The sequence below is a fragment of the Moraxella nasicaprae genome (assembly GCF_025643275.1).
Lineage (GTDB): Bacteria > Pseudomonadota > Gammaproteobacteria > Pseudomonadales > Moraxellaceae > Moraxella > Moraxella nasicaprae.
On the sequence record NZ_CP089977.1, the window covers coordinates 57,672 to 173,014 of the forward strand.

Annotated in this window: 83 protein-coding genes, 1 other RNA gene and 2 pseudogenes (2 of these 86 cut by a window edge); 44 read left to right on the plus strand and 42 right to left on the minus strand. The window is 44.0% G+C overall.

All coding sequences use genetic code 11. From position 1 onward, the window contains the following. The 5 genes from tenA to nrdA all read left to right on the plus strand — a co-directional run. Positions 1-273, plus strand: partial view of a thiaminase II gene (gene tenA / locus LU297_RS00300; RefSeq protein ID WP_263076435.1) — the 3' portion only. Its footprint begins 405 nt before the window's first position; only the last 273 of its 678 coding nucleotides appear in the window; its start codon lies beyond the left edge, outside the window; it ends in the stop codon at positions 271-273. Continuing rightward, entirely contained in the window at positions 270-1,178 is a 909-nt protein-coding gene (locus LU297_RS00305) for a segregation and condensation protein A (protein ID WP_263076436.1), read from the plus strand. The genes tenA and LU297_RS00305 overlap by 4 nt, the downstream gene beginning before the upstream one ends. A gap of 9 nt (positions 1,179-1,187) precedes the next feature. Then, positions 1,188-1,757, plus strand: coding sequence for an SMC-Scp complex subunit ScpB (gene scpB / locus LU297_RS00310; protein WP_263076437.1), 570 nt, complete (start codon positions 1,188-1,190; stop codon positions 1,755-1,757). Positions 1,758-1,853: 96 nt separating this feature from the next. Further along, the gene (gene rluB / locus LU297_RS00315) at positions 1,854-2,795 is read left to right on the plus strand and encodes a 23S rRNA pseudouridine(2605) synthase RluB (protein ID WP_263076438.1); all 942 of its coding nucleotides are present in this window, start codon (positions 1,854-1,856) and stop codon (positions 2,793-2,795) included. Between the two features lie 459 nt (positions 2,796-3,254). Next, complete coding sequence (gene nrdA, locus LU297_RS00320) at positions 3,255-5,531, plus strand: class 1a ribonucleoside-diphosphate reductase subunit alpha (protein ID WP_263076439.1); 2,277 nt, start codon at positions 3,255-3,257, stop codon at positions 5,529-5,531. Between the two features lie 295 nt (positions 5,532-5,826). Here the strand turns inward: nrdA and LU297_RS00325 are convergent, their stop codons facing one another. Then, positions 5,827-6,591 carry a DUF481 domain-containing protein gene (locus LU297_RS00325; protein ID WP_263076440.1) on the minus strand — a complete coding sequence of 255 codons (765 nt, stop codon included), beginning with the start codon at positions 6,589-6,591 and terminating at the stop codon, positions 5,827-5,829. 266 nt (positions 6,592-6,857) lie between these two features. Here LU297_RS00325 and LU297_RS00330 point away from each other — a divergent pair, with 266 nt between their 5' ends. Genes LU297_RS00330 through LU297_RS00340 form a run of 3 tightly spaced genes read left to right on the plus strand, consistent with a single transcriptional unit; the run spans position 6,858 to position 9,016 of the window. Continuing rightward, positions 6,858-7,190 carry a YbaB/EbfC family nucleoid-associated protein gene (locus LU297_RS00330; RefSeq protein ID WP_263076441.1) on the plus strand — a complete coding sequence of 111 codons (333 nt, stop codon included), beginning with the start codon at positions 6,858-6,860 and terminating at the stop codon, positions 7,188-7,190. Then, positions 7,190-7,783 carry a recombination mediator RecR gene (gene recR / locus LU297_RS00335; RefSeq protein WP_263076442.1) on the plus strand — a complete coding sequence of 198 codons (594 nt, stop codon included), beginning with the start codon at positions 7,190-7,192 and terminating at the stop codon, positions 7,781-7,783. Before LU297_RS00330 ends, recR begins: the two co-directional genes overlap by 1 nt. A 12-nt stretch (positions 7,784-7,795) precedes the next feature. After that, the gene (locus LU297_RS00340) at positions 7,796-9,016 is read left to right on the plus strand and encodes a ribonuclease D (protein WP_263077402.1); all 1,221 of its coding nucleotides are present in this window, start codon (positions 7,796-7,798) and stop codon (positions 9,014-9,016) included. A 63-nt stretch (positions 9,017-9,079) separates the two neighbouring features. On the opposite strand, the gene LU297_RS00345 is transcribed toward LU297_RS00340, so the two are convergent. The 4 genes from LU297_RS00345 to LU297_RS00360 all read right to left on the minus strand — a co-directional run bounded on the left by LU297_RS00345 (position 9,080) and on the right by LU297_RS00360 (position 12,729). After that, a complete protein-coding gene (locus LU297_RS00345) occupies positions 9,080-9,781 on the minus strand; it encodes a hypothetical protein (protein ID WP_263076443.1) in 702 nt (233 codons plus the stop codon). Next, positions 9,778-10,110: a 2Fe-2S iron-sulfur cluster-binding protein gene (locus LU297_RS00350; RefSeq protein WP_263076444.1), complete on the minus strand. Its 333-nt coding sequence runs from the start codon at positions 10,108-10,110 to the stop codon at positions 9,778-9,780. Before LU297_RS00350 ends, LU297_RS00345 begins: the two co-directional genes overlap by 4 nt. A 50-nt stretch (positions 10,111-10,160) precedes the next feature. Continuing rightward, complete coding sequence (gene nrdB, locus LU297_RS00355) at positions 10,161-11,291, minus strand: class Ia ribonucleoside-diphosphate reductase subunit beta (RefSeq protein WP_263076445.1); 1,131 nt, start codon at positions 11,289-11,291, stop codon at positions 10,161-10,163. 187 nt (positions 11,292-11,478) lie between these two features. Next, positions 11,479-12,729, minus strand: coding sequence for an O-succinylhomoserine sulfhydrylase (locus LU297_RS00360; protein ID WP_263076446.1), 1,251 nt, complete (start codon positions 12,727-12,729; stop codon positions 11,479-11,481). 244 nt (positions 12,730-12,973) lie between these two features. Here LU297_RS00360 and LU297_RS00365 point away from each other — a divergent pair, with 244 nt between their 5' ends. From LU297_RS00365 to LU297_RS00385, 5 genes are all read left to right on the plus strand, one after another. Then, positions 12,974-14,023 carry a sulfate ABC transporter substrate-binding protein gene (locus LU297_RS00365; protein WP_263076447.1) on the plus strand — a complete coding sequence of 350 codons (1,050 nt, stop codon included), beginning with the start codon at positions 12,974-12,976 and terminating at the stop codon, positions 14,021-14,023. A gap of 159 nt (positions 14,024-14,182) precedes the next feature. After that, positions 14,183-15,067 (plus strand): sulfate ABC transporter permease subunit CysT, encoded by an 885-nt coding sequence (cysT, locus tag LU297_RS00370; protein ID WP_263077403.1) that lies wholly within the window; start codon positions 14,183-14,185, stop codon positions 15,065-15,067. 10 nt (positions 15,068-15,077) lie between these two features. Further along, positions 15,078-15,920, plus strand: a complete 843-nt coding sequence (gene cysW, locus LU297_RS00375; protein ID WP_263076448.1) for a sulfate ABC transporter permease subunit CysW — start codon at positions 15,078-15,080, stop codon at positions 15,918-15,920. 26 nt (positions 15,921-15,946) lie between these two features. After that, entirely contained in the window at positions 15,947-16,666 is a 720-nt protein-coding gene (locus LU297_RS00380) for a sulfate/molybdate ABC transporter ATP-binding protein (RefSeq protein WP_263076449.1), read from the plus strand. A gap of 89 nt (positions 16,667-16,755) precedes the next feature. After that, on the plus strand, positions 16,756-17,499 hold the full coding sequence (locus tag LU297_RS00385) for a hypothetical protein (protein ID WP_263076450.1): 744 nt from the start codon (positions 16,756-16,758) through the stop codon (positions 17,497-17,499). Between the two features lie 38 nt (positions 17,500-17,537). On the opposite strand, the gene LU297_RS00390 is transcribed toward LU297_RS00385, so the two are convergent. The 7 genes from LU297_RS00390 to LU297_RS00420 form a co-directional block, all read right to left on the minus strand. Continuing rightward, positions 17,538-19,232: an amino acid ABC transporter ATP-binding/permease protein gene (locus LU297_RS00390; protein WP_263076451.1), complete on the minus strand. Its 1,695-nt coding sequence runs from the start codon at positions 19,230-19,232 to the stop codon at positions 17,538-17,540. Between the two features lies 1 nt (position 19,233). Beyond that, positions 19,234-20,988, minus strand: coding sequence for a thiol reductant ABC exporter subunit CydD (gene cydD, locus LU297_RS00395; protein WP_263076452.1), 1,755 nt, complete (start codon positions 20,986-20,988; stop codon positions 19,234-19,236). A gap of 169 nt (positions 20,989-21,157) precedes the next feature. Next, positions 21,158-22,387 (minus strand): alanine racemase, encoded by a 1,230-nt coding sequence (alr, locus tag LU297_RS00400; RefSeq protein ID WP_263076453.1) that lies wholly within the window; start codon positions 22,385-22,387, stop codon positions 21,158-21,160. 277 nt (positions 22,388-22,664) lie between these two features. Next, on the minus strand, positions 22,665-23,810 hold the full coding sequence (locus LU297_RS00405) for a beta-ketoacyl-ACP synthase III (protein ID WP_263076454.1): 1,146 nt from the start codon (positions 23,808-23,810) through the stop codon (positions 22,665-22,667). A 314-nt stretch (positions 23,811-24,124) separates the two neighbouring features. Next, the gene (gene hrpA / locus LU297_RS00410; protein ID WP_263076455.1) at positions 24,125-28,300 is read right to left on the minus strand and encodes an ATP-dependent RNA helicase HrpA; all 4,176 of its coding nucleotides are present in this window, start codon (positions 28,298-28,300) and stop codon (positions 24,125-24,127) included. A gap of 154 nt (positions 28,301-28,454) precedes the next feature. Continuing rightward, on the minus strand, positions 28,455-29,921 hold the full coding sequence (locus tag LU297_RS00415; RefSeq protein WP_263076456.1) for a M16 family metallopeptidase: 1,467 nt from the start codon (positions 29,919-29,921) through the stop codon (positions 28,455-28,457). Positions 29,922-29,938: 17 nt separating this feature from the next. Further along, a complete protein-coding gene (locus LU297_RS00420) occupies positions 29,939-31,369 on the minus strand; it encodes a M16 family metallopeptidase (protein ID WP_263076457.1) in 1,431 nt (476 codons plus the stop codon). A gap of 245 nt (positions 31,370-31,614) precedes the next feature. Between LU297_RS00420 and LU297_RS00425 the strand changes: the two genes are divergently transcribed. The 5 genes from LU297_RS00425 to LU297_RS00445 are packed head-to-tail and all read left to right on the plus strand — an operon-like array spanning position 31,615 to position 35,051. After that, the gene (locus LU297_RS00425) at positions 31,615-32,280 is read left to right on the plus strand and encodes a MotA/TolQ/ExbB proton channel family protein (protein ID WP_263076458.1); all 666 of its coding nucleotides are present in this window, start codon (positions 31,615-31,617) and stop codon (positions 32,278-32,280) included. Continuing rightward, positions 32,280-32,711, plus strand: a complete 432-nt coding sequence (tolR, locus tag LU297_RS00430; protein WP_263077404.1) for a protein TolR — start codon at positions 32,280-32,282, stop codon at positions 32,709-32,711. Before LU297_RS00425 ends, tolR begins: the two co-directional genes overlap by 1 nt. A gap of 2 nt (positions 32,712-32,713) precedes the next feature. After that, positions 32,714-33,475 (plus strand): hypothetical protein, encoded by a 762-nt coding sequence (locus tag LU297_RS00435; RefSeq protein WP_263076459.1) that lies wholly within the window; start codon positions 32,714-32,716, stop codon positions 33,473-33,475. A gap of 23 nt (positions 33,476-33,498) precedes the next feature. Further along, on the plus strand, positions 33,499-34,761 hold the full coding sequence (locus tag LU297_RS00440; RefSeq protein WP_263076460.1) for a translocation protein TolB: 1,263 nt from the start codon (positions 33,499-33,501) through the stop codon (positions 34,759-34,761). Further along, positions 34,758-35,051: a hypothetical protein gene (locus tag LU297_RS00445; protein WP_263076461.1), complete on the plus strand. Its 294-nt coding sequence runs from the start codon at positions 34,758-34,760 to the stop codon at positions 35,049-35,051. The genes LU297_RS00440 and LU297_RS00445 overlap by 4 nt, the downstream gene beginning before the upstream one ends. Positions 35,052-35,090: 39 nt before the next feature. Here the strand turns inward: LU297_RS00445 and LU297_RS00450 are convergent, their stop codons facing one another. The 4 genes from LU297_RS00450 to LU297_RS00465 form a co-directional block, all read right to left on the minus strand. Continuing rightward, positions 35,091-35,537, minus strand: a complete 447-nt coding sequence (locus LU297_RS00450; RefSeq protein ID WP_432806294.1) for a DUF4440 domain-containing protein — start codon at positions 35,535-35,537, stop codon at positions 35,091-35,093. Between the two features lie 271 nt (positions 35,538-35,808). Further along, positions 35,809-36,801: a CNNM domain-containing protein gene (locus LU297_RS00455; protein ID WP_349773727.1), complete on the minus strand. Its 993-nt coding sequence runs from the start codon at positions 36,799-36,801 to the stop codon at positions 35,809-35,811. A gap of 312 nt (positions 36,802-37,113) precedes the next feature. Continuing rightward, positions 37,114-37,938, minus strand: a complete 825-nt coding sequence (gene pgeF / locus LU297_RS00460) for a peptidoglycan editing factor PgeF (protein WP_263076464.1) — start codon at positions 37,936-37,938, stop codon at positions 37,114-37,116. Between the two features lie 24 nt (positions 37,939-37,962). Continuing rightward, positions 37,963-38,913, minus strand: a complete 951-nt coding sequence (locus LU297_RS00465; RefSeq protein ID WP_432806295.1) for an RluA family pseudouridine synthase — start codon at positions 38,911-38,913, stop codon at positions 37,963-37,965. A gap of 307 nt (positions 38,914-39,220) precedes the next feature. Here LU297_RS00465 and LU297_RS00470 point away from each other — a divergent pair, with 307 nt between their 5' ends. Together LU297_RS00470 and LU297_RS00475 are read left to right on the plus strand one after the other, a co-directional pair. Continuing rightward, complete coding sequence (locus LU297_RS00470; protein WP_263076465.1) at positions 39,221-40,306, plus strand: outer membrane protein assembly factor BamD; 1,086 nt, start codon at positions 39,221-39,223, stop codon at positions 40,304-40,306. 47 nt (positions 40,307-40,353) lie between these two features. After that, the gene (locus tag LU297_RS00475) at positions 40,354-42,315 is read left to right on the plus strand and encodes a DNA primase (RefSeq protein WP_263076466.1); all 1,962 of its coding nucleotides are present in this window, start codon (positions 40,354-40,356) and stop codon (positions 42,313-42,315) included. 94 nt (positions 42,316-42,409) lie between these two features. Here LU297_RS00475 and LU297_RS00480 read toward each other — a convergent pair whose 3' ends face one another. The 3 genes from LU297_RS00480 to LU297_RS00490 are packed head-to-tail and all read right to left on the minus strand — an operon-like array spanning position 42,410 to position 43,961. Continuing rightward, positions 42,410-43,093: a glutathione S-transferase family protein gene (locus LU297_RS00480; RefSeq protein ID WP_263076467.1), complete on the minus strand. Its 684-nt coding sequence runs from the start codon at positions 43,091-43,093 to the stop codon at positions 42,410-42,412. Between the two features lie 46 nt (positions 43,094-43,139). Next, positions 43,140-43,445, minus strand: coding sequence for a hypothetical protein (locus tag LU297_RS00485; protein ID WP_263076468.1), 306 nt, complete (start codon positions 43,443-43,445; stop codon positions 43,140-43,142). Positions 43,446-43,463: 18 nt separating this feature from the next. Next, on the minus strand, positions 43,464-43,961 hold the full coding sequence (locus LU297_RS00490) for a hypothetical protein (RefSeq protein ID WP_263076469.1): 498 nt from the start codon (positions 43,959-43,961) through the stop codon (positions 43,464-43,466). A 140-nt stretch (positions 43,962-44,101) separates the two neighbouring features. On the opposite strand from LU297_RS00490, the pseudogene LU297_RS00495 reads away from it, so the two are divergent. The 10 genes and pseudogenes from LU297_RS00495 to ybeY form a co-directional block, all read left to right on the plus strand. Beyond that, positions 44,102-44,860 (plus strand): annotated as a pseudogene (locus LU297_RS00495) (glycosyltransferase family 2 protein); the annotation flags it as partial. 29 nt (positions 44,861-44,889) lie between these two features. Further along, positions 44,890-45,687: a glycosyltransferase family 25 protein gene (locus LU297_RS00500; RefSeq protein ID WP_263076470.1), complete on the plus strand. Its 798-nt coding sequence runs from the start codon at positions 44,890-44,892 to the stop codon at positions 45,685-45,687. A 14-nt stretch (positions 45,688-45,701) separates the two neighbouring features. Then, positions 45,702-46,484: a glycosyltransferase family 25 protein gene (locus LU297_RS00505; RefSeq protein ID WP_263076471.1), complete on the plus strand. Its 783-nt coding sequence runs from the start codon at positions 45,702-45,704 to the stop codon at positions 46,482-46,484. Between the two features lie 12 nt (positions 46,485-46,496). After that, a complete protein-coding gene (locus LU297_RS00510; protein WP_263076472.1) occupies positions 46,497-47,174 on the plus strand; it encodes a glycosyltransferase in 678 nt (225 codons plus the stop codon). 20 nt (positions 47,175-47,194) lie between these two features. Further along, the gene (gene glf, locus LU297_RS00515; protein ID WP_263076473.1) at positions 47,195-48,313 is read left to right on the plus strand and encodes a UDP-galactopyranose mutase; all 1,119 of its coding nucleotides are present in this window, start codon (positions 47,195-47,197) and stop codon (positions 48,311-48,313) included. After that, positions 48,306-49,424, plus strand: coding sequence for a glycosyltransferase (locus tag LU297_RS00520; RefSeq protein ID WP_263076474.1), 1,119 nt, complete (start codon positions 48,306-48,308; stop codon positions 49,422-49,424). Before glf ends, LU297_RS00520 begins: the two co-directional genes overlap by 8 nt. After that, a complete protein-coding gene (locus tag LU297_RS00525) occupies positions 49,414-50,259 on the plus strand; it encodes a family 6 glucosyltransferase (protein ID WP_263076475.1) in 846 nt (281 codons plus the stop codon). Before LU297_RS00520 ends, LU297_RS00525 begins: the two co-directional genes overlap by 11 nt. Beyond that, positions 50,195-51,235, plus strand: coding sequence for a capsular polysaccharide synthesis protein (locus LU297_RS00530; RefSeq protein ID WP_263076476.1), 1,041 nt, complete (start codon positions 50,195-50,197; stop codon positions 51,233-51,235). Before LU297_RS00525 ends, LU297_RS00530 begins: the two co-directional genes overlap by 65 nt. Before the next feature lie 52 nt (positions 51,236-51,287). Then, positions 51,288-52,334: a PhoH family protein gene (locus tag LU297_RS00535; RefSeq protein WP_263076477.1), complete on the plus strand. Its 1,047-nt coding sequence runs from the start codon at positions 51,288-51,290 to the stop codon at positions 52,332-52,334. 24 nt (positions 52,335-52,358) lie between these two features. After that, on the plus strand, positions 52,359-52,856 hold the full coding sequence (gene ybeY, locus LU297_RS00540) for an rRNA maturation RNase YbeY (protein WP_263076478.1): 498 nt from the start codon (positions 52,359-52,361) through the stop codon (positions 52,854-52,856). Positions 52,857-53,073: 217 nt separating this feature from the next. Here ybeY and rpiA read toward each other — a convergent pair whose 3' ends face one another. The 7 genes from rpiA to LU297_RS00575 form a co-directional block, all read right to left on the minus strand. Continuing rightward, entirely contained in the window at positions 53,074-53,739 is a 666-nt protein-coding gene (gene rpiA / locus LU297_RS00545) for a ribose-5-phosphate isomerase RpiA (RefSeq protein ID WP_263076479.1), read from the minus strand. A 58-nt stretch (positions 53,740-53,797) separates the two neighbouring features. After that, positions 53,798-53,894: signal recognition particle sRNA small type (gene ffs / locus LU297_RS00550), an RNA gene on the minus strand. A 103-nt stretch (positions 53,895-53,997) separates the two neighbouring features. Continuing rightward, positions 53,998-54,492, minus strand: coding sequence for a SixA phosphatase family protein (locus LU297_RS00555; protein ID WP_263076480.1), 495 nt, complete (start codon positions 54,490-54,492; stop codon positions 53,998-54,000). 23 nt (positions 54,493-54,515) lie between these two features. Next, positions 54,516-55,625: an NAD(P)H-dependent glycerol-3-phosphate dehydrogenase gene (locus LU297_RS00560; RefSeq protein ID WP_432806271.1), complete on the minus strand. Its 1,110-nt coding sequence runs from the start codon at positions 55,623-55,625 to the stop codon at positions 54,516-54,518. A 331-nt stretch (positions 55,626-55,956) separates the two neighbouring features. Next, positions 55,957-56,532 carry a nitroreductase family protein gene (locus LU297_RS00565; RefSeq protein ID WP_263076482.1) on the minus strand — a complete coding sequence of 192 codons (576 nt, stop codon included), beginning with the start codon at positions 56,530-56,532 and terminating at the stop codon, positions 55,957-55,959. A gap of 26 nt (positions 56,533-56,558) precedes the next feature. Further along, positions 56,559-57,656 (minus strand): cell division protein ZapE, encoded by a 1,098-nt coding sequence (gene zapE / locus LU297_RS00570; protein ID WP_263076483.1) that lies wholly within the window; start codon positions 57,654-57,656, stop codon positions 56,559-56,561. Between the two features lie 6 nt (positions 57,657-57,662). Beyond that, positions 57,663-58,325: an alpha/beta hydrolase gene (locus LU297_RS00575; protein ID WP_263076484.1), complete on the minus strand. Its 663-nt coding sequence runs from the start codon at positions 58,323-58,325 to the stop codon at positions 57,663-57,665. A gap of 403 nt (positions 58,326-58,728) precedes the next feature. Between LU297_RS00575 and LU297_RS00580 the strand changes: the two genes are divergently transcribed. Beyond that, a complete protein-coding gene (locus LU297_RS00580; protein WP_263076485.1) occupies positions 58,729-59,088 on the plus strand; it encodes a hypothetical protein in 360 nt (119 codons plus the stop codon). 102 nt (positions 59,089-59,190) lie between these two features. On the opposite strand, the gene LU297_RS00585 is transcribed toward LU297_RS00580, so the two are convergent. The 5 genes from LU297_RS00585 to LU297_RS00605 are packed head-to-tail and all read right to left on the minus strand — an operon-like array spanning position 59,191 to position 71,478. Beyond that, complete coding sequence (locus LU297_RS00585) at positions 59,191-60,552, minus strand: sensor histidine kinase (protein WP_263076486.1); 1,362 nt, start codon at positions 60,550-60,552, stop codon at positions 59,191-59,193. A 13-nt stretch (positions 60,553-60,565) separates the two neighbouring features. Continuing rightward, positions 60,566-61,249, minus strand: coding sequence for a response regulator transcription factor (locus LU297_RS00590; protein ID WP_263076487.1), 684 nt, complete (start codon positions 61,247-61,249; stop codon positions 60,566-60,568). A gap of 59 nt (positions 61,250-61,308) precedes the next feature. Beyond that, positions 61,309-63,360 (minus strand): exodeoxyribonuclease V subunit alpha, encoded by a 2,052-nt coding sequence (gene recD, locus LU297_RS00595; RefSeq protein WP_263076488.1) that lies wholly within the window; start codon positions 63,358-63,360, stop codon positions 61,309-61,311. A gap of 34 nt (positions 63,361-63,394) precedes the next feature. After that, a complete protein-coding gene (locus LU297_RS00600; protein ID WP_263076489.1) occupies positions 63,395-67,282 on the minus strand; it encodes a UvrD-helicase domain-containing protein in 3,888 nt (1,295 codons plus the stop codon). Beyond that, on the minus strand, positions 67,279-71,478 hold the full coding sequence (locus LU297_RS00605; RefSeq protein ID WP_263076490.1) for an exodeoxyribonuclease V subunit gamma: 4,200 nt from the start codon (positions 71,476-71,478) through the stop codon (positions 67,279-67,281). Before LU297_RS00605 ends, LU297_RS00600 begins: the two co-directional genes overlap by 4 nt. Before the next feature lie 277 nt (positions 71,479-71,755). Between LU297_RS00605 and dnaE the strand changes: the two genes are divergently transcribed. The 6 genes from dnaE to xseA all read left to right on the plus strand — a co-directional run bounded on the left by dnaE (position 71,756) and on the right by xseA (position 80,669). Further along, positions 71,756-75,463 carry a DNA polymerase III subunit alpha gene (gene dnaE, locus LU297_RS00610; protein ID WP_263076491.1) on the plus strand — a complete coding sequence of 1,236 codons (3,708 nt, stop codon included), beginning with the start codon at positions 71,756-71,758 and terminating at the stop codon, positions 75,461-75,463. Beyond that, positions 75,464-76,276 (plus strand): RNA methyltransferase, encoded by an 813-nt coding sequence (locus LU297_RS00615; protein ID WP_263076492.1) that lies wholly within the window; start codon positions 75,464-75,466, stop codon positions 76,274-76,276. 65 nt (positions 76,277-76,341) lie between these two features. Next, on the plus strand, positions 76,342-77,142 hold the full coding sequence (gene cysE / locus LU297_RS00620) for a serine O-acetyltransferase (RefSeq protein ID WP_263076493.1): 801 nt from the start codon (positions 76,342-76,344) through the stop codon (positions 77,140-77,142). Next, positions 77,117-77,695, plus strand: a complete 579-nt coding sequence (locus tag LU297_RS00625; RefSeq protein WP_432806260.1) for a DNA-3-methyladenine glycosylase I — start codon at positions 77,117-77,119, stop codon at positions 77,693-77,695. The genes cysE and LU297_RS00625 overlap by 26 nt, the downstream gene beginning before the upstream one ends. A 230-nt stretch (positions 77,696-77,925) precedes the next feature. After that, positions 77,926-79,023: a polyphosphate kinase 2 gene (ppk2, locus tag LU297_RS00630; protein ID WP_432806261.1), complete on the plus strand. Its 1,098-nt coding sequence runs from the start codon at positions 77,926-77,928 to the stop codon at positions 79,021-79,023. 116 nt (positions 79,024-79,139) lie between these two features. Further along, positions 79,140-80,669: an exodeoxyribonuclease VII large subunit gene (xseA, locus tag LU297_RS00635; protein ID WP_263076495.1), complete on the plus strand. Its 1,530-nt coding sequence runs from the start codon at positions 79,140-79,142 to the stop codon at positions 80,667-80,669. Positions 80,670-80,739: 70 nt separating this feature from the next. Here xseA and LU297_RS00640 read toward each other — a convergent pair whose 3' ends face one another. The 6 genes from LU297_RS00640 to pdxA all read right to left on the minus strand — a co-directional run bounded on the left by LU297_RS00640 (position 80,740) and on the right by pdxA (position 89,053). Continuing rightward, positions 80,740-83,310, minus strand: coding sequence for a prolyl oligopeptidase family serine peptidase (locus LU297_RS00640; RefSeq protein ID WP_263076496.1), 2,571 nt, complete (start codon positions 83,308-83,310; stop codon positions 80,740-80,742). A gap of 92 nt (positions 83,311-83,402) precedes the next feature. After that, the gene (locus LU297_RS00645) at positions 83,403-84,608 is read right to left on the minus strand and encodes a porin (RefSeq protein WP_263076497.1); all 1,206 of its coding nucleotides are present in this window, start codon (positions 84,606-84,608) and stop codon (positions 83,403-83,405) included. 29 nt (positions 84,609-84,637) lie between these two features. After that, a complete protein-coding gene (locus LU297_RS00650; RefSeq protein WP_263076498.1) occupies positions 84,638-85,864 on the minus strand; it encodes a porin family protein in 1,227 nt (408 codons plus the stop codon). Between the two features lie 392 nt (positions 85,865-86,256). After that, entirely contained in the window at positions 86,257-87,084 is an 828-nt protein-coding gene (locus tag LU297_RS00655) for a symmetrical bis(5'-nucleosyl)-tetraphosphatase (protein ID WP_263076499.1), read from the minus strand. Then, on the minus strand, positions 87,081-87,935 hold the full coding sequence (rsmA, locus tag LU297_RS00660) for a 16S rRNA (adenine(1518)-N(6)/adenine(1519)-N(6))-dimethyltransferase RsmA (protein WP_263076500.1): 855 nt from the start codon (positions 87,933-87,935) through the stop codon (positions 87,081-87,083). The genes LU297_RS00655 and rsmA overlap by 4 nt, the downstream gene beginning before the upstream one ends. A 56-nt stretch (positions 87,936-87,991) precedes the next feature. Then, entirely contained in the window at positions 87,992-89,053 is a 1,062-nt protein-coding gene (gene pdxA / locus LU297_RS00665) for a 4-hydroxythreonine-4-phosphate dehydrogenase PdxA (RefSeq protein ID WP_263076501.1), read from the minus strand. Positions 89,054-89,330: 277 nt separating this feature from the next. Between pdxA and dnaB the strand changes: the two genes are divergently transcribed. The 4 genes from dnaB (at position 89,331) to LU297_RS00685 (ending at position 94,028) form a co-directional block, all read left to right on the plus strand. After that, positions 89,331-90,746 carry a replicative DNA helicase gene (dnaB, locus tag LU297_RS00670; RefSeq protein ID WP_263076502.1) on the plus strand — a complete coding sequence of 472 codons (1,416 nt, stop codon included), beginning with the start codon at positions 89,331-89,333 and terminating at the stop codon, positions 90,744-90,746. Between the two features lie 13 nt (positions 90,747-90,759). Continuing rightward, positions 90,760-91,872, plus strand: coding sequence for an alanine racemase (alr, locus tag LU297_RS00675; protein WP_263076503.1), 1,113 nt, complete (start codon positions 90,760-90,762; stop codon positions 91,870-91,872). Between the two features lie 371 nt (positions 91,873-92,243). Further along, positions 92,244-92,954: an SIMPL domain-containing protein gene (locus tag LU297_RS00680; protein WP_263076504.1), complete on the plus strand. Its 711-nt coding sequence runs from the start codon at positions 92,244-92,246 to the stop codon at positions 92,952-92,954. 21 nt (positions 92,955-92,975) lie between these two features. Beyond that, positions 92,976-94,028, plus strand: coding sequence for a L,D-transpeptidase family protein (locus LU297_RS00685; RefSeq protein WP_263076505.1), 1,053 nt, complete (start codon positions 92,976-92,978; stop codon positions 94,026-94,028). Here LU297_RS00685 and LU297_RS00690 read toward each other — a convergent pair. Next, entirely contained in the window at positions 94,025-94,303 is a 279-nt protein-coding gene (locus LU297_RS00690) for a hypothetical protein (RefSeq protein ID WP_263076506.1), read from the minus strand. The genes LU297_RS00685 and LU297_RS00690 overlap by 4 nt on opposite strands. Before the next feature lie 707 nt (positions 94,304-95,010). Here LU297_RS00690 and putA point away from each other — a divergent pair. Then, positions 95,011-98,083, plus strand: a pseudogene (gene putA / locus LU297_RS00695) (bifunctional proline dehydrogenase/L-glutamate gamma-semialdehyde dehydrogenase PutA); the annotation flags it as partial. 907 nt (positions 98,084-98,990) lie between these two features. Then, positions 98,991-100,823: a phosphoenolpyruvate carboxykinase (GTP) gene (locus LU297_RS00700; protein WP_263076508.1), complete on the plus strand. Its 1,833-nt coding sequence runs from the start codon at positions 98,991-98,993 to the stop codon at positions 100,821-100,823. Positions 100,824-101,354: 531 nt separating this feature from the next. Here the strand turns inward: LU297_RS00700 and LU297_RS00705 are convergent. Beyond that, positions 101,355-102,515, minus strand: a complete 1,161-nt coding sequence (locus LU297_RS00705) for a D-alanyl-D-alanine carboxypeptidase family protein (RefSeq protein WP_263076509.1) — start codon at positions 102,513-102,515, stop codon at positions 101,355-101,357. A 314-nt stretch (positions 102,516-102,829) separates the two neighbouring features. On the opposite strand from LU297_RS00705, the gene LU297_RS00710 reads away from it, so the two are divergent. Beyond that, positions 102,830-103,468 carry a response regulator gene (locus tag LU297_RS00710; protein ID WP_263076510.1) on the plus strand — a complete coding sequence of 213 codons (639 nt, stop codon included), beginning with the start codon at positions 102,830-102,832 and terminating at the stop codon, positions 103,466-103,468. 106 nt (positions 103,469-103,574) lie between these two features. Here LU297_RS00710 and LU297_RS00715 read toward each other — a convergent pair whose 3' ends face one another. The 3 genes from LU297_RS00715 to LU297_RS00725 form a co-directional block, all read right to left on the minus strand. Continuing rightward, entirely contained in the window at positions 103,575-104,951 is a 1,377-nt protein-coding gene (locus LU297_RS00715) for a S41 family peptidase (RefSeq protein ID WP_263076511.1), read from the minus strand. A gap of 3 nt (positions 104,952-104,954) precedes the next feature. Further along, complete coding sequence (gpmI, locus tag LU297_RS00720) at positions 104,955-106,517, minus strand: 2,3-bisphosphoglycerate-independent phosphoglycerate mutase (RefSeq protein ID WP_263076512.1); 1,563 nt, start codon at positions 106,515-106,517, stop codon at positions 104,955-104,957. Between the two features lie 261 nt (positions 106,518-106,778). Next, positions 106,779-115,343 carry the 3' portion of an ESPR-type extended signal peptide-containing protein gene (locus LU297_RS00725; RefSeq protein WP_263076513.1) on the minus strand. Its footprint extends 1,221 nt past the window's final position, so the window shows 8,565 of its 9,786 coding nt (coding positions 1,222-9,786); the start codon falls outside the window, past its right edge; the stop codon is at positions 106,779-106,781.

Below are 115,343 nucleotides of genomic sequence, written 5' to 3' on the forward strand. Positions count from 1 at the left end.
TATTGGATTTATGCTCAGGTTGGCAAAGACATTTTTGACAAATCAGTTCCCAACAATCCTTATCAAGCGTGGATTGATACTTATGCAGGCGAAGAATTTCAGCAAGCCGTTGCCCAAGTATTAACCATCATTGACAAAGTTGCTGATACTTGCGATGAATTGACTTTGCAAAAAATGCACGAAGCCTATACCACAAGTGCTAAATTAGAATGGCTATTTTGGGACAGTGCTTTTGAAAAAAGACAGTGGCTTGGATTGGATAAATTAACATGATGATTTTGATGAAGTCGGTGTGCTTAATCACGCTCACTTCATCATCAATATTTGAAAAAGGTTCAATTTTGCAACAACTTTCTGTTCGTCTGTATGACACCCCCATTCAATCCTTGCCCGATGATTTGTATATCCCGCCACAAGCCTTTGCGATTTGGTTGGAGCAGTTTGCAGGACCTCTGGATTTTTTATTATATTTGGTCAAAAAGAATAATTTTGATTTGACCGAAACCGCCATTTTACCAATCACAGAACAATACCTAAACTACATCAACGAGCTGGACGAAACTTATTTTGAGCTGGCTGGCGATTATTTGTTGATGGCAAGCACGCTCATCGCCATCAAAAGCGAATTATTGCTACCAAAACCCATCTTGTCCGATGATGAAATGAGTCCAAAAGCAAGACTGATTCAGCGTCTTGAAGAATATGCCCAAATCAAATCGGCAGCACAGCGTATTGACCAACTTTTGCGACTAGAAAGAGATGTGTTTTTGGCATTCACCAGTCTGCCCAGCCCTGAGGCAATGCAGCGAGAGTTGCCCAATTATCCTGTGCAAATCCTCGTCAATAGCCTCGTCAATATGCACATCAGACCCCTCAATCCGACACACACTGTTAAGATTGACACCGTGCAATTACCAGAACGCATTGCCAGCATTACTCGCATTATCAGCGAAAAAGGTTTGGCAAATTTTAGTGAATTGATTGAACCTACTCAGGGCAGACTTGGTATCGTGGTTAGTTTTGTGGCGGTGCTAGAATTGATGAAGCGAGGTTTGATTGGTTTTGGCGATGAGCCTGAATTTGAAGAATTAGATGGTCAAGCTGGCAAACATCATGCCAAAGAGCTTAGCCATCTAGGACACCCCATCACACAACAGAGCCTACATTGGCTACACTAAGGCTTGACGATGAACAATCACGAACAATTTTTGGCAAATCATGGCAAAATTCAGACATTCAGTCGCTATATTGAGGTCTTATTGCATGCCAGCGAAAGTCCTTTGACCGACCATGACCTAAAAAAGCACCTGATGATGAATGATGCTGAGCTCAAAGAGGCTTTACTGGCTTTGGAAAGTAGGCTTAGTGATGGTGTTTTGGCATTAAATAAGACTGCCAGCGGTTATCGCTTGCAAATCAAAGACAGTTTTAGCGGCTTAATCCAGCAAGTCTTTCCAAATCGTCTGGAAAATCTTAGCCAAGCCCTGCTTGAAACCCTCAGCGTCATCGCCTATAAACAGCCCGTCACTCGTACCGACATTGAGCAAGTGCGTGGCGTGACGGTATCCAGTCATATTCTAAGACAACTGTTTGATAAAGGCTGGATTGTCGAAAAAGGTCATAAAGAGACTTTGGGTCGCCCTGCCTTACTGCACACCACAGACGCATTTTTGGACGCATTTGGGCTAAGCAGTCTTGATGAGTTGCCACCATTGCCTGACCTTGAACGACTTAGCACCACCCAAACCACCGCTTAGATTAAAATTACCTTGTGTAAAATAGCTAAACTTGCTAAACTAAGCCATCTTAGCATACATTGAGAAATGTTATTTTCCTAACAGCAGGATTTTTTTATGAACGAACAACTCACCACACAGCAGGATAAACCTGTTGGCGAAAAGCTACAAAAACTACTGGCAAGACTCGGTCTTGGCTCCCGTCGTGGACTAGAAGAAATCATTAAAGCAGGTCGTGTCTCCATCAATGGACAAATCGCCACTTTGGGCGATAGAGCGGTTTTGACCGATGAAATTCGTATTGACGGTCGCCCTGTTCGCCTAAAAGCAGAACGAGAAAAACGCCGCCGTGTCATCGCTTACTATAAGCCTGAGGGCGAGATTTGTTCAACTTCTGACCCAGAGGGTCGCCCTACCGTCTTTGATCGCCTGCCAAAACTGACAGGAGACCGCTGGGTGATGGTTGGTCGTCTGGACATCAACTCATCAGGACTACTGCTATTTACTAACGATGGCGAGCTGGCTCATCGCCTGATGCACCCATCAAGCGAAGTGGTGCGTGAATATGCGGTGCGTGTTTTGGGCGAAGTCACCCCGCAGATTGCCAACAATCTGACCGCTGGGATAGAACTGGATGATGGTTTTGCCAAGTTTGACGACATCAAAGAAGGTGGCGGTGTGGGCGTGAACAAATGGTATCATGTTACCATCAAAGAGGGTCGTAAGCGAGAAGTTCGCCGTATGTTTGACCATCAAGGATTGAAAGTTTCTCGCCTGATTCGCACTCGTTACAGCACAATGATTTTGCCAAAAGAGTTGCGTACAGGTCGTTTTTTGGAGCTTGATGCCAAAGAAATCGGCAAACTGGTGGAATCTGTGGGCTTGCGTCAGCGTCAAGGCACAGGGCTAAATACCGCCACCAAAGAAAAACAAGCAAGAATCCACAAAAAACCGCTCAAATCTCGTGAGGTAAAACGAACTCGCCAAGATAAGAGCAAACGCCCTGCTCAAAAAACAAGCACACCATCACTAAAAAACGCTAAATTTTATAAAATCTAGTAATTTTTCTTAATAATAAAAATGGCAAAGTTCGCTGAGAATTTTGCCATTTTTATTATTATTTTTGCTCAAAAAATGTACATTAAAACTTTGTCAAGTTTAAAAAATCAATCACTTTTTTTGCAATTATATTAGGACTTAATCATCAAAAATATTTTTCTACTCTGTTACAAAAAAGATGGAAAATATTTGCATCGCTTAAAGCCTTGCAGTTGCTACACTTTGCATAAAATCAATGAACAAATCACATTTTTAAAAAAATAACAAGACTTTATTTTTCAAAAAAAATTGTCTATATTGTTGCACCGAATATGGCATTGCACTAGATGTAGTGATTGACTTTTGAGCATGACACATCGATTGATTTTGCCAAAATATCGCCCAACCGATTGAAAAATCATCATTTTCTATACCAAAGAATTAAGTTGATTGAATAAAAAACGAGGACGCAGCTTAGCCATGACACACATTGATCACATCAAAGTAACCAAACGAGATGGTCGCCTAGAAGCCATTGATTATGACAAAATTCATCGTGTCATTAATTGGGCGGCAGAAGGCTTGAACAATGTTTCAGTTTCTCAAGTAGAACTAAAATCACATATTCAGTTTTATGATGGGATTCGCAGCCGTGATATTCACGAAACCATCATCAAAGCAGCAGCAGATTTGATTTCATCACAAACGCCAGATTATCAGTACTTGGCGGCTCGTTTGGCAATTTTTCACCTAAGAAAGATTGCTTATGGTGAATTTGAACCACCGCATTTATATGACCATGTCAAAAAACTGACCGAAGCTGGCAAATATGATAAGCATATTTTGCAAGATTATACGAAAGCAGAATTTGACGAACTTAATGATTATATCGATCATGGTCGTGATATGAATCTTGCCTATGCTGCTGTTGAGCAAATGATGGGCAAATATCTGGTGCAAGATCGTGTCACCAAGCAAGTGTTTGAAAGCCCACAATTTTTGTACATCTTGGTGGGTATGTGCCTATTTGCCAGCTACGACAAATCGGTACGATTAGACTTCGTCAAGCGTTTTTATGACGCCACTTCCAATTTTTATATTTCTTTGCCAACACCGATTATGGCAGGTGTTCGTACACCAACTCGCCAATTTAGCTCGTGCGTACTGATTGAGTGTGGCGACAGCTTGGACAGCATCAATGCCACAACATCAGCAATCGTCCGCTATGTCTCACAGCGTGCTGGTATCGGTGTGAATGCTGGGGCAATTCGTGCTTTGGGCAGTCCTATTCGTGGCGGAGAAGCACAGCATACAGGGTGCATTCCATTTTTTAAAATGTTCCAAGCGGCGGTCAAATCATGCAGCCAAGGCGGTGTGCGAGGAGGAGCGGCGACTTTATTTTATCCTTTGTGGCATTTGGAAATTGAGAGTCTGCTTGTTCTAAAAAACAACCGTGGCGTTGAAGATAACCGTGTTCGTCACATGGACTACGGGGTGCAGATTAACAGACTGATGTACACCAGACTGATTAAAGGCGAGCAAATCACCCTATTTTCGCCATCAGATGTACCTGGATTGTACGAGGCATTCTTTGCCAACCAAGAAGAATTTGAACGCTTATACACCAAGTATGAAGCGGATAGTAGTGTGCGTAAACGCAGTATCCCTGCCCGTGATTTGTTCAGCCTAATGCTTCAAGAGCGTGCATCAACAGGTCGTATCTATATCCAAAATGTCGATCATTGCAACACGCACAGCCCATTTGACCCAACGGTTGCACCAATCCGTCAATCCAACCTGTGTATGGAGATTGCTCTACCAACCACACCACTAAACAACATCAATGATGAAAATGGCGAAATTGCTCTGTGTACACTGTCTGCCATCAACTTGGGCAAAATCGAAAAGCTGCAAGACATGCAAGAACCTGCCGAGTTGATTGTGCGAGCGTTGGACGCCTTGCTTGATTATCAAGATTATCCTGTGGCGGCCGCCAAAAAAGGTAGTCTAAATCGCCGCACTTTGGGCGTGGGTGTGATTAACTACGCTTATTATTTGGCAAAAAATGGCACTCGTTATTCAGACAATGCCGCCTTAGGTTTGACGCATCGCACTTTTGAAGCATTGCAGTATTATCTGCTGCAAGCCTCAAACAAACTCGCCAAAGAATTGGGGGCTTGTCCATGGTTTGACCAAACCAATTACAGCAAAGGCATTTTACCGATTGACCATTACAAAAAAGATTTGGATAGCATTTGTCATGAGCCCTTGCATCTGGATTGGGAAACGCTGCGTCAAGAAATTAAGACGCACGGACTTCGCAATTCGACACTATCAGCCTTGATGCCATCAGAGACCAGCTCACAAATTGCCAATGCAACCAACGGCATTGAGCCACCACGAGGACTGGTATCCATCAAGGCATCAAAAGACGGTATTTTAAAGCAAGTAGTGCCAGAAATCGAAAAATACGCTCAACAATACGAGCTTTTATGGAATATTCCTGACAATGCTGGCTATTTACGCTTGGTTGGTATCATGCAAAAATTCATCGACCAATCAATCTCAGCAAATACCAACTATGACCCTGCCAAATTTGAGGGCAACAAAGTACCGATGAAAGTGCTTATCCAAGACCTCTTGACTGCTTATAAGTTTGGCGTAAAAACTCTATACTATCACAATACTCGTGATGGTGCTGATGATAGCCAAGACGACTTGGATGGCGACTGCCCAAGTGGTGCGTGCAAAATCTAATCAAAAAAATCACACTTCGTTTGGAGTGTGATTTTTTATGATGAATACACTGGCTATGTTGATGATGTATCATGATAAATTAGATAAATCACACACAAGATTTATAAAGCAGGCAAACGCTGGTTTTGTCAGCCAATAATCCATGACATTGTGATTGGTATGCTTCTAAAAGTACGCTTTTTGACCATCGTGTGATACCTCATCATCAAAAAAAACCAGTCGTCATTTATCAAACTGTTAGCCATAAAAAACAAGCCCCAATATGGAGCTTGTTTTTTTATGAGCTGATTTGATATTAGTGCTTGTAGCGAATACCAAATGACGCCAATGAAATACGGCTGTCACCAGAATCAGCACTGATGTCTTTGATGCTGTAACTTGCCACACCAGCGATGCGGTCAGTTAGGTCAGCACTCAAAGAAGTGCGTGAACGCAAAGTGCGTGAATCTTTACCAAATTCATAGCCCAAATCTTGGTTGAAACGCACGGTTGGGTTGATTTGGTATTCATAGAAAGCTGCAACAGTACCGATGGCTTCGTTGTGCTTGTCATGTGGTGCATAGCGTTCTTTGCTATGGCGATAACCAGCACCAATCTCAGCAGTCAATGATTGACGGCTGTCTTTTAAAATGTCCATACCAAGACCTGCGGTGGCAGTCGCTTGATAGTCGAACGCACTACCCAAGTCTTTTTCGCCAGCCAACTGTGCAAATTGATAAACAGTTGGTGAGCTTCTGTGCAGAACCTTACCAGACAGATAGTATTGCTCAGTGTTGGTGGTTGATGCGTCATCATTTGAGCTGATGGCTTGGGCACGAACTTCTTGACCCCAAACACCTTGTTGGCGTTGGAATAGTAGGTTAGCATTTAGGTTTTCTTTGGTGGTTTTTGAAGTATCGTTTTTGGTTTGGTTTACCGAAAAGCCAACATCGCCTTCTAGACGGAAGTTTTTGCCCGCTTCTACGGCAACAGCACCGGTTTGGGTGCGAGTTGGACCAAGGTCAGCAAAAGCTGTGGTAGCGGTAGTCAATGCCATAGCGGCAACAAGTAATTTTTTCATAAGTTTTCTCCTAATTATTCCATCTAATGACGGAATGACTGCCATTATAGATAAAAATCTGCCAAAGTCTATGATTTTAATAAAAGCTCAACAAAAGTATAAAAAATGACACAATTTCCCCAAAGCATAGGCTTGACGATTTTGAAATATTATGAAACAAATTATAAAATTGATTAAAAATCAATCACTTAGTTAGTGTTTGTTTACACCGTTTTATGATGTGTTATAATAAGCCATCTTTTGTTCATTTCTAAGGAATCATCATTATGAATATCCAAGCTTTAATGCAACAAGCCCAAGCCATGCAAAAACAGGTCGAAAAAAATGTCGAATCTGCCAAAGCCAGCCTTGCCACCAAAGAAGTACAAGGCGAAGCAGGTAATGGCTTGGTTAAAGTAACCATGACGGGTCGCCATGTCGTCAAACGCCTATCGATTGACCCAAGTTTGATGGGTGATGAGCCTGATATGATTGAAGATTTGGTGGCGGCTGCCGTGAATGATGCGGTTCGTCAAGCAGATGCTTTGCACGAAGAAGTCATGGCAAGTGCGACATCAAGCATGGGTTTACCGCCAAGCATTAAGGGCTTGTTTGGTTAATGCTGACCCCAAAACTAGATAGACTCATCAAAGAGTTGCAAATCCTGCCCAGCGTTGGACAAAAATCTGCTCAGCGTATGGCGTTGCACTTATTGAGTAAAAAACGCAATCAAGGCATTGCACTGGCAGCCGCTTTGGAACAAGCGATGAGAGAAATAATCGAGTGTCGCCGCTGCCATTCGTTCAGTGATGATGACCTATGCCCCATCTGTGCCGATGCCCGTCGTGATGACCGACTGCTTTGCGTGGTCGAAAATGCCACCGATGTCATGGCAATCGAACAAAGTGGGGCTTATCGTGGACGATATTTTGTGCTGGGCGGTCATCTATCGCCCATCGATGGCATCAATGCCGATGATTTGCATATTGATGAGTTGATTTTTTTGCTCAAAACTCATGCCGTTGAAGAACTGATTTTGGCAACAGGTTCAACTGTCGAGGGGCAGACCACCGCCTTTTTCATCAGCGAGGCCGCCAAGCCTTTTGTCCAAAAAATCACACGATTGGCACAAGGCATTCCGATGGGGGGTGAGCTAGAATATGTTGATAGCCTTACGCTCAATCAAGCCTTGCAAAATCGTGGCTCCATGTAGTAGTTGATTGTGATGACTGAACACACCGCTTTTACCTTTCCAAACATTGATTTTGACACTCGTCAGGTTGATGACCTGCCCGTCATTTGGGTAGATACACCCACTACTTTGGCACAACTGGTCGATGAAATCGATGAAGTTGAAGTGGTTGGGCTAGACACCGAGTTCATCAAACGCACCACTTATTATCCGATTTTGGCATTGGTGCAAGTCAATACAGGCAAGGCAATTTATTTGGTTGATGCCCCAAAACTTGATTTAAGCCAATTTTGGCAAGCACTAAGCGAAGTGCCGACCATGGTTTGGTATGCATGTGGCGAGGATTTGGGTATTTTTTATTTATTGGCAAAATGCCCACCATTAACCAATGTGTTTGATGTGCAGATTGGCGTGGCGTATTTGACAGGAATTTTGCAATCAGGGTACAGTCAGGCCATTAGTGAGATTTTGGGCATTTCACTGGATAAGGGCGAGAGTCAATCTGATTGGCTTGCCAGACCGCTGAGCGAAGAACAGCGAAATTATGCCATCAATGATGTGAAATATTTGCTGGCTTTGTACGAGGTGGTCAAAGATACATTACAGCAACGAGGGATTTTGGCATGTGCCAGCGAAGATGCCCTATCCTATGCCAAAGAATTGCACACACTCCATAACACACCAGATGACCAGCTGTACTTGGATTTGGTTGCACCTCTCTATACCAGAAGACAGCTTGCCTTATTGCAACAATTGGTCATTTGGCGAGAACAATTGGCTCGTGCCATCAATGAGCCAAAAACCTTTATCTTGGGTAAGCAGGCTTTGCGAGAAATCATTCAAGATGAGCCAAGTAGCATCAAAAACCTTGCCAAAACCACCATCAATCGTGGCACATTGCGGCGTTATGGCGATGAAATCGTGCGAATCGTCCATCAAGTTGCTCAAATGCCTGAGGATAAGCTACCGCCCTTGCCCGCTCCTACTTATCATAGCAAAAATAAGCCTTTTAAAAATGCTCTTCATCAAGCGATTGATGAATACAGTCAGGCTCATCTAATTCCTGCCAATCTGTTGCTAAAAAATCGCTGGATTAATCAATTACTGCTCTTGGTGGCTTATGATGGAGATTTGCAAGAGTTGCCCATTGAACTACAAGGCTATCGACACGACTGGATTGTCCAGACGATAATGCCTTTACTTGGTAATTACAAAGAACAGATTTTGCAAGTATTTCAAACACCCCCAGCATAATTAGCATCATCTTTATCAAAAAAATACGCCATCAAACTCAGATGGCGTGTTTTTTGTTCAAGATTATTGGGATAATAGCTGTTCAAGCAGGGCTAAAACGGTAAATTTCTCCATGCCCTTACTACTGATGGTGTAATATTTGTCTTGATGGGCAAATTCTGCACTGTAATAAATCACGCCCTTTTTATCTTGAAAAGATTCCAGACGCACAGGCACATCGCCTATTTTTTCATTGAACAATTCACGCACCAAAGTGATGGGTTGATTTGCCAAAATTTGTTGTTCGCTGATTTCTAATCGTGCTTTGGTATTTGGATTTTCAAATAGCCGATACATACCCGTATATTTTTTATCCAATAACACACCTTGATACTCCCGACCTGTCAGCACAAAACCGCTAGGCAGCATGGTTGTTAGAACAGCTGGCTTAAAAGTCGTGGGTTTTTTACGCCCAAAACGATAGCTCATCTTGGCGTGCGTGGCTCGCTTAAATTGAGTTGTCAGTTCCCCGCCAGTCAAGCTACCCGTATGACGCAATAGATTGGCTTGTCTGTATAATTCTGCTTGATTGTCTAATTGTGAAATATCAACAAAATTAAATAAAACCGTCTGGTCGGTATTATTTAATTCATTTGGGGTTAAAATAACCTGCTCTGCTGGCAACACATCGACCGTTGGCGTGCTATTAAGATAAATCAAGCCAGAAACACCCACAGCACCAATAACTCCTGTGGCGATAAGTAAGCCAATGACCGATTTTTTCATACACCACCTTTTTTGTTGCCAGTATTGGCAAAAAAATCATCAGTAAATGCCACCTGTTGCTCACAAGCAGACTGAGCATAACTAACACGCAATGTGCCTGTCGCTTGACAACAGCATGCCAAAATTTCATCATCTTCGAGCATGGCAATGGGCGTTATTTTATGAATAACATCGCCTGTTTTGGCAAGCACTTTCATGCGACACATACCGCAATAGCCCTCACGACATTCGTAACGAACCTGTTGATGTTGGGTGCGTATCAATCCTTCAAGCACGGTTTCGTTGTCATGCAGATAAAACCGCATTTCATCACTAAATACCCAACCCATTGCACATAATCCAGCTGCTCATCATCATGAGCAAGATGTGAAATTTTTGTTTATAATTCAAAATCGTCCAAATCCACATCATCAAGGTCGGCATCAATCTGACCAACCAAATAAGTGGTAATCTCAGTTTCCTGCGGGGCGACTTGTACATTATCTGATGACAACCAAGCGTTAATCCAAGGGATTGGGTTGGACTTGGTCTCAAAAATGGCTGGCAAACCAATCGCCGCCATGCGAGTATTGGTAATAAACTCAATGTATTGGCATAGAATATCTTTATTAAGACCAATCATCGAACCATCTTTGAATAGATAATCCGCCCAATCTTTTTCTTGTTGGGCAGCGGTACGGAAGATGTCAATTGCTTCCTGTGTGCATTCTTGGGCAATGGCAACCATATCTGGGTCATCTTTGCCTTGACGCATCAGATTGATGATGTGCTGTGTGCCATTAAGATGCAAAGCCTCATCACGAGCAATCATCTTGATGATTTTGGCATTACCCTCCATCACTTTGCGTTCTGCAAAGGCAAATGAGCAAGCAAAAGACACATAAAAACGGATTGCTTCTAGGACATTGACCGCCACGATGCACAGATAGAGTTTTTTCTTGATTTCTTGCAAATCAACCACAATCTCTTTGCCGTTGATGAGATGAGTGCCTGCACCAAACATATTATAATAATTGGATAACTCATAAAGCTCATCATAATATTTGGCAATGTCTTCGGCTCGTGCCAAAATATGCTCATTATCCATGATGTCATCAAAAATGACCGATGGGTCGTTGACGACATTACGAATGATATGGGTATAGCTGCGACTGTGAATGGTTTCGCTAAATGACCAAGTCTCAATCCAAGTTTCAAGCTCTGGGATAGACACAAGGGGCAACAGCACCACATTAGGACTACGCCCTTGAATACTATCAAGCAGGGTTTGATATTTTAGGTTGGATAAGAAAATATGCTGCTCATGCACTGATAAATTGCCAAAATCAATACGGTCACGACTGACATCGATTTCCTCTGGTCGCCAAAAAAATGATAATTGTTTTTCGATGAGTTGTTCAAAAATCGGGTGTTTTTGCTGGTCATAACGAGCCACATTGACAGGTTGCCCAAAAAACATTGGCTCAACCAACACATCATTTTTAGTTTGGCAAAAAATCGAATATTGCATGATTATTCTCTAAATAATTCTTAAAATAAAAGACAAAACCGCCAACAATCATCGGCATCAATGGCAACTCAATGCCAAAAATTGACGGCATTTTATCACAAAAACGCCATCGCTGACAATTTACTATCTTGTTAAATCGTTATCATACCGATTGGTTAAATCAATCAATTCAACCAATCGGTTATCATCATAGCTGATTAAGCCCCCTTGCCAAATCAGCAATAATATCATCCACATTTTCAAGCCCCACCGACAGACGAATTAAGCCATCATTCACACCTGCCTCTACCCTCTGCTCTGGGGTCATTCTAAAATGGGTGGTGGTCGCTGGGTGGGTGATGGTGGTTTTGGCATCGCCTAAGTTATTGGTGATGCTAATCATTTTGGTGCTGTCAATCACTTGCCAAGCCGATGTTTGGTCAGCCACTTCAAAGCCAATAATCGCCCCAAACGCCCCTGTGATTGCCCCACCGCTGACATTTTTTAATGCTGTATGTTGATTTTTGGCAATTTCGTGGCTTTGGTGCGTGGGCAGTCCTGAAAAATGCACCTTTAAAACCTTTGGGTGGTTTTGTAAAAATTCTGCCACACGGTTGGCATTTTCGCAGTGGGCTTTCATACGCAAAGACAGCGTTTCAAGCCCCTTTAACAGCACCCACGCATTAAAGGGCGACAAGCTAATGCCCCCTGTACGCACCACGCCAAAGGCTTTTTCCATTAAGTCATCACAGCCAACCAAAGCCCCACCCAAAACTCGCCCTTGACCATCAATGTATTTACTGGCTGAATGAATGACCACATCCGCCCCAAGCTCTAGGGGCTTTTGAATGGCTGGGGTGGCAAAGCAGTTGTCCACGATAAGCAGTGCCCCATTGTCGTGAGCCAATTTCGCCAAAAATCGCAAATCGGCAATCTGTGCTAAGGGATTGGACGGGCTTTCGCAGTACAAAACTTTGGTGTTATTCTGTATCGCCCTTGCCCAAGCATCATTATCAAAGCAGTCCACATAAGACACTTCCACGCCAAAGGCTTTAAAATAAGTATCAAAGAGTGCCACCGATGAGCCAAAGAGCTGTTTGGCACAAAGCAGATGGTCGCCTGCTTTAAGATAGGCAAGGCACATTGTCAAAATCGCCCCCATACCGCTTGCGGTAGCAACACAGCGTTCACCGCCTTCTAATAGGGCAAGCCGTCTTTCAAAGGCTCGCACGGTGGGGTTGGTATGACGGCTATACACATTGCCTTTTTTATTGCCATTAAAATGGTCGGCAGCATCTTTGGCGGATTTGTACACATAAGAACTTGTGGCAAAAATCGCCTCACTATGCTCGCCCTCATCGGTGCGATGATAACCGCCACGCACGGCAAGGGTTTGTTCAAAAAATCCCAAAGATGGGTCTAGGGCATCGGACTGCCAGTTGGGGTCAAGTTGGGTCATTGTTTTTCTCACATGATGAATGAACGATTGTGTTTAAGCATATCATAATTTGGCAAAAAAATGTACCAAAACCACCATCATTTGCCCAAAATACACGATTTTGACATCAACATCGCTCATTCCAAAATGGAAAATATAAAGTCATTTTTACCACTAGGATTTTAGCGGTTAATTGCGTAAAGTATGGCATATTTGTTACAATGATGACAATGAATTAAACGAGAATATTTTGATAAGGTTTCTTATGACAAAAACAGCTTTTTTTGGCATGACTGTGGCAACAGGTGTGCTAGCATTGACCGCCTGCTCTAACGACAAACCAGCTGAACAATCACCCCAAGCCAGTCAGGGCAGCACCACCGAATTACTCAATGTTTCTTATGATGTGTCTCGTGATTTTTATAAAGAATACAATGAGTTATTTACCAAGCATTATGCCACTGCTGAGCCAGCTGTCAAGCTTAGCATCAAACAATCCCATGGCGGTTCAAGCAAGCAAGCCCTTTCCATCAAAAACGGTCTGCAAGCTGATATTGCCACCATGAATCAAGGGTCAGACATTGAGCTGCTTGCTGATGCCAAATTGGTCGATGCCAACTGGCGTTCTGCCTTTGCCAACAACGCCATTCCTTTTACCAGTACCATCGTATTTTTGGTGCGTCAAGGTAACCCAAAAGGCATCAAAGACTGGCAAGACTTAACCAAATCAGGCACTCAAATCGTCATCGCTAACCCAAAAACCACCGGCAATGGTCGCTACACTTTTTTGGCGGCCTATGGTTATGGTTTGCACACATTTAGCCAAGACGAACAAAAAACCAAAGAATTTGCCAAAGCCTTGATTGGCAATGTCAAGGTCTTTGAAAATGGCGGACGAGCTGCCACCACCACTTTTGCCCAAAGAAATATTGGCGATGTGTTGATTACTTTTGAAAACGAAGCCAATGTCATCAAAGGCAAATTTGGCAACATTGACATCGTGTATCCAAGCTACACCATCAATGCCGAAAACCCTGTGGCAGTCGTCAAATCGGTCACCGATAATAAAGGCACAACCAAAGTCGCCACTGATTATCTGGCTCATTTATACAGCGATGAAGCTCAGGAACTTGCTGCCAAATTTTATTTGCGTCCAAGCAATCCAGAGATTTTGGCAAAATACAGCAAACAGTTCCCTGCCATGCAAACTTTCTTCCCAACCGAAGTGTTTGGCGATTGGGCAAGCATCATGAAAACCTATTTTAGCGACGGTGGTGTGTACGACTCGCTTGCCACCCAAGCCCAGCAGCCATAATTTGATTGTTTTTGCAAAAAATCAGTCAAATTGTTTGGCTGGTTTTTTGCTATGACCGACAAGCTGATTAAAAGCCATCTCAATTTACCATCAGGTCATGCTCATCGCTCTATTTTTCATCGTGTACTTGATGAATCAATCATGTTATTTAGGTGCATTATGCAACACGCTTCATCATCAACCATCTCAAAAAATCGCCCACGCCGTGTGATGCCATTTTTTGGGCTAAGCATGGGTATCAGTATTTTTGCGTTGTCCTTATTGGTCATATTGCCTTTTGCGATGATGATTTTGACCACCCTACAAATGGGCGTTGGGGAAATTATTCAGACCATTTTTGAACCACAGGTATTTGCTGCCATCAAGTTGTCCTTGACAATGGCAGCCTTAGCGACGATGACCAACCTCATTTTTGGTACGCTGATTGCTTGGGTTTTGGTGCGTTACGAATTTTGGGGAAAATCACTCATTAATGCCTTAGTGGATTTACCATTTGCCCTGCCAACTGCGGTCACTGGCATTGCATTGGCGACTTTGTATGCACCAAACGGTCTGTTTGGGCAATGGTTTGCCAGCTTAGGTATGTGGCTGATTGGCAAGCCCATTCAGATTGCTTTTACTCCGATTGGTATTTGGCTGGCATTGGTGGTGGTGAGCTTTCCATTCATCGTGCGTGCCGTTCAGCCTGTACTGGCGGAACTGTCCAGTGAATATGAAGAAGCCGCAGCGGTGATGGGTGCTGGACGATGGACGATTTTTCGTAGAGTGATTTTGCCAGAGATTACCCCTGCCATGCTGATTGGTGCAGGCATGATGTTCGCTCGTGCCACAGGCGAATATGGCTCGGTGATTTTTATCGCAGGCAACATCCCCATGCAATCAGAAATACTACCGCTCATCATCATCTCAAAATTAGAACAATTTGATGTGGCGGCAGCGTCTTGTGTTGCTTTATTTATGTTATTGATTTCATTGGTGATTTTATTTGCCATCAACTTTGCCCAATGGAAATTATCCGCCCGACTTGGGGCAAAAACCAACTAAGAGAACCACCATGAGTACACCCAACCGACCTTATCAACACTCCCCTGCCACTCGTGATGCTCTTTGGGTGCGATGGCTACTGATTTTTGTGGCGATGATTTTTGTGGCGATGATGCTGGTTGTGCCTTTGGTGTCGGTATTTTATGAAGCACTCAAAGACGGCTGGCAAGCCTATCAATCAGCCATCACAGAACCAGATAGCCTATCCGCCATTCGTTTGACGCTCCTGACCACGGCGATTATTTTGCCCATCAATACCATCATCGGTGTGGCATTGGCATATCTGATTACTCGTCACAAATTTCGTGGCAAATTCATCATCACTACCCTGCTGGATTTACCATTTGCCGTATCGCCTGTGGTGGCAGGATTGATGTTTGTACTGCTATTTGGGGCAAATACTGTCTTGGGCGGGTTTTTTGAAAGCATCGGTATCCAGATTATCTTTGCCACCACAGGCATCGTATTAGCCACCTTGTTTGTCACTTTTCCGTTCATTGCTCGTGAACTGATTCCATTGATGCAAGCACAAGGGGATAGCGAAGAGGAGGCTGCCTTGACGCTAGGTGCTAATGGCTGGCAAATGTTTTGGAAAGTTACCCTACCCAACATCAAATGGGCATTGCTCTATGGCATCATTTTGACCAATGCCCGTGCGATGGGCGAGTTTGGTGCGGTCAGCGTGGTATCAGGACATATTCGTGGGGAAACCAACACCATGCCTTTGATGATTGAAATTGCTTATAATGAATATGCGTTTACGCTGGCATTTGCCCTATCTAGTCTATTGGCATTATTAGCATTATTGACATTGCTGGTTCAGCGATTGATGAATCATCAGCAAAAACATTAAATTTTTTACACCACTTAGAAAACATCATGAACATTCAGCTACAACACATTCACAAAAGTTTTGGCAACTTTACCGCCTTGCACGACATCAATCTTACCATCAAAAGCGGACAACTAACCACACTGCTAGGTCCGTCAGGTTGCGGCAAGACCACGCTACTTCGCATCATTGCAGGTTTGGAAAATGCCGAACGAGGTCGGATTATGTTTGATGAACAGGACATGACCGACATTCCCGTCCAAAAGCGAGGCATTGGCTTTGTATTTCAGCAATACGCCCTATTTCGCCATCAAACCGTTGCTCAAAATATCGCTTTTGGTTTGACTTTATTACCCAAAGACAAAAGACTCTCGCCTCAACAAATCGCTCATCGTGTCGATGAATTATTGACATTAGTGCAATTATCACACACCAAAGACCGCTATCCGCATGAGCTATCAGGCGGTCAAAGACAGCGTATCGCCCTTGCAAGAGCCTTAGCAACTAACCCTAAATTACTACTACTGGACGAGCCGTTTGGTGCATTGGACGCCAAAGTCCGCAAAGAACTTCGTCAATCCCTAAAAAACATTCAGCAAGAAATTGGCATCACCAGCATCATGGTAACGCACGACCAAGAGGAAGCTCATGCCGTCTCTGACCAAATCGTCATCATGAATCACGGTCAGATTGAGCAGATTGGTTCGCCTGATGAGCTATTTCGCCAGCCAAATAGCGATTTTGTGGTGGATTTTTTGGGATTATAGAGCATTAATTTTTTACCAATAGATACATAAGATTTCCCCAAAGTGCTAATTTTTTTGTTACAATGGGGAAATTTTATTTGATTATGCTTATGGATACGCCAACTCATCTTGATTCAACAGACGCACCATCACCCTTTTTATTAGAAAACCTATTGTTTGGCTGGCAACAAACGCTTGGCAATATCAAGCACAGCTATGCCACCACTGCTGATAACCTGATTGATGAGTTTTTACTCACCATCAGTCAAGCACAAATCAATGATGCCCTATACCAATACGTGGTTCGCAATGTCAAAATGTTGCACCATCTGCACCTTGATTTGCATGAGGATTATTTACGCCTAACCTGCACGGTTGATGTGATGGGTATTTATGCAACCGTCGCCAGTGATTTTCAATTGGTACAAATCCAGCTTAATAAACACAGCCAACGCCTTGTTCTTAAACAAATCAGCCCAACCGATGTGCTAGAATTACATACTCGCACTTGGTATCAAGCACCGTTGGCACGATTTGCTGTTGGGGCTTATCGTGCGTTATTGAGAAAAGACCCTCTGCCGTTTATTCTAAGCAGCATTAAAATCAAAGGCATGCCATTCACCGAACATAAAGGCAATGTCATCTATCTTGAAATCGGTCGCTGGCTAACCAAGATAGACAAATTTGCCGACATCATTCGCCGTGTGCAAGTCAATCATGGCATCTTAAAAGACGAACAACTCTTATTAAGATTGCAACCCAATTTTGGCGAGATTTTGAGTTTTGGCGACCCTAATGACGACATCATCACCGACAAAGACAAACCAAAAATTGACGAACACACCGCCAGTTAAATAAAAAAAGCACTTAATCTGATTAAGTGCTTTTTTGTTCATACACCAATGGTGAGTGTCTGCACATCGCCCATCTCTTGCCAACGCTGATGTGTGCTGATGATGAGTAGCCCAATTCTGCCCTGCTGCTTGGCGTATAGCAAATTTTGCCACAACAGCTGACGAGTGGCATCATCAAGTCCAGCAAATGGCTCATCAAGCAACAACACCTGCTTGGGAGATAACAGTAGGCGTGCCAAAGCGATGCGTCTGGCTTGCCCGCCAGAAACCGCCATGCCATACTCTCCTAAGGGCGTTGCCAAGCCTTTTGGTTGCTGACCAAGCCAATCACCCAAACCCACTTGTGTCAGCACAGCACGCAGCTCATCATCGCTGGCGTTCATCTTGCCAAGTCGTAAATTATCCGCTAGGGTTTGGTCAAAAATATCCACCGTCTGACCCAAAAAACCTAATTGACCAGCAAAATCAATCTGTTGCCAGTCTTGTTGCTGTATTGAATCAACCAGCTGTATCCGACCGCCCACCAAAGGATACTCCCCTGCCAATGTGTGTAGCAAGGTGGACTTACCCGCACCTGATACACCTTGAATCAAGCAGGGGCAAGCAAAGTCAATCACGGCATTTAGCGTGGCGATGGGCGTATTAGCCGTTGGTGCTTTCATGATGGCATCATCAATGCGTATCTGTGCCTGACCGACAGTGGTAGTCAAAGGCGTCTTAACAACAGCTGTTGGTTGCATCAGTAGTTCATTAAGGCGGGTTTTGGCAACCAAACTTCTGCCCAATGCTAAGGGTTCAGCCAGTAGATTCTGAGCAAATTCATTGATGCCAAACACCCCTAGCACCATCGCCAATACTAAGGCAGGACTAAGATAAGGATAGTTATTTAAAGTTTGCTTAGTAAATGGCACAACATCGGTCAATAATGCCGACTTTGCCAGCCAAAGTAGTGATACCACCACCAAGATGATGATGATTTGCACCAATAGTAATGACATTCGCCGAAGCAAGTGTGTGCGTCTCTGCACCGCCACATAAGTGTCATCAAGTGCTGCAAATGCCTGTACCGTATCTTGCCAACGATGCCATAAAATCAGCTGTGTCAAAGCTGGCATTGTATCTAGCAGCTTGCTTTTTCTTTGTTCTAATAATTGGCTTTCTTGTGTTGCCAATGCCAAGCCAAGCCAATGGGTAACGCCTGCCACCACAAGCATTAGGCTTAATATCGCCACCGACCATACCGCACTTGGCAAGATAAGAAAAATCGCACCGCCCACCGCCAGCAATGCCATTATAAGCATCAGCCAAGGCGACAATACTCGTAGCACAAACTCATTTAGCACATCGATGTCTTTGACCAAGCGGTGCATTTTTTGGCTACTGCTACCCTGATTTCTTTGGGCAAAATCAAGTTTTGCCCATTGCCCAAAAAACTTCACTCGCAAGGATTTTAGCAAATCAAACACCAGATGATGCGACATCATCAAATCGCCATAACGCCCCAGCGTGCGAATGATGGCAAAATAGCGAATGATACCAGCAGGTAGCATATAATTAAAAAAATGCCCACCCAACGCAACCATGCCAGCCGTCGCTGACATCGTGATGAACCAGCCAGACACCATGCCCAAGCCCAATATCGCCCAAGTAGTAACGATACCCAGTAACCAAGCAAAGCACCACAGCCATAGTCGGTGCGTGATGAGTTGTCGTAGAGCAAATGTTTGTTTCATGTTACGCTTTTGCCCCCAAATGGATATGCTGATCAAATCGTGTTAAGTCGCCGTGATGACTGACCCAAATGACCGTTTTTCCTTTGGATAAACGATGTAGCAAGGCTGAGATTTCATCAGCAGTTTGCGGGTCAAGATGTTCGGTTGGCTCATCAAGCAGCCAAACACAAGCATCGGTCAAAATCAGCTGAGCAATGGCAATCCGATGAGCTTGACCGCCACTCACGCCACTACCACGCTCGCCCAATACGGTATGAATACCTTGTGGTAATCTCTCCATCAACGCATCAAGTCCCACTTGTGCCAGTACGCCAAGCAGCTCATCATCAGACGCATCTGGCTTGGCAAGTCGTAGATTGTCTGCAATGCTGATGGGCAACAAAGCTGGTGTTTGTGAAAGATAACCCATGTGCGAACGCAGTTGTGCCATATCCAGCGTTTGATAGTCATGCTTTTGACCATCATCTAGCCAAATCTTGCCCGTATATTGCCCAAAGCCCAATAAAATCTGCAAAATGGTCGATTTGCCTGCACCGCTGCTGCCTGTCAAGACCGTACTTTGTCCAGCTTCAAAAGTCATGGTGGTTGGCGGCAATCTGAGTCTGCCATCATCGCCAAATACCGCCACTTGTGTCAATCCAAACGACACAGGATTGGCAAAATTCACCTGCTGACTGCCTGTATGAGCAGATTTAAAATCCATCAAGCCAACCATCACTGATGCTGCTGACACCGCCTGACCCTTGATGTGATACTCCATGCCAAGCCGTCTTAATGGTGCATAAAATTCTGGCACAAGCAACAAAATCAGCAAAGCATCATGATAATCCACGCTCATCACGCCCTTTTGCCAAGGCAGCAACCCCATCAAGCCAAAACCCAGATACACCGCCACCAAAGCAATGGATAATGCAGTCAAAAATTCTAGTACCGCACTATTTAAAAAGGCAATTTTTAGCACATTCATGGTTTTGGTGCGATAACCCTCTGCACTATGCTCAATATCCTGCCCTGCAATGGCAACCGCCTGCAAACGATCAAGTGTGTTAATGCCACGAATCCAATCAAAAAACCGCCCACCAAGCTGTGCCATTGCGTCCATCTGTTCACGGCTTTTTTTGCTGGTTGCCTTGCCTATCAATGCCATAAACAACGGCACAAGCGGTGCAGTCACAAGTAAAATCGCTGCCGCCCAACCATTGATAAAACCCACAAAAATCGCCAGCATGACAGGGGTGGTGACGGCGGTCATTTTTTGCACTTCAAAGCGTGCATAACCCACCAGATAATCAGGCTCATCAATGATTTTGCTGGCAAGAACGCCATCTGCCCCAAAATAACGGCGAGCCATGCCCATCTTGGCTAATTGGTCAAGCAGCTGCCCACGCACATCACCAGCCACCATGATACCAATTTTGCTCAAAATCGCATCTCTGGCATAGCCAAGCAAAGCCCTGATGAGCATCAATACCGCTAATATCGCCAAATAAAAGGATAGACCGACCTCATTCATCGACCAGCCATCGTGCGTGGTAAATGCTGGAACAAACTTCGTCAGCCAATCAGAAAAAATCATCGCCAAGACAAATGCTTGTGCCATCAGTAATAACACTGTAATGACATCGCACAGCCAAGCTAAATACAATGATTTTTTAACAGGGGCAAATTGTTTTCGCAGAAAATTATTGGCAGCAATCTGGGCTTGTGATTCTTGGGTGCTGATTTTGTGGGTCTTGGTGGATTTGGCGGTGGTCATAATGCACTCAAAAAAGCGTGTTATTGTTATGATTATTCAACAGATGCTCAAACTTCCCTATTATCGCTAAAACGATGATTTTTTTCAACCATTAAATCAAGCATCAATCCATCGCCAACTAGTCCATTTTGGCAATAAAAATCCCCGCCAGTGGCAGGGATTTTGATGCTTATTTGGCAAATTTTGGATTGGAATTGCCCCAAATGGTGTACAAATCAGCCAAGAGTGCGTCATTGATTTCCTCAACCTCAGCTTGGGTGATTTGCTCTTTGCCCTGCTTACCAAAAATCACTACTTCATCGCCTGCTTTTACCTTATCATGAATCGCTGTCACATCAACCATGGTTGTGTTCATCGATACCTTACCAACCACAGGCACTTTGTGTCCACCAATCAATACATGACCTTTGTTGCTAAATACTCGACGATATCCATCTGAATAACCCATCGGTAGATTTGCCAAATAGCTATCTTGTTGCAATGTGTGCGTACGGTCGTAGCCCACCGTTGAGCCTTTTGGATAAAAATTGACGCTGGCAACACGGGTTTTAAACGACATGATGTACTCATATTCTGGCTTGTCATACACAGGCTCGCCATAGATGATGCCGCCTGGTCTTACCATGTCAAACCAACCTTCTGGCATTTCAAGTGTCACAAATGAATTGGCAGCATGGATAATCAGTTGATGACGATTAAGTTTGGCTGTGTTGATTAACCAGTCGGTCTGTTTTTTAAAAATTTCCAAGCCTTTTTTGACATCATCTTTATCTTCAACAGGAAAATGCGTCATCAAGCCTGATAGCGTTAATCCATCAAGTGCCAGCATTTCCAATGCCTCAGCCTTGCCAGTCACGCCCGATAGTTCAATGCCGTTACGGTTCATACCACCTGAGTTTAAGGATAAATGATAGCGAATATTTTGTCCTGTTTGTTTGGCATATTCACTGACCGCTTTGGCTGCCTGCAAATTCCCTAACAGCTCTTCGATTTGATACTGGACACCGTCTTGAATCTCCGCCAAAGTTGCACTGCGTACTCTCATGATGATACCTTGATAGCCATGCAATCTGGCAATACGAGCCTCTTCATTAGTACCAATGCCAATACACGGGATTTGATGCTCAATGATGGTCGGCATCAAAACATCAATGCCGTTACCATAAGCGTCCGCTTTTAAAATCGCACAAATTTTAGCCTTGCCATTCAGATGGCGTTTCATCGCTGCCAAATTATTGCCAAACGCTTGGGTGTCAATTTCAAGCCATGCATTTGCTGTTTGCTTATTAACACTACTGTTGGTTTGACCATGAAAAGTCAAAGTGGGAGCAGCCAAAGCTGGTAAAGATGTTAAGCCAAGCGACAATGCCATTGCCATGCTTATTGCAGATTTTTTCACGCCAATCTCCTTATTTTTTATATCAACAATGGATTTTTTAAAATCCCAAAACAGGTCATTGATAAGGTTAGTCCAACCAAGACTGTTTTTTGTCCCATGACAGATGTACACAGGTGCAAAATCAGCCTTCATAAGTCTGATACAGACCATCTGATTTTGCCAAAAAAATTTTTATTAAGCAAGTATTTTTACAAAAAAATAGTTTGATAAATAGTCAAATAAAAAACCAGCCTAATCAGCTGGTTTTTTTATTTATGGTCAAATGATTGGGACTGGTTTATACTTTTTTGACCAGCACCGAACCGATGGAGTATCCTGCCCCAAACGAACAAATCACACACAAATCGCCCGATGCTACACCCTCTTGCGACTCATGAAAAGCAATAATCGGACTGGCTGAGCTGGTATTGCCGTATTCAGCGATGACCACAGGAGCAATGGCTTTATCCGCCTCTTTGCCACATACGGTGCGTAAAATTAAGTCAATCATATTGATATTGGCTTGATGTAGCCACATTTTTTTGACTTGACTGCTGTCAAAATTATTCTTGGCAAGATGTTCAGTGATGATTTCTGACACCTTTGGGCAAACCTCACGAAAGACCTTTCGTCCTTCTTGCAAAAATAGCTTGTCAGTCGCAGGGGCTTCAAAATCAGGGTACAACGGGCAATCTGCCGCCAAATATTCACTGCGATTCATGAAACCAAATTCATTTTTGATGTTGGTAGAAAACTCGGTGTACAGCTTGCTGTCTAGGATTTCATATCCTTTTGGCGTATCCAATGACTCAATGATGGTGGCAGCTGCAATATCGCCAAAAATGAAGTGGCTATCACGGTTACGCCAGTTTAGATGGGCAGAAGTAATCTCAACATTCACCACCGCCACACGCTTGGCAAGACCTGCTTTAATGTTGCCCACCGCCTGAGCGATACCAAAAGTCGCTGCACTACACGCCACATTCATGTCATAGGCAAAACCGCCTTGCATACCCACAGCGTGCTGAATCTCGATGGCGATGGCTGGAAAGCAACGCTGAAAATTTGACGATGCACAAATCACACCGTCCAAATCAGCACCCGTCAGACCTGCTGCATCAAGTGCTTTTTGGAGTGCGTCCGCACCCATCTCTGCCATCACAGACAGCTCTTCGCCAAGTTTTCTGGCAGGCACCACGGGGGTCATGATTTGTGGGTCAAGAATGCCTTTTTTGTCAATGACATAGCGAGACTTGATGCCTGATGCTTTTTCGATGAATTCAACAGCAGAATGTTGTAATGCCATCTTCTCGCCAGCTTCAATGGCGGCAGCGTGCTGGGCATTATAATTATCGACATAGGCATTAAAACTTGCCACCAACTCTTCATTGGTGATTTTGTCTTTTGGGATATGCAAACCTGTTGCTGTGATACAAATGGTCATAAAAAATCCTTAGGTGTGGCACAAATCTCATCTACAATGACTCTTACCACTACCAATTTGTGATAGATGTTATTTAACTCTATCATATTCTAGCACAAAAAATGTAACTGGTTGTAAAAAAATACAACTGTTTACAAAAATATTGAACAACCAACCATTTGATGGTCAAGTCATCAATATCATCGCCCATGCTGGTAAATTAACGAGCTTAAATTGGGCTTAATACAGGCGTAAGACCTATTTATATGGCTCTCATAAAACATCTAGGTTTGCTATTTTCAAATTGATTAAATTAACTCTTGCACAAATCAGCCCTATCTTGTCGTCAAACTTGCCCAAATTTTTTCCAATCGTTTGGCGGAAACTGGCGATAGTGTTTTCATTGGCTGAGCAAACAGATTGATGCGATATTCCTCGACCAACCAGCGATATTCGGCAAATCTAATGTCATGCACCACTCGTGCCAGTCGCTCCATGTGAATATCAAGCAGGTACACCGCATCAAGGTCAGCATCAAGATTGTGATTAAGCCTGTCTAGGCGAATGTTTAGGGCTTGCAAATATCTAGGATACTGTCGCCAGCGTTCATAATCGGTGCGATACACAAAGTCCGCCAATTGCAAATCATCAAGCTGGTCTTCGATGTCTTCGATGCTTTCGCCAAAAATCTCTTGGTCAAGCATCAACAACTTGCCACGAGCGACTTGCCAAGCGGTGTAGATGTCTTTGAGTGCTTTTAATACATCTTGCCCCACAAGCAAAAAATTGGTCAGTAATGCTTGCTGAACCAGCTCAAATTCAGCCTGATGCAACGGCAAATGCTCGACAAGCCAAGCATGATGTTCATCAATCAGTCCTGCGATATGCTCACGAATCAAGGTGCTTTGCTCATCAACAGGCTGTTTGGCAAAATTGATGCCATGTTGATACAGACACGCCTGCAAAGTGGCATTGATGACGACATTTTTAAGTTTTTCCAAATCGCCAAGCGGTGCAAAAGCCAACTTAAATGCCTTATCAATTTGTCCTGTGAGCTGTTTTTGTCTGCTACCTAGCTGTGTCTTAATCAGTGTTAGCACGCCTGCTTTGTGGGTATTTAGGGCGGTTGTCAGCTCGGTAAACTGAGCAATGGATACCGCCTGCCCCTCTTTGTCAGCTTGCAAGGCAGAAAATTCTTGCATGACAATGCCTGAGGTGTGCTTGTTGCGGACAAAATTAAAATGCTCAGGAAAATGATGATGTAGCCCCTGCTCCACCGACACAGATTCACTAATGACTTGCCCGTGTCGTGCCTGCAATCGCAATAAATCTCGGCTTTTTTCAATCACTCGATTTTTATCATCGACCACACAAATAAGCGGTCTTAGGTAGTTATCCACCTCATGTGGCGAGAAATCCTGTGCGGCGGTCTTGACGCCCAAACCCATTAGGGCTTGTACCAACTGGTCTAGCAGACCCATTTGACCTTTGGGGTTTAGTTTCTCAAAAATCTTGGCACAAGTATCGGGAATGGGAACGATTTGACGACGAATTTCTTTGGGCAAAGTTTTAAGTAATTGTAGCACCAACTCATATCGCCAGCCTGCAATACCCCAAAGCAACGCCACCGCATCAAGCTGTGCCAACGCCTTGATGGGGACTTTGACCGTCACACCGTCATCATCAGAACTTGGGTCAAACACATAGCTCAATGGTAATTTTAGTCCGCCAAGCTGCCAAGTCTCTGGAAAATCATGATTGGCGTTGATGTTTTGGTTTAAAACATCGTCATCGCTAAAATGCAAAAAATTAGGGGATTTGTTCTGAGCATCATGATAAAAATCCTCAAAAGCCTTACGACTGGCGACATGGTGTGGGATTTTTTCATCATAAAATTGATACAAACTTTCTTCATCGACCAGCAAGTCTTTACGGCGAAGTTTATCTTCAATGCGTTCTACTTCTTTGATTTTGTTGGCATTATCTGTCAGAAATCCTATCGGTACGCCATATTGATTGGCGACTAAGGCATCACGAATGAAAATTTTGCGAGCCTCCACCAAATCGATTTGTTCATAATTCACCAGTTCTTTGGCAATGATAATCAAGCCAAATAAGCTGATTTGAGCATAAGCACGCACTCGCCCTGCTTTTTTTGACCAATGTGGTTCAAAATAATGATATTTAAGCAAATTTGGGGCAGCGGCAATCACCCATTCTGGTTCAATTTTTGCCAATGTCCGCATATAGACTTGTGATGTTTCCACCACCTCAAATGCCATCACCCATTGCGTGCCTTTTTTGTGCAAAGTGCTGGCAGGGAAAATTCGTGCCTTTTGGTTGCGAGCCATCAGATATTCGCCCACATTGTCTGTTTTGTGTGCCACAAAAGACAACAAGGCACTAAGCAACGCCCGATGAATATTAGCATAATGCACGCTTTGCTGACTGGTCGCATGATAGCTTTTGACGGCTTTGGCGTGTGTTTTTTGGCGATGTTGCGTGGTTTTTGATAGCCCAAGACGCACGCCTTTTTTGGTGTCGGCAGGTGGTGTGTCTGTATGCTTGGTGCTATCATCAATCACAAAACCAAGCTCGCTCATCATCTGGCTGAGCTGGCTGTGCGTTTTTTGCCATTCTCTGATGCGAGCAAAACTTAAAAAATGCTTTTTGGCAAAATTTTTACGAGCGTTGCTACTAAGCACCTGATTGCCATTGGTTGGGTGCTTATCAAACAAGGCTTGGAATAATTCCAAATAAAATAAAAAGTCAGAATCTTCTTTGCGAAACAAGGCATGCCTTTGGTCAGCAGTTGCTTGCTTATCGGCTGGGCGTTCCTTGACATCTTGTACTGCCAATGCCGAAACAATCACCAGCATATCCTTTAAGCAATCAAAAGTATCTCCTGCAATCAGCATACGAGCAAGACGAGGGTCGATGGGCATTTTTGCCATCTGCTGACCGATTTTGGTCAAACCGCCCGCCTGCATTCTGCCCTTTTTGGCGGCAGTTTTGGTATAAGCCGTTTCGTCCAATGCACCAAGCTCGATGAGCAGTTTACGACCATCATTGACCAAGCGTAAATCAGGCGGTGTGATAAAATCAAATGACGCCACTTCGCCAAGTTTTAACCGCTCCATCTGCAAAATGACGCTGGCAAGATTGGTTCGTAAAATCTCAGGTTCGGTAAATTCTGGACGACTATTAAAATCCTCTTCACTATACAGTCTGATACACACACCTGGTGCGACACGCCCACACCGACCTGCTCGCTGATTGGCAGCGGCTTGACTGATTGCCTCAATGGGCAATCTTTGGATTCTGGAACGATAATTATAACGAGAAATTCTGGCAAAACCCAAATCAATCACATAGCGAATATTGGGTACGGTCAAGGCAGTTTCAGCGACATTGGTGGCAATGATGATGCGTCGCCCTTTGGTTGATGGGCTAAAAATCCGCTGCTGCTCAGCATAACTTTGGCGAGCAAATAACGGTAAAATTTCGGTATGAGCTGGTGCGTAATTGGTCAGAATTTCTTGTAATTCTTTGATTTGAGCTTCGGTGGCGGCAAAAATCAAAATATCCGCTTGGTCAGGGTGTCCCTTAGCACGAGCATCATCAAAACACTCATTAACCGCTGCGGTCAATGCTCTGGGTAGGTTATCTTCCGCCTCATCAAAAGCATCGTCATCATGACTGGTGATGATGGCATCAGTCAATGGACGATAACGCATTTGTACAGGATAACTACGACCCTCCACCACAAAAACAGGGGCAGGTTTGCCATCTTTGGCAAAATACTGAGCAAATCTTTGGGTGTCTAGCGTGGCTGAGGTAATGATGACTTTCAAATCATCTCGTTTTGGCAGCAGTCGTTTGAGATAACCCATGATAAAATCGATATTCAGACTGCGTTCATGTGCCTCATCAATGATGATGGTGTCGTATTTTGACAAATAAGGATCTGACCCCAATTCCGCCAGCAAAATACCATCGGTCATCAGCTTGATGAGCGAATGACCACCACCCTCTTCGGTGAAGCGAACTTTAAAACTGACCGTCTGCCCCAAACTCTCGCCAAGCTCTTCGCTGATACGAGTTGCCACCGAGCGAGCTGCCAAGCGTCTAGGCTGAGTATGTCCAATCTGCCCTGTGATGCCACGCCCAGCCAGCATCGCCAATTTGGGTAGTTGCGTGGTCTTGCCAGAGCCTGTCTCGCCTGCAATGATGACCACTTGGTGTAATTTGATGGCATCAATCAGCACTTGGGCTTGTTTGGTGACAGGCAAATCATGATTGAGCTTATCTTGCAAATCTTGTGGCACAGATGCCATACGCTGTGACACCGCCGCACTAGAACGAGCCAAGATTTTATCATATTGAGCTTGCAACTCATTTTGTTTATTGCCATGTGCTTGTTGCAGCTGCCTTGAAAGTTTTTGCAAAAAATGTCGGTCTTTGGCAAGCACCAAAGGAGCTTTGGTGTGATGATTAGGCTGTTTGGTCATATCAATGTGAAACAAAATTTTAAAACGCACTATTGTAAAGCAAAAACGCCACAGGGGCAATTTTTAACGAAAGTTTGATGATGAAAAAATAAAAGCCCACATCGGTTGGTGGACTTTTGTCATGATGAGCATGGATTTTGGCTTGGCAAACCATCTAGTTATCTTTTGGCAAGATGATGGTTGGCTTGATTGCCCCAACGGTTACAATCACAAAATTATTTGGGATAATAAAGTGTCTTAGTGCCGCATTCACACTATCCAAAGTCGCTCTATCAATTCGCTCAAAACGGGTGTGTAGATGGTCTTTGGGATAGCCGCCAAAAAAAGTTGCCGATATCGCATCATGCACGCCAGCGTGATTGGCAAAACGGGCTGGATACGCATTTTTAGTGCCAGCTTTCTCCAAATCCAGCTCACGCTGAGTGATGCCTGATGACAAAACCTCATCAATGGTCGCCAAAGTATCATTGATGGCTGCGGTGGCTTCTTCATTTTTGGTGCTAAAACCAATGCTGTACACGCTTCTTTGGTCATTGTACGATAGACTGCCACTGATACCATAGGTGTAGCCTTTTTTGACCCTGATTGCTTGTGTCAAACGAGCATTAAAATCCCCACCTGCCAGCACTGCATTGCCCATCACAAAATCGCTATATTGTCTGATTGCCTGTTGATTGATGGGTACAGCAGGAGCGATACCACCGATGATGATTTGCGTCTGAGTGCTTGGATAATCAATGTGATGATGAATGGGCGTGGGTGCTTGATGAGCTTTGACTTTCTCGGCTTTTTTGCCATTTTTTAGCCCACGACTGATGCGGTTGGCAAGCGTTTTGGCTTCTTCGAGCGTCAAATCGCCTGTGATGGCAAGTTTGGCGTTTTGAACAACCAAAAATCTATCCACAAAAGCAAATAATTCATCTTGGCTTAGCAGGTCGATTTTTTTGATGTCATCATCATAGGCGTGCGGATTGTTTTGCTCCATGATGCCATTAAAGGCACGAGTCGCCAAAAATTTGGGCGATGCCTCATTGGCCTGATAAGCGACTTTCAAGCGTGCTTTATTACGAGCCAAAATCTTCTCATCAAATCTAGGATTGCGATACGCATCAAGCATCAAATCCACCGCCTCATCAAGCTGAGTACCATCTTTGATGATGCGTAAATCAATGTCAAAACTTTCACGCTCTACCGAGCTGGATAAGGACATCGCCAGCTGGTCGGCTTTTTCGTAGAAGGCTTCTTCGTCCAAAGTTTTGGTACCTTGTGTCATCATGGCAGACACCATCATGGCAATCTCGCCATCTGCCCCTCTTCGAATCAGCTCATCATGCCCACTGCCTGCGTCAAACCCCAAACTAATATCCACAATCGGCAGATGGTGCATGGCAGTAAACACCACAGGAACACCATCATCGGTGCTAAAATACTGGCTTTGGGGAATGTTCAGCGACAGCTCGCCCAACTGATTGACACCACTAAATTTGGACAAGTAGTCGCTCATTTGTGTTGGCTGGCTTGTTTGAGCGATGCGATTGGCATGGGCGATACTGGTGCTGGCAGCGATGGCTAAGCACAGCAATGATTTGGCACATTGACAAAATAAAGTGTTCTTACTCATGTATGTATCCTTTGAAATTATTTTTTATCATCGACAGGTTTGGCTTTGGGTAAAACATACATGACGGACAGATTGTCTTTGGTCAGGTATTTTTTGATGACACGCTGAATGTCAGTTGTCCCAATCTGTGCTAACAATTTGGGCATTTTTTCTGGTGTATCTAGCCCCAATCCCATCACGGCAAGCTGACCAAGACTTCTGGCTTGTCCTGTGATGCTGTCATTACGAAGTATGAGTGCTGCTTTTAGACCAACCTGCCCTCGCTGCAATTCATGCGGTGCAATCTGACCATAAGCCAATTCATCAATCTGTGCCAAAATCGCCGATGAAACCTCATCAAGGCTAACCCCCTCTCGTGGCGTTGCCGAAATCATCAACACACCATCACCAAAATCATGAGCATCATAATGAACATTGATTTGGCTGACCATCTGCTTGTTTCTCAATAGATTTTTTCTTAGTCTTGCCGACTGACTACCGTTGAGCAAATCCGACACCAGCTCCAACGCATAGGCCTCTTTTGCATCTGTGGTGGCGATGGTGGGTGTATTAAATGCCATCAACAAACTTGGCACAGTCACTTGTTGATGGCTAATGATGTGCTGATAGCCACGATGCGATTTTTGATGGAGTGATGGTCTTTTTGGCATGGGACGACTTGGCAAATGGGCAAAATATTTTTGCACCCAATGCTTGGCTTCATCAACATTCACACCGCCCACAATCACCAAGACAGCATTATTGGCATAATAATAAGTATCGTACCATGCCTGCAAATCCGCTTTATTTAGCCCTTCTATCTCATTCATGTAGCCAATGATAGGGCGAGCATTGTTGTTATCTGGAAATAAAGCAGGAGCAAATTCTTCAAATGCCTTTGCCATCGGGCTGTCATCGGTTCGCTGACGACGCTCCTCTTTGACGACCTCTTTTTCTTTGGCAAGTTTTTCATCATCAAACACCAATCCACGCATACGATTGGATTCAATTTCCAGCCCTAGCGGATATTGGTTGGCAGGCAATAATTGATAATAACTGGTGTAATTGCTGGTGGTAAAAGCATTTCTTGAACCACCAACCTGACTGACAATTTGATCATAAACATCGCCATCAATCCCTGCACTGTCTTTGAACATCATATGCTCCAAAAAGTGCGATAGACCGCCTTTACCAACAGGCTCATCATTTGAGCCAACCTTATACCAAATTTGGGTCATGACCAAAGGCGATTTTTGTGGCTTAATAATGACCCTTAACCCATTATCAAGCGTATAATCCACCACCTGCTGTTTGTGATGATTTTGGTGTGTATCTTGGGCGGTTTTGCTTGGCGTGTGGTAGCTTAGCTGCTGTGTGGCTGGCGTGGTGCAAGCCAATAATGACAATGCAGAACCAGCAATCAATCCCAAAGCGGTGGTTTTGGCAAATGAAATTGGTTTTGATGGCATATGTTATCCTTGACACTCATTGATGATGATTCATCATAACAAATCATCATGATAGATACAATATTCTATTATTTGATAAAAACCAATCAAACCTCATGGCACAAGCCATCAAAGACCACCTGACATATCACCACCTCGTCATTGCACCAAACTGACGATTGATAAGCCTGCACGAGTAGCAACACCAAATCCCAAAAATATGCTATAATGAGCAAAAAATTTCTATCCAAATTCATCGCACTTTTATGACAAATTCCATCAATATACTACATCTAATCAGTCAGGCCAGCCTAGTGGTGCAACTGATTATGGCTTTTTTGTTGATTTTATCCATCATCAGTTGGGTGCTGATTTTTGTACTCAGCGGTCGTTTGGGGCAAGCCCTAAAATTTGACAACCGCTTTGATGAATGGCTGTGGTCGGACGACTTACCCAAACAGTTTGCCATTGTCCAAAACGAACCACATAAAAGCGGCTTGGAGCAGTTATTTTTTGATGCCTATCAAAAATATCAACAACAACCCTCAAACCATGCCAACAGCATTGCCATCACCGAACGCACGCTGTCATCTGCCCTAAATAAACAACAGCAAGAGCTAGAATACGGTCTGCCATTGCTTGCCAGTATTGGTTCTGTCGCTCCTTATATTGGTCTATTAGGGACGGTTTGGGGGATTATGAATGCCTTTATTGGACTATCACAGTCAGCATCTGTCAGCCTTGCTACGGTCGCCCCTAGCATTGCCGAAGCCCTGATTGCAACCGCCTTAGGCTTATTCGTTGCCATTCCAGCCTCTGCCTCATTTAACATACTGACTGCCAAAGCCAGTAGCATTTATGAAAGACGCAGTGTATTTGGCGAACGCCTACTTGCCCAACTGATGAGCTTGCCTGCGGACAAATCGTCATGATGAAGCAATCATTTCATAGACCACATCGAAAAACAAAGCTCAATGGCGAGATGAATGTCGTGCCGTACATTGATGTGATGCTCGTCTTGCTCATCATCTTTATGGTGGCAGCACCGATGCTGACCACAGGTGTTGATGTCTCTTTACCCAAAGAGGCAACCAGCACCATTGACACCAAAGACGCCCTGCCCATCATCATCAGCATGAATCGGTCAGGCAACCTATTTGTCAGTCATCAAGATGGCTTAGATGAACCAATGTCGCTATCACAGCTGATGCCATTTTTGCAGGCAGCATTTGCCAAAAACAACCAAATACAAGTCCTCATCAATGCCGATGGGCAAAATAGCTACAATGACATCATGCAAGTCATGGCGTTGGTTCAAAATGCTGGCATTGACCATGTCAGCCTATTAAGCGAGCCAAAATAAGTATGAAACACGCTGCATTATGGCTCCCAATCTTACTAAGTTTACTGATTCATGCGGTGCTGGCTGTGTTGCTCTTTGTGCCGTTTTCATCGTCATACGACAGCCAGCCTACGATGGCAACACTCATCAATCCAGATGAGTTTGCCGCTGCCAAAGCTCGGCTAAACGCTCATCATCAGCCAAACCAAACCACGCCACAAACTCAGACTCGCCAAAATCCTGATAGAGCTTGGCAAGCCTCTGATTATCAGCCTGTCAAATACAGCCAAAGTCAGATTGCCAGCACACCATCTAATGTCACGCCAACCGATTTTGGACAAACCCATGAGTCTAGCTACACACCCCCAGTCATGGACGAGATGAGTCAGATGGATAATCAGATGACTCAAAGCCAACTTGGGCAAGCTAAAAACCAAACCAAACAAACGGCGTCAGATGGAGAGTCATTGAACTTGGATAATCTTGGGCAGACTCAGCCAGCCGCCACACCAAAAGTGGACATTGCACAAGCTCAGGCTGCGATTAACGCACGCATTGAGTCGATTTGGGCAAGTCACCCAAATCAGCCCAATCAGGCAATCAAACTTAGTGTATCGCTTGATGATGGCGGTCAGGTCATTGGTATTAGCGTGCGTGCAGGACATCAAGACCTACTCCCTGCTGCCGAAGCCACGATACGAGCTGCCGCTCCATTCAGCGAACTTGCAGGCGTGAAAAACTCTTTTGTCATCAATCTGGTTACCACCCAAGAAATCGCCCAATAACAAAACATGACCGAGCATTAACCATGAAACATTACTCAATCTTCTTATTTAGTACCATCTTGCTGGCAACTCATCATACATCAGCATGGGCAGATTCTGATGAAATCATCGTCAGCAAGGCAGGCGTTGCCAGTCCTCACCAAATCGCCATCGTGCCATTTATTGGAGATGCGTTTGGAGCATATCAGACCATCACAACCAACCTAAACAGCACCGAATTGGGGGCAAACAGCCAAAATCTGCCCCAAAAAACCGCCTCAACACAGGCAATTTTTAGCGATTTGACCACTTGGCGAAACTTAGGCTATCGCTATGTGGTTGTCGGGCAAGCACATTCAATCGCTGGCAACAAAATCGCCATCAGTCATGAGATTATTGATACGCATGGCGAAAAAACCTTGGGCGGTAAACAAACTCAGATTAGCGACAACAATCCAACCGTCATTCAAGCCGCCACACACCAAATCAGCAATCAGATTTATCAAAAAATCACAGGCAATTTGGCAGATTTTGGAACAAAAATCGCCTATGTCGAAAAAACAGGCGAACAAGCCACGCTAATAGTCACAGACACACAAGGCAAGCAAAGTCATCGTTTGTTTAGCGTCAAAGGCACTATCCAAAATCCTGCATTTTCGCCAGATGGCACAAAAATTGCATATAGCGTTCAGCAAGATGGTGCTTTGCCAGTCATTTATTTACAATCACTACAAGGTGGCGATGCTCGCATCATTACACCATTTTGGGGGCATAATCTATCGCCATCATTCTCGCCAGATGGTCATGCTGTGATATTTTCAGGCAGCCACGATGACAACAACCCCAACATTTATCGTTTGGACTTACTTGCCAATCGTCTAGATACGCTGACTGATTTGTCTGGTGCCGAAAACTCGCCACGCTATCTGCCAAATGGACAAGGTTTTATTTTTACCGCTGATAATGGCACTCGCACTCAGCATCTATATCGCCAAACTTTCGCCAACAAAGAGCGAGTACAGATTGCCAGTAACGCCAGCAACCCACAATCCTCTCTTGATGGACAAAAGATACTCTATGTCACAGGGCTAACCATCATTGTTACTGACAAGGCAGGAAGAATACTGGCACAAATCCCAACCAACGGTGGAGAGATTGCCGCTAGTTTTTCGCCCTCTGGCAACCAAATCATCTACACCGCTTGGCAAAACGGACAAAACAAGCTAAGTATCTATTCCTTGACCAACAAAAAATCCAGCACGCTATCAACGTTGGGTGCTGCCTACGATCCTGCGTGGTCAAAATGATGAATCATGGTACATCTCATACGCCATCTTTTAGGCAACAGACTGTCAAAAATACGGTCAGAGTGCTGATGATGAGTGGCGTGTTTTGGCTGACTGGTTGTCATCATTGGCAATTGGCAAATAATCCCATTCCCGTCAGCCTAAACGACACATCTCTACCAGCTCGTCCAATTCAGCGTAGTTTTGTACTACCTAGTAGCATGCAGCATGAACAGCCCAGCCAAAAAAATAAACCAAGCAAAAAACCCACACCCACACGCTTTGTGTATTTATTGGAAAATTGGTTTTAGCACAAACAAAAACCCATCATTTAAGATGGGTTTTTTAAATCAATCAACCGTCATTTGGGCAACTGAACGCAACAAAACAGCATTAGCACCATTTTGCGATAAGGTCGCTCTGGACGATGTCTTAATAGTAACAGGCTTGCCATCTTGCGTCCAAGTCTCTGTGGTATCTACCTGTGCTCGTGCCTGATTGCCTGAGATGACCACATCACTGATGTCGATGCGATAGCGATAATTACTCGCCCTAGCCCAGCTTTTTTGGAGTAATTGAAGATAGTCTTCTTTGCCTAGACTACTGGTTTTGCCATTTCTGGTGATAGAAATGACCGCATCATCAGCGATGAGCTTAGAAACTTGGGCGATATTTTGATTATTCGCAGCGGTATTCATGGCAGCAGCATAACTGCTGACTGCTGACTCATTGATGGCATGGGCAGACATTGAAACCACAGGCAAGGCAATCGCCCCAGCCAAAAGACCCTGTGCCATCTTTTTGTTCATCATCAAGCCAAATGCTTTTATGCTGGCTGATAACAAAGCACTTTGGGTGATTGTTTGAATCTTTGCTATAAATTGGGTGTTCTGTTTCATAGAACCTCCTTCATTGACGCACGCATCATAGAGACTGTGCTGTTTTCCATTAAGGCATCTTAAATACAGCTTTAATGATTTGATTTTCCATTAAGATAACATAAAAAACTTAATCAAACTTGGCTAATTGTAACATTTTGTTGCATTTTAGCAGAAATTATTGAAACCATCAGACCTCATCTAAGGCATCGTCTTGTTCAAGTTTTGCACCCAATCGTTTCATTCGGCGTTCCATCAACTGACGAGCCAAAGTCTGCATGTCGTCCACACGGTCAAACTCATCGACAATCTCCAAGCCTAGCAAGGTTTCTAGCACATCTTCTAAGCTGACCAAACCTTTGACTTCGCCAAATTCTCCCACCGCCAAAGCGATATGCACCTGCTCTTTTAGCATCAAATCCAGCAAATCAAACAGTTTCATCTTGGCAAACACAAAGTTGATTTCCCGCTTAAACTGCTTGATGGGCAGATGAATTTCTTGATTGGCCTTGGCAATCAATAAGTCTGATTTTAGGACAAAACCTGTGGCACTATCCAAATCTTCATCAAAGATTGGAAAACGAGAAAATGGTAACTTTGGGTGCTTGGCAAACACATCGCCAACACTCATCTGCTCGTCAAATGCCATAATCACCGAACGAGGCGTGATGATGTCTTCGACATTAATCATGCTAAGTGCTAATGAATTGCGAATGATACGGGTTTCCAGTTCGCTCATCTGTCCTGAGCTTTCGCCTGCATTTGCCAATGCCAAAAATTCGTGGCGATTAAAGCCGCTTTCTTGATGACCTTTGGTCAAGAAACGAGAAATTTTTTCGGTCACCCAGATGATTGGCATCAAAAGAATGTTAATGCCTTTGACATAATACGCCACTGGCAAGGCAAATCGTCGCCAGTAAGTTGTGCCAAGCGTTTTTGGAATGATTTCTGTACCAATCAAAATCACTAGGGTCATCAAGGCACTAAATACCCCAAACCACATATCGCCAAACACGATGACCGCCTGAGCCCCCGCCCCCAAAGAACCTAGCGTGTGAGCGACTGTATTTAAGGTTAAGATGGCAGAGATGGATTTTTCGATGTTTTGCACCTTGACATCGTGCAAAATGCTGGCAGCTTTTGGATTGTCCTCTTGTAGAGTATCGATGTATGATGGCGTCATTGTCAATAAAGTCGCCTCAGAAATAGAACAAACGAACGACACCACTAATGACAAAGAAATAAAAAAGATGAGTAATAATAAATTAACCGCATCACCGCCCAAGCCACCACCGCTGGCAAAGGCTGTCATGGGCAGACTGATGGATAAAAAAGCAAGTATCAATAAACTGGTTCGGTGTCGGGACATATGATTAAAATATTACGAAAATTACCTTTCATCTTATGATAAAATCCACAGAACTGCAAGCAAAACTTTGTTGTTTTATCGCAAAGACTGCAAATCCACCAGCCAACTCATCAAACCTAAGGTGTTTTATTTTTTAATGATGACCATCGCCATTCTGCCTGTGGCGGATTTGCCAGCGTGCGTTTGGGCACGATAAGAATACAAGGAAGCCGTCTGATAGCTACACAATATGGGTGTATCCACGATGTTTACACCTTGATGAGCAAGCTGCAATTTGGTCAATGTAGTCAAATCAATATGCACCTTATCATCGCCTGATGGCATGATGATTGTGTCAAATAATGAATGATAATCCATCGCCACCAAAGATGAGCTGACCACCGTTTGGCAAATTTTATCCGCCAACGCACGGTCTATCTCATACGCCGCCTGTGAAATACACGCCCCAATCACCGCAGATAGGTCAGAACGATTGGTGTGTAACCGCTGCACCGTTTTGGCAATAATGCCATTGGTTAAGCCCTGCCAACCTGCGTGAATACAAGCAATGCCACCACCTTGTCTATCAAACATAGCAATTGGCACGCAATCAGCAGTCATGATGGACAGACCAACACCTGACCGATTCGTCATTAACGCATCTGCTGCATCTGCCACCAATCCCAAAGTCGCATCATCGACATCATGCACCACATCGCCATGCACCTGATTAAGCCAATAGATGGCATTTGCTGGCGTGATGGCTTGTATGGCGGATAGTAATTTGGCACGGTTGGCAAGTACCTGCTGTGGATTGTCATTGACATGCAACCCTAAATTAAACGCTCCGTACAAATCGTCCAGATTGGTCTTGTCAAATGCACCTGCATGCGTCTGCACCACCAAAATCGCATCATCTTGGTATAAAATCTGCATTGGGGCATTGCTTTGATTGTCATGAATATTATTCATCATCTACACCATCATTTTTTATCATCAGTTTGACAAAATCGCCATCAAATCCTGCATGTCTGCTGGCAAAGATGCACTAAATTTCATCTGCTCGCCTGTCGTTGGATGAATAAATCCCAACTGATGGGCATGCAATGCTTGCCGACCAAAATTGAGCACTGCCGTTCTTTGAGCTTCATTTAATCCTGAGCGTGGCGATGTACCATAAACTTTATCGCCCACCAAAGGGTGTCCCACATGCGACAGATGGACTCGGATTTGGTGGGTTCTGCCTGTCTGCAACTGCACATCAACCAAGCTGTATCGTTCATGCAACGCTTTGGCGGCAATCAGATGAGTAATGGCAGGCTTGCCTGTATCTCTGACCGCCATTTTGGTACGCTGAGTCGGGTGTCGCCCAATAGGCAAATCAATGCACGAATGCCTCATGATTTCGTGTGGTGCACCAAGTGCGATACATTGGTAGTGGCGATACACGCTTTTGTCTTTAAGCTGGTCGATGAGATTAAGCTGTGCTGTTTTGGTTCTTGCCACAACCAAAAGCCCTGTGGTGTCTTTATCAATCCGATGCACCAATCCTGCTCTGGGCAGATGTGACTGGTTAGGATAGTGATACAACAAAGCATTGACCAAAGTCCCCTGCCAGTTACCCGCTCCTGGGTGTACCACCATGCCAGCAGGTTTGTTAATCACAAGCACTTCATCATCTTGATATATCACATCAATGGCGATATTTTCAGGCAAATCCTCAGAATGATGATTTAGCACAGCATTCAGCGTCAAATGGTCGCCCAATTTAACGGCATATTTTGGCTTGACCATCTGCTCATTGACCAATAGCTGACCTGCCTCAATGAACTTTTGCAAATTGGCACGAGAAAACCCTTCAAAAACCCGACTGGCACATTTATCCAATCGCAGTCCCACATCCGCTTCATTGACCACATAGGACTGCTCTTCGGTCGGTTCTGCCATCAAGTCATCATCGCCAAGCGTCATTTGAGTCAATGGCTGCTCATCTGTCATCATCTTAGAGTTACCCAATTCATTCATTAAACATAAAAGCCACTAATGTAGCATATTTTTGTATCACTGGCTATCTTTGGCTGGTTAATACCTTGCTTTTTGTACCCAAAATATCATCATTGGCGTACAACTTGTGTCATCCATCATCTTTTTTTAAATAAGGATTTTATCATCACTTGTCACCGCTTTCGTTGTGTTGCTCAGCAATTCGTGCTAAACTAGGGTTATTGATTGATTAAAATTTGAGGATATTATAATGAAATCCGTTCATCACCCCCTAAAAATCGCCCTAAGCAGCGTGCTGATTGTCAGTCTTTTGACCACCACAGGCTGTGCCAGCATGAGTGGACTATTTGGCAAAAAGAAAAAAAGCGATGTCATTGCCACCGCTGAACAAAGCGAAGAGCAATACTACGCCCAAGCACAGCGGGCCTTAGAAAAATCGCACAACAACGAAGCGATTTTGGCACTCAACAATATCCGCACCTTTTATCCAACAGGTGCTTATGCTCAGCAAGCACTCCTTGACTTGATTTATGCTCAATATCAATCAGGCGACTACGAATCAGTCACCAAAAATACTGCCGAGTTCATTCGTCTGTATCCAACAAGTCAGCACCTTGACTATGCTTTGTATGTACAAGGTGTTACCAATATGGGTGGAGCACCAAAAGCATCTCGCCTATTCAAAAGCGACCAAGCTCAGCGAAACACCGCCTATTTGCGTTTGGCATTCAATGATTTTCAGACATTGATTAGCAATTTCCCAAACAGTCCGTATGCCGCTGATGCTGCTCAGCGTATGATTGCCATCTATAATGATTTGGCAGAAAATGAACTGGTGGCAGCTCGCTGGTATGTCAAACGAGATGCCATGGTGGCAGCTGCCAACCGTGCTAAATGGGCATTTCAATACTTCCCACAATCCACCGCAGTTCCTGAGGCAATCGCTATTTTGGCTTATGCCAATGACAAACTTGGTTTGACAGACACCGCCAACCAATATAAAACTTTGCTACAAATCAATTATCCACAATATCTAAACAGCAATGGCTCGGTGCGTGTCAATACAGACAATCAGTCCTTGACCAAAAAAGCCCTATCCACCCTCACTTTTGGCAAACTAGGTCGCATCAAGCATGATGCTGGCTATCAAGGTCAATACACGGGCGAAACTCGCACACAGGTCATTCGTCAAGCAGGCATGCTAAGCCTACCAGAAGTCAATGTGCCACAAGATAGTGAAGAAAGCCAAGAAACACCTCGTCGCCGACCCAGCCTAAACTTAGGTCTGCCAAGCCAAGAGGCGAACGCTGGTCACTTGAACGACAAACCACAATGAAATAAAAATTAAGACGACTTTGATGTCGTCTTAATCATCTATACATCATGAGATTATCAGAATCCCTCATCGAGCAACTCAACAACCAAGCCGACTTGGTTGGCATGATTCGCAAACACACCACCTTAAAACCTGCTGGCAAGGAGTTTAAGGGGTGTTGCCCCTTTCATGGTGAAAAAACCCCATCATTCTATGTCAATCCAGAAACCAATCTGTACTACTGTTTTGGTTGTCAAGCCAAAGGCAACCCCATTACCTTTCTTAAAGAGTTTGAACGCCTAGACTTTATGGAGGCGGTCAAATATTTGTCTGACCAAACAGGCATCGAACTGCCCAAAGACGACCAACAGCAACAAAAAGTACGCTACAAAAAAACCCAGCCCACCATCGCACCACCGCCAAACAGCATTGATGATTATGGCTATATACCCCCCTCTTCCTATCAAGAAGAACCACCCCCAGCCATCATCGAGCCTGTGGTAGAGCAACAAGGGGATTTGTACACATTGCTTGATAATGTTTGTCGATATTATCAACATATGCTACATCATAATCCATTGGCAAAACGCTATTTCTTGGAACGGGGCTTGAACGAGGAAACCATTCAAACCTTTCATCTAGGCTATGCACCAGAGGACTGGAATCACTTAGAAAAAACATTTCCTGCCGACATCGAAGGTCTAAAAATCTTAGGTCTGGTGCGAGATTCCCAAAAAACAGGTAAAACATTTGACCTGCTACGCCATCGAGTGATTTTTCCGATTAAGGATAATCGTGGGCGGGTTGTTGGCTTTGCAGGTCGTAGCTTGGGCGATGAATTACCCAAATACATCAATTCATCAGAGTCGCCAGTTTTCCAAAAACAACATATTTTGTATGGCTTTTATGAGGCAAGGCAAGCCAAAGCCAGCCATTATATGATGGTTGAGGGCTATATGGATGTGATTGCCCTGCATCAAGCAGGCATCTATGGGGCAGTCGCCCCAATGGGAACGGCTGCCAACGAAGGTCAAATCGCCCGCTTATTACGCCATCACGACAGCCTAACCCTATGTTTTGATGGCGATGCTGCTGGACAAAAGGCTGCTTGGCGAACTCTTGAAATTGCAGCTCCTGTCTTGGCAGATGGCAAGGAGCTAAAATTTCTCACCCTGCCAAACAATCACGACCCTGACACCTACATTCGTCAGCATGGCAAACAGGCGATGCAACAGCAGATAGACCAATCAGTCAGCCTATCTGACTATCTGTATGGTGTTTTGATGAGTCGATTTGATTTAAGTCGCCCTGAGCAAAAAGCCGCCGCTATGGCACAGCTTCGTGAGCTGACCGCCCTGCTGCCCAAAGGGTCTAGCCTAAAATGGTGGCTAAATAATGATATTTACCAAAAACTTAAAGGCAATCCCACCACAAAAAACCCCTTGATTGATGCCATTGCCTATGACGCACCACGCATTGATGCCACAACTCAGCTGTGTTTGTGCCTGCTATATTATCCAGAAATCCTAAATCATAATCCCCTAGAAAGAATCTTGACAGAATCAGGAGTACAGGCTGCACATCAGCCATACCAAAATCATCTTAGCAATCATCAGCTTGCCATACCACCATTACCAACTTGGCATAATATCGGCAACCAAACCCTAGCCCAACTGATACAACACATTCATCTGGCGTGGCAGACTGTGGCAGAGTTCGCCCAATGGTCAAGCGATGAACAGGCACATTTTATCCTAGCAAGCCTTGATGACGCCAATGCTCGCCATGCTCTCATCAAAGAATCAACAGACTATCTTGCCTCGTTACGACAGCACCCATTGCAAGACATTTCTTTATTGGTTGATGAATTGATTGGCACCATGATTAAAGAATTTTTGCAAAAAGAACAGGCAGAAAATAAGAATTTGGTGCTTTCAGAAATCAATAAAAAACGCTTGCACGCCTTAATGCAATGGGATAGTCAAAAAAATAAAGCCCAAATCGCCACTTTATTGGGCAATTTAGGCTAATCTGTACCGTCAATTTCAAATACCAATAGCATCAAGCTTGTGTTAGTGACAAATCGAGCAAACCTACCAAAATAGCTTGACCATCAAGTCAGGCTCATAATGCCTGACCACCAACCATCACTGCTTGATGAAAGGCGGAGCGACTTTCACAAAGTGCCAGCCAGCGATTGATGTTTGGATAATGAAAAGCTGGCTGACTTTTTTTCGCACCCAGCACCGAAAAATACAGCATGATGTCCGCCCCCGTCAGTCTCTCATCAACCAGATATGATCTGTTTGTCAAATGGGTTTCCAGCAAAGATAAGGCTTTGGTAATGTTGGCGTTTAACAGCATTTTTTCCGCCTCTGCCTTGACTTGCTTGACAATCGGACGAGCAAAAAACGGAGATTTTGTTACTGCCTTTGATAAAATCAATTTCATCACCAACGGTGGCATCAATGACCCTTCGGCAAAATGCAGCCAAAAATGATAATCACGCCAGCTATTGATGTCATCTTTTGGCATAAATAATTGATTTTTATCATAAAATTTAAGCAAATATTCAATGATGACCGCTGATTCTGCCAGTGTTTGCTCGCCACTGGGCAGTACATCATCAATCAAAATCGGTGCTTTACCCATCGGGTGAATTTGTTGCAATTCATCAGGAGCAAGAGAATGCTGATTTCTTTGATGGCTGACAAGCTGATAGTCAATGCCGTATTCATTTTTTAGCTCTTCTAATAGCCAAACAATGCGAAAGGAACGAGATTGAGACAAATGATGTAAAGTAATCATACAAAGACTCATCAAAAAATTTAATCATGTAGTCATGAATATTGACTTAATCAGGCAGGTTCATGCGACTGGTGTCTGGATTTAATCCAAAATAAAACACCACGCTCGCCACCAAGCTATTCACCACGATGAACGCCCAGTCAAAGCCCTGATGGTGCAATAAAAAATGACCAATCAACGCAGAAACCGCCAACATCACAACAAAACAACCCAACACCAGACTGACGATGGTGCGATGTGCTGGCGAGCTAATTTCACCTGATGCTCGCTTGGCTGCAAGCACTTTTTGATTCAGCACAAATCCAATGACATACACCACAGAACCAAGTAATAAATATCCCAAAAAATTCATAAAATATTCGCTTTTTGACTAATTAGCATGATGAAATTGTTTAGAAAAATTGATAGGTTTGTCATCACAAGGCACTTGATAAATGGTATTGACCGCACCAAGCAAATTGACCACATAGCGACTGTCTAGCATTGGATTGGTATTGACTGATGCCTCATGCAGTTGTGCCATTGCCATCACGCCATCAGGGCGAGCCAGCACACCCATCACATCGCTTGATGACAACTGAATGGCATTGGTTGAAAAAAACTGCCAACCTTTTGCTTTATCAAGCGATTGCAATGATTCTGGCGTATCCCAACCGCCAGTTTGTTCTTTCATCTGCATCACAAATTGATTGTTTTCTTGGGAGATTTTAATTTGTGCTGGCGACTGCTGTTCAATGGCATAACAACCATCAAATGTCGCCACCTCTGCCTTATCCACCGACTGTGTTGGAGTAGAATCCTGACAGGCAACCAAAAATATGGTAGTCAGCATGGGCAAAAGCACATTTTTTAGTCCAAATGATTTCATAAAGCACCGATTTTTATCATCATTATCGACTATTGTACTTGGAATCAAAAAATTTCGCCAGTTTTTATCCATTTTTCCCAACAAAATGCTAGAAAAGACAACATAAGTCAAGTAGAATAACACAAACGGTTATTATTTGAATGTCTATGCCCAGCACCATCTCAACGCCCCGCTTATCTGTCGTGATGATTGTCAAAAATGAAGCCCATAACTTGGCGGTTTCTCTACCTGCCCTACAAGGATTGGCGGACGAAATCATCATCATGGACAGTGGTAGCACTGACAACAGCCAAGACATCGCCCTACAATATGGAGTAAAATGGTTTGTCAATACCGACTGGCAAGGCTTTGGCAAACAAAGACAGCTCGCCCAATCTTATGCCACAGGCGATTGGATACTGGCACTGGATGCCGATGAAGAGATTACACCTGAATTAAAAAATAGCATTTTAGAAGTTATTAAAAACACACCTAATAATACCGTTTATGGATTAAAAAGATTGGACTTTATCGTTGGTCATCAGATCGATAATAAGTATTGGGGTGTCAAATCTTACTGGCGACTCTACCCAAGCTCTTATCAATTCAACGACCTATTGGTGCATGAATCATTGGACATTAAAAACGCCAAAACCGTCAGCTTGTCGGGATTTTTGCATCATCACACCGCCCCAACGATTGAATTTTTATTAAAAAAACGCCTCGACTACGCCAAAACTTGGGCGAATGAAAAGCAACTTAAAGGCAAAAAAGTTGGATTATTTTCACTACTTGCCAATCCGATTTGGCAATTTATTCGCCAATATATCGTGGACGGTCGATTTTTGCAGGGCAAATATGGTCTGATTTATTCGATAATTTTTATGCAATATACTTTTAATAAATATTTATTATTGTGGCAGGCCAATCGATAAATAAGCGAACTGTTATGAAAATTTTTATTCTAAATTTGGCACAATCCACCGACAGATTAGCACAGCAGCAAAAACAATTTGACCAGTTGGGGCTAGACTTTGAGCGACTGCCTGCGGTCAGTGTTGCTGATATTGATGCACCAACTTACCAAAAATATCTGACAGCAGGTCAGCGAGTGATGAAACAAACCGAACTTGCTTGTCTATTTAGCCACAAAAAAGCATGGGAGCAGGTCATCAGCCATAATCAGCCTTGCATCATCTTGGAAGATGATGCTGTGTTGGTGAAAGACTTTGCTAATTTGTTAGCAAATATAAACAACATCAATGAGCCAAACATTGATTTTATCAATCTTGAAGTACACGGTCGTCAAAAAATAGTTGGCAAAAAACCAGTTGCAACCATCAATGACTATCATCTATACGAGTTATTTTTGGATAAGAGTGGCACAGGTGGCTACATCATCTATCCAAGTGGTGCAAAAAAACTGCTGGCACAATTTGCACAAAAAGTTGGACTTGCTGACACTTTTATCTATCAATGTCCAGACCTGCATAAGGTTCAAATTGAACCTGCCGCCCTACTGCAAAGCGACCGCTGTCAAATGTATGGCGTGCCATTTGATGATTATGAACTCAAATCTTTGATTGGCACCATCAATAACCAACTGACCATCAAACCAACTTTTTGGCAAAAAATTATTTTGAAAAAAAACCGCATCATCGCTCAGGTTGCACTAGGATTTCGCACATTATCCGCCCTATCCAAAGGCGTCAAGCGAGAAATTTTTGTGGATAAAGATAAATTTTAATCAATGGAACTGTTATGAAACATTATGTCATCAGCCTAAGCACCGCCGAGCAAAGACGCACACACATCGACCAAGAGTTTGGCAAACAACGCATTGATTATCAATTTTTTGATGCGGTTACCTTTGATGATATTGAGCAAGTTTGTCAAACATTAAATTTAAACAACATTCATCATACAACTCATTTGGCAAACAGTGAGAAAGGCTGTTTTTTAAGCCACGCAAGTTTATGGCAAAAAATGCTTGATGAAGATTTAGAATGGATTGCTATTTTTGAAGATGATGTACATTTGGGTCAAAATACCCATCTGTTTTTAAATGATGATGCGTGGCTGGATACCGCTTTTCCTTTATTAAAAATAGAGCATTTTTATGAAGAGCTGTCATTGGGCGAGAGTGTTAAATCCATTGACAATCGCCATATTCAGCCTTTATACAGTGCCAATTTAGGCACGGCAGGCTATATTATTCATCAATCCATTGCCAAAAAGTTATTAGACATTCTAAAAAATAAAACTCCAGAACAACTTGTCGCCATTGACCATTTTATGTTTAAAGAAATGATTGAAAAACAGTCATTACCAGTATTTCAATTAAACCCTGCCCTATGCATTCAAAGCGACCGCCTAAATCCAGATACCGCCTTACAAAGCGACATCAGTGACGAACGCAGACAACGAATGGATAACGAAAAACAACATCGCACTTTATGGCAAAAGATTCGCCGAGAGTTTGGGCGAGTGTTTGAGCAAGCCAAAAAACAATCCACGCCTCAACAAAAAACACAATTTAGATAATGGACAATTTAAATGGATAATTTAGATAACATCACTTTATGCCTAACGATTGGTAAGCGTCCAGCCGAACTTGATGAAACTTTGACACATCTATTAGCACGCTTACCTTTTAAGCACATCATCGCCATCAATGACTTTGGCGATGAGGCGACCAATGACATCTTTAAAAAACACTGCCCCAATGGGACTTTAATCAGTCTTGGATATAATTTGGGTCATCATCGAGCCATTGATTATATGTATGATAAGATTACCACTGAATATGTGTTTCATTGTGAAGATGATTGGTTGTTTGATGACACACCAAACATTGACCAATGTTTAAATTTATTGAATAATAATTCTAACATCAGTTGCGTGGCATTTCGTAAAATTGAAAATTTTTTGTATGACCCTGCCGACCAAGCTCAAATCAAAGTAATCCAAAGCAATGATGGCGACTATGTGCGAGTGGACCATCTACACGATGAATGGCACGGTTATTCTTTTAATCCACATTTGGCAAAAGTATCATTATGGCGACAATATGCCCCATTTGCCAAATTCAAAAAAGAACGCCATATTTCACGCCACCTGCGTAAACAGGGGGTGTATATGGCATTTTTTAAACAAGGTTATTGCCATCATATTGGGCATGACAGCGTATCCAATCCGCCAAAGAGCTTTTGGCAGAAATTGAAATTTTGGTAGAAGATGATAGGAAGTGCGTGATGAAAGTTTATGATTATGTGATTGTTGGTAGTGGTTTATTTGGTACAACCTTTGCTCATGAAATGCACAAGATTGGCAAAAAATGCTTGGTGCTAGAAAAAAGAGACCATATCGCAGGCAATATTTACACCAAAGAAATAGAGGGCATTCAAGTACATCAATATGGGGCTCACATTTTTCACACCAGTAATCAAATGGTGTGGGAATATGTACAACAATTTGCACAGTTTAATCATTATATCAATACGCCTGTGGCTTATTATCAAGGTCAATTATTTAATTTGCCTTTTAATATGAATACATTTTATCAATTATGGGGTACAGTTACCCCAGCACAAGCAAAAGCAAAAATCGATGAACAAAGGCAGGCTTATGCCCATCTGACCGAACCAAAAAACCTAGAAGAACAAGCCCTTGTATTGGCAGGTAAAGACATCTATGAAAAACTCATCAAGGGCTACACCGAAAAACAATGGGGCAGACCTGCCACACAAATCCCTGCTTTCATCATTCGCAGACTGCCTTTTCGCTTTACTTTTGATAATAATTATTTTCACGACCCTTATCAAGGCATACCCAAAGGTGGATACACCAAATTGGTGGAGAATATGCTGACAGGCATTGAAGTCAAATTAAATACTGACTATCTGGCAGATAAAGATTATTGGGACAGTTTGGCTGACAAGGTGGTTTATACAGGGAAAATCGATGAATATTTTGACTGCTGTTTTGGGAGATTGGAGTATCGCAGTCTAAGATTTGAACACGAAACGCTTGATATGGATAATTATCAAGGGAATGCGGTCGTCAACTATACCGAAAGCCACATTCCTTATACCAGAATCATCGAGCATAAACATTTTGAGTTTGGCACACAACCCAAAACAGTCATCACTCGTGAATACCCCTTAGAAGCTAACGAAACCAACGAAGCCTACTATCCCATCAATGATGAAAAAAATCAACGCATTTATGAACAATATCACGAACAAGCCAAACAACTTGACCGAGTGATTTTTGGTGGTCGATTGGCTGAATATAAATATTATGATATGCATCAAGTGATTGAACGAGCATTGGCGGCGGCAAAAGCAGAGCAGGAGGCTAACAATGATTGATAATAAAATGTTAATCTTTTTTCCAAGACCACTTAACATCAATGCAGGAGGACCATCTGGCTTTTTGGCTCATAATTTATCAGATAAGCCAAGAGATTGTTTTGTCTTGTCTAATGATTTAATGAGTAAAGAGACTTTTTTTGAAAAACAATTGTATAGAATACGAAGATGGATTGATAAATTAAATAATCCAACCGATAATCATAAAGAATATTTTAAAATTAGAGATAGCTTTAAAAAGATTAACGCATCACAATATAAATATATTTATTTTCATGAAGATATTGATTTTTATTGTGTGCAAGACTTGATTGATAAGGAGCAAATTGTCATTTATCAGCCACACACACCACAACTACACTCAGAAGAATTTGCCTGTTATGCACCAGAACATGTAGAAAAAATCAATATGATTAAAAAAGCAGAAAAAGCTGTTTTTGAGCGTGCTGATATTGTGGTGTTGCCCAATGAATACTGCCAGCCTATTTACCAAACCCTAATCAGCCCTAAAAATACATTTTATTATTTATTAAGCGGGGCAAAAAATAATTATGATAAACCATCGTCAATGATAGACTTGCCACAATCCACCATTAATTTGATGTATATTGGTCGCAGAAATGAGATTAAGGGTTTTGACATTATTTTAGATAATTTTAGAAAAGCCAGAAAGACGAGGAAAGATATACACCTGTTTATTATTGGCAATGGAGAGAAAATCGAAGAAGAGGGCATTACTGATATTGGTTTTTCAGACAAGCCTTTGGATTGGTATCACTCGGTGGATTATTTGCTGAATGCCAACAGACAAAGTTATTTTGACTTATCCATCATCGAAGCTCTATCCACAGGTGTACCTATTATTATGTCGCATAATTTTGGGCATTATTACTATCAAAACAAATCCCCTTTAATTACGACTTATGACATCACACAGCCAGATGCGTTATATCGTATTTTAAATGAGAATTTAACAAAAAGAGACCGTACAATTCATGCAAATCGTGAATTATATGAGCAAGAATTAACCGATGTACATTATCACATTAGATTACAGCAGTTTTTTCAATATCTCAACACATTTCAATCAATGAACAATCATGATGAATAAAACAAAGACTATTGCCATTTTATACATCGCCACAGGGCGTTATATTGTTTTTTGGGAGCATTTTTACCGCTCTGCCCAACAGTTTTTATTGCCTGATTGCCAAAAACACTATTTTGTATTTACTGATAGCATCAATGAAATTGTGGGTGAACACGATGGCTATGTTACTCGCATCGCTCAAAATAAACTTGGCTGGCCTTATGATACCTTAATGCGATTTGATATGTTTTTGGGCATTCAAGATAAATTGCAATCCTTTGATTATGCTTATTTTTTTAATGGCAATAGCGAAATACTTTGCCCCATTTATGCTGATGAATTTTTACCAAAAGGCGATAAACATCTATTGTTTGCCCATCAGCCGCATATGTTTCATTTAAACAAAAACAAATTTACTTATGACAGAAACCCACAATCCACCGCCTACATTCCCCAAGGTCAAGGACAGTATTATATTACAGGGGCGTTAAATGGTGGCAAAACTGCTCACTATTTACAAATGTGCCAAACATTATCAAACAATATTCATACCGACCTAAAACAGGACATCATCGCACTATGGCATGATGAAAGTCATCTTAACCATTATATTTTGGGGCGTGATGATGTGATGATATTACCACCCTATTTTACCAAAGGCGAAAGCGAATATTGGAAAACCACTTCAAAAGTGATGTTTTCTGATAAGACACACCATCGCTTTGGCGGACATGCTTATTTGCGTGGCGAAACGGACGAAAAAATCAGTCAAGAGACTTGGGAAAAACAACATGGCAAACGAAAATCACATTACAAACTTAGACTCAAACAATACCTTAAATCACTTGTTTTGTGATTGCCCTGAAAAAATTGCCCTAGATAAATGCCATCGATTTCCTTATCGTCCGTTGTATTTTGCGTTTACGCCAAAAAAACAGCGTCAGGCACAAAAATATCAGGTTGATTTGATACAAAAGCAACAATTGGCAAATGACTGGCGGATTTTTTTGCAAGCCTATTTTGCCAAGCAATTACCATTGTTTGAAATAAAACCCAAAAAAGAGTTTACTCATCAAAAGATTATTTGGCAATATTGGGGGCAAGGCATTGATGATAATTTGCCAGATATTGTTAAAATGTGCTTTAAATCTGTGGATAAACACAAAGGGGATTTTATTGTCATTCGCCTAGATGATAATAATCTAAATGACTACTTAGAATTACCAGCATTCATCAATCAAAAAAGAAAAAATCCTGAATTTAAGCCTGCCTTTTTTGCTGATTTATTAAGGCTGGCTTTATTATATCATTATGGCGGTGTATGGCTTGATGCAACCATTTTATTAACCGCTCCGATAGATGAAATGCTCTTAGAGCAAGATTTTTTTATGTTTTCTCGTGATGAACAAGCAGAAAATCAAGATTTTTGGCAAGCGTTTAACTCTGATTATTTTGGCTGGCACAAAGGACATCATGTCAATATTTTAAATAGCTTTATCATTGCCAAAAAAGGCAATGAATGGGTCAAAGACTGCCTACAAATTTTGCTTAACTTTTGGCATACACAAAATCACATTCCTCATTATTTCTTTTTTCAGGTGATGTTTGATGTGTTGCAACAAGAATATGGGCATCATTATCAAGATTTTCTAAAAAAAGATGATACCATAACTCATCTGCTTATTGCTGCCATCAATGAGCCATTTGACCAGACGGCGTATCAGCAGATACTGAGCAAAACTGGCATTCATAAACTGACCTACATCAAAAGCTGCAAGGCAGGTTCTTATTACGAACGACTACGCCAAGAGATTTTGGGCTTGAAAATATAAAAAGCACCCTTATCTAATTGGCAGTTATTTTATTTTATACAAGGAATATTCTTTGAGCATCAGTCGCACACTTCATTTAGAGCTTAATACCAACCAACTTCGTACTGTACTGGGCGAATACAATGCACATATTAAGTACTTACAAGAACGCCTAGATATTCAAATCAATGCTCGCCAAAACCAATTCATACTCACTGGGGATTTGACCGCTGTGGAGCGTGGCGAAATCATCTTAAACAAACTTGCCGAACTTGCCTGCGAGCAAGACAGCATTGATGGCGAAGAGTTGCATTTGATTGTCCAGTCAAGTATGGCAAGAAATCAAGAAGAAAATCATTCAAAATCAAATGGTTATGCTGATGTTTCTTTGCGTACCCGCAAAGGAAAAATCACGCCTCGTGGCTACAACCAACAACAATATGTCAAAAAAATCTTAGTTTCTGATATTTCATTCGGTGTTGGCCCTGCTGGTACAGGCAAGACTTACCTTGCGGTGGCTTGTGCGGTGGATATGCTAGAAAGAGGCGAAATTGAGCGGATTTTATTGGTACGCCCTGCAGTGGAAGCTGGCGAAAAACTGGGATTTTTACCAGGCGATTTGACCCAAAAAATTGACCCCTATTTACGCCCTTTGTACGATGCTTTATATGAAATGCTGGGCTTTGAGAAAGTTGGCAAACTCATTGAACGCCAAATTATTGAGGTTGCTCCACTTGCCTACATGCGTGGTCGTACGCTCAATAATTCTTTTGTGATTCTTGATGAAGCTCAAAACACCACCCCAGAACAGATGAAAATGTTCCTAACTCGCTTGGGTTTTGGCTCTCGTGCGGTCATTACAGGCGACATGACACAGGTCGATTTGCCTCGTGGGCATAAATCAGGTCTGTCACAAGCGTTGCATATTTTATCCAGCATTGACGAAATTCACATCACTCGTTTTGACAGTCAAGATGTGGTGCGTCATCATCTGGTGCAAAAAATCGTCCAAGCCTACGATGCTTTTGACGAAGAACAAGAAAAGCTCATTGCTGAGCGAAAAGCAGCCAGATTGGCTGAAAAACTCGCCCAAGAGCAAACGCCAGCACAAGATGCCTAATCTCATTTTACTCTGTGAACTGATATGACCAAGAATGTTGATTTGTATTTACAAGAAGATATTAAGTTTGCCCAGTTGCCCTTGCAGACGGATTATCTGACCGAAGTGGTTGCCACGACTTTGGCACATCTTGATTTTGAGCAGGATGTTCAGATTGGCATCGCCTGCGTGGATAAAGATTATAGCCACGAGCTAAATTTGCAATACCGTCAAAAAGACAAACCCACCAATGTATTGTCATTTCCTAGCGACATCGATGATGCAATCATTGATGAAATGGGCGAATATCCTTTGGGTGATTTGGTGATTTGTCTTGAAGTGGTGCTACAAGAAAGCCTTGAACAAAACAAAACACCGATGGCACATTTTACACATCTGGTGGTGCATGGCGTATTGCATTTGCTTGGCTATGACCACGAAATTTCTGATGCTGACGCTGACGAAATGGAAGGCTTGGAGATTGACATTCTGGCAAAACTTGGTATTGATAATCCTTATCGTGATGACTTTATGATGGAGTGATGGCTTGTTAATATGGCAGACATTACACCATGATAAGACATAAAAAAACACCAACCATGATTGATTGGTGTTTTTTAAATTTGATTAAAAGATGATGACTGACAAATATGGCACAATAACAATCTTTGGCAATCAGTTTGTCAGCAAGTGATTAAGCCTTGATGTTTTTTAACCCATAGGAAAACCAGCTTAATACACTTTTTGATGATTTGGCGATTTAGAATTTGACCGTATCCACGCCCTGCTCGCTTGCTTTAAGCATGATGTGTGCGGCTTGGGCAGCAAAGATGCCATTACATACCACGCCCACGATGTTATTGAGCTGAGCCTCTAACTGAGCTGGATTATCAATCTGCAATCCATAAGTATCTAAAATCACATTGCCATAATCAGTGACAAAACCCTCACGATACACAGGCTCACCGCCCATCTCCACCAATTTGCGAGCCACATAAGAGCGAGCTTGTGGCAAAACTTCAATCGCCACAGGAAATTTACCCAAAGTCTTGACCGTCTTAGTGTCATCGACCATGCAGATGAATCTTTTGGAGGCAGCAGCGACGATTTTTTCACGGGTTAATGCACCACCGCCACCTTTAATCATGTTACCCAAGTCATCAATCTCGTCTGCACCATCGATGTACAAATCAAGCTCGCCCACGCTATTAAGGTCAAAAATCTCAATGCCCAATGCACGCAGTTTGTCTTCTGTGACTTTTGAGCTTGATACCGCTCCTTTAAGCTTGACCGATGACAACAGCTCAATCAGGCAATTAACCGTACTGCCTGTGCCAACACCCAAAATCATGTCATCTTCCACATAGTCCAAAGCAGCTGTGGCGGCGGCTTGTTTTTGGGCAAGTTTTGGGTCAATTTGGCTCATCGGATTGTCCTTTTGTATCAAAAAATCAGAGTTTGGCAAATTTTGGATAAAAAAATGACTTCATCAGCACATCTTCGGCACACTTTGTATCTACTACCGTTGCTACCTTCCGGTCCTGGCGGGGTTCATAGTACACAGTTGCGAAGCTACCGATGAAGCCAAGCATTATTATAACAAAATTTCAATGATTTGCAAGTGTTTTTTGGGGAATTTTAGACCCTTAACCACATTGATGATGACCATCGCCAAATCACGCTTTTATTGTGGCTGCATTGGCACAAAAGATGAGATGCACTGACCCAAGCCCTCAGCAATGACGGTGGTCTCCACCACTCTGCATTCTGCCAATTCAAACCACGCAGGCGATGAACCATCGAGTAATGCCAACATTTTGGCAACAATGGGCATGTGGCACACGACCGCCACCGTCTTATCGTCATCATCGCCAAATCTGTGTGTGATGGCATGAGCAATGTCGTCCAATGCCACCATAGGGTCATCATCAGGCGTTATGCTGCTGATGGTCACAAAACTTGGGTTTTGACCATGCTCATTGGCGTGCTGCAATAAGATTTTTGCGGTCTGGTCGGCACGATTAAATGGGCTGGCGATGATTAAATCAAGCTCCTGTGTTGCCACAATCTGCTTGGCGGTTTGGACTGCTTGCTGCTGTCCAAAATCGGTCAAGTCTCGACCTGCATCATCATCGCAATAAGGAGCTGCTTGCCCGTGTCTGACAAAAAGTAATTTCATAATCCCACCCCTATGGTGCATGCTTATTCTGGTTGCGTCTTGGTATCGGCACTCTTTTGTAGCACTTGGCTAAATTCTTGACTTAGACGCTGATTGCTTTCATCTTGTGGCAAGACAAATTCAACATCACTACGAAATCCAGTTTCCATCAGATTTAATGCCACACTCATGGCTGATTTGTTCTCATATAAAATGGCGTGTAAAGCGTGCGTGATGGGCATATACACGCCCATTTTTTGAGCCAGCGTATGCACTTGCTCGATGGTATTAACCCCTTCGGCAGTCTGTCCGAGTTTCTCAACCGCCTGCTCCAAGGTCATGCCTTTACCCAGCATATTGCCCACCTGATAGTTTCGGCTGAGCGTTGAACTACAAGTTGCGTACAAGTCACCAACCCCTGACAGACCCAAAAAGGTCAAGGGATTGGCACCCACCGCCACACCAAAACGACTCATTTCTGCCAATGCACGAGTCAATAGCATTGCCTTAGTATTTTCCCCCACTTGATAAGCAGAAGACATACCCATCGCAATGGCATAGATATTTTTTAAAGCACCGCCAAGTTCCACGCCTTTGACATCATCGCTGGCAAATACTCGGAAAAACGCCCCATGCAACGCTGTCTGTACTGCCGTACGCAAGGCGTCAGATTGTGAAGCGATGACGGTGGCTGATGGCATATTATCCATGATTTCTGCTGCCAAATTTGGACCACTCATCACCCCAAAGTTCACCTCTGGCAAGACATCTTGGATAATGTCACTCATCAAGGCATAAGTCTGCTTTTCAATGCCTTTGGTCAAAGAAACCACCGCCTGATGCGTGATGAACGGCTTGATGGACTGTAAAATCTCACGAAATGCTGAACTAGGTACTGCCACCAAAATCACATCAACACCAGTCACTGCCTGCTGTAAATCGTGACTGAATTTGAGGCTATTTTCTAGCTTGTGATTTGGCAAATACTTTTTGTTAATGTGAGTTCTACTCAAAGAACGCACGGTTTTTTTATCACGCACCCACAAAGTGACCTGACAGCCATTTTTGGCGGCCAAATTTGCCATTGCCGTACCAAAACTGCCACCGCCTAAGACTGCAATTTTTAGCTTGCCATCATCAGTTGGTGTCTGCATATCAACTGGGTTGATTTTTTGTTTTGCTTTTTCGGCAAGATGAGCGATATTACCCAAAATCGGGGCATTTTGCAATTCAGCATCTTTAATCACATTGACCACATCGTCCAGACCATGACTGGCGACATCGACCAACTTTTGTAATTTACCATGGGTCAGATTGGGTTTTTTTAATTTCATACAGTTACCAATGATATTTGGTTATTAATCAGCCAAGATAAGCCACCAAAATCATCAATGAATATCACGCCATCATCAATGTGTATTTTGGTAAAGATGGGTAAATCACACGCCCAACTTGGCATCGTTTTTTTAAAATTGATGGTTGACTTTACTCAAAATATTGGACAAACTGCCCCAAGTCAATCGGCTCTCGTTCAGGCATCGCCACATCACTACTGCCTGCATAAATCATGCCACAAAGCGTATTGTCTTTGCTAATGCCAAAATATGCCTTGACTTGTGGCGTGTTACACAAAGGACCTGTTCTCCATACACTCTTATAGCCCAGCGATTCTAAGGCAAGTAGGATATTTTGAGCGGCAGCACCTGCACTTAGCAGCTGCTCAAATTCTGGCACTTTTTCATGATGCTTAAAATCAGTCGCAAGCACAATCATCATTGGTGCTCGAAGTGGCATATTAAGGATTTTTTTGGTGGTTGCTTCGTCCAGAGTTTCACCCTTTGCCATCGCTTCTGCTTGGGCAGCTTGTAGTAATACTTCGCCCAAATCCACTAGGGATTGCCCTGTTAATACCCAAAATTGCCAAGGTTTTAGCTGCTTATGGTCAGGAGCGTTCAAGGCGGCATTTAGCACCAGTTGTAGCTCATCTTTTGATGGCATTGGCAAGGACAACTTACCAATACTGCGGCGATGATTGATGGTGTCAAGCACTGGATTGTTCATTTGCTGGGTTTCCTAACTGATTGGTTTTAATCAACTTTATGTTCAGCTGCCAAATAATCCTCTGATTGCATTTCTAGCAATCGGGAGCGAGTTCTTTCGATTTCAAAAGCAAGTTTTTCGCCTTGATACAACTCAATGATGGACTGTTCGGCACGCACCAATAGTTTGACACGGCGGTCATAAAATTCATCGACCAAATAAATAAATCGGCGAGTGGCATCCATCAGCACATCATTTAAAAATGGCACATTATCCACCATCACGGTATCATAATCACTGGCAATCGCAATAAAATCACTGGCAGAACGAGGCTGCATACAAATGGCACGAAAATCCACCAGTAGCATGGTTTCAGTGCGTTTGATGATGTCGATTGGTCGCTGGGCGATGATAATCGGGTCGGTGCTTACACTCTGCCCACCAGCCAACACATCAAATCTTTCGCTAAGCCAGCCATCGGTCTCTGCCGACAACGGAGAAACATACAGTTTGGCTTGTTTTAATAATCTTAGGCGATAATCAATCCCTGCGTCGATATTCATGACGGTGGTGTGTTTTTCGACTTGGGCGATGGCTGGTAAAAATCTGTCTCGATGAATGCCGTTTTTGTACAATCCTGCTGGCTCAATATTAGAAGTCGCCACCAGCGTGATGCCTCTTTCAAACAACAGGGTAAACAAATCGCCCAAAATCATCGCATCAGACACATTGGAAACAAAAAATTCATCAAAACAAATGACCACCGCCTCATGATGAATGATGTCGGCGACTTTTTGGAGTGGATCGACTTGACCCTGCAAGGCAACCAGCTCTTTTTGCACTCGTTGCATGAAATGATGAAAATGCATACGCATTTTTTTCTCGATGGGCAGGCTTTCATAAAACATGTCCATCATCCAAGTCTTACCACGACCGACACCACCCCACATATACAGACCTTTTGGCGGGGTTGGTTTGGACTTGAATAAATTGGCAAACCAACCACCGCTTTGCTCTTGTGTCTTGACAAGCTGATGATACAGTTGGTCAAGGTAGGTTATCGCCGCCAACTGCACGCCATCTTCACTAAAATCGCCTGTCGCCAATGCTGCGTGATAGCGTTGTAATGGGGTCAAAGTTGCCATGAATATTTATCCTTGTTCATCACATTTGCCAAAATAGGTTTCTAGGGCATGGCGAAGTTCAACCAGTTTACCATGAAAAAAATGCCCCGTGTCAATCACGCTGGTCGGTATTTGTCTATGCTCGCCAAAGCGTGCCAATGCCAAAGGAGCAACCAGTTCGTCATGCTGACCATAAATCAAGCAGGTGCTGTCCGCCTGCCAAGTTAATTGACTGGTGTCATGACGCACGATGGACGGTGCAATCAACGCCACGCCTGCCAGTTGCAGCTCAGCAAACTCCTCATCATTACTGACCGCATGAGCCAATCGACAAGTGATGAATCCACCAAAAGAAAAACCACCTAACCACACACGCGTGGCACCCGTCTGAGCCAGTGCGTAACGCAATGCCGTCAAACCATCGATGAATTCGCCTTCGCCATTGCCTGTGGTGCCTGTTGAAGCACCCACGCCACGAAAATTAAATCGTAACACACTCATGCCTGCATCACGACAATAGCGAAATAGCGTACTGACAACCTTGTTATTCATCGTACCACCCTGCATTGGATTTGGGTGGCAAATGATGGCAACGGTGTCGCTGTCTTGCCAGATGGCATCAATTTCAAGTTTGCCGTTGGGTGCATCGATGAGGGTGATTTGGCTGGGCTTAATGGTTTGGCTAAGCATATATTTAATGATTCAAATTTACTACTAAAATCTGTTCATTCTACCATAAAAACCTCATCGCCAAACCATGAATGTGTTGCATTTTATTGCAGACATCAATAAAAACAGCCGATAGGTTCGACTGTTTTTGACGATTAGCTATCCTTTGCCAAAAGGATAAATGATGATGTTCTACTCATGCCAAAAAAAACATGATGATAAGTATCAGGTTTTGGTAAAGCAATCATCGGTCTTAATAGCCACGCCATCAGCACCAATCCCAAATAAACCCATCAAATACTTATTTACACAGGCTACACAATATTCACAAAATAGCGACACTATGCAAGGGTTTAACGATATTTTCTTGTTAAAAAATTGTTATACTAGACTAAATCCGTCTTTTTTGAAAAAGGAATGAGCAATGAAACAAACTGCCATCTTTGCCCTAAGTTCTGCCCTATTATTGACCGCTTGTGCCAGCACAGGTGGCTCAACCAATCCTGTCATCACTCGTGCTGACGCAACACACGAAACCACAGGACTAGGCTCTACCAAAATCAAAGCCCAAGAGGCTGCTCTTGCCACCGCCAAAAAACAATGTGGTAGCAAAACTGCCGTCATCATCAATGACAAACACACCTATAATGGCATTTTGGACGAAAAAACAGGTCGTATGGTTGAGCAAGGCATCACTATTGCAGGAGCGATTTTTGGGGCTGGCGTACCCAATCTGTCTCGTGGCGATGACCATGAATATCACATCACTTTTCAGTGCAAATAGCATCATCATGGCATGATGAATGAACATTGATACAATCATCGCCATTCATTGAGTTACCATTTGTTGATTTGATGAGTGGCGATAATGTTTGACATCAGACAACTATCGATGCAAAGTAAATGGCAGACTGATGAACACGCCCAATCCAGTGCCGTCCAATCCTTGTCCAATCTGCACTTGTCCATGATGATATTGAGCAATCTTAGCAACGATGGATAGACCAAGCCCTGAGCCTTGTCGATTTGTGCCTAGCACTCGAAAAAAACGCTCAGTTAGCTTGTGCTGCATCTTGGCAGACACACCCACACCATCATCAAGCACACCCACACGCACGCCCTGCCCATCGGTCAAAATCTGTAAACAAATGCGTGTTTGATGACCGCCATATTTTAAAGCATTATCCAGCAGATTTCTTATCGCCACAAGCAATAAATCTGTATGCACGCATAAAGCACGATAATCGCCCAAGCATCGCTCCCAATCTGTCATGAACCGACTGTGATTTTCGCTAAATTTATCAGCAAATTCATCAATCACCCCTTGCAATAATTTGGGCAACTCCTGCACCAAAATGGTCTGTTTTTGGCTTACTTGCTCATTATCCAAGCGTGCCAAAGTCAATAGGCTCTCAACCAGCTGCGTGCTTCTTTTGACATCAAGTCGTGCATCTGTCAGCATACCAACCAAATCTGGCTGGTCGGCAAACTTTCTCCCCATCAGTTGCAGTTTCATGTCCACTGCCGCCAACGGAGTACGCAGCTCGTGCGATGCATCAGCGGTGAATCGCTCTTGGCTTTCTTTGGCGATGATGAGGCGTTCAAAAAGCTGATTGATGGCATCAAGCAGCGGTCTGGTTTCGCTGATGATGATGGTTGGCTGAATGCTGGATAAATCTTGCAAATGACGGCTTGCCACTTCATCTTGTAGTGCCTTTAAGGGGCGTAGCGTTTTGCGAATGACCCAAAAATTGCTCAACGCCAAAACCAGCAATACCGCCGCCACAAACGCCATATAATTGGCAATCACAGGCAATGCAAAATCAAAGCGTTGTCGCCACGGCTGAGCGATTTGTACATAGCGATTAAGGTTATGATTATAGGCGGTGTACACTCGCAACCATTGACCATTTTGCCAAATGTTGTAGTAGGACTGGTCATTAAATTCTTGTAAATATGGCGTGCTTGGTGCGTACAAGGTCTGATTTAGTATCTGTCCATTTTGATTGATGACTTGATATTCAATATCCATCTCGTCATTAAGATGCTGCAAACTGTACTCAATATCAGGATAGACATCGCTTTTGCCAAGCAATGCATTGGCATTGCCAGCCAACAGCTCATCAAACACTTGGCTGTGATGATAGATAACCGTGCCACCGACCGCCAAAAACCCCAATACCGCCAAGATGATGCTGGTTGTGGTCGTGTTTTTTAGCAGCTGTTTTTGGATAGAAATGCTACGCATAAGGTTTGGTAAATTATTGATGTGATGTATCAATCAATGTATAGCCCTGTTTACGCAAGGTCTTGATGGTGCTAGCACCCAGTTTTTTGCGTAAATGAGAAATATACACCTCAATGGCATTGCTTTCAATCTCTTCACCCCAACCGTACAACTCATCTTCCAGCTGCTCTTTGGATACTACATGACTAGGGCTACGCAACAAGCGATGCAAAACAATGTATTCTTTATGTGCCAAAATGACCGATTCGCCAGCCAAAGTTACCTGTTTTTTGGCAGGGTCTAGGCATAGCTCACCAAATTCAGTTTGGTGACTTAAAATGGGCGATTTTGGTTGCTCTCCATATTTTCGCACTGCCGCTCGAATGCGTGCAGACATTTCTGCCAAATCAAAAGGCTTGACCAAATAATCATCTGCCCCCAAATCCAAGCCATCAATGCGGTCTTTAATGCTATCCCTAGCGGTAATCATCAGCACCGCCACAGGTAGATTTTTTTGTCTGATGTATGTCAGCACCTCATCGCCTGACATATTGGGCAATCCACGATCAAGCAGTACGCACGCATAATCGTAGCTTTGTAATGCTGATACCGCCAAATGTCCAGCCTGCACCCAATCCACCGTTTCTTTATCCATCATCAGCCAATCACGAATGCTGACACCCAACGATTCATCATCTTCAACCAATAAAATTCTCATCAATGCCTTCCAATTATCTGATTTTTTTATGCTCTATCTTATCATCATACCACCAAAAATCACACCAATTTTTCCAGTCCTGTCTGGCGAATGGTTGGCGTGGCGATTGCCAAGTTAATGGCATCAGGCGTACTATAAATATCCACTTGCGATTTGGCACGAGTGATGGCGGTATAAATCAACTCTTTGGACAATAATCGATGATTTTGCTCATCAAACACGATGGCAACCTGTCGCCACTCTGAACCTTGTGATTTATGCACCGTGATGGCATAAGCATCAATAACCACCTGCCCATCAAGCAAATCAACCGACACCGCCCTTTCTTCATCGCCCTCAAAATACACCACCAAGCCAGATGCACCATATAGACAAATACCCACATCGCCATTGTACAACCCCAAATCATAACGGTTTTTGGTAATCATCACCACCCGACCATGATACCATGCTGATGCTGATGGCAATGCCTTGATGATGGCTTTATGCCTTTTGACCAAATGCTGATTGATGGTCTCATCGCCATATCTGCCTTGATGAGATGCACACAAAATCCGATAATTGCTCAAAGTTGCCATCAATGATTGTACCACCGAAAGCTGGGCTGCCGTGCTTAATTTGGCAAACCGCCAGCGACACGCCGCCGTCTGCTCAAAATACATCTGGTAACCTTGTGCAAGCGTTTCGTACACATCAATATCGCCTAAGGCATGACAACGCACATCAGCATAATCTTGCGTTAATGCCATCACAGCATGATAAGGATTGGTTGATTCTTCATGCACCAACGCTGCTAAGCGACCCACGCCTGAATCTGCCCCAAAGCGACGAGATTCTTGCAATGCAACCAGATGTTGTTGTAGCGATGGCATTTTGCACAAATCCGCCAAAACCGCCCCAGCGTCCACCGCCGCCAACTGATTGGCATCGCCAAGCAATACCAATCTTGCCCCCGTCTTGACCGCTGATAACAACTGATGTGCCAGCTCCACGCCTAGCATGGACGCTTCATCAATGATAATCATGTCATCAGGCAAAGGGTTGTGCTGATGGTGTCGTGGCACGCCATCATTGCCGATGCCCAGCAAGCGATGAATGGTCTTAGGCTTGGGCAAGGCAATCTGCACGCCTGCTTTATCCAATGCCTGTTGCAATGACTCACTCATTCTTTGGGCAGCTTTACCTGTTGGTGCAGACAAGACCAAGCGAAAACCTTTTGTATTTTCATTATCTTTAAATTGTCTATACATAGACAATACAATCTGTGCCACCGTAAAAGTCTTACCTGTGCCTGGACCGCCAATAATCAATGCAAACGGCTGCTTGGATACCAGTGCCACTGCCTGCTTTTGGGCAGTATTCATAAAATCAGGCAATCCATCAATGGCAAAATCCATCACCTGCCCTGATGATATTCGCCAAATGTGGCTAAGCAACCCCTGTTCAGCTTGATAAGCACGATTTAGCCACAGATAAACACCCTTGTCACGCACGCCATAGATGATGGGTGGGTTGATGTGAAGTTTTGAGGGTAAGTCATGATAATTTTCCTGAGCAAACCACAGATTTTTTTGTAAAATATCTAAAAAATCTTGTTTGTTATTGCAGGTATTTAGCAAATAATAGACTCGAAACATCATCAAAAACAAATGCAGCAGCTGCTCTTTATCCACTTGCCGTATATTGCCGTCAATAGACAATAATAGCGAGCGATATTGACGCAACGCCTCCTGACTCCAATCAGCAAGCACGGCATTATCCACCTGCCGATGTAACAGCTGCTGCATCTGCTCAAACAGCACCATAAAATCTGGCGGATTGGGCAAAAAATCACCCAAAATCGACATCGCAGGGCTAAATAATGCCGTCTGCCAAGCTGGCATTACCGCCAAGAAACGCTCATCGCCCACCAGTTTGTCCGTCATCGCCAAGACCGTATGACCCTCTTGCAAATGCTGATTGAGCAAAATGAACAAAAATTCGAACAAACTGGCGTCTTTTTTGGATACACAAAATGCCTGATTTAATGCAGATTTTTGTTCATACCACTGGGCGTTTTGTTGTAGTCTTTGTATCAGATAGCGACTGGTTGCCGTCTGTATATGATTCATAAATTTCCCATTTTTTTTAATTAGAAATACTTCACTATAAAATCTCATCAAGTGCCAAAATCAGTGGTAATGGCGGCTGCCATTTTAACCGCCCCATTTGAGGATTTTCAGGGTCAATGCCTCGCAAAAAGACATACTCTACTGACCCTAAATATCGTGATTCTTGCCCAGCATAATCAGCAATTTTGAGCTTTAACAAGCGGTGCAATGCCACTTGATAGATGGCGGCTTGCAACCAATAGCCAGACTTATCCATCGCCTTACTCAGGCTATCCTCATGATAATCACTGGGCAAAACACCAAGATGATTGGATTTATAATCCACCACATAAAACCTACCTTGATGCTCATACACCAAATCAATCTCACCACGCAGATAACGATACGCCACACCGCCATCGTCAAGCAAGGACAATGCACGGTCGCTATGCTTAGCAAAGGCTTGATTTAGCTTATCCACCGAAAAATCATCATTCATGCCCAAAACAAAGCTCAGCTCTCGTCTTTGTGCCTGCTCATCAATCTGTGCCAGCGACACACCCGAACTGATGAAGTTAGCGTGCATCACCTGACTTAGCCACGCCACCAGCCGATGATGCTCTGTCTCATCTTGGGATTGTCCCACCAGATAGGCCTGGGCGTGCAGACTGGCATAACGGCTGGGCAATCCAAGCTGTTTGACAAAATCATCAATCACTCTACTAAGCTCATTACTGCGTTTGGCGTGCTGCAAAACCTTGTGCAAAAAATCCCCTGCAAACCGCCCCTTGATGAAACTTTGGCGAATCTCATGCGGATTGATGATAAGTGCCTCATTATCCGCCTGACTTAGCACGGATAATTCATCATAGTCTGCCACCACTGCCAATTGTTCTTTGTCCAAAGAATTTAGATGTGCTACTAAGGCGGTGAAGCTCGTCTGATATACGCCTGCAAACTTTGTCTGTGGTAACAACTGATGCCAGTCTGCGTACTTGATTGCCTGTTCATCACCACTCATCTGACCAAAGACATCAGCACATCGTGTACAGGTCGCCAGCTCAATCTGATTGACCGATGACAGTCGTGCTGGCAGCGTGTAGGCTGCCTGCATGGATTCTAGCCACTGGTTGAGCGGTTTTTTCTCAATATCTTTTTTGTTGTACGCATCATCAGCAACCACAAAAACCTGCTCAGATGCCCGAGTCAATCCCACATAGCCCAAGCGTCTTAATTCATCAATGCCCTCTTTGCTGTCCAAATCAGCATAATAACTTGCCTGAATTCCCCTACCAGCATTTGGCGAAATCCGACGATGAAAATGTTCATCGCTATAAGGGTAAAAACCCGTGTTATTTTCACTGGGGGTTTTGTTTAGACCAAGCAAATACACGATGGGAAATTCCAAACCTTTGGATTTATGAATACTCATCAGATGTACGCCTGTTTCGCTAGGCAACACCGCTCTTTTGTGTGTCTCGTCTAGCTCTTCTGGTTTTTGCTGCATCATTTGCTCATACCATGCCAGCAGGCGAGATTCATGCAGATGATTTTGTGTGCCAATCAATTCAATCAACTGCCACAAATCACTCAAATACCGTTCGCCAAGCTGTGCTACGGATAATATCAACACATCTTCATGAGATAAATTTTTTAGTAAAATTTCATTTAACGCTGCCGCCAAGCCATTTTTTTGCCATCTGTCATGAGCTTTTTTAAGATAAGTGATGAGGGTTAGTTTATCCAGTCCGACGGGCAATTCATCACTCATCTGCTCATCATCGTCCACACCAAGCAACGCCATCGCTTGCGTTAGTGTCAGACCCATCATTGGCGTTACCAACCATCTGCCCACATAATCGGTGCGGTTTGGCTGCAAAATCGCTAACATTAACGCATATAAATCCTTGCCCGCCTGCGTCATAAAGACATTTTCATCTTTGGCATCAATGGCAGGTATGTTTAGTTTTTTTAATTCTTTTTGTAGTTTTGATAACTCATTATTGGTTTTGGACAGTACCGCCACATCGCTTGGCATGACTCGTCGCCCTGCCAAATAATGCTCGCCTTGCAAAATGGCATTGATGTGTTGTGCCAATAATTGATATTTCTCTTTTTTGTCTTCATAGGCGATGTGCAGCACCGTCAGCGGACTGTTGCCCACATAATCCACGCCATCATGTTGTTCGTTTTGTTGCCAAGACAGTCGCTGGGTTTCCTCAAATGCACTGATTGGTCGATAATAAATCTCGCTACCTAGATTGGCATGATTGGCAAATCCTGACGCACCATTATCCACAAACCATACATTCAATAATTCAATCAAGGCACGATTGGAGCGGCGGTTGGTGTCCAGCACCAAAGAACGATTTAGCACCGATTGACCACTTTGTTGTTCGCCATAATATTTGAGCAAATTATAGTTGGCGACATCGCCCCCACGAAAACGATAAATCGCCTGCTTAGGGTCGCCCACCAAAAGCAAAAAACCTTTTTGTGGTTTTGGCTGGTCACCACCAATCTCATCAAAGCGTTTCATTTGCAGTTGATAATTAAGCATATCTTTAAGATATACTTGTTCCAATAGCTCAACTTGCAAACCGTTCACATCTTGGGATTCGTCAATCAATGCCACAGGATAATGATGGCGAATGTGTTTTGCCAAAGCAGGATTGACGGATAAGGCGGTATTTAGTCGCACCATTTGCAAGGTAAAAGTTGTCTGCTTTTGGGCTTCTAACACACCAGCCAGACGCTCTTTGATGGTCAAGGCAATCTGATAAGACAGCTGACGAATATAATGTTCCTGCACCGATAGTAGCATCTGCGGGCAAGCCGCCAAAGTCGCCATCTCTTCTAACAACGCAATCAACCTATCTTTGGCTGATTGGTCATGCTTTTTATTAAACACATTTTTCCACTCGGCATCAGACCATGACTTAATGTCTGCCAAAAATGCGTGTTGTTGCTTACTTAAATGGGCAACAAAATCAAGCCCATGTTGATTAACCATGTCTAATATGGTCTGCCAAAGTGGCAAATTTTCCTGCAAGCTATTGGCGGTTTTTTTGCTTATGCCAAGAAAGATGTTATGATTGGCATCATAAAACTCTTGCAAACCATCAAAATCAACACAACCAACATCATGTAGAATATCTTGAATATCCTCCAAAGTAACATCGGCTGGCGATACCTCATCAATCGGTGCAGAAAAAAATTGTAGCACCTGATTGATGCGATGCATCATGGTATTGACATCGCCAAACAGATTGGGATACTGCTGCAACAACAAACGATACAACAAAGGATTATCCAGCTTTAACTGCACTTCTTTGGCTCGCAGCTCGTCATGAATCATCGCTGCGGTATATCGTGTGGCATCTGGTGAGATTTGCACATCGCTATGATGACCGATTTGGGCGGAAAATTCTTTGAGCCATTTTTGGGTCAGGCTATCTAGCGTCCCCACAAACAGCTTATCCAAAGTGGTTAATAATAGCCCAGTACGGCGAATGGTCTCATCTAGGGTCTTTTCGCCAGATTGTATCAAAAAACTTAATAAATAAAGATGAATTGGATCACTACCATCAACACCTGCCATTGATGCCATGTTTTCAATTTGCGGTAATGACTGTGCAAGATTTTTAACATCAAACCACGCTTGATGATGGCTTTGCTGGGATTTTAGCCAACGAATCAACGCATAAAAATTTTGTAGTCGTTGCAAAATTCTCTCTTGCATTTCTGCGGCGGCAGCTTTGGTAAATGTCGTTGCCACAATGCGTTCAGGCGAATATTTTTTTTCAATCAGCAGTCTTAAAATAATGCCTGTCAGCGTCCAAGTTTTACCTGTTCCTGCTGATGCCTCAATCAGATACCCGCCTTGCAAAGAGCAATCCAAAGCTGCAATGCCCGTTGGTGTGTGTGTCTTTTTGTCCATCATTTTGTCTCCTTATCGTCTTTGATACAATCCAAAGACACCAAAGATTGTTTAAAATGACTATATAATATTTCAACCAAAATACTGGCTTGCTTCCAAGCAATCAAGGCATCGGTATCGCCCAAAATCAACCGCCAAGAGTCGTGCTGACTACAAGAATCATACGCCACGCCTTGATGATTGACCGACAGCCATGCTGAAAATAAACTGCTTACTTTGTTCAGCTGATTTGTTGAATCATCACGAAAATAGCCCAATAAATCACTGTCACTGGCAAGTAGCCCAACATAAATCAAAGAGTTTTCCACCGTCATCGGTATTGCCAACTTTCTCATCAAATAAGCCAAGCAAATAAAATTGTCCAGCAATCGTTTTGCCGTATCGGCAGGTACAGGCGTGAACATGAAAGTTCGATGCTCATCATGCCCTAACGCCTTTAATTCCCTGCTTTCTCGATGAAAATAACCTATCGTACAGCCTGCATTATTTTGCACCGCCTGTACATCTGTGCCTTTGTCCACCTGCCAAGCCAAATGGCGTATCCACAGCATCAAAAGATGCTTTGCCTTAGCAGATTTTGGCAAGACAGACAGCCAAGCATCGGTGTCATCTTTGGGAAGGTTGGCGGTCAGCTGAATCGATTGTCCAACCACATCAAGCAAGAGTATGCGTTCATCACAAGCGGTGATGAGCTTGGCATAGTCGGTTGGCGTAGTCATCAGACCAACCACAGATGTCTTGCCACTGTTTTGCAAAACCTCATAAAAATCATTGGCTTGGCTCATGCTAAATGCCAACTGCTTTTGCAAGCTCGTCCATCTTGACGCACCTGCTGGCAACTGATTGCCATAGTTTAATGCCATCAAGCGTTGCCAAGCCTGCTGGTTTTCTGCCGAAATCTGAACATCATTAAGACCCAACTCTTGCTGTTCAAACACAGCAGGGCTAATGCCATCAAACACCCCTTGTGCCAAAGCGTCCAAAATGGCGGTTTGCAGCTGATATGCTCCAAGATTATCCAAAATCAATGGTTCATCAAGTTCGTCTTCTTCCACTTGTTTTGTCAAAAAAATCTTATCAGCAAAAAAAGTCTTGGCAGGCGAGTTGATGTTAAAAATAATGTCATTTAGATGAATAAAAGCAGGTAATTGGATATGATATTCATGCAGCAGTACCGACAATGCCTGCCCATCATATTGATGTAGATTGTCCGCCATTGCCTCAACAATCTGCTGGTACTGCTCATCACTTGGTAATGTGACGACCAAGCCCCTACTCTGATAGCGACTGTCTAACACTTGACGAATTTGTTGCCACAAAGGAGCTGGTGGCAAAAATACTCGCCAAGATTCGTGAAATTGAGCCAATTTTTCGGACAACGCCTGCCGAACGATTGATTTTAGGTCTTGTGAATGACTCTTATCACTCTGATGAGTGGTTTGATAAAATAACGCTTTATCAAAACTGGTCGCCTGATGATGTGTGACCAGATATTTTTCTATCAAATCAGGCATCATCTGAGCGATGGTTTGCCCAATCATTGCCTCATCTGCACCGATGGCAGACAAGTTAAAATTATCCTGCCAATCCACGCCATTTTTAAAAAATTCTAATAATTCACTGACGGGCGAGGCTGGTAATAATTCGGTTACACCATCACTGGCGACGGCAGTATAAAAAATCATACAAGCATCACGACTACACAGTAATGCCTCCAAAAACGCCCCATTGTCATCATCTTCCATCGCACGGTCGCCACGACGACGCAAGCCTGCTTTCATCAAGTCCATGCTTGCCCTACTGTCTTGGCGTGGAAAAGTTGCCAAATTCATGTCCAGCATGATTGTCAAGCCAAAAGGAATGCTACGAAGTGCCCCAAATCTGGCAAAACTAATCACATTGGCAGGTTCGGCACTGACCGCCTGTGCTGCCACTTGATTGGCAATACTTTCAAGCACAAATCGCAAACTCAGCCTAATTTGCTCATTGCCATGATGTTGGTATAATTTATTTGCTCGAATGCTGGCAGCAATACTGTTTTTGGCATCAAAAATGGCACGCAGCTCGGGCGTGGACTGCAACCCATCAAAATAACGATTGATGACCTCCTCTTCGATGGCGTACAGCCAATGCTCGATGGTGTCTATTTGCTCATACTGCCCACGCACTGACGATAATCCTTCATAAATTCGGCACAAAGCCTCAATGATGGGAGCGTCTGCCAACGAAACCGCCTTTAATGACACAACCGCCTCGCCAAACGCTTGGTTTTTCCATGCAAATGGGTATAACAACGCATTGGGCAATTCGTCTGCTTGCGGTGCTAACAATCCCATCGTCAATCTGTCTAACGCATAGCCAAAACTATACCGATAATCCAAATCATCACTATTTAGTGTTTCTGATAAATGCTGAGCATCAAAACCACGCTTAAATCCTGCCTGTGCCAATAGTTCACATGCACGATTCATCTGCTCAAAAGTCAGTCCAACACTCTGATATAGCATGGGGTTTAGCAGCCATTCAAACACATCATCTTGATAAAATCGGTTGCTAGGGTCGCCAAGCAAAGTATAAAATCCCAAAATCGCCTGTAACAACTCATCAATTTTTCGGCTGGTCGCCCCTGTGATTTTGGCGGGCAATACCAAGCCATCTGCTGCCATGCCATCATGAAACACCAACGAAATCAAGTCCTTAGCTTCGTCAATATCTGGCACATAAATCACCACATCAGACAGTTGTCGCTGTGAGCCGTCAGCATTGGGCTGATTGAGATAGCGAGCAATCATCACACGAGCAATCTCTAATTGTCGTTTTAGACCATGACAGGCGTGAATGCTGATGCTGGGTAACTGCTGAGCATGGTGCAGGCTAAATTTACCACGCTGCTTGGTCTTACCCAGCAAATCAATGACAGACCTTCCCAATACTTCATGGGTGGTATTATCATCAAGCATGAGAATATCATTTTTTAGTTGGTTTAATAAATCATCATTGGCATTCATCACAAACTTATCCTGCCAGATGACCTGCCAATCTTTTGGTGTGTGATAGTTTTCTTTGTTGGTACGATTCAACTGACCCAAAGAATGATTATCTTCATAATAAAACTCACCGCCAGACATATCAGCAAGCATCGCAAAAGTCTCACGAGACTCTTTGCCAAGTCTTGATAACAATCCATGTCCAGCGTCTTTAAGATAGACTGATTGTGGCTTAATGATTTGCTGAGTGGTAAGCCAATTTTTATCCACAATATCCGCCCAAAACATCTGTGATGGATTTAAATGAAACAGGTGTACATGAAGATGGGTTGATAATCGCTTTAAAAATTGCAGCTCCACTTGGGGAATTTGTTGCACCGTGAACAGATACAGCTGTCTGGGCAAGCTATCTTTGACCGCTCGTGCCAATTCATCACCACCCACACCATCTAACACCGCCCAAAATCGCTCTTCTAAGCTCTCACGGTACGCATAGACCTGCCCGAACAGCTCATGCCACAGCTGTCTAAGCAGAATCTCCAAATTCTCATACTGCTCAATCAACCATTCAGGCGTACCATCGGTATCGCCAAATTCTTGCCCAAACCGCTCCTTATCAGCAAGCATCTGCCGCACACTGATAGGCAAATCCAGCCCATATGTCCATGCGTGCAACCATTCTGGACGATGGGTTAGATATCGCACATAGACAGAGGATAGCTCTTGGCATACCTGCCACAGTCGATGTTCTGGTACACTTTGGCTTTGTTCTTCATACAAAGAAGTCAATAAACCATGTAAAAAATGTGCTTTATCATTTAAAATATTTAATAAATATTTTTTTGATATTTCAGATAAATAACCAAACAATCGCCATCGCATCACTGAGCCAGACAAGACCGCCACTTCTGGAACGGCAAGGGCGGTATTTGGGTGATACTGTGCATCAATGTTAAGAGCGGTTTGAATCATTTGCCATTGATAACGACCCCAAAACTGAGCGGTAAATAGCGTACTGATGCCCAATTTTCTTGCCACAGATTTATTCAGCCAGTCGCCCAATACCATCGATGGCACAATCACGGTAAATGGCTCAAACACCCATGCTCCCAATGAGGAATGCTGAGCAGAAGAAAATTGTTGTTGATGGTATTGTTTGATAAGTTCATCTAATAAAACATTGGTGTCGTTTGATTGTATAATCTGAAACATGGTAGCCGTTTTTTAAGTAGATTGTCTAAGCCATCATTGATTTTTTGCCAAGCAATGATGATTTTGTGCAAATTGGGGAAAATTATATCAATAATTCTATCGTCAAGCGTGATATAATAGCACTTTTATCAGGGTGTGTGAAACTTTTGTCTGTGGCAACATCTGTGATGCTTGCCCGCCAGTACCGCCATCAAGATTCTGATAACCAGTAAGCTCATCAGGCGTTACCTGCCTAAGTCTTGTTCATCACCACAACATTGCAGTAGTAAGGATTGTCATGTCGTTTGTACATTTGGGTGTACGCAGTGAGTATGCCATCGTCGATTCCATCATTCGTATCAAAGAGTTGGTCAAAGCCGCCAAAGATGACGGACAGACCGCTCTTGGCTTGGTGGATTGGAATAATATGTTTGCGGCGGTCAAATTTTATAAGGCATGTGTCGGTGCTGGCATTAAGCCCATTTTGGGGGCGGAGGTTGTGATTGGCGATGCCATCGACCGTCAAGCCGAAGACGACAAATACAGCATCATGCTCTACGCCATGAATAATGATGGCTATAAAAATCTACTACGACTACTGTCTGATGCTTATACCGACCGACCAATGGGGGCGAATGGCACGGTCAGTATCCACACACCCATCATCACCAAATCCGCTCTATTTGCTCGCTCCGAAGGACTGATTGCCATCTTGACCAGTCGCTCAGAAATCGCCCCAACCTTGCTTGGTAATCACCCAGATTCTGCTCTAAATGCCCTACAAACATGGCAATCGGTATTTGGCGATCGTCTGTACTTGGGCATCAAACGCACCAAAACAGGCGATGACCGATTTAATGTTCAGGCAATCATTCAGGGTTCTAAACTTGGGATTGCCGTCATCGCTCACAACGATGTGCGTTTTTTGAACGCCACACCGCAAGCTGATATTGGCGGTAAAGATGTCGATACCAGTAGTGATTTTGACGCTCACGAGGCTCGTGTGTGCATTGCCACAGGTTATACATTGGGCGACCCAAACCGACCAAGAGACTACACCGAATTACAATATTTTAAAAGCCAAACAGAGATGGCAGAGTTATTTGCTGACTTGCCACAAGTTATTGAAAACACCGCCCTACTTGCCAGTCGCTGTAATGTTACCTTGACTTTGGGCATCAATGTCTTGCCTGACTTTCCGATTCCAGAGGGCGAAACCATTGAAAGCTTTTTTAGAAAAACCTCTGCCGAAGGTCTCAACCGCCGTTTGGACAAACTATATCCTCCCAGCGAACGAGGCGATGACTGGGCAAATATTCGCAAGCCCTATGACGAGCGACTTGATTATGAGCTAGACATCATCATCAAAATGGGCTTTCCAGGCTATTTTCTCATCGTGATGGACTTTATCCGCTGGGCAAAAGCCAATGGCGTGCCTGTCGGTCCAGGTCGTGGCTCAGGAGCAGGTTCTTTGGTGGCTTATGCATTGAACATCACCGACCTAGACCCTTTGCATTATGACTTGCTGTTTGAAAGATTTTTAAACCCAGAGCGTGTCTCGATGCCTGACTTTGACATTGACTTTTGTATCGAGGGTCGAGACCGTGTGATTGACTATGTTGCTCGCCAATATGGTCGTCAGGCAGTCAGTCAAATCATCACTTTTGGTACGATGGCGGCTCGTGCGGTGGTGCGAGATGTGACTCGTGTGCAGGGCAAGCCTTTTGGTCTGGGCGATAGAATCTCCAAACTGATTCCAAAAACCCCTGGCATTAGCCTTGCCGATGCCATCGAACAAGAACCGCAGCTTAAAGACTTATTAACCAATCCAGAAGCCAGCGACCATGAGCTTGCCAGAGAAATCTGGGACATGGCAGAAAAACTAGAAGGCATTTGTCGAAATGTCGGTAAGCATGCAGGTGGCGTGCTGATTGCCCCAAATCGCATCAGTGATTTTAGTGCGGTATATTGCGATGATGAGGGTCACCCTGTCAGTCAGTTTGATAAAGATGATGTTGAGGCAGTTGGACTGGTTAAATTTGACTTCTTGGGGCTTAGAAACCTCACCGTCATTCAGGCAGCGGTCGATAACATTAACGACACTCGTGCCAAACTTGGGCAAGAGCCGATTGACCTTGAAACCTTGCCACTTGACGATATGGCGGTCTATGAATCGGTGCTACAACAAGCCAAAACCAGTGCCGTATTCCAGCTTGAAAGCTCGGGCATGAAAAAATACCTAACCCAGCTTAAACCGACTAATATTGAAGATGTCATTGCGATGTGTGCCTTGTATCGACCTGGCCCACTTGAATCAGGCATGGTGTCGGATTTCATTGACCGCAAACACGGCGTACAGGAAGTGGCTTATCCACACGCCCAATATCAGCATGACAGCCTAAAACCATCGCTAGAATCCACCTACGGAGTCATCGTTTATCAAGAACAAGTCATGCAAATCGCTCAGGTGCTGGCAGGCTATACGCTGGGCGGTGCTGATATGCTGCGTCGTGCTATGGGTAAGAAAAAACCCGAAGAAATGGCAAAACAACGCAGTACCTTTGTTGAGGGTGCTGTTGCCCAAAATATCGATGGTGTGCTGGCGGCTCAAATTTTTGATTTGGTTGAAAAATTTGCAGGTTATGGCTTTAACAAATCGCACTCAGCAGCCTACGGTGTGCTTGCCTATCAGACCGCCTACCTAAAACACTACTACCCTGCCGAATTCATGGCAGCGGTACTGACTTCGGAAATGGACGATACCGACCAAGTGGTGTTTTTATTAAGTGACTGTAAAGATAACTTTAATCTTAATGTCATACCGCCAAGCATCAATCACAGCCAGTGGCGATTTGTGGTGCGAGATGCCAAGACGGTGGTCTATGGCTTAGGAGCCGTCAAAGGCGTGGGCGAAGAAGCGGTTGCCAGCATTGTCAAGGCACGCCAAAGTGGGCCTTTTAAGGATTTGTACGACTTTTGCAACCGTGTGGACATCAAAAAAGTAGGCAAACGCACGCTCGAAGCCTTGATTAAAGCAGGCTGTTTTGATGTCTTGGCAGAAACACTCAAACCACACTATCTGACTGATGAGGGTGATTTTAGCTACCAAATCCGTCGTGGATTATGGGAGCAGTTGCCTGATGCCATGGCAGCCGCTGAACAAAATCGCCAAAATCAGCTCATTGGTACTTTTGACTTATTCCAAGAAGTTGATGATGGTTTGTCGGTTGCCCCAGAATTGCCCGAAATTTTATGGAGCACCCAAGACCGCCTGCGTTTTGAAAAAGAGACGCTTGGACTGTATTTGACAGGACACCCGTTGGACGAATTTCGTGGCGAGCTTGCCAATTACACCACCGTTGCCAGCATTGCTGATTTATCCGACACAGGCTATAATAAATACAGTCATGTGGCAGGACTAATCATCGATGTCGCCAATTTTGGCAACCGTGTGGCGGTCACGATTGATGATGGCAAAGGACGAATGGAATTAAGCTGTTTTAATGATACTTTTAATCAATTAAAACATATTTTGACCGTTGATAAATCCGTGCCATTATTTAACGAAGATGGTTCGCCAATGCTTGACAAAAACCACAAGCAAATGACCAAAAAAACCGACAACATCATCATCGCCAAAGTCAGCATTCGTGAAGATGGCGGTCGAATGTTTGCTCGACTGCAACACGCCCAAACCACCGAACAGGCACGCTTGCACAAACTCAAAGAAGTCCATGCCAAGATTGGGGCAAATGACACACATCATTTGGATAACTTATTAAGCATCATCAAGGAAAATGACCCTTTGGCAACCACCATCAATACCCAAAGGCATCAAGATGGCGAATTTTATGTCGATGACTGCCTGCCCATTCATCTGTATGTCTATGATGAATGCGGCTTGGCAAAAGTCGCTGTCAATGACCGACTGCGACTCTACCCCAGCGATGATAATATCATCAAACTCAAACAATGGCTGACTGCCGATAATGTGGTGCTACGCTAAATGAACGACTTGACCGCCCAGCTTGCCAACATTCGCATTGTGATGATTGGCACAACCTTGCCAGCCAATATCGGTTCAGCAGCTCGTGCAATGCACACGATGGGACTGACCGACCTAGTGGTCATCAATCCACGCCTGCCCATTGATGATAGCAGTATCGCCAATGCTGCTGGCGGCAAAACAGTCTTGGATAACGCCATCATCAGTGATGATTTGCATCATAGTGTGGCGGATTGTACGCTGATTTTGGCAGCCAGTGCCAGAACCAGACAAATGCCAAAGCCCATCATTACACCACAACTGGCAAGCCAACTGATTGCCAGACATCAGCAGGCACATGGCAAGCATGGCAAAATTGCCATTTTATTTGGTCGAGAAGATAGAGGTTTAACCAATGAGGAGCTGGCATTGGCTGATTATCATATCCAAATCCCTGCCAATCCTGATTATCCTGTGCTGAATGTCGCCAATGCCGTTCAAGTCATTGCAGCCAGTATTTATGCAACGCTGACGCATCACGACGACTACACGCCACTCGCCAAAGAAATGCAGGGCGTTACCGCTCAGGAATATCCGCTGGACATTCATATTCGTGGCGTATGGGACGAACCTGCCATCACACACGCCCAAAGACACGGTCTTGATGATGCCATCATCGACCTCATGAAACAGCTTAATCTTGCCCAAGATGACAATTTGCGACTGCTACCCCAAAGATTATCCAGACTTAGCCAAAGATTGCAACTTGACCAAAAAGAGTACGCTTTACTGCGTTCCTTACTTGCAAAAATTAAACAAAACTTAAAAACATAACACCTGTATTGATTGATACAATCAGGTTTTATTGAATGCACTTTTGTAATTAACATGGTAATTTTATGTCCCTCATCAAAAAACTCAGCCAGCTAAAAGACAACATCAGTGATGACATCAATGCCGTCCTAGCCAAAGACCCTGCCGCTCGCACACAGGCAGAAGTTTTATTGACTTATCCTGGCATTCATGCACGCATTTTACATCGTGGGGCTCACGCTCTATGGAATGCTGACCGTAAGTTTTTGGCTCGTGCTTTATCTCATTTTACTCGCTGCACCACAGGCATCGAAATCCACCCTGCCGCCAAGATTGGCAAACGACTGTTCATCGATCATGGCATGGGCGTGGTGATTGGCGAGACTGCTGAGATTGGCGATGATGTGACCTTGTATCACGGTGTGACTTTGGGTGGGGTCTCTTGGGAAAAAGGTGCAAAACGCCACCCAACCTTGGGTAATAATGTCGTGGTGGGTGCTGGTGCAAAGATTTTGGGTGGATTTAGCGTGGGCAATAACGCAAAAATCGGCTCAAATGCCGTCGTCGTCAAGCCTGTGCCTGATGATGCCACAATGGTTGGTAGTGCTGCCCGTCTGATTGTCAAAGAAAAAGAACCTGCCAAACTTGCCAACGAAGCTCAATCACAAGAACTGTTTAATGCCTATGGTCTAAAACCTGATGCCAAAGACCCTGTGGCATCAAGCATTGCCGCCCTACTGGCTCATATCCAAAAACAAGATAAACAAATCGATGTTCTGATGGACGCCATTTGCAAACTTGACCCAAATTTTTGCAAACAAAACATCAAATCTTTGTGCAAAGACGACCTAGATGTCCTAGATGGCGACTGCGATGACGACAAATAATCCGATTCGTTGCGATTGGTGCTTGTCCGACCCTTTGTACATCGCCTATCACGATCATGAATGGGGCAAGCCCATTTACGATGACAGACAACTGTTTGCCTGCTTATGCCTTGAAAGCATGCAGGCAGGGCTTAGCTGGATTACCATCTTAAAACGCCGTGAAGCGTATTATCGTGCCTTTGATGACTTCGACCCTGCCAAAATCGCCTTATACGATGACCAAAAAATCGATGAATTGATGCAAAATACAAGCATCATTCGCCATCGTGCAAAAATCTGTGCCATCATCAATAATGCCAAAGCCTATCTTGCTATCTGCCAACGCCAGTCTTTTGCTCAATATCTATGGGGCATTGCCTGTGCCGATGGTGAGCCTATCATCAATCACCCAACCCGACTTGAAGACATTCCCAGCCAAACCAAAACCTCTGCACGCCTTGCCAAACAGCTCAAAAAAGATGGCTTTACTTTTGTTGGAGCAACCACCTGTTATGCTTTTATGCAAGCGGTGGGTATGGTCAATGACCATTTGGCATCGTGTGATTTTCGATGATTTTATCCATCAAAATGACAAAAGTCATGCAGCCAAGTCATCTTAGGCTTGTCTGATGGGCTTTTTATCACTAAGTGTTGGTTAAAAAACCTTTTGGTAAAACACACCATTTTTTGACAAAAATGATGGTATAAATAAAATAAATATAGATTGATTATCCCCATTAAGCGTGATACCATATTGACAGTAAGGTTTTTGTTGTTTACTTATACGCTATTTAAGGAGTTTTTATGTCTGCTACACAAACCAAGACCACCAAAGTGGCAACCACCCCAAAAAAAACAACACCAACCACGCCAACAGCCACCAAATCCCCTGTGATGGCAAAGACTTTGGGTCAATTAGAAGATTTACTAGAACACGCCACCCCTGATGAGTTGGCTGAGTTTGGTCAAACCCTTAGCGAATATTTGCCAGCAGCTCGTATCGCCAGCCAAATGCGTACCGAAAAATCCAAAGACACTCAGCTGTCAGACAACTGGCGTGAAGGCGGCTATCCTTATAAAAACCGCCTAAGCCGTAAAAATTATGAAGCCCAAAAATACAAACTACAAATTGAGCTGCTAAAACTACAACACCACATCAAGACCACAGGTCAAAAGCTGGTCATCATCTTTGAAGGTCGTGATGCCGCAGGTAAAGGCGGTACCATCAAACGCTTTATGGAACACCTCAATCCTCGTGGTGCCAGAGTGGTTGCTCTTGAAAAACCAACCGACCAAGAACGAGGTCAATGGTATTTTCAACGCTATGTCCAACATCTACCAACCGCTGGCGAGATTGTGCTGTTTGACCGTTCTTGGTACAACCGTGCAGTGGTTGAGCGAGTGATGGGCTTTTGTAGCGATGATGAATATCGCACTTTCATGCGTCAAGTGCCTGAGTTTGAAAAACATTTGGTGGAATCGGGCATTCATTTGGTCAAATTCTGGTTCTCGGTTAGCCGTGAAGAACAAAAAGCTCGCTTTGCCAGCCGTGAAAATGACCCACTAAAACAATGGAAGCTATCGCCTGTCGATAAAGCCTCTTTGAACAAATGGGACGATTATACCCTTGCCAAAGAAGCGATGTTCTTTAATACCGACACCGCAGAAGCTCCTTGGATTGTCATCAAATCTGACTGCAAAAAGCGTGCCCGTCTGAACGCCATGCGTTATGTGCTTAATAAGATGAATTATGAAAATAAAGATTCATCACAAATTGGCAATATCGACCCACTCATCGTTGGTCGTGCTGGTGCTTTATACGAGATGGACGAACGCACCGATTTGGCAGTTTCTGCCGCCAAAGTTCAAAAAGCGGCTGCCAAAAAATCAAATAAAAAATAACCATCGAACGCCAATAAAGGCACTTCATCATCGAAGTGCCTTTTGTTTTTGGTGTAAACAAATTGCCATCTAAGCACCTCTTTGTTACAATAATATTTTTCATCAGCGATATTGCCATGCCCAAATCCATCACAAAACAAGCCTCATCACTTCATCTGTCAGATAATCTTGATACCATTGAGCAAAAACATCGAGCTCTTGCCGAGCGTTTCGCCCAAGAGCTGACCGATGACGATGGCGATGATGGCATGGATATGCTGCCCAATGCCCAACTGTCTTTGCATGACTACTTAACGGCGGTCAAGATGGTCATTGATGATACTTTTGACCATGAAGTTTGGGTGCGTGCTGAGATTCGTGCGATGAACAGCAAAGGCGGTCATTATTATTTTGAGCTGGCAGATAAAGATGATGCTGGGCAAATCATCGCCAGTTGTCGAGCCACGCTATGGCGATATAAAGCAAACGCCCTACTAACCAAATTTGCCGTCACCACAGGTCAAAATCTACAAGCAGGCATCAATGTGCTGATGAAATGCTCCGCAAATTTTCATGCCCAATATGGATTTAGTCTCAATATCAGCGACATAGACCCCAACTATACGCTGGGCGAGCTGGCAGCAGCCTATCACGCCATGAAACAACGCCTATACCAAGAAGGGTTGTTTCATCTAAACAAATCTCTACCGACACCATTTGACATTCGTCATGTGGTGGTCATCGCTCCCGAACAAGCGGCTGGCTTGGGGGATTTTCGTGCCGAAGCTGACCGATTGATGATGGCAAAGGCTTGTCATTTTCAATATCATCACGCCACTTTTCAAGGCAATCATGCACCCAAAGAGATACGCCAAGCCATCATGGGAAGTCTAAATGATTTTCGCACACAACATGATGCCCTGCCTGATTTATTAGTCATCATTCGTGGTGGTGGTGCGGTGGGCGATTTGGCATACCTAAATGACTATGAGCTGGCGGCTATGGTCGCTGAATGCCCTGTACCCGTCTGGGTGGGCGTGGGTCATCAAAGAGACTTGGTTATTTTGGATGAAGTGGCTCATAGAAGTTTTGACACGCCATCAAAAGTCATCTTGGGCATTGAGACACATTTGGCACAAACAATCCAGCTTGCCAAACAAAAAATACAACAAATCCAACAAACCGCTACTCAATTTTTGACCACCACCAAGCAAGATTGCGAGCGAAAAATTCATCACATTCGCCATCATGCCAGCAAAACCACCCAAATCGCCAAACAAGACAGTAAGCATCAGCTTAAACAGCTACACACGACCATCAAACATCGCAGCAAACAAGAAACTCTGGCACTCAACACCCTGATGGCGAATACAAAAAAATACGCCCACGCACAACTGACACAAGCCAAAAAAGACAGTCGGTATTATTTGAATGAACATAAAAAGCTCTATTCACACCTAACCCTAGTACGTGAACAATGTCGCCATCTACAAAGTCTGATACTCATTCAGCACCCCCAAAGAACACTACAAAAAGGCTATGCTTTGATTTATGATGATGCCAATAAGCCCATCAGTAGTCGCCATATGCTCAATCAAGGACAAACGATACACATCGCCTTGCATGATGGTCAGGTGTCAGCACAAGTACAATCTCATCTTGATTAATTCCTCAAACATAATAAAACACCGCCAAATAAGTGGCGGTGTTTTATTATGAGGTTGCATCTAGCTATGGCTATTTGGCTTGCTTTTTGGCAGCTGCCTCAGCCTCTTCTTTGAGCCATTTTTCGCCTTTTAGCTCCTCTACCGTTGGGCGAGCAACCACAGGCACATCTTTAATGCCCATTTCGTGGAAACCAAATGCAGTCACCAGCGTCATTGCCTCTTTGGTAGCGGCAGGTGTTCTAGCACCGTGACCCTGATCTTCATCAGCAAATAGCAAGGTTGGGTTGGCACAAGACTGATTTTCCTGCAATGCCGCTGCAAACTTATAAGAATGGAATGGTAATACACGGTCATCACGCTTAGAGGTCATCACCAGCGTTGATGGATAGCACACACCTGCACGCACATTATGATATGGCGAATAAGATTTTAGGTAGCGGTACATCTCTTTGCTGTCGTACGCTGAGCCGTATTCACCGTCCCAAATGCCCTTATAAAAACGCTGGTCATGACGAAGCATATCAAGCACACCCACTTGTGGGAACGCTACACGATATTTTTCAGGATTTAGCGTCATTGATGCACCAACCAGCAGACCACCATTCGAACCACCGATGATTGCCAGATATTCAGGTGAGGTATAGCCGTTGGCTGTCAAGTAATCCGCAGCCGCCTCAAAATCATCAAAGACATTGAGTTTGTTTTGGAATTTACCTTGTTCATGCCATGCTTCGCCATATTCAGCACCGCCACGCAAGTGTGGACGAACAAAGACACCGCCATGCTCCAACCAAGGCACATTACGCAGGCTAAAATTAGCGGTATCTTTGACCGCAAAACCACCGTATGCCAGCATCAATGTTGGGTTTTTGCCATTCAGCACCGTACCCTTTTTATAGGAAATGCTCATTGGAATTTCTGTACCATCTTTTGATTTATACTTAACCAATTTGATTTCATAATCATTGTGGTTAAATGGGAATAAATCACGACGACGCACATCAATAAATTCGCCTTTGCTGATGCTGTATTTGTACACCGTACGAGGCGTAATAGGATTTTGGAAACGGAATGACAGATGGCTTTCATCGCCTGATTTTACATCAGTGCTCTTGCTGTCAATCTCGGTTTCGCCAGCCACATAGCTGAACAAATCTGTAATCTCGCCAACCGCACTAGGGGTCAAATCTTTTAGCGGATTACCCTTGGCATCTGTTAAGATGACACGATGTTGACCATCTTTGCTGTACTTGATTAAAAAATAGCCTTGACCTTCTTTATGATAAATCGCCTCTTCCATCTGGTCGTAAGCCGTATTAGCAGGCACAACCACTTCACGCTGTTTTAGATTGTGAATATTGGTCTTAATAAGCTCGCCATGCTGCTCATCATTTTCGCCAGAAATCAACCACAAATCGCCTGTTTTGGTGTCTAAATGCACAAAACTTGCCAATACGAAATGTTCAGCATATTTGCGGTTTTTGTCCGCCTGTTTTTGGTTGTACGGGCGGTACAATTTGCCAGTTTTCAAATCTTTGATGACAAAGGCATCTTGACCAACATAAGTGCTAATAACCATGTAACGCTTATCATCACCCTCTAATCCCATACCCATAATGGCAGCATTGAGATGAGACCAATGTACTTCGATGGGGTCGTCAAAGCGTTTTTTATTCAAATCACGGCGTAGAATTGTAGCAGGGTTGGTTGCCATGTCGCTATAAAAGAAAGTATCATTATCTAGCCACTCAACCGCCAAACCACGAGAGTCAATCTGGCGACCAACAATCACAGACCTACCCACTTCCTTACCCGTGGTGGTCTCATAAACATGCAGCTTAACCTGATCGCTATCGGCATAGCCAGAACTGAGCAGCAGCACCACATGACTGCCCGATTCATTAACATACATATCGCCATTGGTAAGATGGCGTTTTGAATCTGCCTCGCTCCATAGTAATTTTTCTACACCATTGCCATCAATGTACACCATGCGAGTATTGGTGTCTTCACCACGAAACAGTTTTAGCTCCCCGCCTGCTTTTACTGGGCTTTTGCGAATCAAATGCTCTCTGGCGTATAGGCTTTCAACATTTTGGCGAACTTTATCCACAAATGGGATATTATTCACATAGTCACGAGAGTCAGCATTTTGGGCATCAACCCATTGTGTGACTTCACTGGTAGGGCGATTTTCATCGATTTTTTGTAGGCTTTTTAGGGCACGGTTATCCATCTGACCGTTAGGAATGTCAGATTCTGAACGAGTGCCAATGAAGTTTCTTTGACGTTCTTCGTTGGTTTCTTTGGCATATTCTGGAGAGATGTGGTCTAATTCCTCAAACCAGCGATATTTATCCACCACTTTTTCGCCAAAATAATGGTCAATGCCATCATCAACCTTAGCACCAGAATGTACCGAAAAATTCGCTCGACCCTCTGAGGATAGGTTTTCTGGTCTGCCAGTTTCGCCTGTCAAGAAGCGGTCTTCTTTTGACTGATGGGTACGAGTGGCTGGATATTGATGTTGATTGGTGGTAGCTTGGGCATTTGCCATCGGTGCTTGCACGGTGGTGCATTGGGTCAGATACATACCTGACAACACCATAGCGGTCAAGGTAGCAATTTTATTAAATTTCATGATAACTCCCATTATCATTACTGGGTCAATCATTGATACTTGGTGCAAAATAATGCACCAAGTCCTGTCCATATATCAAATACTAGGCGTGATTAGAAAACAAAAGAAACGCCCAGACGGTATGAAGTGTTATCCAATTTGGCATAATCACGACCTTCTTGCTTGGCTTGCACTTCCTCTTTTTGAGCCTGACCGTAGAAGCGTAGATTTTCACGAGCGTAATAATCGCCACGCACATAAGCCTGCTGCTCTTCTAGCTTTTCAAACATGAATGGGAAAGACATCTGAGCACTTAGACCAGCGGTATTTGGGTTAAAGACATAGCCACCAGCCCCATCTTCGACATAAAATTGACCCAATAGCTGATCGGTTGCATCCTGAGCGGTCAGACCATTGGCATATTTTCTATCGCTCTCTTTTTTGCCATAGCCTGCCACGATATTAAAGCGTGGTGTTACCTCAAAGCCTAGCTTAAAGCCTAGATAATCACTATCTACGCCAGCCACTGTCTGACCGTTTAGCTTGGCATCACGACGACCATAGTCTGCCGCTGCCAAGAATCGACCAGCACGATACTCCAATGAAGCAGCATAATTGTCCGACTTAGCATCAAAAGCATCGGTGGTTTGTGGATTGGCTCGGTTATTGCTATAACCTGCCGCTAGTCGTAGGCTTTGATTGTCTGTGATTGGTAGCTTGTAGCTTGCTGACGCACCATAGCCCTCAACTTCGGCAAAATCTTGCTCGCTACGCACATCATTTGATGATGGCAATAGATAGTAAGCACTGGTGTGCAAGTTTGGCAACCCATAATAATCCAAACGCACTGCTTGCTCACCAAAAGTATCTAATGGTGTGTAAGTACCTGTACGAGTCACATGACCTGTGTGTAGGTACTGACGACCCAAAGTAATCGCACCAACATTAAGTTTATCCAATGAAACATTGGCAGAGTTTAGATAAGTGCCACTACCTGCCTGAGTGTAACCCATGCCCAAAGTTCCAGTCACACGCCAATCATTTGGCAGGGTTTGAGAGGCACGAAAATCAATCCAAGAAGAACCTTGGTCTGCCGCCAAACGCACACGCTCATCGCTAGCGTCTTGGTATAGACCTTTTAGGATTGGAAATTGACCCTCGATTTCTTTTTTATCGGTTTCGGCATACAAATTTACCTCGCCGTTAATATCTAGGCTTAGACCATCTTGTTTGTATAGATTAAAAATTGCATGAGCAGAATTTGCTGCTGCCAATACGCCAGCTGTTGCAATCATGGTTGATAGTAGAGTCTTTTTCATCTTTTTTTCCTTAAAAAAATTAAATCAAATTACCAATAAAATACCGTGCCTAGTGCATAAGAATCATCAACATTTTTGGCAAAGTCGCCATCTGTTAGGCTGTATTTGGTGGTTTCTCGTTTGACATCAGCAAAGACAGACGCATTGCGATGAATGTTAAAGGAAGCACCAACACCATACATATCACGGTTGATTTTCTTAAATAGCTGGGTTTCTTGGATTGGTTGTTTGCCATCGGCGTACAAGGCGTTGTTATAAAGCGTCTCGAAGTTTAGATTCACGCCATCAGCCTCGTTGGAAGTTGTGCGTCTAGCACCATAAAAACCATAAGTGCTCAGGCGTGGCGTGATTTCATAGCTAAGACGCACGCCAGCAGTTTTGGTTTTGGCATCGCTGATGATATTGCCATGATAATCAGACTTAGAAACACCGCCATCGACCGATAAAGTGGTCTTATAGTAATTGTAGCGAATGCCTGCCATGACCGCATCTTTATCTTGTGCCACAGAGTTGCTTTGTAGGTCATGTCGTCTTTGGCTGTGCGAATAGCCTACTCGCATATCCAAGTCATTACGCAAACCAAAAGAATGCTGATACGAAGCGGTTGCACCGTATCCTTTTTCGATACCTGTATCAACAGAGCCTGCGGCGTTTGGCATATCAGCAAAAGCATAATAAGCACCCAGACGCAGATTTGGGATTTGTTTATAGCGAATATCGACCGAAGTACCTTGTCTGTCAAGCGTATTATAAGTGCCAGAAGTACCAACACTACTGGTTGGCAATCTGCCATTGATGTTCAAAGTCAGCTCGCCCAGCTTGTCATAATCAAGACTTAAATCACCGACAAAAATCTGGTCGCCAGCAAAATAGGTGCTGATACCAAGAGAGCCTCTCGCTTTGATGTCTGTATTGATGTTTTGACTGACATCAAAACCAATCCAACCACCATCAAACCCTTGCAAACGCAAGCGTTCATCGGTAGTACGGCTATTTTCGTAGCGAAGCAGGCGTTCTAGATTGCCCTTTCTGATGGCAGAGCCGTCCGTACTCCATCTATCGAGTGCTCGCAAATCGCCATACAGGTAGGTAAATTTTGAGGAATTTTGTGTCAAGGTAGGGGCAAGAGAGCCAGACACATTCACGGTCATGTGGTCTTTGTTGTAAGTACGGTCTAATTCAACCGCTTGGGCAGACATTGCAGTACCAACCGCTAAAGCTGTCGCCAAACCAACAAAAAGATTAGTTAATTTCATAAACAAGCATTCCTTCACTTGTGCTTGGAATTAGATTGTCCCAATAAGTATCGCAAATAACACATATCGTCAATCGGTTGCAATCATAACTGATAAGATTAAAAAAATGCAACTAAAATTTACAATTATTGTCAAAATATTGCTATTTTATGGCTAAATGCTAACAATGTTGATTGATTGATAAAATTTTTCAATAATCAATCGTTAATAATTGCTCAAAAAATCAACATAATAATAATGTTATTTCATTTTGTTCTGATAATGTGGCTAATCTTGTCGTCAAGAAGCCATCACAAAAAATGTCATATCTTTCATAACACACTAAAAATCCCCCAAGCCAATCCGCTTGGGGGATTTGTTGATGAGTCATCCAGATTGGTCAATCCATGATGTCATTTGATTTCGATGATTTTGCCATCGCCCAAACGATATGCCACAAGACTACCTCCCCAGACACACCCTCCATCTAAGGCACGCACATTTTTGGTATCTACCTGTGCTTTTAGAGCCGCCCAATGCCCAAACAAAATTCGTCTTTCTCGCACCACATACCAGTCAAACCAAGGACGAAAATCACTTGGCATTTCATCTTTTAAAGACTCTTTAAAGGAAAATTCAAGCAAGCCATCTTGGGTGCATAGACGCATTCTGGTTAGATAATTGGCAATGGCACGCATTCTTTGGTATCCGTGCAGTTTGTCTGACCAAACATCGGCTTTTTTGCTGTATAATTTTGGCAATAGTCGGTCAAGCTGTTTTAGGCTACCAGAGAGTTGGTTTTGTAACTCTTGGGCGTATTTTTGAGCCTCTTTGATTTGCCAATTTGGCGGTATGCCAGCGTGTGTCAAGACGGTTTTTTCGTCTGGATACAACAATAAAGGCTGTTTGCGCAACCAGTTTAACAGCTCATCACAATCATCAGCCTCAAAAATTGCAGCGGTTTTATCTTTTGGCTTGATGGGTAAAACGCCACGCCAAGTCGCTATCAGTGTGATGTCATGATTACCCAGCACGGTGGCTAATGCTCCTTTATCAGCCAGTCGCTTGGTCTCTCGCAGTGTCGCCAAAGAATCCTCGCCTCGTGCCACAATGTCGCCAGCCAGCCATAGCTTGTCTTGATTTTCATCAAAATCCAAGACTTTTAGCAAGCGATTAAACGCTCCAAAACACCCTTGCAAATCGCCAATCACATACTGATGGCGATAATCGTTTCTTATCATAACTTACCCTGCTTATCAACCACCAAATCTGCCAATGCCACAAAATCCACCACGCTCAGCGTCTCTGGACGAGCTTGTGGATTGATGCCAGCTTGCTCAAATGCTGTCTCATCTAGACTTGATAAGAGTGCATTATTCTTAAAAATCGCTCGCAAAGTCTTACGGCGATGATTAAACACCTCTCGCACCACGATGGCAAAAACTCGCTCATCTTTGGCAGTGATGGGCTTGGTGTCATAAGGAATAAGGCGAAAAACTGCACTGGTAACTTTGGGCGGTGGATTAAACGCCCCTTTTGGCACGGTCAATAAATATTCAGATTGGCAATGGTACTGCATGATGACCGATAATCTGCCATATTCTTTGGTGGCAGGCTCAGCGGTAATGCGTTCTACGACCTCTTTTTGGAGCATAAAGTGCATGTCCTTGATGACATCACTAAATTCAAGCAAGCGAAACAAAATCGGCGTGGAAATATTGTATGGCAAATTACCCACCACACGAAACGCCCCCTTGCCCACCTGCTCGGCAAGATTTCGATAATCCACCTCCATCGCATTGTCATTGATGATGGTAAAATCAGGGTGGCTGTTTGCTCCAATGTTGATTTTGAGTGCACTTGCCAAATCACGGTCAAGCTCAATCACGGTCATGCCGTCCACTTCGGCAAGCAAAGGCTCAGTCAATGCACCAAGCCCTGGACCGATTTCTAACAAATTATCATCACGCATCAATCGAATACTACTGACAATCTGAGCAATGACATTGGTGTCGTGTAGAAAATTTTGCCCAAAGCGTTTGCGTGGCGTATGATTGGCGTTTTGTGGAGATTTTGGAATGATGTAAGTCATTGTTCAACTTCTTTTGTTTTATAAAATTAAAAATTAAGGCGTAGCGGTAAATCCAATCAAGGCATGGACGCTGCAATCATCTGATACGCCTGTCTGATTGCCTGTGCTAAACTGCTGCTTGATGCCTTGCCAGTTCCCGCCAAATCAAGAGCCGTGCCATGATCGACAGAAGTGCGAATATAAGGCAGTCCCAAAGTAATGTTCACGGTGTCACCAAACCCATGTGATTTTAGCGGTGCAAGACCTTGGTCGTGATACATGGCAATGATGGCATCTGCTCGTGCCAAATGATGTTTGGTAAATAAAGTATCAGCTGGCATACTTAGTGAAATATCCATGCCCTGCTTGGCAAAATCCGCCAACACAGGGTCAATGATGGTCATCTCCTCATCGCCCAGATGACCGCCCTCGCCTGCGTGTGGGTTGAGTCCACACACCAAGATGGTCGGATTGGCGATGCCAAATTGCTTGGTGAGTGCCTCATGCGTGATTTTTACCGTATTGGCAACCTCATCAGGCGTGATGGCATCTGCCACCTGTCTAAGCGGTAGATGCGTGGTAACCAATGCCACTTTCATCGTGCGATTGGCAAGCATCATCACCACTTTGTCGCAGCCTGCTTTGTGCATGAAATATTCGGTATGTCCGCTAAACATATCGCCATTATCCAAGCTGATGCCAGCGTCAATCATCACAGACTTTTGGATTGGGGCAGTGATAATCGCTTGCACGAATTGTTGGCTGGCAAGCGTATGAGCAGCTGATAACTGTTGCTCGACCATGTAAGCATTTTGTACAGACAATGCACCTGCTTTGACTGGCTCACGACAAACCACGTTTAATATCACAATTTGGCAAGCTGATGAATGCGTGTGATGCCAAACCATTTGCTCTTGCCAATCTGCACCAAACTCAATCACAGGATATGTTGGCAATGAATAACCAAGCAATGTCGCCCTGTCATACAATGCCTGCTTATCGGCGGCGATGATGACAAGTCCTGACAAAAGCTGCGACTGATTCGCCAACACATCAATCACAATATCCATACCAATACCCGCAGGTTCGCCTGTGGTGATAAGAATGGCAGGTTTTTTGTCAAAATGCTTGGCGTTCATATTATGCCTTTTGATTGGTTTTATGATAAAATAAAAAACTAGATTGTAACACAAAAGCCAATCACGCCCAATATTTTTTATCCGATTCCACTCATATTGCCCAGTTATTTTCCAAAAAATACAATCAATACAGGCATATGGTTGATGAATGGGTGATTGACAAAATACCAACACCAGTCAAACCACCAAATGCGTGTTTTTATTGGTAATGTTATCTTATTTTTTAATATTGCTAATAAAATAGCAAATCACCCAACCATCACTAATGGTAATAATCATGAGTAGCACCGAAACGCACAACACCCCTTCTGACAATACAGCAAGCATCAATACCCTGCCACACAATATTGACATGGAACGCTCCTTGCTGGCATCATTGATGGGCATTGATGATTCTTTTGAGAAAATTGACACCATCATCACTGCTGATGATTTTTATGGCGAAAGACACAAAAGAATTTTTGAAGCCATCAGCCATCTATCACGAGTCAATGAACCTTATGATGCCTTGATGGTTTATGAATATCTAAGCCGACAAAATCAGCTTGGCTTGGTCGGTGGCGAAGAGTATCTCACCCAAATCAATCAAAGTCCAGCGACTTTTTTTAATTTGGTCTCCTATGCCGAAAAAGTGCGAGAATTATCCGTCTATCGACAGATGATTAAAGCTGCCAACAACATGCTAAACCTCGCCTACCACCCAAAAAAACAAGGCATTACCGATATTTTGGATGTGGTTGAGGCAGATATTTTTCGTATTGGCGAAAGTTATGCCAATGGCAGCAGTAAATCAGGGCCAAAGAAAATCGATGATGTGCTAGGCAGTGTCGTCAATCAACTGCAAGAACTAAAACTAAGAGATGGCAATATCACAGGCTTGGATACAGGTTTTCTTGAACTAAACAACAAAACACTTGGTCTGCAAAACAGCGACATGATTATCGTGGCAGCCCGTCCATCGATGGGTAAGACCACTTTTGCCATGAACATCGCCCAAGCTGCTCTGATACAAAATGTACCTGTGGTTGTCTTTTCTATGGAAATGCCTGCCGAATCCATCGCCATGCGTCTGATGTCTTCATGGGGCGGTATCCATCAAGGTCGTCTGCGTTCTGGTACGATGTATGAAGATGAATGGGCATCTTTGATGAGTAGCATTACCTTTTTACAAGACAAACATCTATACATTGATGACCGAAACAATCTATCGCCATCAGAAATGCGTTCAACTTGTCGCAGACTTGCTAAAAATCACCCCGATGGTCTAGGGCTCATCATCATTGACTACCTACAATTGATGAAAGTGCCAGGCATGGAGAACAATCGTGTCGGTGAGATTGGCGAGATTTCTCGCAGTATCAAGGCACTGGCTCGTGAGATGAACTGCCCTGTCATCGCCCTATCACAGCTCAACCGTAGCCTAGAAAATCGCCCCAACAAACGCCCTGTCATGTCTGATTTGCGTGAATCTGGACAAATCGAGCAAGACGCTGACTTGATTTTGTTCATCTATCGTGATGAGGTTTATTATCCCGACAAAGAAAACAACAAGGGGCTGGCTGAAATCATCATTGGCAAACAGCGAAATGGTGGTTTGGGCAAAGTGCCACTAAGATTTATTGGCGAATACACTCGCTTTGAAGATTTTATTGATGCTCACGACATTCCAAGTGATTATCAAGATGAAGAATAACCCAAGAGCCATTATGAGAAACACCACCATCACCATCGACAGTCAAGCACTAACACACAACCTTGCCCTGATTAAAAGCAAACTGGCAAGCACCACCAAAGTTATGGCAATGGTCAAGGCAGATGCTTATGGACATGGCATTGCACACGCTTTACCCCCTCTACAAGACGCTGATGCCTTTGGTGTGGCGTGCATGAGTGAAGCCCTACAAGTCAAGGCGTGCTTACAACAATTATCCATCGACAGACCTGTGGTTTTGATTGAGGGTGTATTTAGCCATGATGAATGGCAACTGGCGATACAGCAAGGGTTTGGCTGCGTGATTCATCAACAGCAGCAACTGGATTGGGCATTAGCAAACCAGCCAGCATCAGGCAGTTTTACACAAACAATCTGGCTAAAACACAATACAGGCATGAACCGTTTAGGATTTGATGATGAACAAATCATCACTGCCGCCCAAGCCCTGAATGAAGCAGGCTATCGACTGATTTTGACCAGTCACTTTGCCTGTGCTGATGATGTATCCCATCCACTAAACAAACAGCAAATCGACCGCTTTGGTCAAGCATTAAAACACATTCGCCAATTCGCCCCACAGACTTTGGCATCGCTGTGCAATTCGGCAGGGATTTTTAATTTTGCCAATGAGCATCACGACTGGGTGCGAGCAGGCATTGCCCTGTATGGTGGCACACCGCTTGCCAATCAAAGTGCCAGCCATCTTGGGTTGCGACCAGCCATGACCCTAACCGCCCAGCTCATCGCCACGCACGACATCAAGGCGGAAGAAGCGGTTGGCTATGGCAGTATCTGGCAAGCCAACCAAGACCAGCGTATTGGCGTGGTCAGTATCGGCTATGGCGACGGCTACCCCAGAGTGGTCAAAAACGCCCAAGTCAAACTTCAAGACAACCACCAACATTGGCATCTTCGCCCCATTATTGGACGAGTGGCGATGGACATGCTGATGGTGGATATTGACGGTCTGGATATTGATGTGGGCAATGCTGTTATCCTATGGGGCGATGCACCGCACATTGATGACATTGCCAGTCAGGCAGGGACGATTGGCTATGAGTTGATGTGTCGTTTGACCCAGCGACCCATTCGTGTTGTACGATGAATTCTGACACCCATCATCACATGAAGTATCAACGCCCAAACGACAAAGTCATTTGCCACATAGTTGCCATGGTCATCATGGTTTTAAGCTCTTTGGCAGATTAAGCAATAAGTTTGGCAGGCAATAAACAGACATCGCTTCTATTTTGTTGCCTGTCATATCATCTGATAACACTAGTCTATGCTGGTGTTTTTTGGCAAAAATTTTCACAATTTTATGTCATAAAATTACACATATTCACACACAAACTAAAATTGACTGACAAAGCCTTTTTATAATAAGATTAGATTGATTAAACACCCATGTTGCTCATCATTGATTGATGATGATTAGAGTCATTGATGATGTCACACAATAATTGGAAAATTACGATGAAATCGACACTTGTTTTTACCACTCTAACAGCAGTTTTGGCAAGCCTAAGCAGTGTGGCAATAGCACAAACCGCCTACAATCAAATCAGCTTTACCAGCGAAGCACGCACCAAGATTGCCAACGACCAACTACAAGCCACACTCAGCAAGACCGCCCAAGCTGCCACGCCAGCCGCCATTGCCAATGAACTAAACAAAAGCATCAATCAAGCCTTAACGCTTGCCAAACGCTATCCTGAGGTTGTTGTCAGCACTTCTCGTCAGCACACCCAGCCTCGCTATGCCAATAACCAAGATGATAGCGACCAAAAAATCATCGGTTTTACAGGTTCGGTGTCATTGGAGTTGTCCAGCAAAAACTTTGAAAAAGCCAGCCAATTAATCGCTGATTTGCAGGACATCATGATTATCGACCAGCTTAATTTTGGCGTTTCGGAGCAAACTTATGCCAATGCCGAAAAACAGCTTCAAACCCAAGCCATCAAAAATTTCCAAGACGAAGCTCAAAACATCAGTCAATCTTTTGGTGCATCTGGCTACAAAATCGTCAATGTTCAGCTTAATCATCATCAATACGCCCCCGCCTACCCAATGGCGATGATGGCAAGTGCTAAAATGGCAGACAGCCGTGCTGTCGTGCAAGAGTTTTCAGCAGGCGATAGCACCATTAACTACACCATCAATGGAACCATCGAACTGATTAAATAACCCAACCACAAGGAATGCACCATGAAAAAACCATCTTCACTACTGACCATCTGTTTGGCTCTAACCACGCTGAGTAGTCCTGCCTTTGCTGGCGAACAAGAAGGTATTGTTGTGCCTGTATCAACCAATCATGGTCAAAACGCCATCAGTAGCGTTGAAAAAAATGGCAAACGCTACTTAACCTACCATCTTGCTGATTATGCCAAGCTGGTCAATGAATCGGTTTGGTCGGCTGACATGACAGCCAATCCTGCCATGACCGTCAAGTTGCAAACTTTGCTTGATTGGAATCATGCCTCGCCTGGTGCGATTGATGGTGGTTGGGGTGCAACCAGCAAAAAAGCCCTGCAAAATTTTCAGCAGTTACAAGATCTAGAACCGACTGGCAAAATGAATGAGGCCACTTGGCAAGCATTGCACAAAAACATCGCCAGCGACCAGCCCATCTTGGTTTCCTACACCATCACCGATGCTGACATGAAGGGTAATTATGCCAAACTGCCCAGCGAGCTAAGCGAACAAGCCAAGCAGGCAGGATTGTATTATGAAAATGTCGAAGAAATGCTTGGCGAACGCTTTCATATGTCGGTTCGTTATCTTAAAAAAATCAATCCTGACAAAAAATTTGTCGCAGGAGAAACCATCACCGTCATCAATACTGGTAAACCTTTGGACAAAAAAATCACTCATTTGATTGCCCATCGCCAAGATGGCGTGTTGTACGCCTATCATGAAGACAAACTGATTGCCACTTATCCAAGCATGATTGGCAAAGACGATAGCAAAACTGGCAATAATCGCTTTAAAATCACAGATAAAGTCAAAATGCCAAGCTATAAAGCCACAATCAACAAAGACGGCAAAACCAGTACCGTCATCTTGCCATCTGGTCCCAATAACCCTGTTGGCGTGGCATGGCTTGGTATTAACAAGCCCAACTGCGGTATTCATGGCTCGCCAATGCCTGACATCATTGACAAACCTGCTGAACTTGGTTGTATCAAGCTGACCAACTGGGATATTTTGGAAGTGTACGCCAATATTGAACAAGGAGCAATCGTCGAGATTCGCTAATCTACCCTGCATGAGCGGCTTAGAAAAAATGCCTTTGGCAGATAAGCCGCCAAATTTCTAACATGACAAAATGGTTTGGAATAGTGGGCGATGGGCATTTGGCTGGTGCTTTTGTTCTTATACCGCATGGGCGACTTAGAAAACTTGGTTAAGCCCTCGTTGCCAATACGGTAAGCTCCACCATCTAAAATAGAGTGTTCGCCAATAACGGCAACGCCATTGGCTTTTGGGTATTTTGCACTTTTTTTCTTGTTTAAAGGTAAGCCATTTTTCAAATTTTGACAGGTCAAGACCTGCTGGCATATACCAAGATTTATTGGTACTATCCCATTTTGCCCCTAGTGATTTGGCTTAGTCTTTCTTAGCATAAGGAGTATTGAGTTTGGTATTATATTGAAAAATATTGGGTTTTGGTGCGGGTTTATGTGGTTGTTGCTTATCGGACCAAAATTTCCCTAAATTTTTTTTAATAAAATATATTAGCTTAAATCCTTTCCTATTTTATAATTATGGGAAGGGTTAGTATTTGATAGTGAGGGGTAATTGATATCCAAAGCCATCAATGAATTGCTGACCTTTTCTACTCTCCCAATACAGCACACCATTTAAATGTTGCCAGCCCACATAACCTATATTTACAGCAGTTTCGTTCCTTACGCCACACAGGCATAAAAGATAATACATATTACGCCCACCTCCCATTCTTTAACCATGACATGGAAACAAAAAGAACAAAGTTCAAATGAAGGCTTACTCATTGCTACTGAATTATTCATCGGATTTGTCTTGTATTTATCAAAAAATTAAATTTATCTATTGTGGTTTTCAATAAATCAAGTACATTGACGATACATTTTCTGATAAATTTTGCATTTCACTCAGTTTATTCTATGGAATAGCATTACAGTAAATGATATAATTGTTATTGCTAGTTTGTTGCATTTGTGTTATTTGCAACCCTATTATCATTAAGGACAACACCATGTTTAATTTTACCCAACCGCAAACACCTTTGCGTGATGCCATTACCAATGCTTATCGCTTGGACGAAGTGATTGCTGTGCAAAATTTGCTCGCTACCTTAGGATTTGATGCAGAGCAAAAAGGTCGTATCGATGCATTGGCTCGTCGCTTGATTACCCAAGTGCGTGCTGACCGCAGTAAATCATCTGGCGTTGATGCCTTGATGCACGAATTTTCTTTGTCCAGCGAAGAAGGTGTGGCATTGATGTGCCTTGCCGAAGCTCTACTTCGTATTCCAGATACCGCCACTCGTGACCGCCTAATCCAAGACAAACTTGCCGATGGCGACTGGAAAAGCCATGTTGGTAACAGCCCATCAATGTTTGTCAATGCCGCTGCTTGGGGTTTGGTCTTAACGGGTAAACTGACCCAGCCGACCACCGATTCACTTGGCTCATCATTGACTCGCCTAATCCAAAAAGGCGGTGCACCATTTATTCGAGCTGGCGTGAATCACGCCATGAAAATTTTGGGCAAGCAGTTTGTGACAGGTCAGACCATCAATGAAGCACTTGCCAATGGTAAAGCTCGTGAAAAGCTAGGCTATCGTTTTAGTTTTGATATGCTGGGCGAGGCCGCCATGACCCAAGAAGATGCTGACCGCTACTATCAAGATTATGTTACCGCCATTCACGCCATTGGTAAGGACGCACAAGGTCGTGGGGTGTATGATGGTAACGGCATTTCTGTTAAACTATCTGCCATTCACCCACGCTATTTCCGTGCTCAGCGTGAGCGAGTGATGAATGAGCTGTTGCCACGCCTAAAAGCATTGTATGTGCTTGCCAAAGAATATAACATCGGTCTAAACATTGATGCCGAAGAAGCCAACCGATTGGAGCTATCACTAGATTTGATGGAACATTTGGTATCTGACCCTGATTTGGCAGGCTTTAATGGCATTGGTTTTGTGGTGCAAGCCTACCAAAAACGCTGCCCTTATGTGATTGATTTTCTGATTGATTTGGCTCGTCGCAACAACCAACGCCTCATGATTCGCCTTGTCAAAGGTGCTTATTGGGACAGCGAAATCAAATGGGCTCAGGTCGATGGTATGGACGGCTACCCTGTTTATACTCGCAAAGTACATACCGATGTGTCGTATCTTGCTTGTGCCAAAAAATTACTGGCTGCCCAAGATGCCATCTTCCCACAATTTGCCACACACAACGCTCAAAGCCTTGCCACCATTTATGAAATGGGTCAGGATAAAGAATTTGAATTCCAATGCCTACATGGCATGGGCGAAACCCTGTACGATCAAGTGGTTGGCGAAAAAAATCTGGGTCGTCGTGTGCGTATCTACGCCCCTGTTGGCACACACAAAACCTTGCTTGCCTACTTGGTGCGTCGTCTGCTTGAAAATGGTGCAAACTCATCATTCGTCAATCGCATCGTGGACGAAAAAGTTAGCATTGACGAACTGGTTGAATCACCGATTGATGAAGTGCTTGCCAATGGCATCACACCAAATCCACTAACCCCACCACCTCGTCGCATCTATGGCGAGCGAGACAACTCTTACGGATTGGATTTATCAAACGAGCATGTGCTGGCTCAATTACAAGCCAATATGCAAGCCGCCAGCAGCATTGATTTTGATGTCAAATCCTTGACTTCGGTGGAGGTATCGCATCAAGCTGCACACGCCGTACTAAACCCTGCCGACCATAGTGATGTGGTGGGTCAAGTATCCTTTGTTGCCCCAGAAAGTGTCGGTCAGGTCATCACAGCCGCCATCAATGCTCAAAGTTCTTGGCAAGCGGTTAGTCCAGCCCAAAGAGCGGCGGTTTTGCGTAAATTTGCTGACTTGATGGAAGATGCACCACGCATGGCACTATTGATGATGATTGCTGTGCGTGAAGCAGGTAAAACATTGCTAAATTCAATCGCCGAAGTGCGTGAAGCGGTCGATTTTTGCCGTTATTATGCCGATGAGACCGAACGCCTTGCACTGTCAAATCCAGTCGGTACTGTGGTTGCCATTAGCCCTTGGAACTTCCCGCTAGCCATCTTTGTGGGCGAAGTAGTATCGGCACTGGCAGCAGGTAATACTGTGGTTGCCAAACCTGCCGAACAAACCAGCCTTATCGCTCATCTAGCAGTATCTTGGCTGCATGAAGCAGGTGTACCAACCGATGCCCTACAATTAGTCTTGGGTGCTGGCGATGTTGGTGCGGCTCTAACCAGCGACAATCGTATTGACGGTGTGATTTTCACTGGCTCAACCGATGTTGCCAAACGCATCAATAAAATCCTAGCCGCTCGTGATGACAACCCAGTCTTAATCGCCGAAACTGGTGGTATGAATGCGATGATTGTGGACTCAACCGCCCTACCTGAGCAAGTCTGCCTAGATGTATTGGCGTCTGCATTTGACTCAGCAGGTCAGCGTTGCTCTGCACTGCGTATCTTGTGCGTTCAAGAAGATATTGCCGACCACATGGTTGAGATGATTAAAGGTGCGATGGACGAACTGGTAGTCAATAACCCAGCCGCCCTATCCACCGATGTTGGTCCTGTGATTGATGCAGAAGCCCAAGAAAATCTGCTTAATCACATCAATACCCTCAAACAAACTGCCAAATATCACGAAGTTGCCATCAAATCAGATGCCCAAAGCTCAACCTTTGTTGCACCGATTATGTTTGAATTAAACGATTTGTCGCAACTGAAAAAAGAAGTGTTTGGCCCTGTGTTGCATGTGGTGCGTTTTGCCGCTCACGAACTTGATGAGCTGATTGACAGCATTAACAAAAAAGGCTACGCTCTAACTCACGGTATCCATAGCCGAATTGATAGTACGATTGAGCACATCACCAGTCGTATCGAGGCGGGTAATGTGTACATCAATCGCAACATCGTTGGTGCAGTAGTTGGCGTACAACCATTTGGCGGTCATGCGATGAGTGGTACAGGTCCAAAAGCTGGTGGTCCTTTCTATCTACAACGCTTAAGCTGTCTGGCTAAATGGCACACTCCTGTGCTGGATAAAACTGCACAAGTTGATGAAAAAGCCCTACAATCTGTACTATCAGCCGTACAAGCCTTGTCTCTTAGCGAAGAGCAGTTGTCAGCCATCAATGCACAGATTGAGCAAGCACGCCAAACCACACTGACCCAAGCTCGTGCAACCCTATCAGGCCCAACAGGTGAGGCCAATACCATGACTTGGCACGCCCCTGCGGCAGTCACGCTATATGGTGGCGATGTTGCTCAATCAGCAGCAGCGGCTGCCATCTTGGCGATGAATGGTACTCAAATCCACATCAGCCCATCTCACCCATTGGCAGAAGTGGCGGAACGCAGTGGCTCTATCATCGTGGCAGAACAACCTGCACTTGACCAAAATAGCATCGTTGTTGCTTTAAGCACCATGCCTACCGATGAACAAGTGCGTTTGGCAGAATTGGACGGCAGTATCCGCCGCATCATTGATGCCAGCAATGGTTTGGACATGACTCGTCTATACCACGAAGTCAGCCAAAGTTACAACACCACAGCCGCTGGTGGTAATGCAAGCCTAATGGCATCTGCATAATCAAACCTCATCAAACAACGCATCATGGCAATGGTGCGTTGTTTGTCATTTTAGATAAACACACTCTAAATCAATCAGTCAAATGTCAATGGTTGATATTTTTTATGATAAATTTTGTTAAGCAATCCGTTTCATATTTCCAAAAAACACAGTAAAAAATTAAAAAATCAATTAAAAAACAACTGGTTATGATTGATTGCTATATTCACTAACACATCATCATTCTAAAAAATAGATATATTTTTTTATTCAATGATACTTACTATTTTTATCATTTTATGATTTAATATAGCTTTCTGAGAAATCCCATCATTTGATAGATGATTTTTTAATGAGTGATTTCCCAACAGTTTGCCAATCCATTGATTGAGCAGCCCCAATTTCTGTGAGATTAAACCATGACCACAACAGTTACCGCTCCTGATTTTGTCCGTCATCAAGCCCTAATCAATTGGGTTAATGACATTGCCAAACTGACCAAGCCTGCCAACATCGAATGGTGTGATGGTTCAGAAGAAGAAAATCAACGCCTACTTGATTTGATGATTGCCAATGGCACAATGATTAAGCTGAATGACGAAAAGCACCCAAATTCTTATTTGGCATTTTCAGACCCAACCGATGTGGCTCGTGTCGAAGACCGCACCTTTATCTGCTCAGAAAAAGAAATTGACGCTGGTGCAACCAATAACTGGGTTGAACCAAGCCAAATGCGAGGCACACTAAATAAGCTATTTGATGGCTGCATGGCTGGTCGCACCATGTATGTCGTGCCATTTAGCATGGGTCCTTTGGGTAGCCATATTGCTCACATTGGCATCGAAATTACCGACTCTCCGTATGTGGTTGTCAGCATGAAAAAGATGGCTCGCATGGGTAAAGCAGTTTATGATGTGCTAGGCACCGATGGCGAGTTTGTTCCATGTGTACATTCTGTGGGTGCACCACTTGCTGATGGTCAAAAAGATGTGGCATGGCCATGCAATGATGAAAAATACATCGTACACTTCCCAGAAACTCGTGAAATCTGGTCTTATGGTTCAGGTTATGGTGGTAATGCCCTACTTGGCAAAAAGTGCTTGGCACTTCGCATCGCTTCGGCAATGGGTCGTGAACAAGGCTGGCTTGCAGAGCATATGCTTATTCTAGGCGTGACCAATCCAGAGGGCAAAAAACACTACATCGCAGCCGCTTTCCCATCAGCGTGTGGCAAGACCAACTTCGCCATGCTGATTCCGCCAGCAGGCTATGAGGGTTGGAAAGTGGAAACTGTCGGTGATGATATTGCTTGGATTAAACCATCAGCCGATGGCAAGCTATATGCCATCAACCCAGAAGCGGGCTTCTTTGGTGTCGCCCCAGGCACGAACACCAAAACCAACTCAAACTGCATGAGCACCCTAACCTCTGATGTCATCTACACCAATGTGGCGGTGACTGATGATGGCGAAGTATGGTGGGAAGGTAAAACCAAAGAAACCCCAGCCAATCTAACCAACTGGAAACGAGAGCCACACACAGGCGAAGAGCGTGCTGCACATGCCAATGCTCGCTTTACCGTTGCTGCTGCTCAATGCCCATCTATTGATCCACAGTGGGAAAATCCAGAAGGCGTGCCTATCTCTGCATTCATCTTTGGCGGTCGCCGTGCTGATACTGTGCCTTTGGTATCAGAGGCCTTTGATTGGGTTGATGGTGTCTATAAAGCCGCCACAATGGGTTCTGAGACCACCGCTGCTGCTACTGGTGCACAAGGCGTGGTACGCCGTGACCCATTTGCAATGTTGCCATTTGCAGGTTACAACATGGCAGACTATTTTACCCATTGGCTTGAAATGGGTGAAAGCGTTGGTGCAAAAGCTGCCGCTGCTGGCAACCAATTACCAAAAATGTTCAAGGTAAACTGGTTCCGCCGTGATGCAGAAGGTAACTTTGTATGGCCTGGTTTTGGTCAAAATATGCGTGTGCTACAATGGATTATTGAGCGTGTCGAGGGTAAAGCCAATGCCACCAGTACACCTATTGGTCTAGTACCAACCTATGAAGACATCAACTGGACAGCTTCTGATTTTAGCAAAGAACAGTTTGAACTGGTTACCAGCCAGAACAAAGAGCAATGGCTGGCTGAGCTAAACGACCATACCAAGTTGTTCGAAAAACTAGGCGAGCGTATGCCAACAGCCCTAAAAGAGCATAATGCTAAGCTGATTGCTGATGTGCAAGCATCTTAATCAACTGCACAAAAAGCCCTTGAACCATCAAGGGCTTTTTTATTAACCGCACATTCATCTTCATAATCCACCGCACTGCTTATACAATATCTTTTTTGAACATAGGGGCGATTATGTTATCCATCAACATGGTTGTTTAATGCACTTTACCCCATCTTAACCCATTATTCTCACACACTCTACGCTCTTTTTGCACCATCTTTGAGCGATCTCCCCATCTACTTCCATACTGCCCAAACCATCAGCGTTGTACATCCCTATCATATCATCAGGCATCGCTTAATCATTGATAAAATAATCATAATCACAATCCCAAATGAACACACCCAGCTCATTGCCTACCCATAGTATCAGACCAAAATAACTTTTTTACCATTCATCTTTTTCTTGCAATCATATGATGATTGACCCAAAGAAGTATCAGTATGCCATCAATGGTGATGTTATCAATATGAGCAAGCAGTGACTGGTGTTAAATTTAAACAATAAAAAACCCAAGTATTACACTTGGGTTTGTCATCAGCTCATCAATCAATGACGATACGCCAACTCTGTCAAGATATTTTCAGCATCTGCCCAGCGAGCATTTGAGTTACTACCGCCCAATAGGACAATGATGGCAGGACGATTATTGATGTTCGTTTCCATCACAACACAGTAGCCTGCTTCACGGATAAAGCCTGTCTTTTGAACACCGATTGGATAATTACCCGAGCGAACCAGACGGTTGGTATTATTCGCCTTATAGGTACGGTCACCACTTTGGAAATTGGTGATATAAAAATCATAGCTTGGAGAAGTAGAAAAATTACGAATGCTTTGATAGCGTGGGTCGCTATTGACCGCTTTCATCATTTTAATCAAATCGCTTGCCGAAGAGACATTGCGTGGATTTAGCCCTGATGAATCTGCAAAACTGGTCTGATACATACCCAACGATTGTGCTTTTTGGTTCATTGCTGAAATAAAGGCATCATAACCACCTGGATAAGTACGAGCCAAAATCTTAGCTGCTGGATTCTCAGACTTCATCAATGCCAACAACACAAATTCAGAACGAGTCAAACGGTCGCCTGCTTTAAGATTGGTGCTTGCCTGTTTAAATCCAACCAAATCTGATGGAATCAAGGTCAGCTCTTCACGCATATCCAGCTCAGCATCTAACACTACCATTGCTGTCATGATTTTACTAATCGAGGCGATGGAGCGAGTGGCATCGATATTTTTTTCATAAATTGGCTGTCCAGATTGCAAATCATAAACCGCCACCGCTGATGAATTGGTCGAAATTGCCAGACGGTCAAAAGTGCTGGCATAACCCGAAGAAGCGTTACTGCCATACTGTGTGCTGTAATTATTAGACTGAGTGCTGTAATTTTGGCTGCTGACCGCTGGCTGCGTGCTGCTCACCACTTGCACCGTTTGGCTTTGTGAAAGCTGCGGTGCTGGCGTAGACTGCGCCACCACAGTGGTAGATGGTACCGCCGCAGGCTTAGATTGTACTGCAACAGGGCTTGCTTGCACATAAACACGCTGACTAACCACAGGGGCTGTGCTGGTGGTATTTTTGACAACCACTTTTTGCTGGCTGTTATCCACCATAAATGCTGACGCACTACTTGCACCAGAAATCAGAGCAAAACCGATGGCAAGCTTGATGCCTTTGTATTTGGTCAGGATTGTATTATTCATTGTTGTTCCTCGTGTTAGGGTTTGCACCTTGACATCATCAAAGTAAAACCAATGATGATTTTATTATAGCACATTTCCAAAAAACCACCGTTCATGTTGGCTAAACTTTCATCAAAAAATACCAAAAACACGCAATGCTGTCTTTAATTTCATACAAATCATTGATTTGATAAAAATTTAGAAACAATTTTGCAATATTTTGTATAAAAATTATCCAATTCAATGGATTTTCTCATCACTTTTTTAAGAACTGATGGCGATAAAGGGATAATTTTGATAAAATAGCCTCCTAAAAATCACGACAAGGCGATGATATGATAAAAGTTCTGGTAGTTGATGACCACGACTTAGTACGCATGGGCATTACTCGTATGCTTGATGATAACCCAGAAATTACCGTGATTGGCGAGGCTGACTGTGGCGATAGTGCTGTCCGCCAAGCCAAAACCTTATCGCCTGATGTGATTTTACTTGATGTCAATATGCCAAATATTGACGGTGTGGAAGCTACTCGCCGCATCAAACAATACAGCCAATCCATCAAAATTTTGGCAGTCTCTGGGTTATCCGCCCAGCCCTATCCATCAATGTTACTCAAAGCAGGTGTCGATGGCTATATCACCAAAGGCACACCGCTGGACGAGATGATTTTTGCCATCAAAAAAGTCTATAACGGCTCTCGCTATTTTAGCCATGATGTCGCTGAGCAGTTGGCACAAACGGTGCTGGGCGAACAAAACGAATCGCCCTTTGATGCCTTATCCGAAAGAGAACGGCAAGTCGCCCTTATGGTGGTGAATTGCCAAAGTACTCAGCAGATTGCTGACCAGCTATTTGTCAGTGCCAAAACCGTGAATACTTATCGCTATCGCATCTTTGAAAAACTTGGTGTGGATAGTGATGTCAAATTGACACATCTTGCCATCAGGCATGGCTTGGTTAATCCTGAGTAAGCCACCTCATCCACATGGCTGTTATCTTTTATCGCTTGGTCAGATGAACACCAAAAAACCGTTTGTAATCTGCCATACGATAAATCCAGTAAAAGAAGGGTGGAAATTAAAATCCACCCACAGGAGAAAACTCCACCGCCTCACTGTTGGTCAGCTTACCCTGCTCCATAAGATTGAGCGTCAGTTGTAGCCAGTCCTCACCATCGCCAACCGAAACCGTCTCAAAATGCACATCAGGCACAACACCCACACCGTCAATTTTTGCTCCTTTGGGTGTCAGATAATGAGCGGTTGTTAATTTGACTGCTTGATTATTGCCAATCGGAATGACGGATTGAATGGACCCTTTACCATAGCTGGTCTCGCCAACGATTAACGCACGATGCTGTGATTGTAAAGCACTTGCCAATACCTCAGCAGCAGACGCTGAATAACGATTTTGTAGCACGATGGTTGGCACAACATCAAATAATGCAGAACCTTGTGTTTCTAGCACTCGCTCCACACCATGACGATTGGCGACCTGCGTCACCACCTGCTTTCGCATGAATAGCGATGCCACATCAACCGCAGATTCTAGCACCCCACCTGGGTTATTTCGCAAATCTAGGACAATGCCTTGTACGGGTGTGCCTATATGAGCGATGCTGTCCAAAATTTGTTGGCGGGTGTTGTTTTGAAATACGGGTAATTTGATGATGGCAACACCGTTTTGGGTCAGGACTTCCACGCTACTTTTTTCAAGCAAGCTTCTGGATAAAGTCACGGTTTGCTTGGAACGCCCTGCCCTTGAAAAACTCACATCAACGCTTGTGCCAGCAATACCGCCAAGCAACTGTGCGATGTCATTTTCGCTATGAGAAGCGTTGAGTTTAATCTCGCCAATTTGGTGCAAATAATCGCCCAAAGCAATATTAGCCAAAGCAGCTGGCGAGCCAACCGCCACTTCGCTCACCACCCAGTGATTGTCTTTGGCTTGCCAAGTTGCCTTTATACCCACCCCTGCCACATTGCCATCGGTAAATGATTGTAGATTGGCAAGTGCTGAGGCATTGAGAAATTCGGCATTTTTATCCGTCTTGCTTAGCATACCATTGATGGCGTGGGCAAATAGCGTTTCGTCATCAACCTCATAAATGTACTCACGACGCATCAAATCCACCGCCTGCACAAAAGATTTTAGCGTGTTTGGTGCGATGGTTTGTAGTGGCACTTTGCCCAAATGCACGCCATCAATTCCTTGCAAATGATTGGGCTGCGTGCCTAGCACATCAAGCGACCCATCGTCAGGCACGGTCTGTGGCACATCATCTGATTGAGCAGGTACTGTCTCAACCTGATCCGACTTATCGCCAAAGCCTAAGAATTGACCGATTTTGGTCAATGTTTTAGGAGTTTGGGCATAAGAAACATTGGCGGCTGTCATCGCCAGCACAGTTACCATCGCCAACATCAGACGAGATTGTTTGGTGTTTTTACTCATTACTCAGACCTTGTCAGACAGCAAACTCTCGCCTGTCATCTCATTAGGTTTGTCAAGCCCCATCAAGTCCAATATGGTAGGAGCGACATCACACAACCGCCCACCGTCTCGTACCTTGACCGACTTATCGCCCACATAAATAAACGGTACAAGATAGGTGGTGTGTTGGGTATGAACTTGTCCTGTTTCATAGTCAAACATCTGCTCGCAGTTGCCGTGGTCGGCGGTAATGAGCAAATGCCCACCCATCGCTTTGACAGCCTCTGCCACCCTGCCCACGCAGGTATCTACGGTCTCAACCGCCTTGATGGAGGCGGTCAATGAGCCTGTATGTCCTACCATATCGCCATTGGCGTAGTTTAAAATCACGGTATCAAATTTGCCTGACAAAATCGCCTCTACCACCTTATCAGTAACTTCAAAGGCACTCATCTGTGGCTTTTCGTCATAGGTCTTGACTTTGGGGCTATTGACCAAAATGCGTTCTTCGCCTTGATACAACTCCTCTCGCCCACCACTAAAAAAGAAGCTCACATGGGGATACTTTTCGGTTTCAGCAATGCGAAGCTGGGTTTTGCCTTGATTGGATAGGTATTCGCCTAAGGTATTTTTTAAATCATTGGGCAAATAGGCGATACTCACTTTTGGGTTGTTTGCCAAAGGAGCAGAATATTTGGTCATACATACAAAGGCGGATAACTCTGGCACACTTTTACGCTCAAAGCCTGCAAATTCTGGCTCCACAAAGGCATTGGACAGCTCTCTGGCACGGTCGGAGCGAAAATTCACAAAAATTACACCATCGTTATCACAAATAACCCCATTTTCATCAATTATTGTGGGGGCAACAAACTCGTCCGTTTCGCCATTGTCATAAGCTGACAAAATCGCTTGATTGCCTGTTTCGCATTCTCGCACTGCTTTGGCAATGGTCAATAAATCATAGGCTTCTTGTACTCGCTCCCAGCGATTGTCTCTGTCCATCGCAAAAAATCGCCCCACCACACTGGCAAGTTTAACCTCGCCATCAAAGGCTTGGTTTAGGGCATCAAGCTCATTTTGTAATTTTGCCAAATAAGTGTCGGCAGATTTGGGGGCGGTGTCTCGTCCGTCCAAAAAAGCGTGTACAAACACTTGGCTTGCCCCTTGTGCCAACGCCAGTCGGCAAGTGGCATAGATATGGTCTTGGTGTGAATGCACGCCCCCATCGGACAACAAACCAATGACCTGTACCGCCCCTTCATTGGCAATGGTGTCTTTGACCGCTTTAACCAATACAGGATTGGCAAAAAAATCGCCATCGGCAATCTCTTTGCTAATTTTGGTGGAATCTTGGTACAAAATACGACCTGCCCCCAAATTCATATGCCCCACTTCTGAATTGCCAAATTGACCCTCAGGCAATCCCACATCAAGCCCAGAAGTGGAAATCAGTCCATTTGGGCAAGTGGCAAGAAATTTATCCAAATTGGGGGTATTGGCTTGGGCAACGGCATTATCCTTATTGTCATCACGATGTCCAACACCGTCCATAATCACAAGTACATGTGGCGTTTTTTTAGTCATTTTATGCTCCATTGTTCATGTTGTGTGTTTATCACGCCAAATGCGTTTTGTGCATGAGATGACGGTCAAATCATCAAACCGACCGCTTTGACCAAATCACATTGGCAAACAGTCTTGATTTGAACACCAAGCTGGTAGTCTCATCAAGCAACGCATTTGTCATACTATTTCTATTTTAGCACAAAACCCTGCCAAATTAAGCAAAATTATGCCAAGATAATAAAATAAAACCCCCTTGTGATACACAAGAGGGTTTGGTTGTTAGCGGAATTTGACACCAAAGGCAGCACCGCCAGAATAATCACCTGTGGAGGTTGCACCACCTGCAAATTTGAAAATGTATTTACCATTATCAGAGATTTGCGAGTAGCCCACAGAAACCGCCGAAGTGCCTTTATAAGTACCGATTGCCACGCCACCCAAACTTTCGCCTGGATTGAACGCTTGTGGCAATAAACCTGTGGCAATGGCACTGGCTGTGCCTGCATAAGCAGACTGCTCCACATCATACAAGCGTTCATTGATGGAGGTAATGGAGCGATTGATGCCTTGTTGCAATTCATAAATCTGAGCACCATTGACCGCCTGCGTACTGCTTGCCGAGATTTCAGCTGGGGCAACACCATTGACAACATTATTGCCCATATTGATAGGCTGACCTGCTGCAACCGTGATACCGCCATTGGCGTGGATTGCACCTGTGGCATTAAGCTGACCGCCCACACTCACATCGCCTGTGGTTTTGATGGTGTCAGCTTGCACCGATTTGGCATTGATGGCGTCTGTGTTCACTGTCGTGGCGTTCAATGTTGTCGCTGTTACAGTGGTGGCATTGACTGTCGTTGCCTCAACACTCTGAGCAGTGACTTGTTTGAAATCTGGATTGTCCGTTGTTTTGACCGTGATGTCTGTGCCAGAGCGTTCAATGATAATATTGTTGCCCTGCACGAAATTCACTTTGCCATTATTGGCAACTTTTTGACCATCATCGCCATTGGCTTTGACCGTCCAACCAGCATTGCTAACGGCTGTGTTGAGATTGTCATTTAGGGCTTTGGTTGCATTATTTAGCTGTGCCACATTAACCGCATCACCATCTGCCACGCCATCTGCCACGCCTTGCACTCGGTTATTGCCCAAGCTGACAACTTGACCGCTTGCTACTTCCAAACCACCGTTTGCGGCTAATTTACCACCCACACTCACATCGCCTGTGGTGCTTAGGGTGTCAGTTTTAACATCAGTAAAGCTGACATTTTGTTTGGTGGCGACTTTGATATTGCCATTGTCGTTAGTGATGCTGATGTTATCGCCATCAATGAAGTTTTGGGTGTTGTCGGTTTGGTTTAGAGTTTTGACTTCTTGACCATTGACAGAAGTTTTGATTTCTTGAATGGCGGTGTTTGCTTTGGTTAGATTGGCTTTGGTGGTTTCATCTAACTCAACATCATAACCATTGTCAGTCTTAGTGGCGGTAATGCCATTGTTGCCATTCACGACTTGTACGGCTGTATCAGCTTTGGCTAGGCTGGCTTTGGAGGCTTCGTCCAAGCCTACCGTGACTGTATCGCCTTGTTTGGTTGTGGTGATGCCGTCTTTGCCATTGACTGTTTGTACGCCTGTGTTAGCCTTAGTTAGGCTGGCTTTGGTTTCATCTGACAAATCAATCACATAGTCAGTTACGCCATTGGCTTGTTCGCCAGCTTTGACAGTCAAGGCATTTGATGCTGTTGAAACTGTTGCTGATGTGTCTTTGGCATTGATGGTATAGGTTGTACCATCAGCAGTTTGGGTTTTATTGATAGAAGTGATGTTACTGCCTGCCACGATGTTGGTGGTATTGGCTTTTAGTTGAGATAGATTAACTGCTTCATCATTGGTGGTGGCGTTGGCGACGCCTTTGATGGTTTGGTTGCCTGCGTTGATGCCAGCATTGTTAATCAACACGTTGCCAATGCTTAGGCTGTCGGCAGTCAAATTGCGATTTAGACTGATTGCCACACCTTGTTCACTGGCGGTGGTGATGATGTTATCATCGCCTGTGATGGCAAGGGTGTCGCCTAATTTTTTGGTGTTGGTACTGCCTGTATCGCCTGTGAAGGTTAAGCCTTTGGTATTGATGTCAGTATTGGCTTGCACACCCTTAGCAATATCATCACGGGTTGCTTGGGTTAGACCAACTTGGTAGTCAGTTGTTTTGCCATTGACGGTGGTTTTGACGATTTCAATGCCGTTCGTACCGCTGGTTGAGGCGGTGGTGTCGGCAACTGCTGCCAAGCGTTTCACATCATCAATGTTCGCAGCATTGGTGCCTGTATCGCCACCGCTGGCTACATTCGTGATGACATTGTTACCCATATTGACGGTTTGACCGCCAGCAACAGTTAAACCGCCATTGGCATTTAGCATGCCACCAATGGTTGCTGTGCCTGTGGTGGTTAAGGTGTTGGTTTTAACATCAGTAAAGCTGACATTTTGTTTGGTGGCGACTTTGATTGCACCGTTTTCATTGGTCAGCTCAATGTTGTCGCCTGTGATGAAGTTTTGGGTGTTGTTGGTTTGGTTTAGGGTTTTGACTGCTTTACCGTCAATTTGGGTTTGGATTTCTTGTACAGCACTGTCTGCCTTGGCTAGGCTTGCTTTGGCTTGTTCGGTCAAATCCACCGCATAATCTGTTACGCCATTAGTCTCCGCACCTTTGCTTACCGTAACTGGCGAGCCTTGAACGGCAGAGACAGTCGTGTCTTTGGCATCAATGGTGTAAGTAATGCCATCAGCGGTTTTTACTTCATTGACTGAATTGACATTTTGACCTGCTTTTAGTGTGACCGATTGGGCTTTTAGCTGGGCAAGATTGACTGCTTCATCATTGGTGGTGGCATTGGCAACACCTTTGATGGTTTGATTGCCTGCGTTGATGCCTGTGTCTTTATCAATGCTTGCTGTACCAACGGTTACTGTGTCAAAGTTCACTTGCTTAGCCGTAGCAACTTTAATACTACCACTGTCATTGCTGATGACAATGTTATCGCCATCAATGAAGTTTTGGGTGTTGTTGGTTTGGTTTAGGGTTTTGACTTCTTGACCATTGACAGAAGTTTTGATTTCTTGAACGGCAGTATTAGCTTTAGTTAAGTTGGCTTGGGCATTGTCGTCCAATGTTACATTGTAGCCAGTCGCTGTTTTGCTGGCGGTAATGCCGTTTGTGCCTGTAACTTCTTGAACGGCTGTATCGGCTTTTTTCAAGCTCGCCTTCGTCTCATCGCCTAAATCCAAGGCAAAATCAGTAATGCCGTTGCTTGGTGTGCCAGCCGTTACTTTTAACGCTTTATCATTAGCGGTGCTGACTGTTGCCGAAGTATCTTTGGCATTGATGGTATAAGTGGTGCCGTTGTCGGTTACTTGGGCATCAACCGAGGTGATGTTTGCACCGCCCACCACGCTGACTTTGGTGGCGTTAAGCTGTGATAGATTGACCGCATCGGTGGCGTTGGTGGCGTTGGCGACACCCTGAATACGGTTGCCTCCCATATTAACCGTCTGACCAGTTGCAACGGTTAAACCGCCATTGGCATTTAGCATACCACCGATGTTGGCTTTTTGATTTACTTGCAATGTATCAAACTGTGCATTATCTGCCGACAGTGTAATAAAATCACCAGATTTAGCACGAATTGTATTAGCATTAATGGTATTAGCAGTTAAGGTTGTAATATTCCCTGTTGCCGCCTTAATGTCGCCAGTCGCAATTTGCATACTGGTTAGATTATTGATTGTTGCCGTGCGTGCTGATAAATTGACTGAAACAATATCATCCGCCTGCACATTCTTAATGCTGGCATCTTTTGCTGATAAAGTGGTTGTATCCACTTTGTCAAAACTAACCTCTTTTTTGGTAGCAACTTTAATTGCTCCATTTTCGGCGGTTAATTGCATATTATCGCCTGTCACAAAATTGGCGATATTGTCGTTTTTGTTGAGCGTTTTAACAGATTGACCATCAAGCTGGGTTTCAATTTCCTGCAAAGAATTATCAGCCTTATTTAGGCTATCTTTGGTCTCTTGGGATAAATCAATGGCATAATCAGTAATGCCTTTATTCTCCTCGCCTTTATTGACAACCAGATGTGTTGATGTTGCAGATACAGTCGTATCTTTGGCGTTGATGGTGTAAGTAATGCCATCAGCATCAGCAATCTTCTCTATCGAATTGATGTTTTCACCAGCAACAACTGTGGTGGTGTTTGCTTTGAGTTGGCTTAGGTTTACCGCTTCATTGTCACTGGTGGCATTGGTGACACCTTTGATGGTTTGGTTGCCTGCGTTGATGCCAGCATCATTGGTGATGCTTGTTTTGCCGATGGTTAAACCCTGAGCATTGAGCAGATTATCGCCTGTTTGAATGCTGGTTGCTGTGATATCTTTAAATACTGGGTTTTCGGCAAATTCAATGGCAATACCTGCATCGGTAGCGATGGTTTTGATATTGGCACCGCTATAATTGCCCGCCGTGATTGCCTCTCCCGTGATGGCAAGTTGGTCACCAAGATTGCGATGAGCCTGTCCTGTATTACCAGTAAAATCCAAACCCAAATTGGTTAATTGAGTCTTAGTGTTATTCAACTGCCCCACATTAACCGCATCACCATCTGCCACGCCATCTGCCACGCCTTGCACTCGGTTATTGCCCAAGCTGACAACTTGACCGCTTGCTACTTCCAAACCACCGTTTGCGGCTAATTTACCACCCACACTCACATCGCCTGTGGTGCTTAGGGTGTCAGTTTTAACATCAGTAAAGCTGACATTTTGTTTGGTGGCGACTTTGATATTGCCATTGTCGTTAGTGATGCTGATGTTATCGCCATCAATGAAGTTTTGGGTGTTGTCGGTTTGGTTTAGAGTTTTGACTTCTTGACCATTGACAGAAGTTTTGATTTCTTGAATGGCGGTGTTTGCTTTGGTTAGATTGGCTTTGGTGGTTTCATCTAACTCAACATCATAACCATTGTCAGTCTTAGTGGCGGTAATGCCATTGTTGCCATTCACGACTTGTACGGCTGTATCAGCTTTGGCTAGGCTGGCTTTGGAGGCTTCGTCCAAGCCTACCGTGACTGTATCGCCTTGTTTGGTTGTGGTGATGCCGTCTTTGCCATTGACTGTTTGTACGCCTGTGTTAGCCTTAGTTAGGCTGGCTTTGGTTTCATCTGACAAATCAATCACATAGTCAGTTACGCCATTGGCTTGTTCGCCAGCTTTGACAGTCAAGGCATTTGATGCTGTTGAAACTGTTGCTGATGTGTCTTTGGCATTGATGGTATAGGTTGTACCATCAGCAGTTTGGGTTTTATTGATAGAAGTGATGTTACTGCCTGCCACGATGTTGGTGGTATTGGCTTTTAGTTGAGATAGATTAACTGCTTCATCATTGGTGGTGGCGTTGGCGACGCCTTTGATGGTTTGGTTGCCTGCGTTGATGCCAGCATTGTTAATCAACACGTTGCCAATGCTTAGGCTGTCGGCAGTCAAATTGCGATTTAGACTGATTGCCACACCTTGTTCACTGGCGGTGGTGATGATGTTATCATCGCCTGTGATGGCAAGGGTGTCGCCTAATTTTTTGGTGTTGGTACTGCCTGTATCGCCTGTGAAGGTTAAGCCTTTGGTATTGATGTCAGTATTGGCTTGCACACCCTTAGCAATATCATCACGGGTTGCTTGGGTTAGACCAACTTGGTAGTCAGTTGTTTTGCCATTGACGGTGGTTTTGACGATTTCAATGCCGTTCGTACCGCTGGTTGAGGCGGTGGTGTCGGCAACTGCTGCCAAGCGTTTCACATCATCAATGTTCGCAGCATTGGTGCCTGTATCGCCACCGCTGGCTACATTCGTGATGACATTGTTACCCATATTGACGGTTTGACCGCCAGCAACAGTTAAACCGCCATTGGCATTTAGCATGCCACCAATGGTTGCTGTGCCTGTGGTGGTTAAGGTGTTGGTTTTAACATCAGTAAAGCTGACATTTTGTTTGGTGGCGACTTTGATTGCACCGTTTTCATTGGTCAGCTCAATGTTGTCGCCTGTGATGAAGTTTTGGGTGTTGTTGGTTTGGTTTAGGGTTTTGACTGCTTTACCGTCAATTTGGGTTTGGATTTCTTGTACAGCACTGTCTGCCTTGGCTAGGCTTGCTTTGGCTTGTTCGGTCAAATCCACCGCATAATCTGTTACGCCATTAGTCTCCGCACCTTTGCTTACCGTAACTGGCGAGCCTTGAACGGCAGAGACAGTCGTGTCTTTGGCATCAATGGTGTAAGTAATGCCATCAGCGGTTTTTACTTCATTGACTGAATTGACATTTTGACCTGCTTTTAGTGTGACCGATTGGGCTTTTAGCTGGGCAAGATTGACTGCTTCATCATTGGTGGTGGCATTGGCAACACCTTTGATGGTTTGATTGCCTGCGTTGATGCCTGTGTCTTTATCAATGCTTGCTGTACCAACGGTTACTGTGTCAAAGTTCACTTGCTTAGCCGTAGCAACTTTAATACTACCACTGTCATTGCTGATGACAATGTTATCGCCATCAATGAAGTTTTGGGTGTTGTTGGTTTGGTTTAGGGTTTTGACTTCTTGACCATTGACAGAAGTTTTGATTTCTTGAACGGCAGTATTAGCTTTAGTTAAGTTGGCTTGGGCATTGTCGTCCAATGTTACATTGTAGCCAGTCGCTGTTTTGCTGGCGGTAATGCCGTTTGTGCCTGTAACTTCTTGAACGGCTGTATCGGCTTTTTTCAAGCTCGCCTTCGTCTCATCGCCTAAATCCAAGGCAAAATCAGTAATGCCGTTGCTTGGTGTGCCAGCCGTTACTTTTAACGCTTTATCATTAGCGGTGCTGACTGTTGCCGAAGTATCTTTGGCATTGATGGTATAAGTGGTGCCGTTGTCGGTTACTTGGGCATCAACCGAGGTGATGTTTGCACCGCCCACCACGCTGACTTTGGTGGCGTTAAGCTGTGATAGATTGACCGCTTGATCGCCCTGGGTGGCATTTTTCACACCTGTAATCACTTTATCACCAGCGTTGATACCGTTTTCTTGGCTGATTTTTACCGTGCCGACAGTAACATTATCCACCACGATATTCGGTTCTAGGGCAATCTCGATGCCAGTATCTGCTGTCGCTGTTGTGATGATGTTGCTACCGCCCGTGAAAGTGATATTACTACCCGCTGGCATGAGACCTGTCGTTGTACTGCTATCGCCGTCAAAAGCATACATGCCTTGGCTGAACGCATCCAAAGCCTCTTGACCTTTGGCAATCTCATCTCGAATGGCTTTGGTCAAGCCCACTTGATAATCGGTGGTTTTGCCATTGACGGTGGTTTTGACGATTTCAATGCCGTTCGTACCGCTGGTTGAGGCGGTGGTGTCGGCAACTGCTGCCAAGCGTTTCACATCATCAATGTTCGCAGCATTGGTGCCTGTATCGCCACCGCTGGCTACATTCGTGATGACATTGTTACCCATATTGACGGTTTGACCGCCAGCAACAGTTAAACCGCCATTGGCATTTAGCATGCCACCAATGGTTGCTGTGCCTGTGGTGGTTAAGGTGTTGGTTTTAACATCAGTAAAGCTGACATTTTGTTTGGTGGCGACTTTGATTGCACCGTTTTCATTGGTCAGCTCAATGTTGTCGCCTGTGATGAAGTTTTGTTCATTGGCAGTTTTATTTAGAGTATTGACCGCTTGTCCATTGACTTTATTAACAATGGTTTGTACCGCTGTGTCAGCTTTGGTTAAGTTGGCTTTGGTGGCATTATCCAAATCAACCGTAACAATGTTGTCATTGCCTTTGGTTGCGGTGATACCGCCTTGACCTTTGACATCTTGTACGGCGGTATTGGCTTTGGTTAGATTGGCTTTGGTGTTATCGTCCAAGCCAACGGTTACGGTATCGTCCTGTTTGGTTGCGGTGATGCCGTCTTTGCCGTTCACATTTTGTAAGGCGGTGTCGGCTTTGGCTAGGCTTGTTTTAGCTTGCGTGGTTAAGTCCACAACAAAATCCGTTACGCCATTAGCCTCTATGCCTTTGGTTACGGTAACTGGCGAGCCTGTCGCATTAGAGACGCTTGCCGAGGTGTCTTTGGCGTTAATGGTGTAAGTTGTGCCGTTTGGCGTGGCATTCTTGGTGATAGAACTGATATTCGCCCCTTGGACGATATCCACTTTGCTGGCGTTGAGCTGTGATAGATTGACCGCGTCTGTGCCAGCGGTGGCATTGGCTACGCCCTGAATGCGTTTATTGCCAGCGTTGATGCCACTATCTTTGTCAATAACGACATTGCCAAAAGTCGCCTTATCCAAATTCAGCGTTCGATTGAGTGCAATCGACACGCCATTACCGCTGCCTGTCGTCTGAATATTGCTATCCGCTCCCTTGATGTCCACCGCATCGCCCAATTTACGGACATTGCTCGTGCCGGTATTGCCAGCAAAAGTCAAACCCGTATTATCCACTGCATTTTTGGCGGCAACACCCTGTGCGATTTGATTTTTTGTCGCATCGCTTAGTCCCACCTGATAAGTGGTCGTATCCGACCCATTGTCCACCGTTGGTGTTACGGTCAAATCACTTGTTGTGGTTACAATGCTTTTTTCTGCATTGATGGTAATGGTATTGCCACTTTTTTCAATCTGCACATTATTACCATCGACAAAGTTGACCACATCGCCCGGCTTGACAATCGAACCTTCTAGCCCATTGGCTTGTAGATTAAAGCCAGAATTTTTAATGGCATCAACCACCGTCTGAGCAGTCGT

Coding starts and splice junctions, on each gene's coding strand:
- xseA (WP_263076495.1), top strand. CDS start 79,140: ATGCCCAAATCCATCACAAAACAAGCCTCATCACTTCATCTGTCAGAT.
- LU297_RS00425 (WP_263076458.1), top strand. CDS start 31,615: ATGACAAATTCCATCAATATACTACATCTAATCAGTCAGGCCAGCCTA.
- LU297_RS00340 (WP_263077402.1), top strand. CDS start 7,796: ATGACTGAACACACCGCTTTTACCTTTCCAAACATTGATTTTGACACT.
- LU297_RS00605 (WP_263076490.1), bottom strand. CDS start 71,478: ATGTTTCAGATTATACAATCAAACGACACCAATGTTTTATTAGATGAA.
- LU297_RS00650 (WP_263076498.1), bottom strand. CDS start 85,864: ATGAAATTAACTAATCTTTTTGTTGGTTTGGCGACAGCTTTAGCGGTT.
- nrdA (WP_263076439.1), top strand. CDS start 3,255: ATGACACACATTGATCACATCAAAGTAACCAAACGAGATGGTCGCCTA.
- recD (WP_263076488.1), bottom strand. CDS start 63,360: ATGAATCATATACAGACGGCAACCAGTCGCTATCTGATACAAAGACTA.
- glf (WP_263076473.1), top strand. CDS start 47,195: ATGAAAGTTTATGATTATGTGATTGTTGGTAGTGGTTTATTTGGTACA.
- dnaE (WP_263076491.1), top strand. CDS start 71,756: ATGTCGTTTGTACATTTGGGTGTACGCAGTGAGTATGCCATCGTCGAT.
- LU297_RS00465 (WP_432806295.1), bottom strand. CDS start 38,913: ATGGCAGAACCGACCGAAGAGCAGTCCTATGTGGTCAATGAAGCGGAT.
- LU297_RS00520 (WP_263076474.1), top strand. CDS start 48,306: ATGATTGATAATAAAATGTTAATCTTTTTTCCAAGACCACTTAACATC.
- LU297_RS00435 (WP_263076459.1), top strand. CDS start 32,714: ATGAAACACGCTGCATTATGGCTCCCAATCTTACTAAGTTTACTGATT.
- hrpA (WP_263076455.1), bottom strand. CDS start 28,300: ATGACCAAACAGCCTAATCATCACACCAAAGCTCCTTTGGTGCTTGCC.
- LU297_RS00685 (WP_263076505.1), top strand. CDS start 92,976: ATGAAAAAACCATCTTCACTACTGACCATCTGTTTGGCTCTAACCACG.
- zapE (WP_263076483.1), bottom strand. CDS start 57,656: ATGGCAACTTTGACCCCATTACAACGCTATCACGCAGCATTGGCGACA.
- rsmA (WP_263076500.1), bottom strand. CDS start 87,935: ATGACTTACATCATTCCAAAATCTCCACAAAACGCCAATCATACGCCA.
- gpmI (WP_263076512.1), bottom strand. CDS start 106,517: ATGACTAAAAAAACGCCACATGTACTTGTGATTATGGACGGTGTTGGA.
- LU297_RS00350 (WP_263076444.1), bottom strand. CDS start 10,110: ATGGGTTGGGTATTTAGTGATGAAATGCGGTTTTATCTGCATGACAAC.
- LU297_RS00640 (WP_263076496.1), bottom strand. CDS start 83,310: ATGAAATTTAATAAAATTGCTACCTTGACCGCTATGGTGTTGTCAGGT.
- LU297_RS00555 (WP_263076480.1), bottom strand. CDS start 54,492: ATGAAATTACTTTTTGTCAGACACGGGCAAGCAGCTCCTTATTGCGAT.
- LU297_RS00530 (WP_263076476.1), top strand. CDS start 50,195: ATGGCAAACGAAAATCACATTACAAACTTAGACTCAAACAATACCTTA.
- LU297_RS00330 (WP_263076441.1), top strand. CDS start 6,858: ATGAATATCCAAGCTTTAATGCAACAAGCCCAAGCCATGCAAAAACAG.
- LU297_RS00565 (WP_263076482.1), bottom strand. CDS start 56,532: ATGAACAATCCAGTGCTTGACACCATCAATCATCGCCGCAGTATTGGT.
- LU297_RS00405 (WP_263076454.1), bottom strand. CDS start 23,810: ATGACCATTTGTATCACAGCAACAGGTTTGCATATCCCAAAAGACAAA.
- pdxA (WP_263076501.1), bottom strand. CDS start 89,053: ATGAACGCCAAGCATTTTGACAAAAAACCTGCCATTCTTATCACCACA.
- rluB (WP_263076438.1), top strand. CDS start 1,854: ATGAACGAACAACTCACCACACAGCAGGATAAACCTGTTGGCGAAAAG.
- LU297_RS00445 (WP_263076461.1), top strand. CDS start 34,758: ATGATGAATCATGGTACATCTCATACGCCATCTTTTAGGCAACAGACT.
- LU297_RS00710 (WP_263076510.1), top strand. CDS start 102,830: ATGATAAAAGTTCTGGTAGTTGATGACCACGACTTAGTACGCATGGGC.
- LU297_RS00600 (WP_263076489.1), bottom strand. CDS start 67,282: ATGATGGACAAAAAGACACACACACCAACGGGCATTGCAGCTTTGGAT.
- LU297_RS00470 (WP_263076465.1), top strand. CDS start 39,221: ATGAAATCCGTTCATCACCCCCTAAAAATCGCCCTAAGCAGCGTGCTG.
- cysT (WP_263077403.1), top strand. CDS start 14,183: ATGCAACACGCTTCATCATCAACCATCTCAAAAAATCGCCCACGCCGT.
- LU297_RS00655 (WP_263076499.1), bottom strand. CDS start 87,084: ATGATAAGAAACGATTATCGCCATCAGTATGTGATTGGCGATTTGCAA.
- cysW (WP_263076448.1), top strand. CDS start 15,078: ATGAGTACACCCAACCGACCTTATCAACACTCCCCTGCCACTCGTGAT.
- LU297_RS00560 (WP_432806271.1), bottom strand. CDS start 55,625: ATGCAGACACCAACTGATGATGGCAAGCTAAAAATTGCAGTCTTAGGC.
- LU297_RS00415 (WP_263076456.1), bottom strand. CDS start 29,921: ATGAGTAAGAACACTTTATTTTGTCAATGTGCCAAATCATTGCTGTGC.
- LU297_RS00705 (WP_263076509.1), bottom strand. CDS start 102,515: ATGAATAATACAATCCTGACCAAATACAAAGGCATCAAGCTTGCCATC.
- LU297_RS00490 (WP_263076469.1), bottom strand. CDS start 43,961: ATGAAATCATTTGGACTAAAAAATGTGCTTTTGCCCATGCTGACTACC.
- LU297_RS00450 (WP_432806294.1), bottom strand. CDS start 35,537: ATGGCACAGGGTCTTTTGGCTGGGGCGATTGCCTTGCCTGTGGTTTCA.
- LU297_RS00680 (WP_263076504.1), top strand. CDS start 92,244: ATGAAATCGACACTTGTTTTTACCACTCTAACAGCAGTTTTGGCAAGC.
- LU297_RS00575 (WP_263076484.1), bottom strand. CDS start 58,325: ATGCTTAGCCAAACCATTAAGCCCAGCCAAATCACCCTCATCGATGCA.
- LU297_RS00580 (WP_263076485.1), top strand. CDS start 58,729: ATGAAACAAACTGCCATCTTTGCCCTAAGTTCTGCCCTATTATTGACC.
- dnaB (WP_263076502.1), top strand. CDS start 89,331: ATGAGTAGCACCGAAACGCACAACACCCCTTCTGACAATACAGCAAGC.
- LU297_RS00440 (WP_263076460.1), top strand. CDS start 33,499: ATGAAACATTACTCAATCTTCTTATTTAGTACCATCTTGCTGGCAACT.
- nrdB (WP_263076445.1), bottom strand. CDS start 11,291: ATGCAATATTCGATTTTTTGCCAAACTAAAAATGATGTGTTGGTTGAG.
- pgeF (WP_263076464.1), bottom strand. CDS start 37,938: ATGAATAATATTCATGACAATCAAAGCAATGCCCCAATGCAGATTTTA.
- LU297_RS00420 (WP_263076457.1), bottom strand. CDS start 31,369: ATGCCATCAAAACCAATTTCATTTGCCAAAACCACCGCTTTGGGATTG.
- LU297_RS00365 (WP_263076447.1), top strand. CDS start 12,974: ATGACAAAAACAGCTTTTTTTGGCATGACTGTGGCAACAGGTGTGCTA.
- ppk2 (WP_432806261.1), top strand. CDS start 77,926: ATGTCTGCTACACAAACCAAGACCACCAAAGTGGCAACCACCCCAAAA.
- LU297_RS00700 (WP_263076508.1), top strand. CDS start 98,991: ATGACCACAACAGTTACCGCTCCTGATTTTGTCCGTCATCAAGCCCTA.
- LU297_RS00645 (WP_263076497.1), bottom strand. CDS start 84,608: ATGAAAAAGACTCTACTATCAACCATGATTGCAACAGCTGGCGTATTG.
- cydD (WP_263076452.1), bottom strand. CDS start 20,988: ATGACCACCGCCAAATCCACCAAGACCCACAAAATCAGCACCCAAGAA.
- LU297_RS00525 (WP_263076475.1), top strand. CDS start 49,414: ATGATGAATAAAACAAAGACTATTGCCATTTTATACATCGCCACAGGG.
- LU297_RS00590 (WP_263076487.1), bottom strand. CDS start 61,249: ATGAGAATTTTATTGGTTGAAGATGATGAATCGTTGGGTGTCAGCATT.
- LU297_RS00390 (WP_263076451.1), bottom strand. CDS start 19,232: ATGAAACAAACATTTGCTCTACGACAACTCATCACGCACCGACTATGG.
- LU297_RS00715 (WP_263076511.1), bottom strand. CDS start 104,951: ATGAGTAAAAACACCAAACAATCTCGTCTGATGTTGGCGATGGTAACT.
- alr (WP_263076503.1), top strand. CDS start 90,760: ATGAGAAACACCACCATCACCATCGACAGTCAAGCACTAACACACAAC.
- recR (WP_263076442.1), top strand. CDS start 7,190: ATGCTGACCCCAAAACTAGATAGACTCATCAAAGAGTTGCAAATCCTG.
- LU297_RS00500 (WP_263076470.1), top strand. CDS start 44,890: ATGAAAATTTTTATTCTAAATTTGGCACAATCCACCGACAGATTAGCA.
- LU297_RS00305 (WP_263076436.1), top strand. CDS start 270: ATGATGATTTTGATGAAGTCGGTGTGCTTAATCACGCTCACTTCATCA.
- LU297_RS00380 (WP_263076449.1), top strand. CDS start 15,947: ATGAACATTCAGCTACAACACATTCACAAAAGTTTTGGCAACTTTACC.
- LU297_RS00385 (WP_263076450.1), top strand. CDS start 16,756: ATGGATACGCCAACTCATCTTGATTCAACAGACGCACCATCACCCTTT.
- LU297_RS00510 (WP_263076472.1), top strand. CDS start 46,497: ATGGATAATTTAGATAACATCACTTTATGCCTAACGATTGGTAAGCGT.
- LU297_RS00485 (WP_263076468.1), bottom strand. CDS start 43,445: ATGAATTTTTTGGGATATTTATTACTTGGTTCTGTGGTGTATGTCATT.
- LU297_RS00475 (WP_263076466.1), top strand. CDS start 40,354: ATGAGATTATCAGAATCCCTCATCGAGCAACTCAACAACCAAGCCGAC.
- LU297_RS00615 (WP_263076492.1), top strand. CDS start 75,464: ATGAACGACTTGACCGCCCAGCTTGCCAACATTCGCATTGTGATGATT.
- LU297_RS00345 (WP_263076443.1), bottom strand. CDS start 9,781: ATGAAAAAATCGGTCATTGGCTTACTTATCGCCACAGGAGTTATTGGT.
- cysE (WP_263076493.1), top strand. CDS start 76,342: ATGTCCCTCATCAAAAAACTCAGCCAGCTAAAAGACAACATCAGTGAT.
- ybeY (WP_263076478.1), top strand. CDS start 52,359: ATGACCAAGAATGTTGATTTGTATTTACAAGAAGATATTAAGTTTGCC.
- LU297_RS00455 (WP_349773727.1), bottom strand. CDS start 36,801: ATGACGCCATCATACATCGATACTCTACAAGAGGACAATCCAAAAGCT.
- rpiA (WP_263076479.1), bottom strand. CDS start 53,739: ATGAGCCAAATTGACCCAAAACTTGCCCAAAAACAAGCCGCCGCCACA.
- tolR (WP_263077404.1), top strand. CDS start 32,280: ATGAAGCAATCATTTCATAGACCACATCGAAAAACAAAGCTCAATGGC.
- LU297_RS00325 (WP_263076440.1), bottom strand. CDS start 6,591: ATGAAAAAATTACTTGTTGCCGCTATGGCATTGACTACCGCTACCACA.
- LU297_RS00505 (WP_263076471.1), top strand. CDS start 45,702: ATGAAACATTATGTCATCAGCCTAAGCACCGCCGAGCAAAGACGCACA.
- LU297_RS00480 (WP_263076467.1), bottom strand. CDS start 43,093: ATGATTACTTTACATCATTTGTCTCAATCTCGTTCCTTTCGCATTGTT.
- LU297_RS00360 (WP_263076446.1), bottom strand. CDS start 12,729: ATGACCCAACTTGACCCCAACTGGCAGTCCGATGCCCTAGACCCATCT.
- LU297_RS00585 (WP_263076486.1), bottom strand. CDS start 60,552: ATGCGTAGCATTTCTATCCAAAAACAGCTGCTAAAAAACACGACCACA.
- LU297_RS00625 (WP_432806260.1), top strand. CDS start 77,117: ATGGCGACTGCGATGACGACAAATAATCCGATTCGTTGCGATTGGTGC.
- scpB (WP_263076437.1), top strand. CDS start 1,188: ATGAACAATCACGAACAATTTTTGGCAAATCATGGCAAAATTCAGACA.